Origin of the sequence: Ottowia sp. (genome assembly GCF_047975795.1) — a bacterium.
Classification (GTDB): Bacteria; Pseudomonadota; Gammaproteobacteria; order Burkholderiales; family Burkholderiaceae_C; genus Ottowia.
In genome coordinates this window covers 1-88,811 of record NZ_JBKEEE010000088.1, presented here as the reverse complement: position 1 = coordinate 88,811, position 88,811 = coordinate 1, and the positions used below count along the sequence as shown (strand labels likewise).

Below are 88,811 nucleotides of genomic sequence, written 5' to 3'. Positions count from 1 at the left end.
CAGGGTCAAGCGAACCAAAAACAGCGCAAAACGATGAGAAATTCAACGCTCGTTTCGCCATGTGAACATTCACGCGTCACCTCGCCCTGCAGCGGGGGTTGTGCAGACCTTCCTTAGCAATAAAAATCCTGTCGCCAATATTGAGCATAAAGCCGTCGCTCTGTGGATAATGGCTTTTGTTTTATTTGTGAGACTCGTCATTTTATATTCGCTGTCATTTGAAATTTTTAATATTTTCGTAAATAATATTGGGTAATATTGCTGAATTAAATAATGTGGTCATATTTGAATTTCAGGAGGCTGTGCTTCCAGTTATAAGCTTCTTGTACTTAAATGTCTCGCTGCCCCAAACCCCACCCCATACAATATTTAAGGGCTGCCCCGCAGGGATGTACGTCATGGCAAAAAGGTCTCGAAGAAATGTATCGCACCTATAGTTTCCTCGCACAGGTAGATATGTCAACAATCCATTGATTACTTTTGGCTGGGCATAGGTTGGGATGGCAGAGTAAGAATAGGTTGCACCAATTTGCTGTATTTACAGCGCTCGCTTAGACATCGCATATCGCATTCCCGCGGACGTGTAATTATATGATGTGGCTCCACCGCCAAATGCTCCTCCTACATCGTAGTAGCAAGTTTGCTCATAACAGGTTGTGATTACGCCGCTTGATGGTATATTTGGCTTTAGTGTGTCCCAAGTCTTACCACTGGCACGTGATCTAAAATTACTCCATGTATTAGACTGAATAACAGTAGACTCATTCATGGCCTCAATCACCCTAGTGCCATCCCAAAATCCAATATGGCCAAAATAATTTCCAGGCTGCAATACATCAAGATCGCGTGCTGCTACATTGCCCATTTGTGTTGGTGCTATTACTGTCGTTCCAAATGTGATGCTATTTTGTACTCCATGTGAAAGCTCAGATGAATACCCTGCGGAGCCAACTGCATAAACCTGAACCTTATGAATTGCTCCGTCAATTAAATTTGTCGGCAGTGCTATTTTGAAACTAAAGCCATGATTAGAATGTATGCTGGAGCACACGGCGGCAACTGCGGCCTCCCTAGGAATTGGCGCATTGCCTCCACCAAGCCAAGCTGAGTTTTGGTACATATGGATCCCAACAAATTCATTTGGTTTTGTTGGATCACAGGCCCAGCCTGCAATAGTTAAGTTGTTCCCTAATAATGATACAATTTCAACATTCCCTCTTGCATGGGCTGCTCCGAAAGTTGATATATATGCCAATGCAACTGCCGTCGCACGATAATATTTGAATTTTTTCACTACAGCTCCTATATGAAAATACAAAAGCAGGAATCTGGCGGATTCAAATCTGAAGTGCAACACCTGCAAACTGATAAGGTGAGCAGATGTCGATTGCCCCAAAGACATACCGCCAACTCCAGCCCGAAGACCAGGTGAGCATTGCCAGCAGCCACGAGCAGGCCAACACCAAGATAAGAAATTCGCATGAGGCTTCCTGGCGCTGATGAGACTCATTTTTATTTTGCTTGACAGGGCGGCAGTCTCTTTTACTTTCCCCCCCCTCTTGTCAAGTCAATTTGCGGCAGGAAGGTAACGGAAAGTTACTGTCTCGACCATAAGCCAGATTTCCGTTTTTCTGAGCGCGTTCAGAGTCTGGCCAACCGGGTAAGTGCTGCATGCAAGGTGTCGTCTTTCTTGGCAAAGCAAAAGCGGATGACTTTCTGGTCGAACGCATAGCCATAGAAGGCCGAAAGGGGAATGGCGGCGACGCCGATTTCGCGCGTGAGCCACTGACAGAACTCGGCTTCGGGCAAGTCGCGTTCGGGCACGCTCAGGTCATCGATGCCCACGCACTGAAAGTATGTGCCTTCGCAAGGCAGCAGGCGGAACCGGGTTTGCGCCAATCCTTGAGCGAACAGATCGCGCTTGGCAGCGTAGAACGCGGGCAAGTCCAGAAACGGCCGTGGGTCGGCCATGTAACTGGCCAGGCCGTGCTGCATGGGCGTGTTGACGGTGAACACGTTGAACTGGTGTACTTTGCGAAACTCAGCCATCAGCGGCGCGGGTGCGGTGACGTAGCCCACTTTCCAGCCGGTGACGTGGTAGGTCTTGCCAAAGCTGCTGACGATGAAGGCGCGCGCGGCCAGGCTGGGATAGCGCGCCACGCTTTCGTGGCGCAGCGGGGCGTAGACCATGTGTTCGTACACCTCGTCGCTGATGAGCAGCACGTTGGTGGGGGCCAGCAGATCGCTCAGGCGCTGCATGTCCTCAGGTGACCAGACGGTGCCGCTGGGGTTGTGCGGGCTGTTGATGATGAGCGCGCGGGTGCGTGGGGTCAGGGCAGCGGCCAGTTTGTCGAAATCGGGCCTGAACGTGCCGGGTGTGAGCGGCACGCGCACCACGCTGGCACCAGCCAGCTCGATGCCCGGCACGTAGCTGTCGTAACACGGCTCCAGCACGATGACCTCATCGCCCGGCCCAGCGCAGCACAGCACCGCCGTGAGGATGGCCTGGGTGGCCCCGGCGGTGACGGTGATTTCAGTCTCAGCGTTGGTGCGGCGACCGTATACCGTCTCTATTTTGGCGGCGATGGTCTGGCGCAGCACGGGTGCGCCGGCCATGGGCGGGTACTGGTTGTGGCCCTGGCGCATGGCGCTGGCCACGGCGTCGACCAACTTGGGGTCACAGTCGAAATCCGGAAACCCCTGGCCCAGGTTGACGGCCTGGTGCTTAGTCGCCAGTGCCGACATCACTGTAAAAATGGTGGTGCCGACGTGGGGCAGGCGCGAGGCAAAGCTGGGCGATGAGTGGGCAGTCATTGGAAGGGTGGCGCGGTGTGGCGCAAAGGATTAAAGCTCGTAATCGTTGTGCTGGCCGTTCATGGCTTTGAGGATCAAGTCCTTGTCCAGCCGGTCTGACAGCAGGCTGGCAAATTGGTACACAAAATCACGCAGATAGGCCCCGCGCTTGAGCGCGATGCGCGCCACATTACGGCCCAGCAGTGGCCCCAGCGGGCGGGCTACCAAATCGGGGTCTTTGTCGCCCTTGACCGCCATTTCGGCCACGATGCCCACGCCCAGCCCCAGGCGCACATAAGTCTTGATGACATCCGAATCAATGGCTTCGAGCACCACCCGGGGGCTAAGCTGGCGCTGGGCAAAAGCGGTGTCGATGCGGGTGCGGCCGGTGAACGAAGGGTGATAAGTAATTAGCGGCTCTGACGCAATGTCTTCCAGCGTCAGGCGCTCTTTTTTTGAGAGTAGATGGTCTTTCGGGACGACCAGCACATGCTCCCATTCGTAGCAAGGCAGGGTAATCAGTTCGGGGTAATTGGCCAGCGATTCGGTGGCGATGCCGATCTCGGCGCTTTCTTCGATCACCATCCGCGCTACCTGGTCGGGTGCGCCCTGGTGCAGGCTGATGTTGACCTTGGGGTAGCGTTCGCGCAGTCGCGCCACGGGCAAAGGCAGTACATAACGCGCCTGGGTGTGCGTGGTGGCTATCGACAAAGTGCCGGTGTCCTGCGCGCTGTATTGCTCGCCAATGCGTTTGAGGTTACCTACCTCGCGCAAGATGATGGCAATGCTTTGCAGCACGTGCTCGCCCGGTTCGGTGATGCGTTTGAGGCGTTTGCCGTGGCGGATGAAGATGTCGATGCCCAGCTCTTCTTCCAACTCGATGATGGCCTTGGACACGCCGGGCTGCGAGGTGTGCAGTGCCTTGGCGGCTTCGGTCAGGTTCAAATTGCGGCGCGCGGCTTCCTGAACAAAGCGGAACTGGTGCAGATTCATAAACAGTTATATGAAATGGTTTGTTTATTATGAATCAGGTCTAAAGAAACGGTATTTCTTGCTGAAGAGGCCTTGTTCATTTCAGCACACCGTCCCGAACTGTCTGGACAAGGTCAACCAAGACGGCGCAGGCCGCATTGCGCGGCCTGCTGGAATATAAAGATGGGCGAAAAAGGCTGGGTTTGACTTCAGCCGATGCGCTGGGCCTGCACCATCTTCATGGCCGATGAGATGAGGGCCGACACCTCGGTCATGTTGCTGGGCACCACCAGCGTGGTGGTGGCGTCCTGCGCCAGTTGGCTGTAGGCTTCGACGGCTTTTTCGGCCACCTTCAGTTGCACGGCCTGTTCGCCGCCTGGTTGGCCAATGGCGGTGCCGATGCGGGCAATGGCCAGGGCCGTGGCGTTGGCCACTTCGGTGATGGCGGCAGCTTCGCCCTGGGCGGTGTTGATGGCGGCCTGCTTTTCGCCCTCAGACTTGGCAATGGCAGCTTGCTTTTGGCCGTCGGCCAGATTGATTTGTTCTTGGCGCTTGCCTTCTGATGTGGCGATGACAGCGCGCTTTTCGCGCTCGGCGGTAATTTGCGCCTGCATGGCGCGCAAAATTTCGTTGGGCGGCGTCAAATCCTTGATTTCATAGCGCAGCACTTTCACGCCCCAGTTCAGCGCCGCTTCGTCCACGGCTTCGACCACCTTGGCGTTGATCATGTCGCGCTCTTCAAAGGTTTTGTCCAGCTCCAGCTTGCCGATCACGCTGCGCAGCGTGGTTTGTGCCAGTTGCGAAATGGCCATCACGTAATTGCTGGCACCGTAGCTGGCGCGTGTGGGGTCGGTGACCTGAAAGTACAAAATGCCGTCCACCTGCAACTGGGTGTTGTCGCGTGTGATGCAGACTTGGCTGGGCACGTCGAGCGGGATTTCCTTCAGGCTGTGTTTGTAGGCCACTTTGTCTACAAACGGCACCAGAAAATTCAGCCCCGGCCCCAATGTGCGGCTGTACTTACCCAGCCGCTCGACCACCCAGGCGTTTTGCTGGGGTACGACCTTGACCGCGCGCATCACAAAAATGGCCGCTACGACGAGCAGGATGAAGGCGAAGGTGAGAGAAGTTTCCAAAATGCGGATTCCTTGGGTTGAATGAAAAGAAAGCGGGTATCAATGGGCGCTGGTGCCCACAGGCTCCACCACCAGGCGGCTGCCCATCAGCTCGGTGATGCGGTGCGTGCCCAATTGCTGCGCTGCGCCGGGGCGCAGCACGGCCACCCAGGGCGCGCCCCGGTAGCGGATCTGGGCCGTGCCGTCAGCTTGCCAGGCGTCGATCTGCACGGTTTCGCCCACGTCCAGCACGTCTATGGCGGCGGCATGGATGGGGTGGCGCTTGCGCCAGAGGTGACCCAAATAGGCGGCCACGCCGCCCACAGCCGCGGCCACCACCAACTGCACGGTGATGCCTGCGCCCGCGTGGGCGACCAAAGCACCCGCTGCCGCGCCCAGCGCCAGCATCAACAGATAAAAAGTGCCGGTGGTCAATTCCAGCACCACCAGCACGCCTGCAATGATCCACCAAATGGTCGAATCGGCCATATGTTCTCCTGTTTCAAAACGCGATCCTACGATATGTGTCCGCACTTTTTGCTTCAATTCGGCTCAATCGGGCTGAATTGAGGCGCTTTGTCCTTACACTTCGCCGCTGCGTTTGCCACAACCTGGCTGGGGTTTTGCCATGAAATTTCGCTTTCCCATTGTCATCATCGACGAGGACTACCGTGCCGAAAATACCTCGGGCCTGGGTATTCGCGCCCTGGCCCAAGCCATACAGAACGAGGGCTTCGAGGTGGTGGGCGCCACCAGTTATGGCGATTTGAGCCAGTTTGCCCAGCAGCAAAGCCGGGCCAGTGCGTTCATTTTATCGATCGACGACGAAGAATTCAGCCCCGGCCCCGATCTGGATCCAGCGGTGCTGAGTCTGCGCAACTTCATTCAGGAAGTGCGGCGCAAAAACCTGGACGTGCCCATTTATTTGCACGGCGAAACCAAAACCAGCCAGCACCTGCCCAACGACATCTTGCGCGAGCTGCATGGGTTTATTCACATGTTCGAGGACACGCCCGAATTTGTGGCCAAGCACATCGTGCGCGAGGCGCGCAGCTATCTGGAGGGCATTCAGCCGCCGTTTTTCAAGGCCCTGCTGGACTATGCCGAAGACGGCTCTTATTCGTGGCATTGCCCTGGCCACTCGGGCGGGGTGGCGTTTTTAAAGTCGCCCGTGGGCCAGATGTACCACCAGTTTTATGGCGAGAACATGCTGCGCGCGGATGTCTGCAACGCGGTGGAAGAGCTGGGCCAGCTGCTCGACCATGATGGGGCTATTGGCGAAAGTGAGCGCAACGCGGCGCGCATCTTCAATGCTGATCATTGTTTTTTTGTCACCAACGGCACCAGCACCAGCAACAAGATGGTGTGGCACCACACGGTGGCACCAGGCGACGTGGTGCTGGTAGACCGCAATTGCCACAAAAGCAACCTGCACGCCATCATCATGACCGGGGCCATTCCGGTTTTCTTGAAGCCCACGCGCAACCATTTCGGCATCATCGGGCCGATCCACAAGTCCGAGTTCGAGCCTGCCGCCATCCAGGCCAAGATGCGCGCGCACCCGTTGCTCAAAGGGGTGGACGCCAGCAAGGTGAAGCCGCGTATCCTCACGCTCACGCAGTCCACCTACGACGGCGTGCTGTACGACACCGAAGCCATCAAGGGCATGCTCGATGGCTATGTGGACAACCTGCACTTTGACGAGGCTTGGCTGCCGCACGCGGCATTTCACCCGTTCTACGGCACCTACCACGCCATGGGCAAGAAGCGCCCGCGGCCCAAGCAGTCAGTGGTGTATTCGACCCAGTCGATCCATAAGCTGCTGGCCGGCATCAGCCAGGCCAGCCACGTGCTGGTGCAGGACTCGCAAAACGTCAAGCTCGACCGCTACCTGTTCAACGAGGCGTACCTGATGCACACCTCGACCAGCCCGCAGTACAGCATCATCGCCAGTTGCGACGTGGCTGCCGCCATGATGGAGCCGCCCGGCGGCACCGCCATGGTGGAAGAAAGCATCATGGAAGCGATGGACTTCCGCCGTGCCATGCGCAAGGTGGAAGACGAATTTGGTGCGGGTGACTGGTGGTTCAAGGTCTGGGGGCCGGACCACCTGGCCGAAGAAGGGATTGGCCGCGCCGACGACTGGATCATCAAAAACGGCAGCGCCAAGGGCAGCAAGAGCGCCAAAACCTGGCACGGTTTTGGCAAACTGGCTTCGGGCTTCAATATGCTGGACCCGATCAAGGCCACCATCGTCACGCCAGGGCTGAACCTGGACGGCAAGTTCGACAAAACCGGTATTCCCGCCAGCATTGTCACCAAGTTTTTGGCCGAGCACGGGGTGGTGGTGGAAAAGACCGGTCTGTACAGCTTCTTCATCATGTTCACCATCGGCATCACCAAGGGCCGCTGGAACACGCTGCTCACGGCCTTGCAGCAGTTCAAGGACGACTATGACCGCAACATGCCGATGTGGCGCATCATGCCGGAGTTCTGCGCCCAGCATCGCCGTTATGAACGTCTGGGCCTGCGCGATCTGTGCCAGATGGTGCACCAGCTTTACGCCAAGTACGATATTGCGCGCCTGACCACCGACATCTACCTGACCGAGCTGGTTCCGGCCATGACCCCGTCCGACGCTTTTTCCTGCATCGCGCACCGCAAGGTCGAGCGGGTAGAGATCGACCACCTTGAGGGCCGCATCACCACCAGCTTGATCACGCCTTACCCACCCGGCATTCCACTGCTGATTCCGGGCGAAGTGTTCAACAAGAAAATAGTCGATTACCTGAAGTTTGCACGCGACTTTGCGCGCCAGTTGCCCGGCTTTGAAACCGACATCCACGGTCTGGTGGAAGTGCATGACCACGATGGTCATGTGCGTTATTACGCCGACTGTGTGGCCACGGACAGCACGCCGCGTGAGGTGCTGCCGCACACCGATGCGCAGGACATGATCGACGCGGCCACCAACTCGCCTTATTTCACCCAGGAGTGAGCCACCTTGCCGCCGGACGGCTTTGCGGCTCGGCTATGATTCCATCTTGAAAGGAGAAACGATGTTTCCAGAATACCGCGACCTGATCACCAAACTCAAAACCGAAGGTGACAACCACCGCTTTTTGCACCTGTTCGAGAAGCACAACGACCTGGATCACCAGATCACCGCCTTGGAAAGCCACGATGCCGGCGGCACGCACGCTGAAATCGAAACCCTGAAAAAAGAAAAACTGCACATCAAGGACGAGCTGTACACCATCTTGCGTCAGGAATCGACCGCCGGTTGATGGCAGACATTGTCTGATGGACTTGCCTTAAAAGCCCGCAGTCAGCGGGCTTTTTAATGGCGTGGCGGCTGTCGCAGCAGGGGATTGAAGATATAAGCCTTTTTGACTGTTGATGCTGTAATCACAGGCGTTAATAGCTATTAATAAAATAGCAATCAAGGGGCTTCAACGCGCCGCATCTTCGGGCTTGAAGTCTGGCCGCACGCGCACGAAGCTGGCAAAGCGCGGCAGGCCGCTGCCTGCATGCAGGCCACGGTAGCGGTAAGTCACCCAGGTGCCTATGGCTGGCGGGCTGCGGCGCAATGCGTCGGCCAGGCCGCTGCCCAAGGCAAAACGCTGGCCTTGCGGGGTTTGCACCTGCAATGCGCCGACCATGCCCGCGTATTTGCCTTTGCCGGGGAGGTGACCAGTCACCTGGGCTTCGGCGTCGTCGAAGGGTTTGAGTTTGAGCAAATCATCGCTGCGGCCTGCGCTGTAGTGCGATTGGCCCCGGTGCAGCATCAGCCCCTCGCCGCCGTCTTGCACCACTTGGCGCAATAACGCCTGCAATTGGGTGTCGCTGGCCACCTTGCGCTGCGGTGCGGCCTGCACCCAAGGGTGGCCGATGCGCGCCACCGCGTCATGGAGTGCACCCAGCCGCTCGTCAAAAGTGCCGGGGTGTGCGGGCAAGTCGAACACCATGTAGCGCAGCGTGCGCCAGGCGGCGTCATCCGGCTGCTGGCGTGCCGCTGCTGATTGCGCAGCGTCAAAACGGCCGCGCCCGGCCCACAGCTCGCCATCCATCGGGGTGATGGGCCAGTTGGCGGTGAACCAGGTGGGGGCGTTGATGCGCTGACCACCACGCGTGCGCAGCGCCTGGCCGTCCCAATGGCCGCGCACGCCGTCGTACTTTTCGCTCACCCACCAGTCACGCAGGTCGATGCCGGGGCGGTAGCTCTGGGCCAGCAGCAATGCGGGCGCGGGCAGTGCGTGGCCTGCCCAGGTGCTGGCCAGCAGCGCCAGCGCGGCTTTTAAACACTGCCTCCGCCTTGGGTTGGCTTTAAAAATAGGCGCAGGCGCTGAAAGCCGTGAAGGCCAACGGAGCTTCAAAGTGGCTTTGGGTGGCCCAGTCAACCCACCATGTCCGCCGACAGCCCAGCGGTCTGGCTGAAGCCGCCGTCCACGTAGGTGATCTCGGCCGTCACGCCCGCCGCCAGATCGCTCAGCAAGAACGCGGCGACGTTGCCCACGTCGTCAATCGTCACGTTGCGGCGCAGCGGTGACGCGCTGGCCACGGTGCCCAGCAGCTTGCCAAAGTCCTTGATGCCGCTGGCTGCCAGCGTTTTGATCGGCCCGGCGCTGATGCCGTTGACGCGCACGCCGCGCCCGCCCAGCGCCTCGGCCATATAGCGCACACTGGCCTCTAAGCTGGCTTTGGCCAGGCCCATGGTGTTGTAGTTGGGGATGCTGCGCAGCGCGCCCAGGTAGCTCAGCGTCAGCAGCGCGGCCTTGTCGCTCAAATAAGGCAGGGCGGCCTTGGCCATACCGGGAAAGCTGTAGGCGCTGATGTCGTGGGCGATGCGATAGTTTTCGCGGCTCAGGCCGTCGAAGAAGTTGCCCGCAATCGCTTCACGCGGGGCAAAGCCGATGGCGTGCACAAAGCCGTCCAACTGGGGCCAGGTGGCGCTCAGGTCTTTGAACATGGCCTCGATCTGCGCGTCGCTGCCCACGTCGCAGTCAAACACCAGCTTGGAGTCGAACTCGGCGGCAAATTCGGTGATGCGGCCCTTGAAGCGCTCGCCCACGTAGCTGAAAGCCAGCTCAGCCCCCTGGGCGCGGCAAGCCTTGGCCACGCCGTAGGCGATGGATCGGTTGGACAGCACGCCGGTGATCAGTAATTTTTTGCCAGTCAAAAAACCGGTGGATGGGGTCATGCGCAAAGCTCCTCGAACAAAAAAACAGCAGAAAACAGCAGAAAGCGACAGAAAAAAACAGCCAGAAAAAAACGGCAGAATTGTCGCATGCGAGCTTTGTTTACCAGTCTGGCGCTGTGCCTGGGCAGCGCCGCCTCCAGTGCCTGGGCCGCCCACGGCTATGCGCTGTGGGACGATTTGAAATACCCGCCAGGTTTTGAGCACTTTGCTTACGTCAATCCCGCCGCGCCCAAAGGCGGAGAGATTCGGCTGGTGGGCAATTCGCGCGTGTCCACCTTCGACAAATACAACCCCTTCACCATGAAAGGCAGTGCACCCACTTATCTGGATGCGCTGATGTTCGACAGCCTGCTCACTGGCGCATTGGACGAAGCCGGTGCCGCCTACGGCCTGCTGGCCGAAGACGTGAGCGTGGCCCCTGATCGCCTGTCGGTCACTTTCCGTCTGCGCTCGCAAGCGCGTTTTCACAACGGCGATGCGGTCACGGCGCAAGACGTCAAGCACAGCTTTGACACGCTGATGGGGCCACACACTTCGCCCGCTTACAAAACGATGCTGATCGACGTGGCTGGGGTGGATGTGGTGAACGCCCGCACCGTACGCTACCGCTTCAAGCGGCCCAACCGCGAGCTGCCGCTGACGGTGGGCGGACTGCCGGTGTTCAGTGCCCAGTGGGGGCAGGGCAAGCCGTTCGATCAGGTGGTGATGGACGTGCCCATTGGCTCGGGGCCGTACAAAATTGGCCCGGTCAAGTTCGGCAAAGACATTACCTACGTGCGCGATCCCAATTACTGGGCGCGTGAGCTGAACGTCAAGCGCGGCACTTTCAACTTCGATCGCGTCACGGTCAAGATCTACAAAGACAACACCGCCAAGCTGGAGGCGCTGAAAGCAGGCGAATTTGATTTAATGGCGTTTTACTCCGCCGGTGACTGGGCGCGCCGCGTGAGTGGCCCCAAGTTCAAAAGCGGCGAACTGGTCAAGGGCGAGTTTCAGCACAAGCTGCCCACCGGCTTTCAAAGCTACGTGCTCAACAGCCGCCGCCCGCTGCTGCAAGACGTGCGTGTGCGTCAGGCGCTGGGGCTGGCCATTGACTACGAGTGGATGAACCGGCAGATGTTCTACAACGCCTATACGCGGGTGCAGGGCATCTTTGGCAACACCGACTGCGCGGCGACTGGCGAGCCTGATGCTGGGCAATTGGCGCTTATGGAGCCGCTTCGCGCCCAAATTCCGCCCGCCGCCTTCGGCCCGGCTTACCAGCCACCGCGCACCGACCAGCCCCAAGACCCCGGCGTGGGCGGCCTGCGCGAAAACCTGCGTCAGGCGCGCCAGTTGCTGGCCGAGGCCGGCTGGAGCGTGCAGGGCGGTGCATTGCGCAATGCCCAAGGCCAAGCAATGGTGCTGGTGTATCTGGACAGCAGCGAAGCCGGTGCCCGCGTGGTTGCACCGTTGATTCGCAACCTGGAAAAGTTGGGCATCCGCCTTGAATATCGCCCGGTCGACTTTGCGCTGTACCAGCAACGTTTGCAAAAGTTTGACTTCGACATCACCACCATCGCCTACCAGGGCACATTGAACCCGGGGCAGGAATATGCCGATCTGTTCGGCAGCCAGGCGGCCGATACCGAAGATTCAGGCAATCTGGCGGGCGTCAAAACCCCGGCCATCGACAGCCTCATCAGCCACATGGTCAGCGCCCAAAACCAGCCCGACTTTCTGGCCGCCTGCCGCGCGCTGGAGCGCGTGGTCAGCCACAGCCACTATTTACTGCCGCAATGGTATTCGCCCGTGCACCGCTTGGCCTATAACGCCTGGCGGCTGCAAAAGCCCGAGGTCACACCGCCGTACTTTCAGGGCGAGATGTGGGGGGTGCAAACGTGGTGGGCCAAATCTGTGGATCGCTGAGCTGGCAGGCCCCTAACCCGTCAGCGGCGTGCGCGGCGGCAGCGCCTCCAGTTCCTCGTCTGACAGCGTGCGCGCTTCGCCTTCCAGCATGATGGGGATGCCGTCGCGCACGGGATAGGCCAAGCGGGCGGAGCGGGAGATCAGCTCGGCTTTGTCGCGGTCGTAATCCAGCGGGCCTTTGGTGATGGGGCAGACCAGCAGTTCAAGCAGTTTGGGGTCCATGGCGGTTTCTTCAGTGGGCGGGGGTGTTGGAAAGCAGGTTCATGACCAGCACGCCAGCCACTATAAGTGCCATGCCGACGATGCTCCAGGCGTCCAGCCGCTGGCCGTAGAGCGCCCAGGCCACCAGCGCAATCAGCACCGTGCCCAGGCCCGACCAGATGGCGTAGGCCAGGCCCACGGGCACGCTGCGCGTGGTAATGGACAGCATCCAGAAGGCCAGCCCGTAGCCCGCTACCACGACCAGCGTGGGCAGTGGGCGGGAAAAGCCGTCGGATGCTTTGAGAGCGCTGGTGCCCATGACTTCGGCCACGATGGCCACGCCTAAGGCCAGCCAACCGTTCATGTGAGAGCGTCCGTGGGGTAGACGCTGACTTCGATCAGGTTGCCATCGGGGTCGTTGAAGTACACCGAACGGATGGCCCCTTGCGCGCCTGATTTGGCGACCGGGCCTTCGAGCAGGGGCACGTTTTCGGCTTGCAGGTGCGCCATGACGCGCTCCAGCGGCCAGGTGGTGATCAGGCACAAATCGCCCGAGCCGGTGGCCGCGTGGTTGCGCGGCTCTTGCCCCAGGGTTTGCAGATTGATCTTCTGGCGGCCAAATTGCAGCGCCCGGCGGCCACCGGCAAAGGTGACGGGCTGCATGTGCAGCACCCGGGCGTAAAAGGCCACGGCGCGTTCGATGTCGGCAACAGTGAGGACGACGTGGTCGATGTGCGAAATCATGAGCGGTTGGGCGCAGGCGCAGGTGTGGTGGTGGCGGTGCGGGGATGATAGCCCCGCGTGGCCAGCGCCTCATCCAGCGCGGCAAAGAAGGCGGCAGGCACGTGCAGCAGCAAAGGTACGGCCAGAGCATCGGGCTGGTGGGGCCACAGCTTTGCGGCGTCTTTTTCAGTGCAAATCAGGGTTTTCTGCTTGATGGGCGGGCATGAGTAGCTCTTGAAATCGTAGTGATCGGGGCGTGCATCGGTGTGCGCCAGCGTCAACCCGGCGGCGCGCAGCATGTCGAAGAACGCTTCGGGTCGGGCGATGCCCGCTACCGCGGCCAGTGGCTGACCTTGCAACGTGGTCAACGGCACGGACGTGCCATCGGCACGCAGCGCATGGGGTGCCAGCGCGCGCGCGGCCGTGTGCAGCACCGCACCGGCAGGCAAAGGCAGGGCGGTGCCTTCAGATTCGGTGCGCAAGAGCAATTCGGTGGGGGCGTCGGCAAGGGCGCGACCCGGTGGGCATGGGGGTGTTCCGGGTTTGCGTGGCCCAAGTTGGCGCGGCCACGGCTCACGCAAAGGCCCGGCAGGCAGCAACCAGCCGTTGCCGATGCCGCGGGCGTCGAACACCACCACTTCGACGTCGCGCGCCAGTGCCAGGTGTTGCAGGCCGTCGTCGCACACCAGCACGTCGGTGTCGGGCCAGGCGGCAAGCAGGGCGTGGGCGGCGTCCACCCGACGCGGGGCGACGAATACGGGTGCCTGGGTGCGCTGGCGCAGCAGCAGGGGTTCGTCGCCTACGTCGGCAGGCTGGGCGTCGGGGGTGACTTCGCGGCCATCGTGATGGGCGTTGCTGCTGGATCGCCCATGCCCGCGCGAATACCTGCGCGAGATGATGCCGGGCCGCCAGCCGCGCGCTTGCAGGTGTTGCACCACGGCCAGGGTGGTGGGGGTTTTGCCTGCGCCGCCCGCAATCACATTACCGATCACGACCACGGGCACGGGCAGGCGCTGGGCTTGCGCGCGGCTACTTTGGCGCTGGCGGGCGGCCAGCGCGCCATACAGCGGCGACAGTGGCCACAGCGCACGGGCCAGCGGGCCGCGCTGCGTCCAGGCTTGACGCAGGCGGTGTTCAAGCAAGGCGCTGGGCATGGCTCAGGTGGAGGCGGGTGGTTGGCGCTGCGGGCGGCAGCGCGAAACGGTGGGGCCGTCAACGCCGTCAGCGGGAAGGCGTGACGGCGGCATGGTATCGGCAGGCGCAGCCGGTCAGCGCGCAGCGCCGTCGCTTTGGGCGGCAAAGGTGATGTGGGTCAGCCCTTCGCGGCGGGCGGCGTCCATGGCGGTGACCACGGCCTGCACCGGGGCGGTGGCGTCGGCGCTGATGATCAGCACGCTGCCCTCTTGCGCCAGGGCGCGCAAGGCGCTGGCCACGGCCTCGACGCTGCGCTCTTGCAGCGCTTGCTGATTGACGGCGTAGCGGCCATCGGTCGAGACGGCGATGATGATTTCTTTGGGGCGATCGCGCGAGGCGTCGGCATCGGCCACTGGCAGTTGCACCTGCAATTCAGTGAACTTGCTGTAGGTGGTGGTCAGCATCAGAAAAATGAGGATCACCAGCAACACGTCGATGAACGGGATCAGGTTGATCTCCGGCTCTTCGGGCGGATGAGGGCGGAATTTCACCGGGCGGCTCCGTGGGCGCTGCGGCTTTTGCGGTGCTCGCGTGGTGCGCTGCCAGCCGGTGCCGCAGCGGGCATGGCGTGTGGCGGTGGTGCAGGCCGTGCCGGGGCGTCGCTGCACAGCCATTCCAAGTGGCGGGCAAAGCGTTCGGCGGCCAGTTCCATCTCCAGCACGTAACCATCAACCCGGGCGCGAAAGTAGCGCCAGCAAATCAGCGCTGGAATGGCCACGATCAGGCCAAAGGCGGTGTTGTACAGCGCCACCGAGATACCGTGCGCCAGCTCGCCGGGGTTGCCGCCCGCCAGCGAACCGGTAGGCGCTTGCGAGCCAAAGATTTCGATCATGCCGATCACCGTGCCCAGCAGGCCCAGCAGCGGCGCGGCCGAGGCGATGGTGGCGATGGCGGGCAGATAGCGCTCCAGCTTGTGCGCGGCTTCGCGGCCCGCGCCTTCCATGGCGGTGCGCATTTCCTGCACGGTGCAGCGCGGGTTGATGTTGAAGGCGCGCCAGCCCGCCGCCAGCACTTCGCCCAGGACGGAGTGGGCGGCCAGTTGGCTCACCGTGTCGGGGGCGGGCACCGATTCGCGCGAGACGCTGATCGCCTCGTCCACCAAGCCAGCGTCGATGACGCGGCTGCGCTTGAGTTTGAGCGCGCGCTCGACAATGAAGGCCACCGCCAGGATGGAACACAGAATCAACGGCCAAATGGGCCAACCAGCGGCTTGTATGATCGAAAGCAAGGGGAGTTTCTCTTTGGTGTTGGCAGGCGGGTGAGTGGTCAGCCTGCATGGGTTGCACGGGGTATCAGCGGGCGATTATGGCGCACCATCGGGCGCGTTCTGGCAGGCCAGGTGCATCCTGGTGCGCATAGTGCAGTGTTTCGCGCTATCTGGCACATAAAAATGCGCCTTTGCCGCCAGGGCGGCGTTGCAAATCCTTACGATAGCTTGGCCATTGCTGCGGTTTGCGCCTTGCCCTGACGACAAATCCATCGTTTAAATCCATCGTTTTCATGAGTGCCTTCAAGCGTCAAACACTGCACTGGCGTGCAAATACGCATTGTCTTGTGCATGCGTTGGGGTTGCGTTCGGCAGGGAGTATGTGTCTGGCAGTCCAAATGGCGCCAGTCGTGCTGCCGATGCACAATTTCTGTGGATAACTTTGTGAAAAACCTGCGCTGGCTGGCCCCAAAACCGCGTCTTTGCTGGCCTGATGACAAATTGATGACATTCAAGGCAGTGAAAAAATCTTTTAAATCAACAGCTTGCACGTACTCTGGTGCGTTGCGGCCGATGCGGCGCATGCCAATGCTGGGCAGCGCCAGTTTGTGGAATAGTCGGGCCAGGATGTGTGTGTGCATGCCCTGGAAAGCCGCATGAACGCTGGATTTTCTGGCGCAAGGTCAAGTGCCGCGCCGCGTGTGTGGGCGGTTGGGGCGTTGGCGCGTGCAGCGGCCGATGCCTTGGAATCGCGCTTCAACCCTGTGGCGGTGCGCGGCGAAGTTTCGGGCTTCACGCGCGCAGCCAGCGGGCATTGTTACTTTGCCCTGAAGGACGATGCGGGCCAGTTGCGCTGCGCCATGTTCCGCCGCGCTGCGGCTTCGCTGGACTTTGCCCCGCGCGAGGGCGATCAGGTGGAGTTGCGCGGGCACCTGACGGTGTATGAGCCGCGGGGTGATTTGCAACTGGTGGTTGAATCCATGCGCCGTGCCGGGCAGGGCGCGCTGTTCGAGCAGTTTGTACGCCTGAAAGCCCGTTTACAGGACGAAGGGCTGTTCGATGCCGAGCGCAAACGCCCTCTGCCGCCTCTGCCGCGCGGCATCGGACTGGTCACGTCGCTGGGCGCGGCGGCGCTGCACGACGTGTTGACCGCGCTGGCGCGACGCGTGCCGCATATTCCGGTGCTGCTGGTGCCTGCGCTGGTGCAGGGGGCTGATGCACCAGCTCAATTGCGTGAATCGCTACAAAAATTGTATCTGCTGACGACGGTGCAGCAAGCGACAGAGGCGAATTTTGCAATTGAATATTCATTCAACCAGGAGGCCACGGCGAAACGCCAGATGGCCGCATGGGGTGTGCCCATCGATGCCATCTTGCTGGTGCGCGGGGGTGGCTCGATCGAAGATTTGTGGGCCTTCAACGACGAGGCGCTGGCGCGCACCATCGCCGCCAGCCCGGTGCCGGTAGTGGTGGGTGTGGGGCATGAGACGGACTTCACCATCGCCGACTTTGTGGCCGATGTGCGCGCGCCCACGCCCACGGCGGCGGCTGAACTGGTCAGCGCCCCGCGCACGCAGTGGCTGGCCGAGGCGGATGGGCAGCAGCAGCGGCTGCAACGCGCCTTGGCGCGTCGCCTTGAGTCAGAAAACCAGCGCGTGGACTGGCTGGCTTCGCGCCTGGGGCGGCCTTCAAGCCGGGTGGCGGATGAAAAAAACCGCCTGCAACGCACCGCCCAACGCCTTCATCACGCGCTGGCGCTGCGCCTGGAGCGTGAACGCAGCCGACTGGCACGCGCACAAGAACGCCTGCCGCGCACGCTGGCCCCCGCCGTGCAGACCGAGCATGCCCGCCTGAGCCGCCTGGCCGATCACCTGCCTGCGGCGCTGGCACGCCAGCACAACGCCGCCCATGAACGCCTGCAACGCGCCGCTCTGCGGCTGGCGGCGCTGGATCCACAACGCGTGCTTGAGCGCGGCTACGCCTGGTTGGAAGACGATGCGGGTCAGCCGCTGACCCGTGCCGCCCAGGCCCAGCCGGGGCAGGCCGTGGCCGCTACCCTGGCGGACGGCAAGGTTGATCTGACCGTGGTGCGCCGCCAAGTGCGCTGACTTCCTACAATCCACCCTGCAAGCGGCGGCTTGATCCAAGTCAGTTGATTGCAGCCTGCGGCCTTGGGCCGCCCGCGGATCACACCGTTTTCATACACCCACGAGAAACCACAAGGAGCTTTTGACATGGAACGCACCCTCCCACCCCTGCCTTACGCCATCGACGCGCTGGCCCCGGCCTACAGCCAGGAAACGCTGGAATACCACCACGGCAAGCACCACAAGGCTTACGTGGACAAACTCAACGAGCTGCAAAAAGGCACCGAGTTTGAAGCGATGGCGCTGGAAGACATCATCAAGAAAGCCCAGGGGGGCATCTACAACCAGGCCGCGCAGATCTGGAACCACACCTTCTTCTGGAACTGCATGAAGCCCAACGGTGGCGGTGAACCCGCTGGCGCGCTGGCCCAGGCCATCAACAAAAAATGGGGCAGCTTTGCCGATTTCAAAAAAGCCTTTGTCGCCAGCGCCGTGGGCAACTTTGGCTCCGGCTGGACCTGGCTGGTGAAAAAGTCTGACGGCAGCCTGGACATCGTCAACATGGGCGCAGCCGGTACGCCGCTGACCACTGGCGACACCCCGGTGCTGACGGTGGATGTGTGGGAACACGCCTACTACATCGACTACCGCAACGCCCGTCCCAAGTTTGTCGAAACTTTCTTCGACAAGCTGGCCAACTGGGACTTTGCAGCGAAGAACTTCGGTTGATACCAAAACGCTCAAAACACTAAAAATCAAAACCGCCTTCAGGCGGTTTTTTAATGAATTAAATAGACTTTTTTCTTGTGGAGCATGGTTTATAAGCTATTATAAAAATAGCGGAAATGGATTATGACGAAAAGATTTGTATTGCAGTCCAAAACGCAGAATAATGGGCGATATGGATGCCCTCATGCTCTCACGCATTCAGTTCGGGTTTGTGATTTCGTTTCACATCATCTTCCCGGCGCTGTCGATCGGCCTGGCCAGTTGGTTGCTGTTTCTGGAGTGGCGCTGGCTGCGCACGCGCGATGTGCTGTGGTGGCGGCTCTACCAGTTCTGGCTCAAGGTGTTTGCCATCTCGTTCGGCATGGGGGTGGTGTCGGGCATTGTGATGAGCTTTCAGTTCGGCACCAACTGGGCGCGCCTGTCGGAACATGCAGGGGCGGTCATCGGGCCGCTGCTCAGTTATGAAGTACTGACGGCGTTCTTCCTCGAAGCCGGTTTTCTGGGCGTCATGCTGTTCGGTGCGCGGCGCGTGCGCCCCGGGGTGCATTTTTTCGCTACGGCTATGGTGGCTTTGGGCACCTTGATTTCTACCTTTTGGATCATTGCCGCCATCAGTTGGATGCATACGCCGCAAGGCCATGCGCTGCAAGGCGGCGTGCTGGTGCCGGGCGAGTGGGTGCAGATCATCTTCAATCCGTCGTTCTTTTATCGTCTGCCGCATATGGTGCTGGCGGCCTTTATCACCACCTGCTTTGTGATTGGAGGCACGGCCGCTTGGTACGTGCGGCGCGGCGTGCACCGTGCGGCAGCAGCGAGCATGCTGCGGCTGGCGGTGGCGTTTGGGGCCATTGCCGTGCCGCTGCAAATTGTGGTGGGTGATCAGCATGGGCTGAACACGCTGGAGCACCAGCCGATCAAGGTGGCAGCCATGGAAGGGCACTGACAAGCACCGGCTGACCCCAGCCACGGCGTGCCGTTGCTGGTGTTTGCTGTGCCCCGGCAGGATCAGGCGCGCAACGATTTCGAGGTCGCTATCCCGCATCTGGGAAGTTTGATATTGACGCACACCTGGGCTGGGCAAATCCCGGCGCTGGCCTCTGTGCCGCCCGAAGACCGCCCGCCGGTGCTGCCAGTGTTCTACGCCTTTCGCCTCATGGTGGGTATTGGATTGCTGATGCTGGCGGTGGTGGCGCTGTCGGCCTGCTGCTGGGCATGTGGCCGTATCTGGCACCGCCTGCACTGACCATCTGGGGGGCAGCATCACCTCCAGCGTCGCAGGGCTTTGTGCTGTGGGGCCTAGTCTTTTTGCTGCCGCTGATTTTGGGCTACACCGGCTGGTCTTATCACGTATTTCGCGGCAAGGTGGCAGCGGACGCGGGCTATCATTGAGGCGACGAGCCAGCCGCGCGCCGATAACGGTGGCTGGCGCTTCAGACTCAGCGCAGGTTGTAGAACGCGGCGCGGCCAGGGTATTCGGCCATGTCGCCCAAGTCTTCCTCAATGCGCAGCAACTGGTTGTACTTGGCCATGCGGTCAGAGCGGCTTAAAGATCCGGTTTTGATCTGCCCGGCGTTGGTGCCCACGGCGATGTCGGCGATGGTTGAATCTTCCGTTTCGCCCGAGCGGTGGCTGATGACGGCGGTGTAGCCCGCGCGCTTGGCCATTTCGATGGCGGCGAAAGTTTCGGTCAAGGTGCCGATCTGGTTGATTTTGATGAGGATCGAGTTGCCGATGTGCTTGTCTATGCCTTCTTTCAAAATCTTGGTGTTGGTGACGAACAGGTCGTCGCCCACCAGTTGCACCTTGGTGCCCAGCTTGTCGGTCAGCAGTTTCCAGCCGTCCCAGTCGCCTTCGGCCATGCCGTCTTCGATGCTGATGATGGGGTACTTGTCGGCCCAGCTGGCCAGCATGTCGGCCCATTGCTCGGCGCTGAGTTGGATGCCGCCTTCGCCTTCCAGCACGTATTGGCCGTCCTTGTAAAACTCGCTGCTGGCGCAGTCCAGGCCCAGCACGATATCCTGCCCGGCGGTGTAGCCCGCATCGCCAATGGCTTGCAAGATGAGCTGGATGGCGGCCTCGTGGTTCTCGACGTTGGGGGCAAAGCCGCCTTCGTCGCCCACGGCCACGCTCATGCCTTTGTCGTGGATGATTTTCTTGAGCGCGTGGAATACCTCGGCCCCCATGCGCAGCGCTTCGCGAAAGCTGGGCGCACCGATGGGAATGATCATGAACTCTTGCAAGTCCAGGTTGTTGTTGGCGTGCGCGCCGCCGTTGATGACGTTCATCATCGGCACTGGCAACTGACAGCCGTTCATGCCGCCAAAGTAACGGTACAGCGGCAGGCCGCTTTCTTCAGCCGCTGCGCGGGCCACGGCCATGCTGACGGCCAGCATGGCGTTGGCACCCAGGCGCGATTTGTTGTCGGTGCCGTCCAGATCGATCAGGGTCTTGTCCAGAAAGGCTTGCTCGCTGGCGTCCAGGCCGAGCACGGCTTCGGAAATCTCGGTGTTGATGTGCTCCACGGCTTTGAGCACGCCTTTGCCCAGGTAGCGTTTTTTGTCGCCGTCGCGCAGCTCGATCGCCTCGCGGCTGCCGGTGGAGGCGCCTGAGGGTACGGCGGCGCGGCCCATCACGCCAGATTCCAGCAGTACGTCGCATTCGACGGTGGGGTTACCGCGGCTGTCCAGCACTTCGCGGCCAACGATGTCAACAATGGCGCTCATGGTTTGGTCTTCCTTCAAGTCAAAAAAATTTAGTCAAATCATGCTGTGTTGCTTGTCCAGTAAGCGTTAACAGCTATTAAAACGATAATTTGAAGCGTGTTTTTCCAGGGTGTGTTTAGACGCCTTCGATGACCACCAGACGCATGATGGCCGCGCCTTCCCGGGCCTTGCGTGCCTTGAGATATTCGGCTGAATCGTAGAACGCCTTGGCGGCTTCAAAGCTGGGGAATTTGGCGATCACCACGCGTTCGGGCTGCCAGTCACCTTCCATCACCTGCACTTGACCGCCTCGCACGCAAATTTCGGCGTGGTGCGCCTTGAAGGCGGCGGTAGACCACTTTTTGTAGTCCTCGTATTGCTCGGGGTTGGTGACGCTGACGTTGGCGATGATGTAGCCGCTGGCCATGAGACGTTCCTTGTATCTGGTGTAGTGTTCGGCGCTATTTGGCACATAAAACGCGTCTTGCTATGACGACAAATCCATCATTTTTATAAGTGCCATCAAGCATCGACCGTTGCACTAGGCTTGAAAATTGTTTTCTAGAAAAGGCTGTCGCTTGGCCACCTGGTCCAGCGCCAGCAAGGTCTCCAGCAACGCCTTCATGTGTTGGAGTGGTACGGCGTTGGGGCCGTCGGACAGGGCCTTGGCCGGGTTGGGATGGGTTTCCATGAACAGACCCGCCACGCCTGCGCCCACTGCCGCACGTGCCAGCACTGGCACCATCTCGCGCTGGCCGCCGCTGCTGGTGCCTTGGCCGCCGGGCAGTTGCACGCTGTGCGTGGCGTCGAACACCACTGGCGCGCCAGTTTCGCGCATGATGGCCAGGCTGCGCATGTCACTGACCAGATTGTTGTAGCCAAAGCTGGCACCGCGCTCGCAGGCCATGAAGTTGTCTTGAGCCAAGCCTTTTTCGGCGGCTGCGGCACGCGCCTTGTCGATCACGTTTTTCATGTCGTGCGGTGCCAGGAACTGCCCTTTTTTGATGTTGACCGGCAGGCCCGATTGCGCGCAGGCACGGATGAAGTCGGTCTGGCGGCACAAAAAGGCGGGTGTTTGCAGCACGTCGACCACGGCGGCAACGGCGGGGATTTCAGCTTCGGTGTGCACGTCGGTCAGCACCGGCAGGCCCAGCTCTTTTTTAACCTTAGCCAGAATTTCCAGCCCTTTGTCCATACCGGGGCCGCGCACACTGGTGCCGCTGGAGCGGTTGGCCTTGTCGTAGCTGCTTTTGAAGATGAAGGGAATGTTCAAGCTGGTGGCGATTTCTTTCAATTGCCCGGCCACGTCCATTTGTAATTGCTCGCTTTCGACCACGCAGGGGCCAGCAATCAGAAAAAACGGCCGGTCAAGCCCGATCTCGAATCCACACAGTTTCATTTCACGGCTTTCAGGGTTGTGGCGCTGTCTTGCCCGGCGCGCGCATCTTGGTGTACCAGCGCGGCTTTGATGAAGGCGTTGAACAGCGGGTGGCCGTCCCACGGGGTGCTTTTGAATTCGGGGTGGAACTGCACGCCGATGAACCAGGGGTGCACGGTCTGGGGCAGCTCGACGATCTCGGTCAGGTGCTCGCGCTGGGTGAGGGCGGAAATTACCAACCCGGCTGTGCGCAGCTGATCGAGATAGTTGACGTTGGCCTCGTAGCGGTGGCGGTGGCGTTCGGTCACCACGTTGCCGTAGATTTGGTGTGCCAGCGTGCCCACCGCCACGTCAGAGCTTTGCGCGCCCAGGCGCATGGTGCCGCCCAGGTCGGATTTGGCGTCGCGCTGCTGGATGCTGCCGTCCTTGTCTTTCCACTCGGTGATCAGGGCAATGACGGGGTGGGGTGTACTGGCGTCAAATTCGGTGCTGTTGGCACCAGCCAGCCCCGCCACGTTGCGCGCGTATTCGATGGTGGCCACTTGCATCCCCAGGCAGATGCCCAGGTAAGGCACACGCTGCTCGCGGGCGAAGCGGGCGGTGGCAATCTTGCCTTCCACCCCGCGCTCGCCAAAGCCGCCGGGCACCAAAATAGCGTCGTATTGCGCCAGTTGTGCCACGGCGGCGGGGGTGATGGCTTCAGAGTCGATGTGGTCGATGCGCACGTGCGCGTGGTTGTGCATACCAGCGTGGCGCAGCGCTTCATTGACGGATTTGTAGCTGTCGGACAGCTCGACATATTTGCCCACCATGGCGATGCGCACCTCGCGCTGCGGGTGCGCCACCTCGTGCACCAGCGCGTCCCAGCGCTTCAGGTTGGCCGGTGGTGTGTTCAGACGCAGCTTGTCGCAGATCAGGCCATCCAGGCCCTGTTCGTGCAGCAGGCGCGGCACTTTATAGATGGTGTCCACATCGGGCATGCTGATCACGCCCCATTCGGCCACGTTGGTGAAGAGGCTGATTTTTTCGCGCTCCTCGGCTGGAATGGCGCGGTCAGCACGGCACAGCAAGGCGTCGGGCTGGATACCGATCTCGCGCAGCTTTTGCACCGTATGCTGGGTGGGCTTGGTTTTCAGCTCGCCCGCCGCAGCAATCCAGGGCAGATAGCTCAGGTGCACAAAGGCGCTTTGGTTGCCACCCAGCTTGAGGCTGAGCTGGCGCACCGCCTCCAAAAACGGCAGCGATTCGATATCGCCCACGGTGCCGCCAATTTCCACAATCGCCACGTCGACCGCGCTGGCCGTGCCGTAGCCAGCCCCGCGCTTGATGAAATCCTGAATTTCGTTGGTGACGTGCGGAATCACCTGCACCGTCTTGCCCAGGTAGTCGCCACGGCGCTCTTTTTCGAGCACGCTCTTGTAAATCTGCCCGGTGGTGAAGTTGTTGCTGCGTTTCATCCGGGTGGTGATGAAGCGCTCGTAATGGCCCAGATCCAGATCGGTCTCGGCACCGTCGTCGGTGACGAACACTTCGCCGTGCTGGAATGGACTCATGGTGCCGGGGTCGACGTTGAGGTACGGATCCAGCTTGATCAGGGTGACTTGCAGGCCGCGCGATTCGAGGATGGCAGCCAGTGAGGCGGCAGCGATTCCCTTGCCCAGGGAAGACACCACGCCGCCGGTGACGAAGACGAATTTGGTCATGTCAGGACGAAGGCCAATGCACCTTCGCTCGATGGGAAAGGCTGATTATAAAAGGGGGCCAATAGGGGTTGTGCTGGCAGTCGTGCTGGTTTTGTCATGAAAATGGTCATCAGGGTTTGGTAGACAAGCGCAAGGCGCTATCAATTTAGATTTATCGTTGTGGGTGAGTCATAAGCTGGACACAAAAAAGACCCGCCGAAGCGGGTCTCTGATGCAGGCCATCGAGGGCAGGTGTTTACTGAAAAAGATCTTTATTGAAGAAGCACTTCCACACGCCGCGCCTGCGCGCCTTGTCCGGCCTGGATGTCGGCAGGCTTTTGCAGCTCGATCGCTTCTTCGGCCACGCCCAGTGCGATGAGCACGCCCTGCACGGCGGCGGCGCGCTGTTTGGCGATTTCTTCGTTTTGCGCGGCGTTGCCGCTTGAGTCGACATAGCCGCTGATGATGGCGCGCTGGCCGTTTTGCACCCCGGCCACCACGTCCGCCAGGGCTTGTTCAGCGCCAGATGCCACGTCGGTCTTGCCAGAGGCGAAGTAAAAGATCACCTTGTCGCCGTCGCGGCCAATGCCTGCCACGTCGTCGCTGAGGGTGGGCGCAGTGGTTTCAGCAACGGCTTCAACGGCGGCAGGGGCATGCGTTGCTGCGCTTGCCTCAGCGTTTGGATCGCCGCCGTGCACAGTCACCACCAGCGGCACGATCAGCAGCGCCACGATGTTGATGATCTTGATGAGCGGGTTGACGGCCGGGCCTGCGGTGTCTTTGTACGGGTCGCCCACGGTGTCGCCGGTGACGGCGGCCTTGTGCGCTTCACTGCCTTTGCCGCCGTGGTTGCCGTCCTCGATGTATTTCTTGGCGTTGTCCCACGCGCCGCCACCAGTGCACATCGAGATGGCCACGAACAGGCCAGTGACGATGGTGCCCATCAGCAAGCCGCCCAGCGCTTTCGGCCCCAGCACCAGGCCCACCAGAATAGGCACGGCCACCGGCAGCAGGCTGGGGATCATCATTTCCTTGATGGCGGCGCTGGTGAGCAGGTCGACCGCGCGGCCATATTCTGGCTTGCCTGAGCCGTCCATGATGCCTTTGATGTCGCGGAACTGGCGGCGCACTTCTTCCACCACGCTGCCTGCGGCGCGGCCCACGGCCTCCATCGCCATGGCACCGAACAGGTAGGGAATCAGCCCGCCGATGAACAGGCCGACGATGACCATCGGGTCGCTCAAGTCAAAGCGCACGCTTTGGCCAAAGCTGTCCAGCTTGTGCGTGTAGTCGGCAAACAGCACCAGTGCGGCCAGCCCGGCCGAGCCGATGGCGTAGCCCTTGGTCACGGCCTTGGTGGTGTTGCCCACGGCGTCCAGCGGGTCGGTGATGTCGCGCACGCTGGAAGGCAGCTCGCTCATTTCGGCAATGCCGCCGGCGTTGTCGGTGATGGGGCCGTAGGCGTCCAGCGCGACGATGATGCCCGCCATGCTCAGCATCGACATGGCGGCCACGGCCACGCCGTACAGCCCGGCCAGCGCAAAGGCAGCGACGATGGCGATACACACAAAAATCACTGGCCAGGCGGTGGACTTCATACTGACGCCAATGCCCGCAATGATGTTGGTGGCGTGGCCGGTGGTGCTGGCTTGCGCCACGTGTTGCACGGGGCGGTACTGGGTGCCGGTGTAGTACTCGGTGACCCACACCAGCGCCGCCGTGAGCACTAAGCCCACCACGCAGGAACCAAACAGGCGCATCACCGAGCCGTCAGCACCCAGCGCATTGTCGGGAATGATCCAGGCGGTGACACCATAAAACGCCACCAGCGACAACACACCCGCAATCGCCAGACCCTTGTACAGCGCAGGCATCACGTTTTTCATGCCAGGTGAGGCTTTGACGAAGAAGGTGCCGATGATCGAGGCGATGATCGACACGCCGCCCAGCGCCAGCGGGTACATCACCGCCTGCATCTGGCCACCGGTGACCATCAGTGCACCCAGCATCATGGTGGCGATCAGCGTGACGGCGTAAGTCTCGAACAAATCGGCCGCCATGCCCGCGCAGTCGCCCACGTTATCGCCCACGTTGTCGGCGATCACGGCGGGGTTGCGTGGATCGTCTTCGGGAATGCCTGCTTCTACCTTGCCCACCAGATCGGCTCCGACGTCGGCACCCTTGGTGAAGATGCCGCCGCCCAGACGGGCGAAGATCGAAATCAGCGACGAACCAAAGGCAAAGCCGATCAGCGGATTCAGCAGCGTGGCCAGTGGCACGTTGGTGCTGGTTTGGCCCAGCAAAAACCAGGTGAACGCCGCCACGCCCAGCAGCCCCAGCCCCACCACCAGCATGCCGGTGATGGCCCCGCCGCGAAAGGCCACATCCAGCGCCGGGCCGATGCCCTTGGTGGCCGCCTGCGCGGTGCGCACGTTGGCGCGCACCGACACGTTCATGCCGATAAAGCCGCACGCACCAGAGAGCACGGCACCCACCACAAAGCCAACGGCGGTGCTCCAGTCAAGCGCAATGCCGATCAGCACCGCCAGCACCACGCCCACGATGGCAATGGTTTTGTATTGACGGGCCAGGTAGGCCGCTGCGCCGGTTTGGATGGCGGCCGAAATTTCCTGCATGCGGGCGTTGCCCGCGTCCTGCGACAAAATCCAGCCCCGGGCCCAAAACCCGTAGGCCACGGCCACCAGGCCGCACACAAGCGCAAATATCAGCGCTGAATTGCCAGTCATGCGAATCTCCTTCCTCTCAATGAAAAAAACACACTGATTGCGTGGGAGCGCCGCAGGCGGCTGGTTGGCAAATTGCAACGCAGCGCCGCTCGCCCTGCGTTGCTTCCTCACTAACCTTGTGACAACGTGGGTCGCGATTGGCCAACCCACACAATGTAACGCCAAAACTCAAGGGCACCGTCGCTGGTCAAACCGCCGCAAGTAAAATCACTGGCCACGCAGCGGGGCGAAACCCCTGTTTTTTGACCTTCATCAACCACGACCAGGAATTACTTGCCATGTCCCTCGATCACGTGCGCCCCGGCCCCAAGGCACCCGACGAAGTCAACGTCATCATTGAAATTCCCATGAACGCCGATCCGGTGAAATACGAGGTGGATAAAGAAACCCACGCCATCTTCGTGGATCGTTTTATGAGCACCTCGATGAACTATCCCACCAACTACGGCTATGTGCCGCAAACGCTGTCGGGCGATGGTGACCCGGTGGATGTGCTGGTGGTCACCCCGGTGCCGCTGATTCCAGGCGTGGTGGTCACCTGCCGCCCGATCGGTATTCTGAAGATGCAGGACGAGGCGGGCGATGACGCCAAGGTGCTGGCCGTGCCCACCAAGAAAATCCTGCCCCACTATGGCCGTTGGGAAAAGCCCGAAGACCTAAGCCCCGCACGCCTGAACGCCATCGCCCATTTCTTTGAGCATTACAAAGATCTGGAGCCGGGCAAGTGGGTCAAGATTCTGGGCTGGGAAGGTCCCGAATCGGCCCGCAAGGAAATTGCCGACGGCATGGCGGCTTACCAAAAAAGCCTGAAAGCCTGAGACCGCACATCAAGTCCGCTGCAGCGTTAACAGCTGAGCTTAATTCTGCGCTTTTTTGACCAATCCAGTCAGGCGCAGGCTGGCGCGCAGGCCCATCAGTTGTGGGCTTTTGGTCAGCACTAAATCGCCTTCATAGGCGTGCGCGATCTGGCGGGCAATGGCCAGCCCCAGGCCGTGGCCGCCTACCGATTCATCGAAGCGCAATCCGCGCTGGCCTGCGCGCTGCAACTGATCTGTGCTCATGCCAGGGCCGTCGTCGTCAATGTGAATGAGCATCGAGGCGTCCCTGTGTTCGACACTAACGGCGACGGTGGAAGCGGCCCACTTGCCCGCGTTGTCCAGCAGATTGCCCAGCGCTTCTTCCAGATCGGTGCGGTCGCCCCGCCAGCGCCAGGGGCTGTGGACGGGCAGATAAAGCTGCCAATCGAGTTCCTGTGCGGCGTGCAGTTTGCGCATGGCATGGGTCACCTCGTGCAGGCACTCGGCCACGTCGACCGTGCTGCTGACGGCGCGCACCTGGGCGGCGTCGCTCCAGGTGCGCGCCTGGTAGCGGTCGATGAGTTGCGCCATGGCCTCGGTCTGCTGCAAGACGTCGGCTGAAGGCAGCAGCTCTTGCTGACTGGCCGCTGCGGTGAGCAGGGCCAGGGGTTTTTTCAGTGCGTGATTCAGATCGGCCGCATGCGCCCGGGCGCGGCTGACCACCCGGGTGTTTTGTTGCAGCAACGCATGCAGCTCTTGCTGTAGTGGAGCCAAATCGGTGCCCACAGGCAGCGCCAGCATGTCGTGCAATGTTGGGGCTGCATCGCGTTGTGCGGCCACTGCCTGGGTGAAGCGGCGCAACGGCGACAGGCCGATGCGCAGTTGCACGATGAGCAAACCCGTCAGCAACGCCAGCAGCGCGGCAAGGCAGGCCAGCAAGATACGGTCAATGCGGTGCAGGCTGGCCAGCAGGGCTTGGGCTGGGCCAAAGACGGTCAGCATGACGGGTTGCATTTGTCCAGTCACATGGGTCTTGCGCTGCCAGCCCAAAAGCGACTCGCCCATGGGGCCGGTGGCCCGCACCAAACCCAGGTGTTGCTGGCCTGCAAACGGGCGCGCTTGGATGGGCGGCGCATCCCAAAGCGAGCGCGAGATGCCGCGCAAGTCTTGCGAATCTGACGGAATGGGCGCGGCCTTGCCCTTGGCTTGTGCCGCAGACTGCGCCGCTGCATGGCCTTGTTGATCCAGCAGCCCGTCGGCGGCAGAAGAGGGCAGGGCTTTGGTTTGCCAGTACCAGCCTGAATAGATGGTGCTGAACTCGTCCGCGCTGCCTGCGGCTTCGCTCAGGCCCAGGCCAGGCGTGGCGCGCAGGCGTGCGGCCACGCGCTGGTGCTTGTCTTGCAGTGTCTGCGCCATGCTGGCGTACAGGGCGGCGTGCATTTGCTGGCGCAAAAAACCAGCACCCACGCCCACCACCAAAACGGCAGGCACCAGGGCCAGCCAGACGATGCGCTGCGCAATCGTCCACGGGCGACGTCCGTTGGTGGGATGAATTTGGTTCTCCATTTTTGTCGCAGCGACAGGCACAGGCCATGCAAACGGGCAGTCAGCGCGGCTCGCTCATGTTCAGGCGAAAGCCCTGGCCGCGTTCGGTCACCAGCACCCCGGCGGTGCCAAGCTTGCGGCGGATGCGGCCGATGAGCACGTCGATGGTGTTCGAGTCAGGGTCCAGATCGCGGGCGTACACGTGTTCGCTGAGGGTGGTGCGCGTGATCAACTGGCCCGGGTGGTGCATGAAATACGCCAGAATTTTGTGCTCTTGCGCCGTCAACTGCAAGGTTTGGCCCTGCCACATGAAATGGCCTGTGCCCACGTCGTATTCCAGCGCGCCCGCGCGCAACAAGTTGGCACCGCTGCCTGAGCTGCGCCGCAGCATGGCGCGCAGACGCAGCAGCACCTCCTCCATCATGAAGGGCTTGGTCAGGTAGTCGTCGGCACCGGCGTTGAAACCGGCCACCTTGTCGCTCCAGCGGTTGCGCGCCGTCAGCACCAGCACCGGCCAGTGATGCCCGGCCTCACGCCAGTCGCGCAGCACCGACAGGCCGTCTTTGTGCGGCAGGCCCAAGTCCAGCACGGCGGCATCGTAGGCTTCTTCGCAACCTGCGAAAGCAGCGGCTTCGCCGTCGTGTTCGACATCGGCCACGAAGCCTGCCGTGCGCAGAGCTTGGGCGATCTGGGCCGCCAGTGCGGTGTCGTCTTCGACCACCAGAATGCGCATTCAGTCCTCCACCCGGCGACGCAACACGGCACCGCTTTGGGCGTCCACATGCAGCTCCAGCGTGCTGCCGCCTTCCTGCGCCAGCTCGATTTCGTAATAAATGCCTTGACGCACGTCCTGCTCCAGTTCTATTTCAAGCACCGGCAGTTTGCCAAACTGTGGGGCCAGTATGCGCAGCATGTCGGGCGCGGACGTGACGGCATGGGTCGACAGGCTGCCGGGCTGGCCGAGCAGGGCACCGGTGGCCGTGTCCATGAGCACTTTTTGCGTGGTGGCGCTGCGCTGCGCCAGCTTGATCTTGTAATGGGCCTTGCCGTGGCTGATTTCAAATTCAGCATCAATCACGCGGCTGCCCAGTTGCTGCTCGACGCGCTTGAGATAATCGGCCAGCCTGGCCATGGGCAGCGCGCGGTCATGCTGCTCGGCCTCTTGCGCGATGACCTGGCCCGTGGCGGCGTCCACCAGCAGTTCTTGCCGATGGCCTTGCGGATCGGCGATCGTGATCTCGTAACGCAGCGCGCCCTGCGGGCCGCGCTTGGTTTCGACGTCGAGTACGCGGCCGGGATGGCGCTTGGACAGTTCGGTGACGATCTGGGTCAGCGGCTTGTATTGCCCTTGGCTGACCGCATGGCGCACCTGATCCTGTTCGTCGGCCCATGCTTTTGAGGCGGCCTGGATCATGAACGCCACGATCAATGCCGCCGCACACAGGCGAGGCAACGCAAGATTTGACAGGCGTGGGTGAGGCAGGCGCAGCTTCATGCACATGGATTGTGAAGAAATGTTTTTAAACCCAGCATGAACGGCGCTTTCACAGTTTGTTCAGACGGTGTTTTTCATACTCGTGGACATGTTCTTTTTCTTCAACCATGTTCACAAGGAGTTTGACATGACATCCGCACGCACCGCTTTGACCACAACCGCCGCTGCACTGATGCTGGCGCTGGCCCCCGCCGCCTGGGCGCTGAACGCGCAACAAGCGGTCGAAACCATTCAGGGCCAAAGCTATGCAGCGCCGTACAGCCTGGAAAAGCAATACGGTTACTGGACGGCCAAGGCCACCTCAGCCGATGGCCAGCGCGCGCACGTGCTGGTGGGCGATGCCGACGGCAGCTTCACCGCCATCCGCAAGGCTGACCTAGGCACAGCGCTGCCCGGTGCCACGCAAGTGGCCGAGCGGCTGCGCGGGCTGGGCTATGCCGTCATCAACGATCTGGATTTTGACGACGGCTTTTGGGAAGCCGAGGTGCGGCAAAACCGCAACAGCGAGAAAGTTGAAGTGGTGCTGCACCCGGTCAACCTGTCGGTGCTGAGCCAAACTGGACAAGCCGGTAGCGAACAGGCGCTGCCCGCATCGGAGATCGTGCGTCTGTTGCAGGTGGCGGGTTACACGCGCATTCACGACGTCGAATTTGACGATGGCCGCTGGGAAGCCGAGGCCACCAACCCCGCAGGTCAGCGCGTTGACCTTTACATCAACGCCACCACCGGTGCGGTCGAGCGCGAGAAGCTCGACGACTGAGGCGCGCGATCAAAGCACGTGACCAAGGTGCCCGGCGGAGGCTCCCGGCTGTGAAGCGCCCGTTACCGGCGGCAGCGCCTCACGTGGTGCCTGCGGGCTGCGCCAAGGCGTTCAGGCGCGTGCAAGGCCCCGCCTTGGGGCGTTCAAGCTCAGTGGCATGGCTGGCCAGTTGCGCAGCGTCCAGGTGCACCACGCCTTGCTCGACTTTGACGTTGAAATGGGGCGTGCACCCTTCATCCGGCGCGCGTGCACGCCCATCGGCCAAGCCGATGGCCCAGTTGTGCATGGGGCAGGCCACGTGTTGGCCGAACACGATGCCCTGACTGAGCACGCCGGCTTTGTGCGGACAGCGGTCGAGCAGGGCGAACACCTCGTCCTGGCTGGTGCGAAACAGGGCCACGTCCAGCCCGCGTGCGCGTGACACGCGGCGCGCGCCCAGCACCGGGATATCGTCGATGCGGCAGATGGCTTTCCAGTCGGTGGCGTTGGTGATGGTGGTTGTTTCGGTCATTTGCTATTTCCTTGATAGCTGCTTGTGCTTGATGGATAAGCGCAGTGGCCTGAAAACGCTTATAAAAATGGCATCACCTGGCCAAGGCGTGCTCGACCACGGGGTCGGCGCGCACCACGGCCACAGGCTTGAACTGGCGGGCATCAACGCGCGCCTTGCCCAGCTCGAACCACGGGTCGGGTTCGCCATCCAGCGCGTGCTGCAGGCGTGTCCACAAGGCGCGGCGGCCTTCAGCGTCGTCGAGGATTTTTTGCTTCACGTGGTCCAGCCCCACGCGCTGGATGTAGTGCACGGTGCGCTCCAGGTACCAGCCTTCTTCGCGGTACAACTGCAAAAAAGCGCCTGAATATTCCAGCACTTCAGCGGCGGTCTTGAGCTTGACCAGAAACTGCGCCACCTCGGTCTTGATGCCGCCGTTGCCGCCGACGTAAATTTCCCAGCCCGAGTCGACGCCGATCACGCCCACGTCCTTGATGCCGCTTTCGGCACAGTTGCGCGGGCAGCCGCTGACGGCCAGCTTGACCTTGTGCGGTGCCACCATGCGCCACAGCGCGCGCTCCAGGTCTTTGCCCATCTGGGTGGAGTCTTGCGTGCCCATGCGGCACCACTCGCTGCCCACGCAGGTTTTGACGGTGCGCAGCGCCTTGGCATAGGCGTGGCCGCAGGGCATTCCCAGGTCTTGCCACACGTCAAGCAGGTCTTCTTTCTTGACGCCCAGCAGGTCAATGCGCTGCCCGCCTGTGACCTTGACGGTAGGGATTTGGTACTTGTCCACCACGTCGGCGATGCGGCGCAGTTCGCTGGCGTTGGTCTCGCCTCCCCACATGCGCGGCACCACGCTGTACGTGCCGTCTTTCTGGATGTTGGCGTGGCTGCGTTCGTTGATGAAGCGGCTTTGCGGATCGTCCTGCGCCTGTTTGGGCCAGGTCGACAGCAGGTAGTAGTTCAGCGCGGGGCGGCAGCTCGGACAGCCGTCCGGTGTTTTCCACTCCATGAAGCGCATCACCGCCGACACACTCAGCAAATGGTGCTGCGAAATAGCGTCGCGCACCGCCTGATGGCCGTGGTCGGTGCAGGCGCACAGGGGCTTGGTTTTGGGGCTGGCCGAATAGTCGCCCCCGGCGGTGAACATCAAGAGCTGCTCGACCAGACCGGTGCACGAGCCGCAAGATGCGCTGGCCTTGGTGTGCTGGCGCACTTCCTCCAGCGTGAACAGGCCCTTGTCCTTGATGGCCTTGCAGATCGCACCCTTGGTGACGCCGTTGCAGCCACACACTTCGTCGCTGTCGGCCATGGCTGCGGCCTTGTTGTGGCCTTCATGGCCGGCATCGCCAATGTTGGATTCGCCGAACATCAGCCGCTCGCGCAAGTCGGCCACGCTGCGGCCTTCGCGCAGCAGTTTGAAGTACCAGCTGCCATCCACCGTGTCGCCGTACAGACAGGCACCGACCAGTTTGTCGCCCTTGATGACGAGTTTTTTGTAAACCCCGGCAGAAGGGTCGGACAGCACGATGTCTTCGGTGCCCGCGCCGCCCTGAAAGTTGCCCGCAGAGAACAAGTCAATCCCGGTGACCTTGAGCTTGGTGGAGGTGAGCGACCCCTGGTAGCGCCCGATGCCGAATTCCGCCAGGTGGTTGGCCGCCACTTTGCCTTGTTCAAACAGCGGTGCCACCAGCCCGTAGGCAATGCCGCGGTGCGCGGCGCATTCGCCGACGGCGTAGATGCGACCATCGGTGACGGTTTGCATGGTGTCGCTGACGACGATGCCGCGCTCGACGTGCAGGCGCATCTTTTCTGCCAGCGCCGTGTTGGGGCGGATGCCCACGGCCATCACCACCAGATCGGCAGCCACTTCGCTGCCGTCCTTGAACTTCACGGCGGCCACGCGACCATCGCTGCCCGCTGTCAGCGCTTGCGTTTGTGCGCCGATCAAAAACTGCATGCCGCGCGCTTGCAGCGACTGTTGCAGCATCTGCCCGGCGGTGGCGTCCAACTGCCGCTCCATCAGCGTTGGCGCCACATGCACCACGGTCACCTGCATGCCGCGCTTGATCAGGCCGTTGGCCGCCTCCAGCCCCAGCAAGCCACCGCCGATGACCACGGCATGCTTGTATTGAGCAGCGGCGTCAATCATGGCTTGGGTATCGGCAATGTCGCGGTAGGCCAGCACGCCCGGCAAGTCGCGCCCTGGCACCGGCAGGATGAAAGGGTGGGAGCCGGTGGCCATCAATAAACGGTCGTATTCGGCGCTGACAGGCTCGCCCGCAGCATTCATTGCATGCACCGTGCGGCGTGCGCGGTTGACATCGGTGACGGTGCAGCCCGCATGCAGGGTGATGTGATGCTCGTCGTACCAGGCCCAGTCGTTCAAGATGATGTCGTCCAGGGTTTGTTCGCCCGCCAGCACGGGCGACAGCAAGATGCGGTTGTAGTTGGGGTGCGGCTCGGCACCAAAGACGGTGATGTCGTACAGATCAGGGGCGAGCTTGAGCAGCTCTTCCAGCGTGCGCACCCCGGCCATGCCGTTGCCGATCATGACGAGACGTGGTTTTTTCATGGTGGTGCCTTTTCGGTCAGGGAAGGAGTGATGGGAGCGGATACGTTGGCGCTGCGGTGCACTAAAGCCGCTGCCTGCGCCAGCACCAGCAGTGCCAGCACAGCGCTGAGGGCGCGCCAAAAGCGCAGCGGATGCCGCTCGATCAGAGGTGCGCGTGCGCGCCCCAGCGTGGCCGCGCTGGGTTGGTGCAGATCCTGTACAAAGGCCGACAGCGCTTCGTGGCGCTGGCGGGGATCAAGGTGCACGGCGCGTGCCAGCGCGGCGTCGATCCAGGCGGGGATGGCGCGGCGCGCGTCCAGCACGCTGTTGTAGGCCAGGTGCCGCCAATCGGCGCGGGTGCGCACCGCGCTGGCGTGCTGGCCATAACGCGGGCCATAAGGCAGGCGGCCACTGAGCATCTGGTAGGTGATGACGCCGAGCGAAAACAGGTCAGACTGCTCGCTGGCTGCTTCGCCCAAAAAACATTCGGGCGCGGTGTATTGGATGGTTCCCAGTACCGGCTCGCCAGCGTCGGACATGGCGCTGTCGACCAGCCCGGCCACGCGCACGCTGCCCAGGTCGATGATTTTCACGGTGCCTGCGTGGTCGATCATGATGTTGTCGGGACGCAGATCGCGGTGCACCATCTCCAGCCGGTGCAAGGCTTGCAGGCCGCGCGCAATCTGCACCACGATGCCGCGCACGGTGGCCAGGTCGGGAGCAGGCTGGTCGCGCAGCCACTGGGCCAGGGTGATGCCGTCCACAGGCTCCAGCGCCACGTACAGATGGCTGGGCGGGCGGGCGCGGCGATGGGCTTGCAGCACGTGGGGACTGTGCACGCGGCGGATGGCCCAGGCTTCCATCATGAGGCGGTTCAGTGCGGCTTCGTCCTGGGCCATGTCGGTGCTGGGTGTTTTCAGCACCACGGCTTGCTGGCTGTCCAGGCAGGTGGCCAGATAGACACGGCTGCGGTGGCTGATGTGCAGCGCGCGTTCGATGCGGTAGCCGTCGAACACTTCGCGTGCGGCCAGCAACGGTGGCAGCGGCAGGTGGGCGCGGCGTTGCAGGGCTTCGGGCAGGTCGGCCTCGGGCAAATGCATCACGCGCAGCACCTGTGCGGTGACGTTGTCCTGGCTGCCGCGGGCCAACGCCTCGTGCACCAGCGCGTGGGCGGCGGCGTCTGGATCGCCCTGGTGGGCCTGAACCAGATGGCGCATCACGCCCAGCGGCACGTGTTCGTGCACGCCGTCGCACACCATCAGAAACCAGTCATCGGCTTGCAACGGAACGTGGCGGTAATCCAGCTCGAGGTGAGGCTGAAAGCCCAGTGCGCGGCTCAGATAACTGTGGCCTGCGCCTGCCGACACACGGTGGTCTTCGGTCAGTGGCTCCAGCGTGTCGCCGCGCAGCCGCAGAATGCGCACGTCACCGGCGTGGAACAGGTGGGCGGTGCAGCCTTTGAGCACCAGCACGGCCAGCGCGCAGACGTAGCCGCGGTTGGCGTCGTGGCGGTGCGCGCTGCGTTGGGTTTGGGCGTGCAGCCAGGCGTTGGTGGCCACCAGCACCCGCTGCATGGCGCGTTTGACACTCCAGGCGTCAGGCGTGGCGTAATAGTCTTGCAGCACCGCGCGCACGGCGGTCTGGCTGGCTTCATGGCTGACTGGGCTGCTGCCAATGCCATCGGCCAGGGCCAGGACGATGCCCTTGCTTTGCCGCGCAGCCGATGGCGGCAGGCAGGCCCCGTGAAAGTCCTGGTTTTGCGGCTTGCGGCCTGCTTCTGAGTGCTGCCCAAGCGCCACAGTCAGCGCCTGCGCTGCTGCTGCGCGCTGGCCGGGGACATGGCCGCTTGCCTCCGGCGGGGCATGCGCCACGGCTGTGGCGGCGAAGCGCAAAGCGGCTGAAGTCATGGGGCGGACAAGCGGGCGGGCTGATCAGTGCGTTATCAGTGCGTTATGAGTGCGTGGTGCGTCGATCAAACCGGTGCGCGCTTGGGCGCGGTGCGCACGTGGGTGGAATACAGCGTCAGCCCCACAAACGTCAGTCCGCCCACCAGATTGCCGATGACGGTGGGGATTTCGTTCCACAGCAGGTAATCCATGAAGGTGAACTGGCCGCCCAGCATCAGGCCCGAGGGGAACAAAAACATGTTCACCACCGAATGCTCAAAGCCCATGTAGAAGAACACCATGATGGGCATCCACATGCCAATCACCTTGCCCGAAACCGAGGTGGACATCATGGCCGCCACCACGCCGGTGGACACCATCCAGTTGCACATCACGCCGCGGATGAACAGCGTCAGCATGCCCGCTGCGCCATGCGCTTCGTAGCCGACGGTGCGGCCTTCGCCAATCTGTCCGATCTTCTGGCCCACGAGATTGGGCGCTTCGCTGAAGCCGTAGGTGAAGATGATGGCCATGAACAGGGCCACCGTCAGCGCACCGGCAAAGTTGCCCATGAACACCAAGCCCCAGTTGCGCAGCACGCCGCCCCAGGTGCAGCCGGGGCGCTTGTCCAGCACGGCCAGCGGGGCCAGCGTGAACACGCCAGTCAGCAAGTCAAAACCCAGCAGGTAGAGCATGCAAAAACCCACGGGGAACAGGATGGCCCCAATCAGCGGGTTGCCGGTTTGTGCCGTGACGGTGACGGCAAAGGCCGCTGCCAGCGCCAGAATGGCACCGGCCATGTAGGCGCGGATGACGGTATCGCGCGTGGACATGAAGATCTTCGACTCACCCGCGTCGATCATCTTGGTGACGAACTCGGTGGGGACAAGGTAGGACATGGTGGACTCCTGATGAGAAGGCGTGCAGCGAACTGGCGGGGCATCCCCATCCACCGGGCATGGACGGGTCTGAACGGGTTGAAGCACAAGGCGTGCCAAGGGTGTGGGCCTGGTTGGCGCGGGTGGTGTCATGGCGCTTGGCGTGCCACTGTGTCCAATGCACGCATTGATGCACGCATTGATGTACGCACCAGTGCGGTGCAAAACGCGGCCGCCCTGCCAGTGCCGTGCGTGCTGGTCAAATTCCGTGCACGCCCGTGCACACCATTTGTGCGTTGCAGCACGAATCAGCAGTCTGGGTGACCGGGTTGCGGCGATGGCTGCAACGCGCAGGGATAATCCCCGCCACTGCCCTTGTTTGTTGACCGCTGATTCATGCCTGCCGCCCCATCTGCACCCACGTCTGGCCGCTCCGTGCTGGCCGCTGCCGTGGTGGCCGAGGCGGTTCAGCGGCTGGAATCGCAAGCGCCGCTGGACGACGCGGCTGAGCTGCGCCGGGCTTTTCACACCCATCCCACGCGCGCGGCCCAGTTGGCCGAACGCAGTTGGCTGCTGGGCGAGCGCCTGGGTTTGCCGCAGGCGCTGGCGCGCTGGCGTGCGGGCGCAGTCTGGGTACTGCTGGCGCTGGCGCTGCTGATAGCGCTGCTGGCCTTGGGCAGCGCGCGTGCGGTGGTGGGGCCAGACCGCAGCATCAACGCCGTGGCGGCGTTTGTTGGCCTGCTGGGTTTGCATTTTTTGACGCTGGCGGTGTGGCTGCTGGGCGGGGTGTGGGGTGTGCTTGATCGCACTGCTCGCATGCGCGGCTTGTCGCTGGGGCGGCTGGTGCTGGGGTTGGCCGCGCGGTGGCCGGTCGATCGTGGTCCGCATGCGGTGCTGTTGCTGCGTTCAGCCACGGCGGTGTTGCAGCGTGCGCGGTTGTGGTGGTGGCTGACCGGCGCGCTCAGCCACGGCATCTGGACGCTGGCCTTTGCGCTGGTGCTGGCGGCGCTGGCGTTTGGCTTTGCCTTTCATGCCTATGTGCTGAATTGGGAAAGCACCATCCTCAGCGCCACGTTTTTTCAGCGCTTTGTGCACATCACCGGCGCGTTGCCCGCATTGCTGGGTTTTCCAGTGCCCGATGCCGCTTCGGTGGCACAGGGCGGGGCCATCAGCGCCATGCCATTTGATGGCGTTAACCAAGACATGGGTCAAAGCGCCTGGGCCTGGTGGCTGATGGGCTGCGTGCTGGTGTGGGGCCTGTTGCCGCGCGCGCTGCTGGCCGCGTTAAGTGGGGCGCGCTGGCGCATGGGGGTGCAGCGGCTGGCGCGTGTTGATTTGACCGACCCCTACATGCACCGCCATCTGGCGCGCCTGGACGCACTGGAGCCGCCGCCGCAGGTGATCGACCCCGAGGGCATGGTGGATGCTGCCGCCGTGCCGTCGCGCCCAGCGACTGTGCCCGGTGCACCCGGTGCGGCGGGGTCATGGGCCGTGATCGGCTTTGAGTTGCCGCCCGAAAGCGCCTGGCCGCCGCCCGGCCTGGATGTGGGGGCCGCCAGCCTGTGCCAGCGCATCGCGGGCAGTAGCGCCGAGCGTGAGGGCGTGTTGAGTGCACTGGCTGCGGCCCGGCCTGAATCGCTGCTGCTGGTGGTCAACGCCACCACCAGCCCTGACCGCGGCACGGCCCGCTTTTTGCGCGAGGCTGCGCGCCCGGCGCAGCGCACCGCCTTGTGGTCGCTGTGCACAGGCCCGGTGGATGAGCATGGCGTGCAGCGTTGGCAGGATTGGCTGAATTCAGAAGGTTTTCAGGCGCTAACGCTTGCCCATCAAGCGCAAGAAGCTATGAACTGGATAGCGAGAAAGGCGGAGCGCCATGACTGAACCACTGCGCATCGCCATCGTCGGCCACACCAACGCGGGCAAGACTTCGCTGCTGCGAACACTGACGCGGCGGGTCGATTTTGGTGACGTGTCTGACCGCCCCGGCACCACGCGGCATTCTGAAGCGGTGGATTTACGGCTGGATGGCCGTGTGGCGGTGCGCTTTGTCGACACACCGGGCCTGGAAGATTCGGTGGCGCTGCTGCAATACCTGAGCACGCTGCAAGCCGATTCCCGGCCCGCGCGGGTGCGCCTGTTTTTGCAAGGCCCTGAGGCGCGCGCCAGCTTCGAGCAAGAAGCCAAGGTGCTGCGCGCCTTGCTGGAGCAGGCCGACGCCGCCATGCTGGTGATCGACACGCGCGAGCCGGTGTTGCCTAAATTTCGCGCCGAAATCGAAGCGCTGACCTGGTGCGCCAAGCCCATCATGCCGGTGCTGAACTTCGTGCGCGATGCAGTCAGCCGCCGCGATGACTGGCACCAGGCGCTGCTGGAAAGCAACCTGCACGCGCGGGTGGAGTTTGATGTGGTGGCCCCCTTCAACGGCTCAGAACGCCAGTTGTATGCCGACCTGGCCACGCTGCTGCCCGCCCGCCGCCAGCAACTGTCTGACATCGTGGATGCGCTGGCGCTGCAAGCGCAAGAGCGTCGTTTGGCCGCCTGTCGCGCCGTGGCGTCGGCGTTGATCGATGTGGCCGCCATGCGGCGGGCGCTGCCTGCGGATGAATTTGCCGACGAGCTGAAACAAAAAGCCTTTGTGCGTGCTTTTCAGGACGACGTGCGGCGTCACGCCCGCCGCGCGGTGGACGACCTGCTGTCCGTGTACGCCTTCCGCCCAGATGACGCTGAGCTGGCCGCCATTCCCGAGTTGACAGGCCGCTGGGAAGACGATTTGTTCAACCCCGAGCTGCTGCTGGAAGCGGGCAAGCGCCTGGGCCTGGGCGCGATGATTGGCGCAGGCATTGGTGCGGTGGCCGACGTGGCGCTGGCGGGCCTGTCGCTGGGTGCGGCCGCCACGCTGGGGGCCACCATCGGCGGGGCGGCTTCGGGCGGCTGGCGACCGCTGTGGCGCAAGCTGGAAAACCGCCTGAACGGCGTGCAGGAGCTGACCGCCGAAGCCCCGCTGCTGGTGCTGCTGGGCGAGCATTTGCTGGCGCTGGTCCGCGCGCTGGATCAGCGCGGCCATGCGGCGCAGGGCAGAGTGCAACTGGGGACGCACCTGACGGACGAGGCCACCACTGATGGCGACTTGCGCCGTCTGGTGGATGGGCTGGATTCGGCGCGTGGCCATCCAGAGTGGGAGCGTGGGCAGCCCGGTGGCAGCGCCCGGGACGATGATCGCCAGCGGTTGGAAACCGAGTTGGCCCGCGCGCTGAGTGCGCTGAACGTGTACTTTGGTTCAGCATGAAATCACCCGACGCGGCGCTGGCCGTAGGCCATGTGCGACACCCCCAGTGGCAAACGCCCGCAAAGATCGGGGTTTGAATGTGACAAGGCTTGACAAGTGAAACCAGAACGGCAGACTCAAAACCTAACGTCTTGTCAAATCAAAGAAAATAAGCGCTATGAAGCCATCAACCGTTTTTAAATCAGCCGCCTTGACCTTCGCCATGCTGACCGCCGCTGCCGCCCAGGCATCGTGCTACACCGTGGTTGGCCCCAAAGGGCAGGTGCTGTCTGAAAGCCCCAATCCGCCGGTCGATCTGTCTTATCAGTTGCATCAGACCATTACCTACAAATACGGCCCTGGCGCACGCTTGATTTTTGGCATTGACGATCCTGATTGCGGCGACTGGATCGACATCTACACCGAGCTTGAAAACCGCAATTACGCTGCCAAGGCAGGCGGCAAACAATCCCGCCGCCGGGCGCGCCGCGACCGCGAATAAGCGCCGCGCTGCTTTAACTGGCCAGCGCTGCCTTGACGGCAGCCGACACTTGGCCCATTTCGGCCTTGCCAGCCAGCCGGGTTTTTACAGCCCCCATCACCTTGCCCATGTCACCAGGGCCAGCCGTCCGGCCAAGTTCTGCTTCCAGTTCGGCCACGATGGCCTTGACCTCGGCGGCAATTTCATCTGCCGACAGGCGTGCGGGCAGATAGGTTTGCAGCACGGCCATTTCGGCCTGCTCTTTGTCGACCAGATCTTGTCTGTCCGCCTTGGCAAACGCCTCGATGCTGTCTTTGCGCTGCTTGATCAGCTTGTCCAGGATGGTGACGATGGCCGCGTCGTCCAGGGTCACGCGTTCATCCACCTCTTTTTGTTTCATGGCCGCTTGCAGCAGGCGGATGGTGCCCAAGCGTGCCATGTCTTTGGCACGCATGGCGGTTTTCATGTCTTCGGTGATCTGGTCTTTCAGGCTCATCTTTGAAATCCTTGGCAGGAAAGAAAAAAGCCCGCTGAGCGTCCCCGGCGAGCTTTGGTATGAAGTGCGCTGACGGTTAAGTGGTCAGTACAGCTTCTTGGGCAATTGCTGGCTGCGCACGCGCTTGTAATGGCGTTTGACGGCAGCGGCTTTTTTGCGCTTGCGCTCGGTGGTGGGTTTTTCGTAAAACTCGCGGGCGCGCAGCTCGGTCAGCAGGCCCAGTTTTTCAATGGTGCGCTTGAAGCGGCGCAGGGCCACGTCGAACGGCTCGTTTTCTTTGACACGGATGGTCGTCATTCAATTTCCAGTCATTGCGGCCAGCGGGTGATGCTGTGGTCGGGGTAGATCAAATCCCGGCTGTCAGCTTGGATAAGGTGAATCACCATGCGCCGCTAGTCATGCCCCGCACATTAACTAGTATTGGCCAGCGGGGCTTTTGCCAGCAAAGCCCGCAATTATAAGACGTTTGATCCGACGCGCAATGTCAAGTGCGCAATGTCCGAGAGCGCTCTGCCAGCGCCTGGGCGCAGGCGGCGGCGCTGGCCCAGGCCCACTGAAAGTTGTAGCCGCCCAGCCAGCCGGTGACATCGATCACCTCGCCAATGAAGTACAGCCCAGGCTGCGCCAGCGCCTCCATGGTTTGGGACGACAGGCCGCGTGTGTCCACGCCACCCACGGTGACTTCGGCTTTTTTATAGCCTTCGGTGCCGGTGGGTGTGAGCTGCCAGCGTTGCAGCGCTTCGGCCAGCTTGCTCAAAGCCTTGTCAGAGGCTTCGTTGATGGGGCGTTGCCAGGTGCTGTCCAGGCCCGCCCAGGCGTTGGCCAGGCGGGCGGGCAGCCAGGTGGCCAGTTCATTGGCGATCAGCTTGCGCGAGCGTGCTTTGGCCGCTTGCAACTCGGTGTGCACATCGACGCCGGGTATCAGGTTGATGGCAATGGACGTGCCCGGCTGCCAATAGCTGGAAATTTGCAGCACCGCCGGGCCGGACAGGCCGCGGTGGGTGAACAGCAGGTCTTCGTGAAACTGCATGCGGTTTTTTTTGTCGCCGGTGCTGATTTCCACCGGCAGCGCCAGACCAGCCAATTGGGCATAAGGTGCCCAGGCCGTCACGTCAAACGTCAGTGGCACGAGGCCGGGGTGGGTATCGGTGACTTTCAGGCCAAACTGCCGCGCCAGACGCAACCCCCAGTCGCTGGCACCGATTTTGGGAATCGACAGCCCGCCCGTGGCAACCACCAGGGCAGGGGCTTGAATGACCCCTTGATCACTATAAATTACATAGCTTCTAGCGCCTTGTGGGCTGGTATTTAGCGCTGATTGATCTTGAAATTTGACCCGCTGCACTCGGCATGGTTGCCAGCGCTCGACCAAGCCGCCGTGGGTGGGGGCTGCGGCGCATTCGGCCAGCAGCATGTTGATCAATTGCTCGGCCGAGTCGTCGCAAAACAATTGGCCTTTGTGTTTTTCATACCAGGCAATGCCGTGGCGGTTGAGCAGCGCCACGAAGTCACTGGGTGTAAAGCCCGCCAGCGCCGAGCGGCAGAATTTTGGGTTGCTGCTCAGGTAATGCCGCTGTGGCGCGGCGGGGTCGAGATCACGATTGGTGAAGTTGGCGCGCCCACCGCCCGAGATGCGCACTTTTTCGGCCACGCGTCCGGCATGGTCGATCAGCAGCACCCGCAAGCCGCGCTGACCCGCTTGCGCGGCGCAAAACAGACCCGCCGCACCCGCGCCGATGATGACGGCATCAAAGCTTTGCATGGGATGGGCAGTGTAGTGGGGGCGATGCGGTGCCTGTCTTGGACAGCGGGCAGTTGGTTTTGACGCGCAGTGTTTGATGTGTTTAGCGCTTGTTTGGCGCTTTGATCAGGCAGTGGCCATGTTGGTGGCAGCCGTCTCTTGCCGTAGCGCTGCACGCACTCCCTGCACCACATCGCCCACCACCATGATGGCGGGGCTGCCCAGTTGCTGCTCATGCAGGCTGTCCAGCAGTTCGCCCAAAGTGGTGATGCACTGGCGCTGCTGGGACTGGGTGGCGCGCTCGACCACGGCCACCGGGGTGTGGGCGGGCAGGGTGATCAGCAGCCCGGCCTGGATCAGCGGGGCGCTGCTGATGCCCATGTAAATCACCAGTGTCAGGTGCAGATCGCGCGCTGATTCGCCCAGGCGCACCCAGTCAAGGCCGGGGCCATTTTTTTGCGGATGGCCGGTGACGAACACCACGCCCTGGGCATAGTCGCGATGGGTCAGCGGTGCGCCTAAGCTGGTCAACCCGGCCAGCCCGGCGGTGATGCCGTTGATGACCTGCGGCTCGATGCCCGCTGCGCGCAGGCTTTCCACTTCTTCGCCGCCGCGACCAAAAATGAACGGATCGCCGCCTTTCAGGCGCACCACGTTCTCACCCGCGCGCACGGCTTGCAGCATCAGGCGTTCAATCTCAGGCTGCGGCGTGCTTTTGCAGCCACCGCGCTTGCCCACGTAGGTGATGCGTGCTTTTGGGCTGGCGTGGGCCAGCACGCCTTCGCTGACCAAGTCGTCCACCAAGATCACGCTGGCAGCGGCGATGGCGCGGGCGGCTTTGAGGGTGAGCAAATCCGGATCACCCGGGCCAGCGCCCACCAGGGTGATTTGTCCGCAGCAGGTGGCAGATGACGTGCGCATTGGGGACGTGCTCATTGGGCCAGCGCCATTAAGGAAGAGGTGTCGCCCTCGGCCTCGATCAGCTTGCAGGCGCGCAGGATGTGTTCGGCTTGCAGCAGCAGCGAATCGGGGACGGGCAATTCACCGGCCAGCACGGCTTGGATGTAGCGTGCAGTGGCCTCAGCGCCAATCTGCCCAGGCAGATGAGGCAGGGTGGTCAGCGGGCCGGATTGGGCGGGCTGCACCAACTCGACCTGGCCGTGCAAGAACAAGTCCATGCGCGGCGTGCGGCGGGGGTCGGCCACGGGTTCGCCTTCGGTGCCGCGCAGCAGCAGTGCGCGCGCGCCGGTGCGCTGGAAGGTGGCGGTCATGGATTCGAGGTATTCGGGGTGCGTGTAGCTGCCGATCACCAGCGCCGGGCCGTCCACCGGGTTCATCAGCTTGACCAGGCTGTGCGCCGTGTTGCGCACGCCAAGGGTGCAGCGCACCGCCAGCAGGCGTTGCAGGCCGGGGTGCAGCGCTTCGGTGGGCACAAAGTGCAATTGGCCGTTGGCAATTGGGCTGTTGGCAATGGGTTCATCGGCGCAGTGCACAGGCAGACCCAGTTGCGCCAGCACTTGCTGCGAGGTGGTGCGCCCGTCTTCGGTGGGGCTGCCGTGGATCAGCACGGGCAGGCCCTTGCGCGCCAGCATCAGGCCCAGCAGCGGTGTCAGCACTGGCAGTTTGCGCGCGCCGTTGTAGCTGGGCAGCACCACGACGGGGCGGTCGCTGCGCGGCAGCAGATGCAGGCGGACGTGCAGAGCGTCCAGAAAGCCCGCCAGCTCGTCCGGCGTTTCGCCCTTGACGCGCATGGCGATGCAAAAGGCACCGATTTCCAGGTCGGTGCAGGCCCCGTCCAGCACCTGGCCCAGCAAGTCCGCAGCCTGCGCGCGGCTCAGGTGGCGCGCACCGGCCGAGCCTCGGGCAATGTCTTTCAAATACGCGCTGATAGCCATGAATCGATTGTGGTCAAAAGCTGGTCAAAACGAAATTGACTGGCGTCAAGAACGAAGCCTTTCAAGGCTATGCAAACTGCATGCCTGCATGATGATCATCTAATATCCCAGGCTTTGTAGCAGCCGGGAAATTTGCCCCGGTTGCGGCAGCACCGGTCCGGCAAAGCGCACCGCGCCATCGCGCCCGCCAATCACCAGGGTGGGAAAGGTTTCCACGTCAACATCGCCCAGCGTATCGGCTTCGTCCTCCACGTCCACCCAGCGCAGCGCGGCGTGGGGCAGCGTGGCGGCGATTTGTTCAAAACCTGGTTGAAAGTCGCGGCAGGTGCCACACCAGTCGGCGCACAGGCACAGCACCGCCACCTCAGCTTGCGGCTGCTGTGCCAGCGCGTCAGCGATCAGGCTGCGCCATGGCGGCGATGAAGCAAACGGAAGATCGGGTGGGGGCATTGTGAAATGATGTAACAGTAACACCCGTGGCGAGGGCTGCCGAGACAAGGTGCCTGATTGTCACTCTTGCTGGCTGGAAGCGGCTGGGATACCAAGAGACTTGAAGTTTTACTGTTTCACCGGAGAATTTGCCAGGCAGGCGAATGGGCGGGTTTGTCAGTCTGGCGGCCAAAGTGGTCAAAACACTACAATACAGGGCATTCCCACGTCATGAACCCCACGGTTGAATTGCGCATGAGTCGTCCCAAAAAGCCTGCTGCGAGCGGCAAGACCGCTGCTCATCAAGATCGCTCCTCAGACAGCGCGGCGCGGGTCATCAAAAAATATCCCAACCGCCGTCTGTACGACACTGAAAGCTCAGCCTACGTGACGCTGGCGCAGGTGCGGCAACTGGTGATGGAGCACACCCCGTTTGTGGTGCGCGATGCCAAAAGTGGCGAAGATTTGACGCGCAGTATCTTGCTGCAAATCATTTTGGAAGAAGAGGCGGGGGGCCAGCCGATGTTCACGGAAAGCGTGCTGGCCAACATCATCCGTTTTTATGGCCATGCCATGCAGGGCTTCATGGGTTCGTATCTGGAAAAAAACGTCCAAGCGTTCATGGAAATCCAGGCCAAGATGGCCGAGCAATCGCGCGGGCTGTCGCCTGAGTTGTGGACGCAGTTCATGCGCATGCAGTCGCCATTGATGCAAGGCATGATGGGCAATTATCTGGAGCAGAACAAAAACCTGTTCTTGCAAATGCAAGAGCAAATGACCAAGCAGACCGAGCAGGTCTGGGGCGCGCTGGGCATCAAGCGCAACAAGCCTTAAACAGCCCTGCGCGGCACGCTTTTCGCAGTTATCAGCCGCCACGCACCGTCTTTGGGCGGCACAGTTTGCGATCACACACCACACTTTTTATGGAAGAAAATCTCGCCCCCGTGGCAGAACAGCCCCCGCGCATCGGCATGGTCTCGCTCGGCTGCCCCAAGGCGCTGACCGATTCGGAGCTGATCCTCACGCAACTGTCCGCCGAGGGCTACCAGACCAGCAAGACGTTCGAGGGTGCGGATCTGGTCATCGTCAACACCTGCGGCTTTATTGACGAGGCCGTCAAGGAAAGTCTGGACACCATTGGCGAAGCGCTGTCGGCCAATGGCAAAGTCATCGTGACTGGCTGCCTTGGTGCGAAAACAATAGCTAAAGACAAAGATAAATCAGGCGATAGCAACCAAAGTGAGCCTGACAACATGGTCAAGCATCTGCACCCGTCGGTGCTGGCCGTGACCGGGCCGCACGCCACGCAGGAAGTGATGGACGCGGTACACCAGCATTTGCCCAAACCGCATGACCCGTTTCTGGACCTGGTGCCGGGCGCGTTTGGCGAAGCCGGCCTGAAACTCACGCCACGGCACTACGCCTATCTGAAGATCAGCGAGGGCTGCAACCACCGCTGCACTTTTTGCATCATCCCGTCAATGCGCGGTGACCTGGTCAGCCGCCCGGTGGGCGACGTGCTGAAAGAAGCACGCGCGCTGTTCGAAGGTGGGGTGAAAGAGCTTTTGGTGATCAGCCAGGACACTTCGGCCTATGGCGTGGACGTGAAATACCGCATGGGTTTTTGGGACGGCCGCCCAGTCAAGACCCGCCTGCTTGATCTGGTGCAGCAACTGGCCGCGCTGGCTGAGCCGCACGGTGCCTGGGTGCGCCTGCATTACGTCTATCCGTACCCCCATGTGGACGAGATCATCCCGCTGATGGCCTCGGGCCAAGTGCTGCCGTATCTGGACGTGCCGTTTCAGCACAGCCACCCCGACGTGCTGCGCCACATGAAGCGTCCGGCCAGTGGTGAAAAGAACCTGGAGCGCATTGCGCGCTGGCGCGAGATGTGCCCCGAGTTGGTGATTCGCTCCACCTTCATCGCGGGTTTTCCGGGTGAGACGGAAGAACAGTTTGAGCACCTGCTGGAATTTCTGCGTGAAGCGCAGATTGACCGTGCGGGCTGCTTTGCTTATTCGCCCGTGGAAGGGGCTGCTGCCAATGGCTTGCCCGGCATGCTGGCTCCTGAACTGCGCGAAGAGCGCCGCGCGCGTTTCATGGCTGTGGCGGAAGAAGTCTCTACGGCCAAGCTGCGCCAACGAGTGGGGGCCACCATGCAGGTGCTGGTCGACTCTGCCCCGGCGCAGGGCCGACGCGGTGGCGTCGCCCGCAGCTATGCCGATGCCCCCGAGATCGATGGTACTGTCCACCTGCTGCCGCCCGAAAAAATCAGCAAGCGGCTGACAGTGGGTGAATTTACCCGCGCACGCATTGTCGGCACGCAAGGGCACGACCTCGTGGCGGTGCCGATCTGATGCTAATCAGAACCAACCAATGCGCAGCAACTCATGCCTTAGCCCAACCTGGGCGCAAGCAATAAAAAAAACCACCCGAAGGTGGCTTTGCAAAATGGAAAGTCCGTTGATGTTGGACTTTCGCAGAATATAGTTGGTGCCCAAGAGAGGACTCGAACCTCCACGCCTCTCGGCGCTAGTACCTGAAACTAGTGCGTCTACCAATTCCGCCACCTGGGCATCTCAGGAAAGACAAGGATTCTATATCAAAAAATCAGACTTTTCCGGCAAGTTGCCGGACGAAATTGAAGGTACGGTGCAAGGCCATCGTGACGGTCACGGTTTTGTGATTCGCGACGACGGTGAAGCCGACATTTATTTGCCGCCCAACGAAATGCGTGCCGTGCTGCATCGTGACCGGGTCAAGGTGCGCGTGGTGCGCCAGGACCGGCGCGGCCGTCCAGAAGGGCGCGTGCTGGAAATCGTTGAACGTCCGTCGCATCCCATCATCGGACGCCTGCTCAATGAAGGCGGTGTCTGGCTGGTGGCCCCCGAAGACAAGCGCTACGGTCAGGATGTGCTGGTTCCTAAAGCCGCCATCGGCGTTGCCAAGCCGGGCCAGGTGGTGGTGGTCGAGCTGACCGAGCTGCCGGCGCTCTATGGCCAGCCGGTGGGCCGCGTGAAGGAGGTGTTGGGCGAGATCGACGATCCTGGTATGGAAATTGAGATCGCGGTGCGCAAGTACGGCGTGCCGCATGAATTTTCCGAGGCTGCCATCGGCGAGGCGCGTGCGCTGCCCGATGCGGTGCGGCCGGACGACTTGAAGGGCCGCATCGACCTGCGCGACGTGCCTATGGTCACCATCGACGGCGAAGACGCGCGCGACTTTGACGATGCGGTGTACTGCGAGCCGACCGTGGTCAGTGGTCGCGGCAAAAAGCCCAACGGCTGGCGCCTGCTGGTGGCGATTGCCGACGTCAGCCACTACGTGCAGACCGGCAGCCCGATTGACGTGGATGCGGTTGACCGTGCCACCAGCGTGTACTTTCCGCGCCGCGTGATCCCCATGCTGCCGGAGAAGCTGAGCAACGGCCTGTGCTCTTTGAACCCCGATGTGGATCGCCTCTGCATGGTGTGCGACATGCTGGTGTCGGCCAAGGGCGAGGTGGTGGCCTACCAGTTCTATCCGGCGGTGATGCACAGCCACGCCCGCTTCACGTACACCGAGGTGGCGGCGATATTGGCCAACACGCGCGGGGCCGAGGCGGTGCGGCGCCAAGAGCGTGTGGCCGATCTGATCCACCTGCACGACGTCTACCGCGCGCTGCTGAAAAGCCGCAGCGTGCGCGGCGCGGTCGATTTCGACACCACCGAGACGCAAATCGTCTGCGACGAGTTTGGGCGCATCGAGAAGATCGTGCCGCGCACCCGCAACGACGCGCACCGCCTGATCGAAGAATGCATGCTGGCCGCCAACGTGTGCAGTGCCGACTTTTTGCAGCAGGGCAAGCAGCCCGGGCTGTACCGCGTGCACGAAGGCCCCACGCCCGAAAAGCAAGACACGCTGCGCGCCTACCTCAAGGCGCTGGGGCTGGGTCTGAGCATCAGCGAAACGCCCGAGCCGGCTGAGTTTCAGCGCATCGCCGAGGCCACGAAAGACCGCCCGGATGCCGAGCAGATCCACATGATGCTGCTGCGCTCCATGAGCCAGGCCATCTACACCCCCATCAACAGCGGTCACTTTGGCCTGGCCTACGACGCCTACACGCACTTCACCAGTCCGATCCGGCGTTACCCCGATCTGCTGGTGCACCGTGTCATCAAGGCCATTTTGCAAAAGCGCAGATACCAGTTGCCCGCGCTGCCCACGCCCGGCGAGGCGCACGAAAAGCTCAAAACCAGACTGCACAAGAACAGCGCTGCACGTGGGCGAAGCCCTGATTTGCCCACCGCCCGCCGCCCGCCCGAGATGCAGGCATGGGAAGCCGCTGGTCTGCATTGCAGCGCCAACGAACGCCGTGCCGACGAGGCCAGCCGCGATGTCGAGGCCTGGCTCAAGTGCAAGTACATGAAAGAGCACCTGGGCGAGGAATATGCGGGCACTGTGAGCGCGGCCACCAGCTTCGGCCTGTTCGTCACCCTGGACGAACTGCACGTCGAAGGTTTGGTGCACATCACCGAACTGGGCGGAGAATATTTTCGCTTTGACGAGGTGCGGCAAGAGTTGCGCGGCGAGCGCACCGGTATCCGATACGCCATCGGCACCCGGGTTCAGGTGCAGGTCAGCCGGGTTGATCTGGATGGGCGCAAGATCGACTTTCGGCTGGTTGGCGATGAAAGTTTGCAGGTATTGCGCAGCAAAGGCATTGCTGCGGCAAGCAGCGATCCATCGCGTCGGCGCAAATCCAAGGCGAGCACAAGCCCTGTGCAAGCAGGCACCAGCACGCGCTTGACGACATCATCAACACGATCACGCGCAAAGACAGGGCACGACGAGTCACGCAAATCAGACGCCAAACCTGACACCAAACCTGACGCCAGAGTCGAAACGAAAGGACGCGTGAGCAAGTCCAAAAAATCCCGTCGGAAATAACTAGGCATTCGCAGTGTGTGCAAAGCGCCAAGGCATGAAAAAGGCCGACACTCGTCGGCCTTTTTCATGTGCAGAGGTCAATCAACTGGCGGCAACCTCTTTGGCGCTGTGCCGCGCACGCCAGCGCAGCAGTGGCGGTACGACCACCATCACCACGGCTGCTGTCCACAAGCCTTTGCTGATGGTGCTTTCCAGCAGGATGCCCACTTCGCCGTTGGTCATCGACAAGGCGCGACGCAGGTTTTGCTCCATCATGTCGCCCAGTACAAAGCCCAGGATCAGTGGTGCCATGGGCACGCCTTGCTTGCGCAGCAGGTAAGCCAGTACGCCAAACACCGACATCAGCATCAAGTCGAACGTGGTGGCGTGTACGGAATACACGCCCACCGCGCTCACTGCCAAAATGCCCGGCACCAGTATCCAGTTGGGTGTTTGCAACAGTCGGGCAAACACGCCCACCAGCGGGATGTTGATGAACAGCAGCATCACGTTGGCCACGAACAGCGAGGCGATCAGGCCCCAGACCAGATCCGGGTTCTGCTCAAACAGTGCCGGGCCGGGCGTGATGTTGTACAGCGCCAGCGCGCCCACCATCACTGCCGTGGTGCCCGAGCCGGGCACGCCCAGCGTCAGCATGGGCACGAACGATCCGGCGGCCGAGGCGTTGTTGGCCGCTTCTGGTGCAGCCAGGCCACGAATGTCGCCCTCGCCAAACTTGCCGCTGGAGCCTGCCAGACGCTTTTCCATCGAGTAGGTCATGGCGCTGGCAATGGTGGCACCCGCACCAGGCAGCACGCCGACCACAAAGCCAACGACGGCTGAACGCACGGTGGTCCACCACGTGTGGGCCATTTCCTTCAGCGTGAACAGGGTGCGGCCGGTCACTTTCATGATGCCGTTGCTTTGCAAATGCTGCTCCAGCATCAGCAAAATCTCGCTGATCGAGAACACGCCAATCACCACCACAATGAACTGAATACCGTCCGACAGGTGCACATCGCCCCCCGTGAAGCGGTAAACGCCCGAATTGGAATCCAGCCCGACGGTAGACAAAGACAAGCCCATCACCGCAGCCAGCGCGGCCTTCAGCGGCGCGTCGCCCATCAGCCCGGTGATACAGGCAAAGGCAAAGCACATCAGCGCAAAATATTCGGCAGGCCCAAATGCCAAGGCCCATTGCGCCAGCAGCGGTGCAAATAAAACGATGCCGATGGTGGCCACCAACGAACCCGCAAACGAGGCCCAGGCTGACAGCGACAAGGCCACGCCCGCCAGCCCTTGTTTGGCCAGCGGAAAGCCGTCCATGGCCGTCATGATGGCCCCGGCGTCGCCTGGCACGTTCAGCAAAATGGACGAGATACGACCGCCAAACTCGCACCCCATGTAGACCGAGGCCAGCAGAATCAGCGCGGTTTCTGGCGGCAGCTTCAGCGCAAAAGCCAGCGGCATCAGGATGGCCACGCCGTTGATCGGCCCCAGGCCGGGCAACATCCCCACGATGGTGCCCACCAGCGCACCGATGGCGGCCACCATCAGGTTGCTGGGCATGGCGGCGACTGAAAAGCCCGCCATCAGGTGTTGAAGTGTGTCTCCCATCAGCGGCCTCCAAACACGAACGACAGCAGACCGGTGGGCAGCACCACGTCCAGCAGTTTGTCGAACAGCAGATACAGCACCAGCCCCAGGCCCAGGCCACCGGCCAGCGCCTGCTTCCAGCTACCGCCAAAGGCCATGCCTACGGGCAGGGCCATCAAGGCGGTGGCGATGGTAAAGCCGAGCGTCTCGAACAAAAAGGCATAGGCAAATACGGCCACCACCGAAAGCGACAGGGGCACCAAAGGCACTTGCTTGAGCCAGTTGTCCTTGAAGCTGGGTTGAATGGCCAGCCACAAGCCGCCAGCGGCCAGCAGCCCACCCAGCAGCAGGGGGAAAGCGCGTGGGCCGACGGGTTCGTAGGATATTTCTGCGGCGTAACCTTGGGCGAAATAAGCCATGGCTGCGCCTATCGCCACACACGCCACACCAAGAATGCGGTCGCTCATAAGAAGTGCCTCACGAGTGGGGGGAGGAAAAAAACCGGTACGGCCTTACTTGGTGACGTTCAAGCCCAGATCGCCCGCCACCTTGCGGTAAACACCCACGCGCTGCTTGATGTAGGCGTCCAATTCAGCCCCGGTCATGCTGAACGGGAATAACCCGCGCTCGGCACGCAGCTTGGCAAATTCTGGCGTGGCCATCATCTTGTTGAAAGTGTCGACCCACACTTTGTAATCGGCGTCGCTGACTTTGGGGCCGACATAAAAGCCGCGGATGATGGGCCATTCGACATCCATGCCTTGCTCTTTGGCGGTGGGCACGTCGGCCATCTTGCCTTTCAGGCGTTTGTCGGCCAGCACGGCAATCACGCGAATTTTGGCACCGGCTTTGATCTGCTCTTCGGCCTCAGACGCATCGCCCGAATACACCTGCACGTGGCCGCCTTGCAGTGCGGTGCTGGCTTCGCCACCGCCTTCAAACGCCACGAAGCGCATTTTTCTGGGGTCAAGGCCAGCGGCCTTGGCTGTCAGCGCGGCCTTCATCCAGTCCTGGCTGCCGACGGTGCCGCCTGCGCCAAACACCACCTTGGTCGGATCGGCCTTGATGGCGGCCACCAGATCCTGGAGCGATTTGATGGGCGATTTTTCCGCCACGATGACTGCGCCGTAATCGGTGCCCACGCCCGCCACCCAGCGGACATCGGTTTCCTTGTAGCGGCCAAACTTGCCTTGCGCCAGATTGAGCAGCGAGCCGCCCGAGAACGCCACGATGGTGTTGTTTTCAGCAGGGCGCTGGGCCACCACGGTGTTGTAGGCCACAGCACCAATGCCGCCCGGCATGTAGGTCACGCGCATCGGGTCACTGATGAACTTGCCATTGAGCAGCCCGGTTTGGGCCAGCTTGCAAGTCAGGTCAAAACCCCCACCGGGTTTGGCTGGTGCAATGCATTCGGTTTTGTCCAGTGGCCCGGCCTGGGCGATGCCCGATGTCATGGCCAGAGTGAAAGCGGCGAGAGAAAGCTTGAACCTCATACTGAAGTCTCCTTGTTGTCATACTGAAGTCTCCTTGTTGATATGCACGCAATATACCGCGACTGGCTAACGTAAGGTGTCGTGGGCGTGCCATGCGTCGTTGAATTGCCGCTTAAACATATGGCAAGAGACATGGCAAGGCAGCAGGTATAAAGCCCCTGATGAAGGGCGCTGGTGCGTGGTGGCCGCTGTGCAAGTGGCCGAAGAAAAATTGAAGATGCCGTGCCTACAGATCCGGTTTTCAGCTCGTTGGAATGATCTGAAAACCATAGCGCTAAACATAGAACCGTATTGCGATACAGACACCCATGAGTCATATTGAAAGTATGGAGAGTGTTGAAATCGCTTGGACTGACCAAGCGCAAGAACACGGGCTGGAGCCGCGTAATGCCAGCCGCTGATGCACTGCCAATGCGGCAACGCCCGGTGGCAGCGTCGTACATGCGTGGCGGCACCAGCAAAGGCGTGTTCTTTGTGCAGCAAGACTTGCCGACTGATCAGGTGCAGCGTGATGCTGTGCTGTTGCGTGCCATCGGCAGCCCCGACCCTTACGGCAAGCAAATCGATGGGCTGGGCGGCGCAACGTCCAGCACCAGCAAGGTGGTTGTCGTCTCGCGCAGCGCGCAGCCGGGCTGCGATGTGGATTACCTGTTTGGGCAGGTGGCCGTTGGGCAGCCGATGATCGACTGGTCAGGCTCGTGCGGCAATCTGGCTGCGGCTGTGGGGCCGTTTGCGCTGCACGCCGGTTTGGTCGATGGCGCGCCCGCTGACGGTCTGGCCGTGGTGCGCATCTGGCAAGCCAACCTGCGCCAGCGCATCGTGGCCCACGTGCCCATGGCGCGCGGGCAGGTGCAAGAGCTGGGCGACTTTTGGCTGGATGGCGTGTCGAATCCGGCGGCTGAAATACGGCTGGATTTTCTGGATCCAGCGGGCGGCGAAGGCTTGCCGTTGCTGCCGACGAGTCGGGTGCGCGATGTGCTGCGCGTACCGGACGTGGGTGAGGTGGCGGCCACTTTAATCAGCGCAGGCAACCTAACCGTCGTGGTCAGCGCGGCAGTGTTGGGCTTGGCGGGCACCGAGTTGCCGCATGACCTGAACACCCGCCCCGACTTGCTGGCACGTTGCGAGGCCGTGCGTGCGCAAGCCGCCGTGGCGATGGGCCTGGCACGCACCGCTGAAGAGGCCACGCGCGATCGCCCCGCCACGCCCAAGCTGGCGCTGGTGGCACCGCCTGCCACCTACACCGCCAGCGATGGCGTGCAAGTGGCGGCGAGCAGCATCGACGTGCTGGTGCGCATGCTGTCAATGGGGGTGTTTCACCACGCCATACCGGGCACGGGGGCGATTGCTCTGGCATCTGCGGCGGCCTTGCCGGGTACGGTGCTGCAAGACCACATGATGGCGCGTCCGTCTGCCCATGCAAGGCTGCGCATGGGCCATGCATCAGGTCGTGTGGAGACTCAGGCGCAGGCTGAATGCGATGAAGCTGGCGCATGGCATATTCGCCGCGTCAGCGTCAGCCGCAGTGCACGGCGTTTGATGACGGGCCAGATCTGGGTACCACAAGCCCTTTGAACCATTGTCACAGAAACAACCCGCCACAGAAATAATCTGCCACAGGAGAAAACAGCGATGACCTCTGACACACCTTCACGCGTACCTTCACGCACGGCCATCGTGACCGGCGCTGGCTCGGGCATTGGCCGTGCGGCGGCGCTGGCTTTGTTGGCCGACGGCTGGCAGGTGGTGCTGGCCGGCAGACGGGCTGAACTGCTGGACGACGTGGCGCACACCAGCGGCGCTGGTGCGCGCGTGCTGGCCGCACCCACCGACGTGACCGATCCGGCGGCTGTTGCAGCCCTGTTTGAGCAGACGGTGCAGCAATTTGGCCGCGTTGATCTGCTGTTCAACAATGCCGGGCGCAGCCTGGCGGTGCCTATTGAAGACATGACGCCCGATCAGTGGCTGGATGTGGTCAACGTCAACCTGAACGGCATGTTTTATTGCCTGCAAGCGGCCTTCAGGGTAATGAAGGCGCAGTCGCCGCAGGGCGGGCGCATCATCAACAACGGCTCTATCTCGGCCTATGCGCCCAGACCGTATTCGGTGGCCTACACGGCCACCAAACATGCCGTCACCGGCCTGACCAAGACTGCGGCACTGGAAGGGCGTGCCTACGACATTGCCGTGGGCCAGATCGACATTGGCAACGCCGTGACCGAGCTGGCCGCGCGCATGGCCAAGGGCGTGCCGCAAGCCAATGGCACCATCGCCGCCGAAGCCATGATGGACGTCGCCCACGTGGGCCGCTCAGTGCTGTATATGGCGAATCTGCCGCCCGAGGCCAACGTGCTGTTCCACACTGTGATGGCCACCAAGATGCCTTTTGTCGGGCGGGGATGAAATTTTGCTATTTTTTTAATAGCTACTTGCGCTTTCCATGCTTGCGATAAAGGCTGAAAAGCCTGAACAAATAAGCCGTATCAGCTTGGTGTGGGCAGGATGCGTGATGCACGCAGCACCGATTGCGTGCGCATCAAGCCGCGCAGCACGGCGTCCAGGTGGGTGCGGTCACGCACGGTGATGACAAAGCGCAAATCCAGCGCTTCTTGCGCCGATTCTTCGGCCATACCGATGTGCACGATGTCGGTTTCTGATGATGCCAATGCCGATGTCACGCGCGCCAGCACGCCTTTGCCGTTGACCACAGTGACCAGGATGCCCGCCTCAAAGCTGCGCAACGGCTCGTCGGCCCAGGACACGGTGATAAAGCGTTCGGCATCCTTGTGTTGCAGGCGGCGCGCCACGGCGCATTCGTCCACGTGCACCACCAGCCCTTCGCCGCGGCCCAGATAACCGACCACGCCATCGCCGGGAATGGGGCGGCAGCAGGTGGCGAATTTGATCGAGACGTTGGGCGCGCCGTCCAGGATGACGGCACCTTGCGACAGGTTTTCGTGTGCGGTGTAGCGTTCGCGGGTGAGCATCAGTGCATCGGGCCGCACGCCTTGGGCAGTCAGCATGGTGACCAGGCGTTTGGCCACCATGTTGGCGCTGCGTTTGCCCAGGCCAATGTCGGTCAGCATTTCCTCGCGCGTGCGGTTGCCGGTGAAGTGCAGCAGCTTTTCCCACAGCGGCGTGTCCATGGCGTCGGGGGCTAGCGACTGGTTCATGCCTTCGGCGCGCAGCGCCTGCGCCAGCAGCTTCTCGCCCAGTGTGCGCGACTCATCCTGCGCCAAACTTTTCAGATGATGGCGAATTTTGGAGCGCGCTCGCCCGGTGCGCACAAACCCGAGCCAAGCGGGGTTGGGGCTGGATACCGGGGCGGTGATGATCTCAATGACGTCGCCGTTGTGCAGTTCGGTGCGCAGCGGCACTTGCTCGCCATTGACTTTGGCCGACACCGTATGGTCGCCCACGTTGCTGTGGATGGCGTAGGCAAAATCGACTGTGGTAGCCCCTTGGGGCATGGCCATGATCTGGCCTTTGGGCGTGAACACGTACACGGCGTCGGGTGCCAGATCGACGCGAATGTGTTCCCAGAACTCGGCGGCGTCGCGTGTTTCGTGCTGAATGTCAAGCAGTGACTGTAGCCACTGTGTGTCCAGATCGGCATCGGCCAAGCCGTCGCCTTTGTTGACCTTGTAAAGCCAGTGTGCGGCCACACCCGCTTCGGCCACCAGGTCCATGGATTCGGTGCGAATCTGGAATTCGATGTTCACGTTGGCCGGGCCAACCAACGTGGTATGCAGTGACTGGTAGCCATTCAGTTTTGGGATGGCGATGTAGTCTTTAAAACGCCCCGGCACGGGTTTGTAGAGCTGGTGCAGCAGGCCCAGCGCGGTGTAGCAACTGGTGGTGTTGGGCACGATCACGCGCACACCGTACAAATCGTTGACCTGCGCAAACGACAGGCGCTTGTCGTCCATCTTGCAGTAAATAGAGTACAGCGTTTTTTCGCGCCCGATGGTGCGCGCCTGCAAACCGGCGTCTGACAGCACGGCCTGCACCTGTTGCTGCACGGTCTGGATCAAATCGCGCCGCCGCTGGCGGGCGCGATTGATGGCTTTGGCCAGAATGGCGTAACGCCAAGGCTTCAAATGGCGAAAGGCCAGGTCTTGCAGCTCGCGATAAGTCTGGTTCAGACCCAGACGGTGTGCGATGGGGGCGTAAATCTCCAGCGTTTCCGTGCTGATGCGGCCCCACTTGCTGCGTGGCATATCGCCCATGGTGCGCATGTTGTGGCTGCGGTCAGCCAGCTTGATGAGGATCACGCGCACATCGCGCGCCATCGCCAGCAGCATTTTGCGGAACGACTCGGCCTGGCCTTCCTCGCGGGTGGAAAACTGCAATTTGTCGAGCTTCGTCAGCCCGTCTACCAATTCGGCCACCTGCGGGCCAAATTGCTCCAGCAGGTCGTCTTTAGAAACGCCGCAGTCTTCCAGCGTGTCGTGCAGCAGCGCGGCCATCAGGGCGGGAGCGTCCAACTTCCACTCGGCACACAGGGCGGCCACGGCAATGGGATGGGTAATGTAAGGCTCGCCATTGCGGCGCATCTGGCCCAGATGCGCGGTGTCGGCAAAACGGTAGGCCTGGCGGATGAGTTCGACGTCGGCTGCGTCCAGATAGTCAAGTTTGGCTTCCAGCGCGGCAAAGCTGGCGGCCGCAGCATTGGCGGCGGCCACAGGCGGGTCGACGGTGGGTGTAACCGAACTCATGAGAGTGCTAATTTAACCGCGCCAGGCCCATTTTGTGCAAATGCAGCAAACATGAAGCAAAAAAGCGCCCTGCAGGGCGCTTTTTCAGGGGGTGGTGAATACCAATCACCTTGGGTGCTCAAGACACTTTCTTCAGCATCTCCAAGCCCACCTTGCCCGCAGCAATTTCGCGCAGGGCGGTCACGCCAGGGCGGTTACGGGTTTCAATCTTGGGCGTGTGCCCCTGATTCAGCATGCGGGCGCGGTAGGTGGCTGCCAGCACGAGTTGAAAACGGTTGGGAATTTGCTCAAGGCAGTCTTCGACAGTGATGCGGGCCATGAAGATCAAGGAAGGATGGGTTAAAGAATATTGAGCGCCCGGAAGGTGTCGGTACGCGCGCGCGCCTGAGCCGAATACTTCAGGCGCTGGGCGTGCACGATGGCTTTTAAATCAAATAATGCGCGCTCAAAAACTTCATTAATTATAACGTAGTCAAAGTGTTTCGCCTGAGCCAATTCCTCGCGGGCATTGGCCAAGCGAAGCTCAATCACGTCGACGCTGTCTTCGCCACGGCGCGTCAAACGCGCGCGCAATTCGTCCCAACTGGGTGGCAGCACGAAAATCAAAATGGCGCGGGCAAAGCGCAGGCGGATTTGTAGTGCGCCCTGCCAATCGATCTCCAGCACCACGTCGTGGCCTGCGGCCATGCGCTGCTCAATCGTCTGGCGCGAGGTGCCGTAGCGCTTACCGTGCACGTTGGCCCATTCCACAAAGTCGCCGTTGGCCGCCATGGCGTCGAACACCTGGTCACTGACGAAGTGGTATTCGCGCCCATCCAGTTCTTGTCCACGCGGTGCGCGCGTGGTGTGCGAGATGCAAGGACGCACGCCCGCGTCAACCTCCATCAGCGCCTTGACCAGGCTGGATTTGCCCGCCCCGCTGGGGGCGGCCACGACGAACAGGTTTCCGGGGTAGTCCATAAAAGTGTCACAAAAAAAGGCAGCCCCTAATTTTATCGACCCGTGTCCGGCGTTTGACTGGCGCGTGGCATGCAGGGCCGCACAATCTGCCGAATGACAGCCACCACTTTTCTTGCGGAACCTTTGTGTTTTGGCCCAGTGCGTGTTTATCTGGGCAACCAGTCAGGCAAGTACCCTGATGGCAATCAGGTCATCGTGCAAGGGGGCGACACACGCGTGGCGTTTGATACACCGCAGGTGGCGCGACACATTGGTGCTGATCTGGATGGGGTAGACATGGTACTGCTGGGTCATGTGCATGAAGACCATATGGTCGCGCTGGGCCGCTTGCCCGCGGCGCAAGTGCAAGTGCAAGTGCATGCAGCCGATTTGGCCGCTGCGCAATCGTGGGACGGGCTGGCGCGCCATTATGGTTATGCGCCGAACGTGCTGACGGCAGTCAAGGCCATGATCAAGCGCGATTTTGACTACGCCCCGCGCCCCGATGCCACGGCCTACCACGATGGTGCGTTGTGGGAATTGGGTGGTGGCGTGCGGGTGCGTGCCCACCATTTGCCAGGCCACACCGCAGGCCACTGCGCGCTGGTGGAAGAAAGCACGGGTGTGGCTTTCATCGGTGATATTGACTTGACGGGTTTTGGCCCGTATTACGGCGATGCCACGTCCAGTCTGGCCGATTTTCAGCGCAGCTTGCAGCGGGTGAAAGACATTGAAGCGCGCGTGTGGGTGACATCGCATCACCGGGGCGTGCTGACGGATCGCGCGGCGTTTGTGCAAGCGCTGACGCGTTTTGCGGCGCGCATTGACGAGCGCAACGACAAACTGCTGGGCTACCTGCGTGAAGGCCCGCATGCGCTGGATGCGCTGGTGACGCGTCGCTTGCTGTATCCGGCAGGCTTGGATTTACCGTATGTAGGCGCTGCCGAGCGCCGCAGTATTGCGCAGCACCTGACGCTGTTGCAGGCGCAAGCCGTGGTGGCCCAGCAGCCGGATGGGGCTTGGGTGTTGGCTTGAGTGCGATGGAAGTTGGCTGGCTAAGAAATCACAAGCCCAATGGACTTTTGGTGCTGGACACCAAGGCGATCACTGCATGGTGCCACTGGCTGAGGTGCTGGACGCGGAAGGTGTCGATGGTGGCGCGGGGTCGATGCGCTCGCGCACCACGATGGCGCTGTCATCCGGTTCGGGCGATGCGGCCAGCGCGCTGATGCCCCAACCCACCGCTTGACCGGTGAGTTGCGCGCCAGTCACCACCACACTGCTGGTGACTGACACTGCCGTGCCCGCGACGGCGGCAGTGGTGGTCACCACCGCGCACGACGACAAAGTGGCGGTACTGGCCAGCACCAATGCTGCCGCAGCGGTGCGGGACCATGCAGGGTTTGTTCGGTGGTGTCGGCAGCTCATGCCTGGGGCGCTGTGGTTTGAGCGCCATTGCGCCGAAGTTCAGCCACCATGTCCAGCGAGTGCAGGCGCAGCGCAGGGTCGAAGATGTCGCAGGTGAACATCATCTCGTCGCAGTCGGTCAGCTCGGCCAGGCGCTCCAGCCCGGCGCGCACAGTGCTGGGGCTGCCGATCACGGCGCAGGCCAAAAAATCCTGAATCGCCGCCTGCTCTTGCGGCTGCAGTTGTTGCCAAAAATCCGCTTTGGGCGGTGGCAGCTTGCCGCGCTGCCCGCGCAAAATACCCAGCACGCGCTGCCCCACGCTGCTGGCGAGCCACTGCGCTTCGTCATCGGTGGGCGCGGCCACCACGGGCACGCCGATCATCACGTAAGGCTTGGCGCATTGGGCTGAGGGCTTGAAGCCGCGCCGGTACACCTCGATCGCTTGCATCAGCATGGCGGGTGCAAAGTGCGAGGCAAAGGCGTAAGGCAGGCCGCGCTCGGCCGCCAGTTGGGCCGAAAACAGGCTGGAGCCGAGTAGCCAGATAGGTACCTGCGTGCCCGCCCCGGGGTTGGCGATCAGTTTTTGTTCTGATTGGGCATCGCCCAGCAGGCGTTGCAACTCGGTCACGTCGCGCGGAAAGTCTTCTACGGTTTCGGGGCGGTCGCGGCGCAGCGCACGCATGGTCATCGGGTCGGTGCCGGGCGCGCGGCCCAGCCCCAGGTCGATGCGGCCGGGGTACAGCTCGGCCAGCGTGCCAAAGGCCTCGGCCACCACCAGCGGGGCGTGGTTGGGCAGCATCACCCCGCCCGAGCCGACGCGCATGCGCTGGGTGCCCCCCGCGATGTGGCCCACCAGCACGGCGGTGGCCGACGAGGCGATGCCGCTCATGTTGTGGTGCTCGGCCAGCCAGTAGCGGGTAAAGCCCAGTTGTTCGACATGGCGCGCCGTCGTCAGCGAGGTCGACAGCGCCTCGGCCACCGTGCCGCCTTCGCGCACGGGCACCAGGTCCAGCATGGAAAAGGCGATGTCTTTCAGGGGGGTGTTCATGGCGATATTGTGGCCGTGTTGCCAAGACCCTGCCACAACGGGCACGAGGACGTGGGCTTTCAGGTGGCCGCTGCACCGGGCTGAAGCGGACGTGGGTGGGTGAACACGTTCGTCCGCTACCATGATCGCTGTCAACTCGCTCCTGTCAGGCGTGTTTGTATGTCTACCTTATCTCCACCTCCCCCCAGAAAATCGATGAATGAGGCCGACGCCGCCATTTGCAGTGGTTGGCCGCTGGCTGCATGGGCGCTGGCTGTCCGGCTGCGGGGGTGATGGGGGTGACGGCGGTGATTCGACCGCGCCCCCGGCGTCGGTGCCCAGCCCAGCCCCAACCCCAGCGCCAGCGGTTGAGCCGAACCCGTTTGGACTCGATCTGCCCGCGCCGGGGTCGTTGCAGGGCGAATTGACTTGGGTGGCGGGTGCACCGTGGCAGGCCTGGTCTGACCCTTGTGGCGGCGTGGATGGCACGGTGGATACGGTCCAGCTGGGCACCATCGAGGCCATGACCGTGGCCCCCGATGGGCGTTTGTATCTGGTCGACCAGCCCTCGGACGGCCACGATTGCCAGAACCTGTCGATTTGCCGCCTGCGCGTGCTGCAAGCCGATGGGCAGGTACGCTTGCTGCGTGAATGGGCCATCCCCGCCGGTCTGGCAGTCACCGGGCTGGCAGTGACGGATGCGGGCGAGGTGCTGGTGACCCAAGGCTATCACTCGGGGGGCATTTTTATCACCCCGGTGTATCCCGACGGCCGCGCGCCGGGCGTCTGGCGTGTGGATGCACAAGGCCAGGCCACCCGTTTGGCGGGCGAAGCGCGCGCCTACCGTGGCGAAGGCACGGCGGTTGATGGCGTGGGTGATGCAGCGGTGTTCCATAGGCTTCACCCCGGCGTGGTGCTGGGCCGTGATGGTTTGCTGTACGTCAACGACGCCAACAATGTACGCACCGTGTCGATGCAAGGCCGTGTGACCACCACCGCGCTCCAGGGCACGTTGTGGAACGACCCGGCGCGGCGGGTCATGGGCTGGGTGTGGTCAGACGACACCCGCAAGCTGGTTGATTTTCAGTCCGGGCTGGCGTGGCCGCTGGCGGTCGGCGGGTCCCTGCTGGCGCTGGACGATCGGTGGGTCATGGACGGCCTGGACGGTGTGTACGGCGCGGTCCTCGGGGTGGCGGGCTTCAACGTCTGGCGTCTGACTGCGGCCGGGACTTTTGAGTTGGCGGTGGGCGTCAGGGGCGGCCTGCCCGCCACCGAGGTGACCCAGCCCGGTGCGCTGCCGGCCGGTTTGGGCAAGGTGGATGCCATCGCCGGTGGGCTGGGCCACGAGGTCTACATTGCCAGCCACGGGCAGATCTTCAAGGCCAGTTTGGCCGCCTAGGCGTGTTTCAGCTCCACAGGGTGGACGTGGGCGGGCAGGGGGTGGCCATGCTGTGTTTGGTTTTTGACTGGGTGTTGAGGTCGCGCTGTCAACGCCGCACTTGCAGTGCACCGGGGTTGACGATGTTGGTGGGTGTGCCGCGCAGGTAGTTCAGAACGTTATCGAACGCTGCGCCAAAGTACATCTCGTAGCTGTCTTGCTCGACGTAGCCAATGTGGGGTGTGCAAATACAGTTTTCGAGCCGCAGCAGGGCGTGGCCTTGCAAAATGGGTTCGCTTTCAAAGACGTCGATGGCGGCCATGCCGGGGCGGCCGCGGTTCAAGGCGCTGACCAGCGCGTCTGGCTCGATCAGCTCGGCGCGCGAGGTGTTGACCAGCAGCGCGGTGGGTTTCATGCGGCTCAAGTCGTCCAGCCTGATGATGTTTTGCGTGGCCTCGTTCAACCGCAGGTGCAAGGTCAACACGTCGGCCAAGGCAAAGAATTCGGCCCGCGTTGGCGCGCTGTGGTGGCCGTCGGCGCGTGCACGCGCCATCGATTCGGGCGAACCCCAGACCATCACGTTCATGCCAAAAGCGCGGCCATAGCCTGCTACCAATTGGCCGATCTTGCCGTAACCCCAAATGCCCAGCGTGCGCCCGCGCAGCACATGGCCCAGGCCAAAGTTGGGCGGCATGGAAGCGGCTTTCAGGCCCGATTGCTGCCACGCGCCATGCTTGAGGTTGCCCACGTACTGTGGCAGACGCCGTGCGGCGGCCATGATGAGCGCCCAGGTCAGCTCGGACGGGGCCACAGGGGAGCCGACGCCTTCGGCTACGGCAATGCCGTGCTCGGTGCAGGCCACCACATCGATGTGGCTGCCTACGCGGCCGGTTTGCGCGATCATCTTCAGACGGGGCAGTTTTTCGACCAACTGACGCGTGATGTGGGTGCGTTCGCGGATCAGCACCAGCACCTGGGCATCGCGCAGCCGCACCGACAACTGGCCCAACCCTTTGACGGTGTTGGTGTAGACCTTGGCGGGAAAGGCTTCCAGCTTGGCCGCGCAGTTGAGCTTGCGCACGGCGTCCTGATAGTCGTCGAGGATCACGATGTTCATCCCCGCATTGTGCCTTTGGCCGGGCGACTTTGAGGCCAGCCCGGGCGAGTACCGCCTTATGCCGCCATTTGTGTCCCGATTTATGCGGCGATTTGTGCAGCCTCGGCAGCGGCCAGGCGTTCCAGCTCGGCACACACATCGGCCAGTCGGCCGGACAGGCGCAAGTGGCCGGCGCTGGGTATGGCAGGGGTTATGGCCAATGCCGGGTTTTGCGTATTGGCCTGGTCAGCGGGCATGACCAGGCGCAGTTTTTGTGCCGCACGGTGGCGGGCCATGTCCGTCCAGGTGTTGTGAGGGGGTTGCGCAGCGGCGACTATCTGACTAACGGCTGGGGCGCGTGTGCGGCGATAGCTGGGCACGGCATAGTCGACCAAGTGAATGATGTTGGATCCCATGTAAAACCTCTTGATAAAAAATGCAGGTTGGACACAGGCGAGATTGACTCAAACGCGGTGAGGGTTTCACCGCCGGTCACGCTTGCCGCAGGGTGTGGGCGATGGCGCCTTTGCGGCCCGCCATCGCCTGCACGCCCGCCACCTGCCGCAGCGTGGTAAATAGCGCTACACCATGGGGCTACATCAGCATGCTGTTGCGGATCAGGCCGACGGCCAGGCCTTCGATTTCAAAAGGCTCGCCGGGCTGCACGACGATGGTGGTGTAGTCGGGGTTTTCGGCATGCAGTTCGATGTGGTTTTTAGCGCGGTGAAAACGTTTGACGGTGACGTCTTCGCCCAGGCGTGCCACCACGATCTGGCCGTTGCGCGCTTCGCGGGTGGATTGCACGGCCAGCAAGTCGCCGTCCATGATGCCCGCATCGCGCATCGACATACCGCGCACGCGCAGCAGGTAATCAGGGCGCTGGGGGAACAAGGTGGGTTCCAGGTGGTAGGTCTGGTCGACGTGTTCTTGCGCCAGGATGGGTGAGCCAGCGGCCACACGGCCCACCAGCGGCAGCGCCAGTTGGGCCATGCCGGGCAGCGGCAGGCTAAGGCCGTCGCTGGGCGCTACCGTGCGGGCAGCCCCGCGCAAGCGGATGCCGCGCGAGGTGCCGCTGACCAGCTCAATCACGCCTTTGCGCGCCAGCGCCTGCAAATGTTCTTCTGCCGCATTGGCGGACTTGAAGCCCAATTGCGCGGCGATTTCAGCCCGCGTGGGCGGTGCGCCAGTGCTGGCAATGGCGTGCTGCACCAGTTCCAATATTTGCTGCTGGCGGGCGGTGAGTTTGGGTGTATCGGTCATGGAGCGATCTCCAATAGGTTTGTGATGCTGTATTAATATCCAGTCACTGTATTTTTATTCAGTTTTTTGCTTTTGGCAAGCTTGAGGGATGCGAGGTGGACTGGCAGGGCTGCTGGGCGATGGAAAACAGGGTGCTTTAACGCCTCGATTGCTTCCATTTTTATAGCTCCAATTAATTACTATTAGGGCGGTTTCTTCTGTTTTGTTGGTTCGCAGCAGAAAGCTCATGCTTAAACACGGCGGTGCACACGCGGTCCTAAAAGCGATCCAAAAACAAACCATTACACATGGTTTTGTGCTGCGCTGGTCGCTAAAGCGACTACACTTTGCCCGCGCGCGGTTGGACGGTTTTGCGGTCTGACGCCTTCTGCCCGTGGCTGCGTTGATTGGCGCACTTGTTTTGCAGGAAACCTTTGATATGAACCCATTCGTGACGCTGTCCATGACCAGTCTGGTGCTGACGGGCATGGTTTTTTCGGGCACCAGCATGGCTGCTGATGAGGTCGCGCGGCCTGTGGAAACACAGGCGGTGCAGGCGCTCAGTCGCATGTCCAACCACCTCAACAGCCTCAAGCAGTTTGAGGTGCAGTCCGACATTGACACGGACTACCTGAGCAGCGACGGCCAGATCGTGACCAAAACCCGTCAGGTCACCCTGCGCACGCGCTTGCCTGATGGGCTGTACGCCAGCGTCAGTCACCCGGCGCGACAGCGCGACTTTTATTTCAACGGCAAGCAGGTCACGCTGTATGCGCCTACCAAGGGCTACTACGCCACGGCTGACGCGCCCGCTGCCACCGTGCGTGAGCTGATGGACGGGCTGACTGCCCGATATGGCATTGATATCCCGCTGTCTGATCTGTTTGCCTGGAGCCGTGATGGCGGCAGCATTGCTGAGTTTCAGGCCGCCCGCTACGCAGGCGCTGCCGTGATAGACGGGCGAGTGTGTGACCAATACGCCTACCGCAGCCAGGGCGCGCAATGGCAGTTGTGGATAGAGCGCAGCGAAACCCCGGTGCCGTGCCGACTGTCGATTGCCAATGACGAGGATCAGGCCGACCGCTTGCGCACCACCATCACCTACCACTGGAACACCGCTGCCCGGTTCACGCCGTCGCAATTTGTTTTCAAGCCGCCCAAGGGCGCGATGAAGATCAATCTGGCTACTGTGCAAGCAGAGTAAAGGAGTCGTCCTATGAAAAAGATAATTTCTGCACTGCTGGCTGCACTGGCCAGCCTGACCATGGTGGTCGCACCGCTGGCTGAGGCGCGCGATGGCGGCCACCGGGGCGGTGGCCGGTCTGGTGGCGGACACGCCCAGCGCGGTGGTGGCCATCAGAACTTCAACCGCGGCAACCACGGCGCGCCATCACGCAGCCAGATGCAACTGAACCAGGGTGCGCGCGACCGGGTCAATGTGGGGCATCAAAACGCGCGCCCAGGCGGACACCCCGGAAATCGCCCTCAAGGGCAGCGCCCAGGCCGGGGTGGTGACCGCAACACGAACGTCAATGTCAACGTGAACAACCGCCATGACGGTGGCCGCCATGATCGCTACGACGATCATCACCACCACCATCACGGCGGCTGGGATGACGATGACGACTGGGATCATCCGTTCGCCACTGCTGCGGCAGTGACAGCGGGCGTGGCAGTGACCTCCGCCGTCATTGGCTCCATCGTCAATTCGGTGCCGCCCAGTTGCGTGCCGGTCAACTACAACGGTTTTACCTACCAGCGCTGCGGCAACACCTGGTACCAGCCGCAATACAACGGGCCGAATGTGCAGTACATCGTGATCAATCCGCCGTATTGATGACTGTATTCACGGCTCCATTGAAACCTGCTTCGCCATCATCGCGGTGAAAGTCATAAAAAAAGCCGCCCGGGGATAACCGGGCGGCTTTTTTGCTATTTGCACTTTGGCCTGTGTCAACCGTTACGGGCCAGAAACCGTCGCGTGCGGGCCTTAACTGCCCAGCGCCTGCAAGGCGCGTGCGGTGATGTCTTCCACGCTGCCGGTGCCGCTGATCTGGCGGTATTTGGGCGCGGCGGCAGCGTCTTTGGTGGCCCAGGCGCTGTAGTAATCGACCAGTGGGCGGGTTTGCTGGTTGTACACCTCCAAGCGCTTGCGCACGGTGTCTTCTTTATCGTCGTCGCGCTGAACCAGCGGCTCGCCCGTCACGTCGTCCTTGTCTTGCACTTTGGGTGGGTTGAACTTGACGTGATAAGTGCGGCCCGATGCCGGGTGGCTGCGCCGTCCGCTCATGCGCTCGATGATGGCGTCAAATGGCACATCGATTTCCAATACGTAATCGAGCTTGACGCCCGCAGCCTTCATGGCCTCAGCCTGTGGAATGGTGCGCGGAAAGCCATCGAACAAAAAGCCGTTGGCGCAGTCGGGCTGGGCGATGCGCTCTTTCACCAGGTTGATGATCAGCTCGTCACTGACCAGTCCGCCAGATTCCATCACGCCCTTGGCTTGCAGGCCCAGCGGTGTGCCCGCCTTGACGGCCGCGCGCAGCATGTCGCCGGTGGAAATTTGGGGGATGCCGTACTTCTGGCAGATGAAGGCCGCTTGCGTGCCTTTGCCGGCGCCGGGCGCGCCCAGAAGAATCAGTTTCATCATGCTCCTCAGGTGGAAAGTGAAGCCGCATGGGGCGGCCAATTGGATTGGTGATGTCCCTGCCGCGCAGGATGCTGGCGCGCAGGGCGTGAATCAAGAATAGCACGCGTTTGGCACTGCCGGGATGACCCATGATGGCGCTTGGCTCAAGGCAGGCTGATGCCTCGCCGCGCTTCGCCGTGCTTGCGCCGCGTCAGGCCCACAGCGCCTGCACGCGGGCCAGGTCTTCGGGGGTGTCTACGCCTGGGCCGGGGGCATGCTCAGTGATGTGCACGGCAATGCGGTGGCCGTGCCACAGCACGCGCAACTGCTCCAGCGCTTCGCACTGTTCCAGCGGCGCGGGAGGCAGGGCGGGAAAGCGGCGTAAAAAACTGGCGCGGTAGCCATAAATACCAATATGCCGCAGCGGTGCCGGTTGGGCGGGCAGGGTGGTAATGCCCCCGGCAAAGCCGCCCTGCCACCACGGGATGGGCGCGCGGCTGAAGGCCAGCGCCAGACTCTGCGCATCGGTGATGACCTTGACCACGTTGGGATTGGTGAATTCTTCTACTGTTTTGATAGCGTGTGCTGCTGTGCTGACAGGCGCTGAAGGTTGTTTCTGTAATAAATCAGCCACGGCGTTGATGAGCGCGGGGTTGATCAAAGGCTCATCGCCCTGCACGTTCACCACCACGTCGTCGCCGTGCAAGCCCAGCAGATCGCAGGCTTCGGCCAGGCGGTCGCTGCCTGAGGGGTGATCGGCCCGCGTCGCCAGTGCCCGCACGCCGTGGGCAGCGCAGGCGGCCAGAATTTCAGACGCATCGGCAGCCACCACCACCTGCGCTGCGCCCGATTGTTCAGCCCGCTCGGCCACGCGCACCACCATCGGCTTGCCACCAATGTCGGCCAGCGGCTTGTTGGGCAAACGGGTCGATGCCAGACGGGCGGGGATGAGGACGGTGAAGGTCATGGAATGTTGGTACAAAAGGTTGGATAAAAGAAGGTGTGGCGGCGGGTTAGACCTCGGCATATGTTGACAGCAAGACTGATGACCAACCGCAGTCAACCCATGGTGAAGTCATGACCACACCCAGTGCAGCACCAAAGGCGGTGACAGCCAACCGCCTGCAACTATCAGAACAAGAGTATCTGGCTGGTGCTCACTCAGCGTGTGCGCCGTGTCGGCCTCTTGTGTGCCTTGGGCTTGGGGGCTGGCAGCGCCTCGGCGGTGGCGGCCAGCAGCGTGCGCAGCCAGTCGCGTTCGTCCCAGCGGTCGGGCGTGACCAGCAGGTGCGGCCTGGCCTTGTCGTAGAACTTGCCCCACACCGGTGGCTGCATCAGCGCCTCGCCCGCCGACGTTGGCTTGACGTAGAGCTGGTCGTCGCAGACAAAGGCTACCGGCTTGTCGTCCACGTAGACGCAGTACTCGCCAAACATCTTGCGCGTGCGCAGGCCGGGCCAATCGCCCAGCTGATCGAGCAAAAAGGCCAGCGTTTCAGCTTGTGTGGACATGGGGCGATTCTTTGGGCGTCAGTTCAAGCTGCGACGGTGAATCTGGGCACCATCAGATGGCTGCGGAGCCAAGCCACACCAGCAGTCGCCGTGGCCGGGGTTCCCCGGCCAGTGGAGGCGTCCCCTTGAGGGGATGGCAGAACATGGCGCAGCCAGTGGAGCACAGGGGTGGGCTTATTTCGGTGCCAGGCGGATCGCCCCATCCAGCCGGATCACCTCGCCATTGAGCATGTCGTTCTCGAAAATGTGCTTGGCCAGCTTGGCGTAGTCCTCCGGCGTGCCCAGGCGGCTGGGGAAGGGCACGCCAGCGGCCAGCGCGTCCTGCACCTCCTTGGGCATGCCGAACAGCATGGGCGTGCCGAAGATACCGGGGGCGATGGTCATGTTGCGGATACCGTTGCGCGCCAGATCGCGGGCAATAGGCAGCGTCATACCGACCACGCCGCCCTTGCTGGCCGAGTAGGCGGCCTGACCGATTTGTCCGTCGTAGGCGGCCACGCTGGCAGTGGAAATCATCACACCGCGTTCACCCGTACTTTCGGGTTCATTTTTGCTCATGGCCTCGGCGGCCAGCCGGATCATGTTGAAGCTGCCCACCAAGTTGACCATGATCGTTTTGCTGAACACATCCAGCTTGTGCGCGCCGCTTTTGCCCACGGTTTTTTCGGCTGGCGCAATGCCTGCGCAGTTAACCAGCCCCATCAGCTTGCCCATCGACACGGCCTTGGCCACCACGGCCTGGCCGTCTGCCTCGCTGCTGACATCGCACTTGATGAAAGCGCCACCAATTTCTTTGGCTACGGCCCCGCCTTTATCGGCTTGCATGTCAGCGATGAGCACCTTGCCACCAGCTGTTGCCAGCATGCGCGCCGTGCCTTCGCCCAGGCCAGATGCGCCGCCGGTGACGATGAAAACCTTGTCTTTGATCTGCATGGTGACTCCTCAAGTCGTGGTGATGAATGAGCGCCCATTATCCAGACAGAAATGCCTCCACGAAGGAAACTGGGCTTGGCTCCCTTGAATTTTGGCGTACCAGACTAAAATACGCGTTCTAGGGGCTGCATTGGTTTCGACGTGGGTTGGAAGCGCCTCAGGGCATGTCGAGGTTCAGTCACCTCGTAAAACCGCTGAAAAAAACTAACTGCAAACGACGAACGTTTCGCACTCGCCGCCTAAACACCGGTGAGCCTCGCAACAGCAGGCCGATGGGCTGGGCAAGGGTGGCGCAAGCCGTCCAGGCTGCGAGGGAATTCACATCGGCTGGCTTGCGTCCGGGCACCTTGGGCGCAGGCAAGATCAAAGGGTGCTGGCTGACCCCATAGCGTGCGACTGCGCGATGGAGTTGGCGAGATTCAAAACAGACCGCTAAACATGTAGAACTGGGCGTGGAAGGTTTGCGGACGGGGGTTCAAGTCCCCCCAGCTCCACCAATACCCAAAATCCCAACCTTCATCGGTTGGGATTTTTTTTGCCCGTTCCCCCAGTGTTGGCGCGGTTTCCGGGCCTGGCCTCGCGAGCGCCACCCCTGCGAAGGCGGCGTTTTCGCCCCCGCCGACGCCTCTCTGTTCTCCGTTTTCTCTGGTCGCCACGCGAGCGTTCTCGAGGCCATTTCCTTTGCTGGCACGGGTTTAGAGGCGGTGGGTTGTGGTTGGCAACTCCTGTAGCGGTGGCGACCGAGTGCCAAGCGGCCACAAAAAAACCGCCCGCAGGCGGTTGCTGGCGCTGGGTACGACGCGCTCACCCGGGTGGCGCGAGCACGCGCATCTGGTCGCCCCAGGCGTTGGGCCAGGGACGGCGCATCACTTTCTCCAGCACGGCATCGGGCGAGCTCACCAGCCGTTCCACGACCTTCGGGGCCAGGAGCGTCAGCCGCATGACCCGGCGCACCTGTGTCACGTCCATGCCTTCGGCCTCGGCGATCTCGGCTACTGATGCCGCCCGCTGCTCATCCAGCAGGCGTTGCCAGTGGTGTGCCAGTCCGAGCGCCCGCATCAACGCGGTGTCCTGTGCGGCCGACCGGGCTTCCCGCTCCCGGGTGGCCTCGGACAGAAATTCCTGCGGCGCGTCCAAGGGCGTGATGACTTGCTTCTTCAGCCCCCTCTTCACCAGCGTCCAGGGCACGAAGGTTTCCAGTTGCACGCCGCCTGCCGGGTTCGGCAGTTGATAGGTGACCGGATCACCCTTGAACCGGCCCCGGTGCTTCTTGCTCATGCGTCCTCCTCAAAGCGCTTCACGATCTGGCGTTGCGCCTCCCAATCCACCGGCAGCGGGTTGCGCTGGAACCAGATCAGGTTCATCCGGCGAGGCTGCCGCCCGGCCATCAGCAGTTCGAGGATGTCAGGCGCGAGCAGGGTCAGGCGCATCAGCTCGTTGGGCACCGAGGGGTGCAGTCCTTCGGCCCGGGCAATGTCTGATCCACTCTTCATCACACCGGTGTCCACGAGGTGCTGCCAGTAGAAACCGCGTGCCACCCCCTCCAGCAGCGTCACATCGTGAACGTGGCGCTCGTCGGCGGCCACCCGCCGCGCGCCCCGGCGGCGAAACGTCAGGGGCACGAAGGTTTCCAGTGTGTCGTCCATCAGGCTTCGACCTCCACCAGTTCCGCGCCGATGCCCCTTGGGGCGAACTCACCGATCAGGGCGTCCCAGCCCAGTTCCCGCCACTTCACCTTGATGCCCTGCACCTCGCCGACGTGGACGAGGTCGATGCGCTCGATCATCAGGTTGGCGATGCGGTGACGCTCGACCGGGAACAACTGATCCCACACGTCGTTGAGCCGTCCCATCGCCATCACCGTGGTGGCCTCGTCGATCTGGGCCCCATTGCGCTGGATGTGGCGCACCACCGATGCGATGGATTCCGGGCTGGTCAGCACCGTGCGGATCTGGGCCACCACCGCTGCCTCGATCTCCGGCGCAGGCAGGCGCTCGTAGCTCTTGCCTGGTGCCCCGAACCGGCTTTCCGACTTGGACACGTAGTAGTGGTACTTGCGCCCGTTCTTGCGCGAGTAGGTCGGGTACATCCGTTCGCCCGAGGGGGCGTACAGCAGGCCACGCAGCAAAGCGTCGGTGCGCGACCGGATCTTGGTTTCCACCGACCGGGCGTGCCCATCCCTGGCCAGCACCGCGTGAACCTTGTCCCAAAGCTCCTGGTCGATGATCGGCGGGTGAGCGCCGGGGTACCAGTTTCCTTTGTGCGACAACTCCCCCAGGTAGATGCGGTTGCGCAGCAGCTTGTGCAGGTACTTCTTGTCGATGCGCGCGCCGCTGCGGGTCTGGCCCTCCTGCGTCGTCCAGGCCTTGGTAGTGATGCCGTCGGCAGTCAGATTGACGGCGATCTGGGTCGGCGAGCCGATGGTCAGCATCTCCTCGAAGATGCGACGCACCACCGCCGCCTCGGCCTCGTTGATGACCAACAGGCGGTTGTCGACGTCGTAACCCAGGGGCGGGACGCCGCCCATCCACATCCCCTTGCGCTTGGCGGCGGCGATCTTGTCGCGGATGCGCTCGCCGGTGACCTCACGCTCAAACTGGGCGAAGGACAGCAGGACGTTGAGCATCAGCCGACCCATCGAGGTGGTGGTGTTGAACTGCTGGGTGACCGACACAAAGGACACCCCGTGGCGTTCGAACACTTCAACCATCTTGGAGAAGTCGGCCAAGCTGCGCGTCAGGCGGTCGATCTTGTAGACCACCACGATGTCGATCTGGCCGCGCTCGATATCCGCCATCAGGCGTTTCAGCCCCGGCCGATCCGTGTTGCCGCCAGAGAAGCCGGGGTCGTCGTAGTCGTCGGCCACCGGAATCCACCCTTCGGATCGCTGGCTGGCCACAAAAGCGTGGCCAGCCTCCTTCTGCGCGTCGATGGAGTTGAACTCCTGGTCAAGCCGTTCATCCGAGGACACCCGGCAGTAGACGGCGCAGCGCTTGCGGGCCTTGGTGCTGGCAATCTCGCTCATCGCGCACCTCCCTTGCTCAGGCCAAAGAACAGCGGCCCCGACCAGTGCGCGCCCGTGATGTGGCGAGCCACCGCCGTCAGGCTCTTGAAGTTGCGCCCCTGGTACTCAAACAGCCCCTCGGCGGTGACTGTCACCCGGTGTTCGCGCTCGCCCCATTCGCGCAGCAGGATCGTGCCCGGCGCGAAATCGAACTCGCGCGGCTTGGCCCGCAGCTTGATCTTGGAGTGTTTTGCGCCGATGGCTTCCAGGCGCTGCTTGGTCTCGGGCGCAAGGCCACCGAAGGCTTCCTCCTGCAGCTTGTAGGCGAGACGGGACTCGACGTGCGTGCGGTTGGGGTAGTCCGGGCGGCGCGGAAAATACCGATCCCACACCGTCCAGAGCTCGGACATCGGCAGGCAGGCCAGCTCCGCGATCCGTGCCGCGACGGATGCTTGTTTCTCGTTCATCACAACTTCTCCTCTTGATAGGGGGTTGTATGAACGCGCTGGTCGGGCAGGAAGCCAAGGCCAACTTCTCTCTGTTTTGGCTCATCCGCAGCAAGGGTGCGGACGATGGCAGCCGCAAGGATGGCGGCGATTTCGCCAGCACGGGCGCTGGCGCTCATCTCCGGGGGAGATGCGAGTTCGAGGTTCTTCATGACGGCTCCGAGGAATTGCAACCGTCAGGGATAGTGAGCCTGATCTTCCGAAGCGGATGGCAACGCAGGGCAATCGTGCCCGCCAGTCATGAATCCATTGCGCGTTAACGACACAGTTGACAGAGTGTCTCTTCGCCTCTACCATCCGTCGTTAACTAATCACGCAATCAGGTCACAACCATGCCCTTTGGAGCATTCATCCGCAAGAAGCGCGAAGAGAAAGGCATTCAGATGAATGACTTTGCGCGCCAGCTGGAGATATCACCCGCCTACTGGTCGCGCATCGAGCGCGACATGGAAAAACCGCCCAAGGACGAGCTGATCCGTAAGGCGGCCGAGATCCTTGGAATCAGCGCCGACGACGCTTTCGTCGAGGCCAGTCGCCTGCCGCCCGACATCCGCGATGATGTTGGCAACCTGGTTCGGATGTACCGCCGGAACGTGACGGAGAAGAAGTGAATGGCGGTACTGACTCTCGACTACCGGTGCTGCGACCGGAAGCGCCCCCTGTACATCAAGCACATTGAGGTAGAACGCATCGCCGCGACCGCGCGCCAGCAACTGGTCGCGGACAGCATCGATGCCGTTTCTTTCGACGCGCTGCGGCAGATCTCCGGCCTGAAGATCAACGGCATCGACTTCGCGCTGGAGGTCAGCACCGACTACGCCGTGCATGACGCGCAAGGCAACCACGTATTCGGCGTCTGTGAATTCGACCCCGCTATGCCCGACGCCGCGATGGTGTCCATCTCGCCCGTGGGTGAAAGTCTCAGCGAACTACTGGCCCTCAGCACCTTGGCCCACGAGCTCGGCCACGCCGTGTTCGACGCTCCCGGCTGGGTTGTCCAGGGCAGTAAGGGCCCCGGGTTGTTCGATGACATCGAACCGACGATGCAACGCGCCTACCGCACCACGACGCCGGACAGCGAACATCTGTCCAAGTCACTATCTGCGAAGCCAACGACGGAAGAACACTTCGCCGAACTGCGCGCCAACGAGTTCATGGGGTCGTTGCTGGTGCCGCGCCAACGCATCATCGCCGCCGTCGAAGAGCTTGCGCCCCAGCACGACATCACCATCCATCGCCATCCTTCAACCGATCCCGACCACCCCGGCACGGCCCTGCGCATCAAGGCGAACGGCGACCTGGGAGTCTTGGAGATGGATCGCTTCGAGAAAGCCTTGGCGACGCGCTTCGGTGTCAATCCACGGTTCATCCAAGTACGTCTGAACCGATATGGCCTGACCACTCAGGAGGCCACGATGCGCTGACCAGGATCTACCGCCTGTGGAGCCGACCTCGCGTCGGCGTTTTTTGAATCATTCGATTAACCGTTCGCGCAATCGCGCACTTTGTCAAAGGAACTTGCCTATGCCAGCTGACCAAGCCTCAACAACAAAGAAAAGCACCAAGTTGGCGACAAGCCAGCCTCCAGCAAAACGTGCGCGTGAGCATCGATCCGATGAGGGTGCAAACATCCTGCCGAACGCAGAGAACTTCGTCAGCCTCGTTCGCAAGGTCGCGCGCCCCGGGCTGCTGGTGGATCTGCTCGAACGCGCCAGCGCGACGGCACTGCCGGAGTTGAAGGCATTGGCAGAAGCGGCCAAGGGCAAGTTGCCAGTCGAGTCGCGTCAGGCACTCTTTCATGCTGTCGGCAAATTGCCGGCGGCCGCCCAGTACAGCATCGAGTGTGCCGCCGAGCGAGTGATGCTCCTTGACGATGACTACGGGGCACAGGCCGTCTTGTCCCTGCTCAACGAGGATCGTGCGGACGATGCCGCCGTGCTGGCTGCGCCCAGCGACCGCTACAGCCGCGCCCTGTATCTGCACCTCTTGCAGGACTTTCGAGCGCAAGGCGTCCGCCGCGACGAACGCTTCGATCAGGCTGAGCATCTGCAAGTGATGCATCGCCAGTGGAAAAGCGACCACTACTCCAGCCACTACCTGGGCCCCAAGGGCGTCGTGCCGAAGACTGGGGTCGACGTTCAAGAGGTGTTGCGCACACGCATTGCCGAGCTGTTCCCGAAGGTGCCGAAGGATCAAATCCTGATCGAGCAATTCACGCGCCGCGATCTGTCATGCGAACAGGGTGATGACGATGATTGCGAAGCCGGTCAGTCGGCGCTGTTGCATACGCTGACGGCGACCTTCAATGGCAAGACGGCCACGTTCCAGCAAGTGGCGAACGGGCATGTCGTCGACCACGAGGAACCCGCTGCGATGTCGGCCCGCTTCTCGTGGGAGCCGGAGACTGGCTCGCTCAGCGTGTTCTGCGAAGAACGGGAGGCGCGCCGCGAGCTGGCCACCGTCTTCCGTGATGTCGCGCTGGCGCACGAAGGCCAGATCGAGGACATGCCCATGCGGCAGTTCGACCTGCTCGGCTTTGCGACCTCCAAGATGCTCGACCGCCTCAAACGTGACCGGGTCGCAGGCATCGACGATATCTCGATCCTGCAGATCACGGTGGCCAAGCCGTTTGAGCAGACCTCAGAGTACGGCGGACGTGATGTGGTGCGGCAACTCTCTAGCAAGATGCAAATCACCCGCGACCGGCGCGACGGCCGCAACATCTATCAGGTTGCTTATGAGGATTACTGCGCCGAAGACCTGAGCCAGTACGCGCTCGTGCAGGTGAAGTTGGTCATGAGGATGTCCAAGACGCCGCACCGCAAGGCGCACAACGTCGCGGTCCAGATCACCGCACCGAACGGGCTGAACGACAAGAGCAAGACGGACGACGACCGCAAGCGCGTGCAGGAACAGCTCATCAAGATCGGCGTGCTGAGCCAGTTCTGAGGAGGACGCCGATGACGTCGCCGCATTTGAGCTTCTTCCTCGCGCTAGACAACCTTCCACGGCTCGATGCATCAGTGCTGGCTGACAGGCTCGGGCGCGACTACCAGCAGTTTCTTCAGAGGCGCTGGGTCGTGCCCGCAGGCCATCTCACCCATGTGATGGTACCGTTTCTCGATTCCGAACAGGAAGTCGAAATCGATGTAGACGAGGACGCCGGTCGCTACAGCTACTGCAGTCCGCTGAACGGCAGAACCATCGTCCAACCGCTGGCGGGGATTGCCCTCTATTCCATCCAGATGGACACCTGGCTCGCAGATCTGGCGGCGCTGATCGGCATTGAGGAGCGGCGACGCTCTAACCAGATCTGCCGGACACCGAATCACCTGTGGCACCTCGGTGAGCAGCGAATCGCTGGCACGCACGATTTCGCACCGGTGTTCGTTGCCCGAGCATGGTCACGCGCGCCGCAGGACAAGATCACCGCAGTCCTTGCCGACGCCGTATGGCCGCGTGGTGGCGTTGTTCTGTGCCCAAGGCGAACGAATGCCTCGCTGCCACGTGACCACACGCTGCGCGGCTTCGATGAGTTCGTCCGCGTGACCGATGGCGCAGATGCGTTCGACACCGATGCCTTTGATCGTGTCCTGCGCGGCTACGCAACTAACGTGGGTGAGCCGGAACCGGTGCAGTTCTTCAATGGCAAGCGGCTCAAGCTCCCGCACATGGCGTCGTCCATCGAACTCACCGAAGCGCGCGCCAAGATCATCAAGCTGATGTGGGGGACCGAAGGAAGTGCCCCGCCCGTGATGTCGTGGAAAGAGGTGAATGGTTCCGTCGCCGTCAATACCGGCTTCCAATCCTTCGACGATGCCTTCGGCGACAAAGTAGCGCGTGAGGAGGTGATTGAGCTGGTTTCGCGCGGGAAATACCGGTTGAGGCGCAACACATAAACGCACCCATAAATCGAACCAGACACGGCCCATAAACCCGTGCGGAGACTGCGATGTGCCCATTTCATACAGGAGGCACATCGAAATGCAAACCCACTTCACCAACGCAACATCTGGCCTGATCCCGGCCAAAACCGGTGCGCCACAGCGCATCGCCCTTGACGAAAACGAGCTGGCCATCCGCTGGGGGCTTTCCGTCAAGACCCTGCGCCGCTGGCGGCAGGAACAACTCGGCCCGGTCTTCTGCAAGCTCGGTGCCCGCGTCACCTACCTGATCTCCGAGGTCGAAGCCTTCGAGCGTCGCGTTTCGCGGCACTCGACCTTCACTCGTGCATACCAGTGAGGAGAGCGGCCATGAGCGATCTGACTATTTTTCCCGCCGACCTCGCTGCCATGAACACCGCCCAGTTGGTGGCGCTGCCGATTACCGATTTCGTCGCTGCCGAGCGCAATGTCGACGAGGCCACTGCTTACCTCAAGCAGCTGCGTGCCAAGCTGGATGCCGCCAAGATCCAGCGCTACGGCGAGCAGGCCCGTAGCGCGCTGCGGGATTCCGGCCGCGACTTCGGAACCGCCCACGTCGGCGACGGTGCGCTGCACGTGAAGTACGAGCTCCCCAAAAAGGTGACCTGGAGCCAGACCATCCTCAAGGAGATGGCCGAGCGTATTGCCGCCTCGGGCGACAAGGTCGAGGACTACATCGACATCAAGTTGTCGGTGTCCGAGTCCCGCTACACCAACTGGCCCACGGCGCTGCAGGAGCAATTTGCGGCTGCGCGCACAGTCGAGGAAGGCAAGCCGAGCATCACCCTGACGCTCGATGGGGGTGCCGCATGAAGAAGCTCCCCATCGTGTCCGCCATCGAGCGCATGGCTGAACGCAAGGGCGTGAAGCTGCTGATGCTGGGCAAGTCCGGCATCGGCAAAACCACGCGGCTCAAAGACCTCGACCCGGCCACCACGCTGTTCCTCGACATCGAGGCCGGTGACTTGGCGGTGGCCGACTGGCCGGGCGACACCATCCGTCCGGCTTCGTGGCCGGAGAGCCGCGACTTCTTCGTGTTTCTCGCGGGCCCGGACAAGTCGCTGCCGCCTGAGAGCGCCTTCTCGCAGGCGCACTACGACCACGTCATCGAGAAGTTTGGCGACCCGGCGCAACTCGACCGCTACCAGACCTTCTTTCTCGATTCGATCACCCAGCTGTCCCGCCAGTGCTTCGCGTGGTGCAAGACGCAGCCGGGTGCCGTCAGCGACCGCTCCGGCAAACCCGACCTGCGCGCGGCCTATGGTCTGCTCGGCCAGGAAATGATCAGCGCACTGACTCATTTGCAGCACGCACGCGGCAAGAACGTGGTGTTCGTGGCGATCCTCGACGAGCGGCTCGATGACTACAACCGCAAGGTGTTCGTCCCGCAGATCGAAGGCAGCAAAACCAGCCTGGAGCTGCCCGGCATCGTCGACGAGGTCGTGACGCTGGCCGAGATCAAGGCCGAGGACGGCAGCACCTACCGCGCCTTCGTCACCCACACCGTCAATCCCTACGGCTTTCCGGCCAAAGACCGCAGCGGTCGCCTCGACCTGCTGGAGCCGCCGCATCTCGGCGCGCTGATCGCCAAGTGCGCAGGCGCTTCCGCCGTGCCTGCCAGCGCCGCCACCCCCGCACACATCGAATCTCAGGAGTAATCGCAATGACCGCATGGAATGACTTCAACGACGCCGACGCCCAGCAATCCGGCTTTGATCTGATCCCCAAGGGCACCGTTGTCCCGGTGCGCATGACCCTCAAGCCCGGTGGCTATGACGACCCGTCGCAGGGCTGGGGCGGCGGCTACGCCACCGAATCTTTCGAGACCGGCTCGATCTACCTTGCCGCCGAATTCGTGGTCACCGCTGGTGACCACGCCAAACGCAAGATGTGGTCGAACATTGGCCTGCACTCCAAGAAGGGGCCGACCTGGGGCCAGATGGGGCGCAGCTTCATTCGCGCGGCGCTCAACAGTGCCCGCAACGTTCATCCGCAGGACAACAGCCCACAGGCTTCTTCTGCGCGCCGCATCCAGGGCTTCCACGAACTGGATGGCCTGGAGTTCCTCGCCCGCGTCGACATCGAGAAGGACGGCAAGGGCCAGGACCGCAACGTGGTCAAAGTGGCGGTCGAACCCGATCACCCCGACTACGCCAAGTTGATGGGGGTGCCGACCAAGGCTTCGGGCGGCGGATCTTCCGGGGCTCTGGCGCAGGCAGCACCCGCGCACCAAGCACCGGCTCCGCAACGCGCACCCGTGACGGGCAAACCGTCGTGGGCGCAGTGAGGGAGGTTGCCATGAACGCATCCATGCTCACTGCCAGCCACTACGGCGTCGTGCATTTTGGCGATCTCGACTGCGAGGCGGTCGTGCTCACCACCGGCGAGCGCGGCTACGTCCGCAAGGAACTGGCCAAGCTCCTCGGTTTTCACGAATCGCACAAGGGTGGCCGTTTCGCCCGTTTTCTGGCTGACATTGCACCTAACTCATTGTCTCTATTGGAGAAATCATCCGGGCCGATTTTGCTGCCATCGGGACGCCAGACCCAGTTCTTCCCAGCAGGCATCATCGCGGACGTGGCCACCTCCGTGGTGGACGCAGCCATTGCAGGCACGCTGCACCGCGCACGCCAGGGCATCGTCGGTAACTGCCTGACGATCATGCGCGCTCTTGCCACCACCGGCGAGGTCGCGCTGATCGACGAGGCCACTGGCTACCAGCACCACCGCGCACCGGATGCGCTGCAGGAACTGATCTCCAAGTTGCTGCGCCAGTCCTGCGCATCGTGGGAGCGCCGCTTCCACCCGGACTACTACCGCGCCATCTATCGGTTGTTCGGCTGGAAGTACCAGGGCCACGACCAGAACCCTCCGCACGTCGTCGGCCAGATCACGCTGCGCTGGGTCTACGGGCCGGTGCTGCCAGAAGACTTGCTGGGCGAGATCCGCAATCGCAAGGGCATCTCGCAGAAGCACCACCAGTGGCTGTCCGATCAGGGACTCGCACATTTGGAATCGCAGATTCACGCGGTCACGGCGATTGCGCGCAGCTCGATGAGCTATCCCGACTTCAAGCTCCGCTGCGAGGCCGCCTTTGCTGGCGCTGCCCTGCAGTTGGGCCTGCTGCTCGATGAACTCGAGGAGGGGGCGTGAAATGCTGGGTCTGCAAACGACAGGCCCGGGGCTACGGCCACACCGACAACCGCCACGGTGTGGGCGATCCCCGGCGCTATCCCATCGACTGGGTGTTCTGCTCGCGTCGCTGCCAGGACGCATTTCACGCGCTATACGGCAACTGGCAGCGGGCCAAGGAAGGTCGCATCGACAAGACGGAGGTCGCCATGATTGATCCGTCTGATGTCGAACTGGCCGCAATGCGTCATTGCCTCAAGGCCTTCGGCGAGGCAGCGGGCGAGATCGGCTTCACCAAGCCGCTGGGCGACTACTCCGAAGCCGAAGCTCTGCTGGTAATCGACGCCATCGTCACTTGCTGGTCGGACGCAATGGTCGCGCACCACGAGTCCAGCAAGTTTCCGCCCGTGCGGGGCTTGCCGCCCACGCCCGATCCGCTGGCACCCGATGCCGCCAATCCGTTCGCGGATCTGGAGGACGACCTGCCCTGGGAAGAACCGAAGGGGAAGAAGCCATGATGGACTTCAATTCCTCATCGAGCATCGCGGGCCAGGTCACCGCCTTGGTCGACGCCGGGTTGCAGCAGGCCCGCGCCCGTCAGTCTGAGCGCCAGTACCTCGGGGCCTCGCGCCTCGGAGTGGCCTGCGAGCGCGCGCTGCAGTTCGAGTACGCCAAGGCTCCCATCGACCACGGGCGGGACACCCCGGGCCGGATGCTGCGCATCTTCGAGCGTGGCCATGTCATGGAGGACTGCATGGTCGCGTGGCTGCGGGACGCAGGTTTTGACTTGCGCACCCGAAAGGCCGATGGCGAGCAGTTCGGCTTCTCGGTGGCCGATGGTCGCTTGCAGGGACACGTCGACGGCGTCGTCGTTGGAGGCCCCGAGGGCTTCGCCTATCCCGCGCTCTGGGAGTGCAAGTGCCTGGGCAACAAGTCCTGGAGCGATCTGGAGAAAAAGGGCTTGGCCATCTCCAAGCCCATCTACGCCGCGCAAGTGGCGATTTACCAAGCCTATCTCGAACTGCACGAGCACCCGGCGATCTTCACGGCGCTCAACGCCGACACGATGGAGATCTACACCGAGCTCGTGCCCTTTGACGCGGCGCTGGCCCAACGCATGTCGGATCGGGCAGTGAAGGTCATCACGGCGACCGAGGCTGGCGAGCTTCTGCCACGCGCCTTCCACGACCCGACCCACTTCGAATGCCGGATGTGCGCGTGGCAAGACCGCTGCTGGAGGACAACATGAGCAACGACACGCAATTCATCGGTGGCGTCGAACCGATGATCGACGCCAAGCAGGCCGCTGCCGCACTGCGACTGCCGTACTACTGGTTTGCTGATCCGCAGATGCGCAGCAAGTACAAGATTCCCCACTACCTGATGGGCGGTCTGGTGCGCTATCGACCATCAGAACTGTCGGCGTGGGCCGCGCGCAGCAACGCCGCGCAGGGGCGCAACGGGGACGCCGATGGTGAGGAGGCCGAATGACTCTCGACTTCAACGACATCGCACCACTGCCTGACCCCACCCGCCGCACCCTCGGCGATGCCGAACGCGAAGAACTGCGTGCCGAACTGCTCGCGCGTCTTGAATCCGTTCTGATCACCTTGTTCCCGGCGGGCAAGAAGCGCCGTGGCAAGTTCCTGATCGGCGACGTGCTGGGTAGTCCCGGCGACAGCCTCGAGGTGGTGCTCGATGGCGAGAAGGCTGGACTGTGGACAGATCGCGCCACCGGCGACGGTGGCGACATCTATGCACTGATTGCCGCGCACCTCGGTATCGACGTGCCGGGCGACTTTCCGCGCGTGCTCGACGCCGCTGCCGATCTGATCGGGCGCTCGCGTTCCACACCAGTACGCAAGGCCAACAAGAAGGACGTGCCGGTCGACGAACTCGGCCCCGCCACCGCGAAGTGGGACTATCTCGACGCCCAAGGCCATCTCATCGCCGTCGTCTATCGCTACGACCCGCCTGGACAGAAGAAGCAGTTCCGGCCCTGGGATGCGAAGCGGCGCAAGATGGCACCGCCCGACCCGCGTCCGCTCTACAACCAGCCAGGGATGACCAGTACCGCGCAGGTGGTGCTGGTCGAAGGCGAGAAGTGCGCGCAGGCCCTGATCGACGCGGGCATCGTGGCCACCACGGCGATGCACGGCGCGAACGCTCCGGTCGAAAAGACCGACTGGTCGCCGCTGTCCGGAAAGGCCGTGCTGATCTGGCCCGACCGCGACAAGCCGGGCTGGGAGTACGCCACGCAGGCGGCACAGGCCATCTTGTCGGCGGGGGCCAAATCCTGCCACGTCCTCTATCCGCCCGAAGAGGCTGCAGAGGGCTGGGACGTGGCCGATGCCATCGCCGAGGGCTTTGATGTCGCCACCTTCCTCACCCACGGGCCGCGCCTGCAAATGCACGACGTAGCCGATGACGTTGATCCAGTCGTCAGCAGCGACGAATCCGTCTGGGGTACGGAGGACGCGCTGGCGCTGTCCTTCACGCGCCGCTACCACCGCGACTGGCGCTACGTGGCTGGCTGGGGCAAGTGGCTGGTGTGGGACGGGCAACGCTGGCGTACCGAGGACACGCTGGCGGCCACGGACTTGATCCGCAGCGTCTGTCGCCAGTCGGCTGTGCGCGCCGACAACCCCAAGGTCGCCGCCAAATTGGCCAGCGCAGGAACGGTCGGCGGTGTGGAGCGCCTGGCGCGTGCTGATCGCAGGCACGCGGCCACCACCGACGAATGGGATGCAGATCCGTGGCTGCTCAACACGCCGGGCGGTGTGGTCGATCTCAAGACTGGCCGGATGCGCCCGCACGAGCGCGCCGACCGGATGACCAAGATCACCACAGCCACGCCCAGTGGCGACTGCCCGACCTGGAGGCAGTTCATCGACGAGGTCACGGGTGGCGACAAGGAGCTGCAGTCCTACCTGCAACGGATGGTCGGTTACGCGCTGACCGGGTCGACGCAAGAGCACGCGCTGTTTTTCCTGTACGGCACAGGCGCGAACGGCAAGTCGGTGTTCGTCAACACGCTGGCCACCATCCTGGGTGATTACGCGACCAACGCGCCGATGGACACCTTCATGGAAACGCGCACCGACCGGCACCCGACCGATATGGCGGGACTGCGCGGCGCGCGCTTCGTGGCGGCCATCGAAACCGAGCAGGGCAAACGTTGGGCCGAGTCCAAGCTCAAGAACCTCACCGGTGGCGACAAGATCTCTGCGCGCTTCATGCGCCAGGACTTCTTCGAGTTCTTCCCGCAGTTCAAGTTGTTCGTGGCGGGCAACCACAAGCCCGCCATTCGCAATATCGACGAGGCGATGAAACGCAGGCTGCACCTGATCCCTTTCACGATCACCGTGCCGCCCGAGCGCCGCGACAAGAACCTGCAACAGAAGCTCTTGGCCGAACGTGACGGCATCCTCGGGTGGGCCGTGCAGGGCTGTCTCGACTGGCAGCGCCACGGACGACTCTCTCCACCGCAGCGCGTGGTGGACGCCACCGAGGAGTATTTCGAAGCCGAGGACGCCCTGGGTCGCTGGCTTGATGAGCGCTGCGTGCGCGAGCCCAACGCCAAGTCATTGACCGCCGAGTTGTTCAACGACTGGAAGCAGTGGGCTGAAGCCTCTGGCGAGTTTGTCGGCGCACAACGCCGCTTTTCCGATCTGCTCATCACGCGTGGGTTGGACAAATGGCGCAACGGGATGGGCGTGCGCGGGTTTCAGGGCATTGGCCTCAAGCACCCGCCGACCCCTGCCTACACCCCCTACGCGGACAACTGACCCCCATGAAAACCACGTGGTCTGACGCAGCTGACGCAGGTTGTCGTAACCCCTACGCGGGCGCGTGTGCGCGCGCCTCATGGAGAGTTTCGTCACGAAGTGTCAGCTGCGTCAGATCTTCACCGGATAAGGACTGACACCATGATCACAACCATCCTCGCCCTTGATCTGGGCACCACCACCGGCTGGGCGCTGCGCGGCAGCGACGGCCACATCACCAGCGGCTCCGAGAGCTTCCGGCCGCAGCGCTTTGAAGGCGGTGGAATGCGCTTCCTGCGCTTCAAGCGCTGGCTCACTGAAATCAAGCAATCCAGCGACGGCATCGACTGTTTGCACTTCGAAGAGGTGCGTCGCCACGTCTCGACCGACGCTGCGCACGCCTACGGCGGGTTCCTTGCCACGCTCACGGCGTGGTGTGAGCACCACCAGATCCCGTACCAAGGCGTGCCTGTCGGCACGATCAAGAAGCACGCCACGGGCAAAGGCAACGCTGGGAAGGAAGATGTCATCGCTTCCGTCACCGCGCGCGGGCACGCGCCGGTCGACGACAACGAAGCCGATGCCCTGGCGCTGCTGCACTGGGCCATCCAGCATCACGACGATGGCCAGGAGGTGTGAGATGAAAGTTCCCACACCCCAGTACCGCTGCCCCCTCGGGCGACTGCAACCCCAGGCCACCGATCTGGACGCCATCAAGGAACGTGGTTGGCGCGACCAGCACATCCTGGTGGTCAACGCGTCCGATGAACGTCTGGACTTTATCGAGCGAGAGATCGTGCGCCGCATTGGCGAACGCTTGTACGGAGGGGCTCGTCATGGCTGAATGGACGATTGAGGATGTAGCGGCCCGCTTCGAGGAGGCCGCCAGCACCGGACGACGCCTGCCCCCCGTGCGTGTGCAGGGCTACTTCAACACATGGCCTGTCATCGTGCGCAAGGAGTGGGAGACGTTCGCAGCCGACGAGCACGTCTATCGACCGTTCCCACCCGCCCCGGACGCCATCGACCGAATGCTGGAGACGATGCGCTGGGTGCAGTGGCTGGAGATCGAGCAGCGCCATCTGGTGTGGATGCGCGCCAAGCGCTATGGCTGGCGAGACATCACAATCCGCTTTGCCTGCGACCGCACGACGGCGTGGCGTCGCTGGCAGCGGGCGCTGGAAATCGTGGCTGAGAAGCTCAACAGCGAAGGCATCCGTGCGCCCTCCCAAATCGTAGGCCAAGCAGGGTAATGCTTGCCGAGTTTGTCCTTCGTTTCCTGCGTTTGTCCCTTTTGACGCTCGTCGAGGCTGCAACAAATCACCCCGGTCGGGGGTAGTATTTCAGCTATCTTCTGGACAGCGGTGACGGTTCGGCGAGCGGCCCGAGGCAAAAGGGGTCCTTCCTTCCCGAATCGCCATGCGGGGGGCGCGAGCGCGACGCTTTTTTAGCGTTAGGTCGCGGACAAGGTTACCAGTCGGCCAGGTTACCGGCTCCGGTTACCACCCCCAGGCGCAGTTACCACCCCACCAGAATCTTCATTCAACCAACCCGCCCGGCGGCAACGCTCGGCGGGTTTTGCTTTTGGGATTCCCACTTTGAACACGCTCAACGTCGAGTACCGCAAGGTCGAGGCGCTGATTCCCTACGCCCGCAATCCGCGCACGCACGCCGAAAGCCAGATCGCCAAGATCGCGGCCAGCATCGTCGAGTACGGCTGGACGAACCCGATCCTGGTCGATGGCGACAACGGCATCATCGCCGGGCACGGGCGTTTGGCCGCTGCGCGCAAGCTCGGCCTGGATCAGGTGCCGGTGATCGAACTGGCTCATCTGACCGTCTCGCAGAAGCGGGCACTCGTGATCGCCGACAACCGGCTAGCGCTGGATGCGGGCTGGGACGAAGAAATGCTGGCCTTGGAACTGGCCGAGCTGACCGACGCGGGATACGACCTCGCACTGACCGGCTTCGAGGATGCCGAGATCGAGGCACTGCTCACCGGTGCGGTGGCTGTCGCGGATGATGAATCTGAGTCCGAAGCCGACGAGCCTGACGCTGCCGATGACGTGCCAGACGCACCCGTCGTGGCGGTTTCCCGCCCCGGCGCTGTCTGGGCGATTGGCCCGCACCGCCTGATCTGTGGCGACGCCACCGACCGGAACGTGGTCGCTGCTCTGATGCAGGGTGACCTCTCGCGCCTGTGTTTCACCTCGCCGCCCTACGGCAACCAGCGCGACTACACCTCGGGTGGCATCTCCGATTGGGATGGACTGATGCGTGGCGTGTTCGCGCATCTGCCGATGGCAGGCGACGGTCAGGTGCTGGTCAACCTGGGCCTCATCCACCGCGACAACGAGGTCATCCCGTATTGGGACGCTTGGCTGGGCTGGATGCGCCAGCAGGGCTGGCGGCGCTTTGCGTGGTACGTCTGGGATCAGGGGCCAGGGATGCCCGGCGACTGGGCTGGCCGTTTCGCGCCGAGCTTTGAGTTCGTCTTCCACTTCAACCGCGAAAGCCGCAAGCCCCACAAGATCGTTCCGTGCAAGCACGCCGGGCAGGAGTCGCACCTGCGCGCCGACGGGTCGTCCACCGCGATGCGCGGCAAGGATGGCGAGGTGGGCGGCTGGACGCACAAGGGCCAGCCGACGCAGGACACCCGCATCCCCGACTCGGTCATCCGAGTGATGCGCCACAAGGGCAAGATCGGCCAGGACATCGATCACCCAGCCGTGTTCCCGGTGGCGCTGCCGGAGTTCGTGATCGAGGCCTACACCGACGCGGGCGACATCGTGTTCGAACCCTTCGGCGGCAGCGGCACGACGATGCTGGCGGCCGAGCGCACCGGTCGGATCTGCCGCAGCGTGGAGATCGCCCCGCGGTACGTGGACGTGGCCATCAAGCGGTTCCAGCAGAACCACCCCGGCGTGCCGATCACCTTGATCGCCACCGGTCAGTCCTTCGAGCAGGTTGTCGCTGAGCGCACCACCGCCCTCGATGCCGAGGTGGTGGCATGAACTGGCTGGCCGACAAGATCGAGCAGTGGCCGACCGCCAAGCTGCTGCCCTACGCCCGCAACGCGCGTACCCATTCCGAGGAGCAGGTGGCGCAGATCGCCGCCAGCATCGCGGAGTTCGGATTTACCAATCCGATCCTGGCGGGCAGCGACGGCATCATCGTCGCTGGCCACGGTCGTCTCGCCGCCGCCCAGAAGCTGGGTCTGGAACGGGTACCGGTGGTCGTGCTCGATCACCTGACGCCGACCCAGCGCCGGGCCCTGGTCATTGCCGACAACCGCATCGCAGAAAACGCAGGCTGGGACGATGCGATGCTGCGGATCGAACTGGAAGCCTTACAACTCGAAGGCTTCGATCTGGACATCACTGGCTTCGACGCCGACGCGCTGGCCGAACTGATCGCGGGCGACGAGCCGGACAACGAGGGTCAGACGGATGAGGATGCGGTGCCCGAGGTCAGCGAGACACCCATCTCGCGTCCGGGCGACGTCTGGATCATGGGCCAGCACCGGCTGCTGTGCGGCGACTCGACCTTGGCCGAGAGCTACGACCAGCTGATGCAGGGCGACCTGGCGGACATGGTCTTCACCGACCCGCCGTACAACGTGAACTACGCCAACAGCGCCAAGGACAAGATGCGCGGCAAGGATCGCGCGATCCTGAACGACAACCTGGGGGATGGCTTCTACGACTTCCTGCTGCAAGCGCTGACGCTCACGGTGGCGCATTGCCGGGGCGGTATTTACGTGGCGATGTCCTCCAGCGAACTGGATGTGCTGCAGGCAGCCTTCCGGGCCGCCGGTGGCAAATGGTCGACCTTCATCATCTGGGCCAAGAACACCTTCACCCTGGGGCGCGCCGACTACCAGCGCCAGTACGAGCCGATCCTCTACGGATGGCCCGAAGGGGCGACGCGTCACTGGTGTGGTGACCGCGACCAGGGCGACGTCTGGAACATCAAGAAGCCGCAGAAGAACGACTTGCACCCGACGATGAAACCGGTCGAGCTGGTCGAGCGCGCGATCCGCAATTCGAGCCGCCCTGGCAACGTGGTGCTCGATCCCTTCGGTGGCTCTGGCACGACGCTGATCGCGGCGGAAAAGTCAGGGCGCGTTGCGCGGCTGATCGAACTCGATCCGAAGTACGTGGATGTGATCGTGCGTCGGTGGGAAGAGTTCACCGGGAAGCAGGCCACCCGCGAGGCGGATGGCGCGTTGCTTGATCAGGCGACCACCGATT

General features: G+C 62.4%; 90 protein-coding genes, 1 tRNA gene, 1 other RNA gene and 1 pseudogene. 40 read left to right on the top strand and 53 right to left on the bottom strand.

Translation table 11 applies throughout. The annotated features are described in order from the left end of the window. Positions 1-538: 538 nt before the first annotated feature. From ACK5NW_RS13845 to ACK5NW_RS13825, 5 genes are all read right to left on the bottom strand, one after another. Entirely contained in the window at positions 539-1,402 is an 864-nt protein-coding gene (locus ACK5NW_RS13845; protein WP_416929039.1) for a hypothetical protein, read from the bottom strand. Positions 1,403-1,641: 239 nt separating this feature from the next. After that, positions 1,642-2,814, bottom strand: coding sequence for a pyridoxal phosphate-dependent aminotransferase (locus ACK5NW_RS13840; RefSeq protein ID WP_416929037.1), 1,173 nt, complete (start codon positions 2,812-2,814; stop codon positions 1,642-1,644). Positions 2,815-2,844: 30 nt separating this feature from the next. Next, complete coding sequence (locus ACK5NW_RS13835; RefSeq protein WP_416929035.1) at positions 2,845-3,786, bottom strand: CysB family HTH-type transcriptional regulator; 942 nt, start codon at positions 3,784-3,786, stop codon at positions 2,845-2,847. 188 nt (positions 3,787-3,974) lie between these two features. Then, positions 3,975-4,844 carry an SPFH domain-containing protein gene (locus ACK5NW_RS13830; protein WP_416929045.1) on the bottom strand — a complete coding sequence of 290 codons (870 nt, stop codon included), beginning with the start codon at positions 4,842-4,844 and terminating at the stop codon, positions 3,975-3,977. Positions 4,845-4,940: 96 nt separating this feature from the next. Then, the gene (locus ACK5NW_RS13825; protein ID WP_416929033.1) at positions 4,941-5,369 is read right to left on the bottom strand and encodes an NfeD family protein; all 429 of its coding nucleotides are present in this window, start codon (positions 5,367-5,369) and stop codon (positions 4,941-4,943) included. 139 nt (positions 5,370-5,508) lie between these two features. Between ACK5NW_RS13825 and ACK5NW_RS13820 the strand changes: the two genes are divergently transcribed. Together ACK5NW_RS13820 and ACK5NW_RS13815 are read left to right on the top strand one after the other, a co-directional pair. Continuing rightward, positions 5,509-7,878 carry an Orn/Lys/Arg decarboxylase N-terminal domain-containing protein gene (locus ACK5NW_RS13820; protein WP_416929031.1) on the top strand — a complete coding sequence of 790 codons (2,370 nt, stop codon included), beginning with the start codon at positions 5,509-5,511 and terminating at the stop codon, positions 7,876-7,878. Positions 7,879-7,939: 61 nt separating this feature from the next. Continuing rightward, positions 7,940-8,167 (top strand): DUF465 domain-containing protein, encoded by a 228-nt coding sequence (locus tag ACK5NW_RS13815; protein ID WP_416929029.1) that lies wholly within the window; start codon positions 7,940-7,942, stop codon positions 8,165-8,167. 165 nt (positions 8,168-8,332) lie between these two features. Here ACK5NW_RS13815 and ACK5NW_RS13810 read toward each other — a convergent pair whose 3' ends face one another. Together ACK5NW_RS13810 and fabI are read right to left on the bottom strand one after the other, a co-directional pair. Further along, positions 8,333-9,169, bottom strand: a complete 837-nt coding sequence (locus tag ACK5NW_RS13810; RefSeq protein WP_416929043.1) for a DNA ligase — start codon at positions 9,167-9,169, stop codon at positions 8,333-8,335. A gap of 107 nt (positions 9,170-9,276) precedes the next feature. Continuing rightward, positions 9,277-10,080 (bottom strand): enoyl-ACP reductase FabI, encoded by an 804-nt coding sequence (fabI, locus tag ACK5NW_RS13805; RefSeq protein ID WP_416929027.1) that lies wholly within the window; start codon positions 10,078-10,080, stop codon positions 9,277-9,279. 87 nt (positions 10,081-10,167) lie between these two features. Here fabI and ACK5NW_RS13800 point away from each other — a divergent pair, with 87 nt between their 5' ends. Beyond that, on the top strand, positions 10,168-11,988 hold the full coding sequence (locus tag ACK5NW_RS13800; protein WP_416929025.1) for an extracellular solute-binding protein: 1,821 nt from the start codon (positions 10,168-10,170) through the stop codon (positions 11,986-11,988). Between the two features lie 12 nt (positions 11,989-12,000). Here the strand turns inward: ACK5NW_RS13800 and ACK5NW_RS13795 are convergent, their stop codons facing one another. The 7 genes from ACK5NW_RS13795 to ACK5NW_RS13765 all read right to left on the bottom strand — a co-directional run bounded on the left by ACK5NW_RS13795 (position 12,001) and on the right by ACK5NW_RS13765 (position 15,954). Continuing rightward, complete coding sequence (locus tag ACK5NW_RS13795) at positions 12,001-12,210, bottom strand: Trm112 family protein (RefSeq protein ID WP_416929023.1); 210 nt, start codon at positions 12,208-12,210, stop codon at positions 12,001-12,003. 10 nt (positions 12,211-12,220) lie between these two features. Next, complete coding sequence (locus tag ACK5NW_RS13790) at positions 12,221-12,553, bottom strand: DMT family transporter (RefSeq protein WP_416929021.1); 333 nt, start codon at positions 12,551-12,553, stop codon at positions 12,221-12,223. Beyond that, positions 12,550-12,933: a VOC family protein gene (locus ACK5NW_RS13785; protein WP_416929019.1), complete on the bottom strand. Its 384-nt coding sequence runs from the start codon at positions 12,931-12,933 to the stop codon at positions 12,550-12,552. Before ACK5NW_RS13785 ends, ACK5NW_RS13790 begins: the two co-directional genes overlap by 4 nt. Continuing rightward, positions 12,930-14,066, bottom strand: coding sequence for a tetraacyldisaccharide 4'-kinase (gene lpxK, locus ACK5NW_RS13780; protein ID WP_416929017.1), 1,137 nt, complete (start codon positions 14,064-14,066; stop codon positions 12,930-12,932). Before lpxK ends, ACK5NW_RS13785 begins: the two co-directional genes overlap by 4 nt. Before the next feature lie 114 nt (positions 14,067-14,180). Then, a complete protein-coding gene (locus ACK5NW_RS13775; protein WP_416929015.1) occupies positions 14,181-14,597 on the bottom strand; it encodes an ExbD/TolR family protein in 417 nt (138 codons plus the stop codon). Further along, the gene (locus ACK5NW_RS13770; protein ID WP_416929013.1) at positions 14,594-15,334 is read right to left on the bottom strand and encodes a MotA/TolQ/ExbB proton channel family protein; all 741 of its coding nucleotides are present in this window, start codon (positions 15,332-15,334) and stop codon (positions 14,594-14,596) included. The genes ACK5NW_RS13775 and ACK5NW_RS13770 overlap by 4 nt, the downstream gene beginning before the upstream one ends. A gap of 197 nt (positions 15,335-15,531) precedes the next feature. Further along, positions 15,532-15,954: a hypothetical protein gene (locus tag ACK5NW_RS13765; protein ID WP_416929011.1), complete on the bottom strand. Its 423-nt coding sequence runs from the start codon at positions 15,952-15,954 to the stop codon at positions 15,532-15,534. 15 nt (positions 15,955-15,969) lie between these two features. On the opposite strand from ACK5NW_RS13765, the gene xseA reads away from it, so the two are divergent. From xseA to ACK5NW_RS13745, 4 genes and pseudogenes are all read left to right on the top strand, one after another. Beyond that, complete coding sequence (gene xseA, locus ACK5NW_RS13760; protein WP_416929009.1) at positions 15,970-17,421, top strand: exodeoxyribonuclease VII large subunit; 1,452 nt, start codon at positions 15,970-15,972, stop codon at positions 17,419-17,421. A gap of 126 nt (positions 17,422-17,547) precedes the next feature. After that, positions 17,548-18,129, top strand: a complete 582-nt coding sequence (locus ACK5NW_RS13755) for a superoxide dismutase (protein ID WP_416929007.1) — start codon at positions 17,548-17,550, stop codon at positions 18,127-18,129. A gap of 163 nt (positions 18,130-18,292) precedes the next feature. Next, a pseudogene (locus tag ACK5NW_RS13750) lies at positions 18,293-19,372 on the top strand (cytochrome ubiquinol oxidase subunit I). Further along, positions 19,342-19,518: a cytochrome d ubiquinol oxidase subunit II gene (locus tag ACK5NW_RS13745; RefSeq protein WP_416929005.1), complete on the top strand. Its 177-nt coding sequence runs from the start codon at positions 19,342-19,344 to the stop codon at positions 19,516-19,518. The pseudogene ACK5NW_RS13750 and the gene ACK5NW_RS13745 overlap by 31 nt, the downstream one beginning before the upstream one ends. A 47-nt stretch (positions 19,519-19,565) precedes the next feature. Here ACK5NW_RS13745 and eno read toward each other — a convergent pair whose 3' ends face one another. The 5 genes from eno to ACK5NW_RS13720 all read right to left on the bottom strand — a co-directional run bounded on the left by eno (position 19,566) and on the right by ACK5NW_RS13720 (position 26,638). Beyond that, positions 19,566-20,852, bottom strand: a complete 1,287-nt coding sequence (gene eno / locus ACK5NW_RS13740; protein WP_416929002.1) for a phosphopyruvate hydratase — start codon at positions 20,850-20,852, stop codon at positions 19,566-19,568. Between the two features lie 115 nt (positions 20,853-20,967). Continuing rightward, a complete protein-coding gene (locus ACK5NW_RS13735) occupies positions 20,968-21,258 on the bottom strand; it encodes a DUF1330 domain-containing protein (RefSeq protein ID WP_416929000.1) in 291 nt (96 codons plus the stop codon). Positions 21,259-21,372: 114 nt separating this feature from the next. Then, positions 21,373-22,230 carry a 3-deoxy-8-phosphooctulonate synthase gene (kdsA, locus tag ACK5NW_RS13730; RefSeq protein WP_416928998.1) on the bottom strand — a complete coding sequence of 286 codons (858 nt, stop codon included), beginning with the start codon at positions 22,228-22,230 and terminating at the stop codon, positions 21,373-21,375. Beyond that, positions 22,227-23,912, bottom strand: coding sequence for a CTP synthase (locus tag ACK5NW_RS13725; protein WP_416928996.1), 1,686 nt, complete (start codon positions 23,910-23,912; stop codon positions 22,227-22,229). The genes kdsA and ACK5NW_RS13725 overlap by 4 nt, the downstream gene beginning before the upstream one ends. Positions 23,913-24,163: 251 nt before the next feature. Next, positions 24,164-26,638: a sodium-translocating pyrophosphatase gene (locus ACK5NW_RS13720; protein ID WP_416928994.1), complete on the bottom strand. Its 2,475-nt coding sequence runs from the start codon at positions 26,636-26,638 to the stop codon at positions 24,164-24,166. Positions 26,639-26,916: 278 nt separating this feature from the next. On the opposite strand from ACK5NW_RS13720, the gene ppa reads away from it, so the two are divergent. Next, positions 26,917-27,456, top strand: a complete 540-nt coding sequence (gene ppa / locus ACK5NW_RS13715; protein ID WP_416928992.1) for an inorganic diphosphatase — start codon at positions 26,917-26,919, stop codon at positions 27,454-27,456. A gap of 39 nt (positions 27,457-27,495) precedes the next feature. Here the strand turns inward: ppa and ACK5NW_RS13710 are convergent, their stop codons facing one another. Genes ACK5NW_RS13710 through ACK5NW_RS13700 form a run of 3 tightly spaced genes read right to left on the bottom strand, consistent with a single transcriptional unit; the run spans position 27,496 to position 30,481 of the window. Beyond that, positions 27,496-29,001 carry a sensor histidine kinase gene (locus ACK5NW_RS13710; RefSeq protein ID WP_416928990.1) on the bottom strand — a complete coding sequence of 502 codons (1,506 nt, stop codon included), beginning with the start codon at positions 28,999-29,001 and terminating at the stop codon, positions 27,496-27,498. Positions 29,002-29,041: 40 nt separating this feature from the next. Continuing rightward, positions 29,042-29,713 carry a response regulator transcription factor gene (locus ACK5NW_RS13705; RefSeq protein WP_416928988.1) on the bottom strand — a complete coding sequence of 224 codons (672 nt, stop codon included), beginning with the start codon at positions 29,711-29,713 and terminating at the stop codon, positions 29,042-29,044. Beyond that, positions 29,714-30,481: a PepSY domain-containing protein gene (locus tag ACK5NW_RS13700; RefSeq protein ID WP_416928986.1), complete on the bottom strand. Its 768-nt coding sequence runs from the start codon at positions 30,479-30,481 to the stop codon at positions 29,714-29,716. It lies immediately after the preceding gene. A gap of 121 nt (positions 30,482-30,602) precedes the next feature. Here ACK5NW_RS13700 and ACK5NW_RS13695 point away from each other — a divergent pair, with 121 nt between their 5' ends. Next, entirely contained in the window at positions 30,603-31,235 is a 633-nt protein-coding gene (locus ACK5NW_RS13695) for a PepSY domain-containing protein (protein WP_416928984.1), read from the top strand. Positions 31,236-31,314: 79 nt separating this feature from the next. Here ACK5NW_RS13695 and nirD read toward each other — a convergent pair whose 3' ends face one another. The 4 genes from nirD to ACK5NW_RS13675 form a co-directional block, all read right to left on the bottom strand. Then, positions 31,315-31,746: a nitrite reductase small subunit NirD gene (gene nirD / locus ACK5NW_RS13690; protein ID WP_416928983.1), complete on the bottom strand. Its 432-nt coding sequence runs from the start codon at positions 31,744-31,746 to the stop codon at positions 31,315-31,317. A gap of 73 nt (positions 31,747-31,819) precedes the next feature. Then, on the bottom strand, positions 31,820-34,303 hold the full coding sequence (gene nirB / locus ACK5NW_RS13685) for a nitrite reductase large subunit NirB (protein WP_416928981.1): 2,484 nt from the start codon (positions 34,301-34,303) through the stop codon (positions 31,820-31,822). Further along, positions 34,300-36,189, bottom strand: coding sequence for a protein kinase domain-containing protein (locus tag ACK5NW_RS13680; RefSeq protein WP_416928979.1), 1,890 nt, complete (start codon positions 36,187-36,189; stop codon positions 34,300-34,302). Before ACK5NW_RS13680 ends, nirB begins: the two co-directional genes overlap by 4 nt. Before the next feature lie 65 nt (positions 36,190-36,254). Continuing rightward, positions 36,255-37,067 (bottom strand): formate/nitrite transporter family protein, encoded by an 813-nt coding sequence (locus ACK5NW_RS13675; protein ID WP_416928977.1) that lies wholly within the window; start codon positions 37,065-37,067, stop codon positions 36,255-36,257. Between the two features lie 375 nt (positions 37,068-37,442). On the opposite strand from ACK5NW_RS13675, the gene ACK5NW_RS13670 reads away from it, so the two are divergent. The 3 genes from ACK5NW_RS13670 (at position 37,443) to ACK5NW_RS13660 (ending at position 40,813) form a co-directional block, all read left to right on the top strand. Further along, positions 37,443-38,927 (top strand): DUF2868 domain-containing protein, encoded by a 1,485-nt coding sequence (locus ACK5NW_RS13670; protein ID WP_416928975.1) that lies wholly within the window; start codon positions 37,443-37,445, stop codon positions 38,925-38,927. Next, the gene (locus tag ACK5NW_RS13665; protein WP_416928973.1) at positions 38,920-40,332 is read left to right on the top strand and encodes a GTPase/DUF3482 domain-containing protein; all 1,413 of its coding nucleotides are present in this window, start codon (positions 38,920-38,922) and stop codon (positions 40,330-40,332) included. The genes ACK5NW_RS13670 and ACK5NW_RS13665 overlap by 8 nt, the downstream gene beginning before the upstream one ends. Before the next feature lie 157 nt (positions 40,333-40,489). Beyond that, positions 40,490-40,813 carry a hypothetical protein gene (locus tag ACK5NW_RS13660; protein ID WP_416928971.1) on the top strand — a complete coding sequence of 108 codons (324 nt, stop codon included), beginning with the start codon at positions 40,490-40,492 and terminating at the stop codon, positions 40,811-40,813. A 13-nt stretch (positions 40,814-40,826) separates the two neighbouring features. On the opposite strand, the gene ACK5NW_RS13655 is transcribed toward ACK5NW_RS13660, so the two are convergent. From ACK5NW_RS13655 to ACK5NW_RS13630, 6 genes are all read right to left on the bottom strand, one after another. Further along, positions 40,827-41,288 carry a GatB/YqeY domain-containing protein gene (locus tag ACK5NW_RS13655; protein WP_416928969.1) on the bottom strand — a complete coding sequence of 154 codons (462 nt, stop codon included), beginning with the start codon at positions 41,286-41,288 and terminating at the stop codon, positions 40,827-40,829. 84 nt (positions 41,289-41,372) lie between these two features. Next, positions 41,373-41,585, bottom strand: a complete 213-nt coding sequence (rpsU, locus tag ACK5NW_RS13650) for a 30S ribosomal protein S21 (protein WP_416928967.1) — start codon at positions 41,583-41,585, stop codon at positions 41,373-41,375. 187 nt (positions 41,586-41,772) lie between these two features. Continuing rightward, positions 41,773-43,050: an NAD(P)/FAD-dependent oxidoreductase gene (locus ACK5NW_RS13645; RefSeq protein WP_416928965.1), complete on the bottom strand. Its 1,278-nt coding sequence runs from the start codon at positions 43,048-43,050 to the stop codon at positions 41,773-41,775. A 105-nt stretch (positions 43,051-43,155) separates the two neighbouring features. Continuing rightward, a complete protein-coding gene (gene cobA / locus ACK5NW_RS13640) occupies positions 43,156-43,965 on the bottom strand; it encodes a uroporphyrinogen-III C-methyltransferase (RefSeq protein WP_416928962.1) in 810 nt (269 codons plus the stop codon). Continuing rightward, positions 43,962-44,924, bottom strand: coding sequence for a DNA-binding protein YbiB (gene ybiB, locus ACK5NW_RS13635; RefSeq protein WP_416928960.1), 963 nt, complete (start codon positions 44,922-44,924; stop codon positions 43,962-43,964). The genes cobA and ybiB overlap by 4 nt, the downstream gene beginning before the upstream one ends. 99 nt (positions 44,925-45,023) lie before the next feature. Beyond that, positions 45,024-45,374, bottom strand: coding sequence for a thioredoxin family protein (locus tag ACK5NW_RS13630; RefSeq protein ID WP_416928958.1), 351 nt, complete (start codon positions 45,372-45,374; stop codon positions 45,024-45,026). Positions 45,375-45,608: 234 nt separating this feature from the next. Between ACK5NW_RS13630 and phaR the strand changes: the two genes are divergently transcribed. Beyond that, positions 45,609-46,187 (top strand): polyhydroxyalkanoate synthesis repressor PhaR, encoded by a 579-nt coding sequence (phaR, locus tag ACK5NW_RS13625; RefSeq protein ID WP_416928956.1) that lies wholly within the window; start codon positions 45,609-45,611, stop codon positions 46,185-46,187. Positions 46,188-46,276: 89 nt separating this feature from the next. Next, entirely contained in the window at positions 46,277-47,710 is a 1,434-nt protein-coding gene (gene rimO / locus ACK5NW_RS13620; RefSeq protein WP_416928954.1) for a 30S ribosomal protein S12 methylthiotransferase RimO, read from the top strand. Between the two features lie 134 nt (positions 47,711-47,844). Here rimO and ACK5NW_RS13615 read toward each other — a convergent pair. Continuing rightward, a tRNA-Leu gene (locus tag ACK5NW_RS13615) sits at positions 47,845-47,929 on the bottom strand. A 52-nt stretch (positions 47,930-47,981) separates the two neighbouring features. Here ACK5NW_RS13615 and rnr point away from each other — a divergent pair. Continuing rightward, complete coding sequence (gene rnr, locus ACK5NW_RS13610) at positions 47,982-50,282, top strand: ribonuclease R (RefSeq protein ID WP_416928952.1); 2,301 nt, start codon at positions 47,982-47,984, stop codon at positions 50,280-50,282. Positions 50,283-50,363: 81 nt separating this feature from the next. On the opposite strand, the gene ACK5NW_RS13605 is transcribed toward rnr, so the two are convergent. Genes ACK5NW_RS13605 through ACK5NW_RS13595 form a run of 3 tightly spaced genes read right to left on the bottom strand, consistent with a single transcriptional unit; the run spans position 50,364 to position 53,311 of the window. Next, positions 50,364-51,878, bottom strand: coding sequence for a tripartite tricarboxylate transporter permease (locus tag ACK5NW_RS13605; protein WP_416928950.1), 1,515 nt, complete (start codon positions 51,876-51,878; stop codon positions 50,364-50,366). Beyond that, positions 51,878-52,324 carry a tripartite tricarboxylate transporter TctB family protein gene (locus ACK5NW_RS13600; RefSeq protein WP_416928948.1) on the bottom strand — a complete coding sequence of 149 codons (447 nt, stop codon included), beginning with the start codon at positions 52,322-52,324 and terminating at the stop codon, positions 51,878-51,880. Before ACK5NW_RS13600 ends, ACK5NW_RS13605 begins: the two co-directional genes overlap by 1 nt. A gap of 45 nt (positions 52,325-52,369) precedes the next feature. Continuing rightward, positions 52,370-53,311: a Bug family tripartite tricarboxylate transporter substrate binding protein gene (locus tag ACK5NW_RS13595; RefSeq protein ID WP_416929041.1), complete on the bottom strand. Its 942-nt coding sequence runs from the start codon at positions 53,309-53,311 to the stop codon at positions 52,370-52,372. A gap of 375 nt (positions 53,312-53,686) precedes the next feature. Between ACK5NW_RS13595 and prpF the strand changes: the two genes are divergently transcribed. Together prpF and ACK5NW_RS13585 are read left to right on the top strand one after the other, a co-directional pair. Next, entirely contained in the window at positions 53,687-54,925 is a 1,239-nt protein-coding gene (gene prpF / locus ACK5NW_RS13590) for a 2-methylaconitate cis-trans isomerase PrpF (protein WP_416928946.1), read from the top strand. 57 nt (positions 54,926-54,982) lie between these two features. Then, positions 54,983-55,753 (top strand): SDR family oxidoreductase, encoded by a 771-nt coding sequence (locus tag ACK5NW_RS13585; RefSeq protein ID WP_416928944.1) that lies wholly within the window; start codon positions 54,983-54,985, stop codon positions 55,751-55,753. 80 nt (positions 55,754-55,833) lie between these two features. Here the strand turns inward: ACK5NW_RS13585 and ACK5NW_RS13580 are convergent, their stop codons facing one another. From ACK5NW_RS13580 to gmk, 3 genes are all read right to left on the bottom strand, one after another. Continuing rightward, positions 55,834-58,068 carry a RelA/SpoT family protein gene (locus tag ACK5NW_RS13580; RefSeq protein ID WP_416928941.1) on the bottom strand — a complete coding sequence of 745 codons (2,235 nt, stop codon included), beginning with the start codon at positions 58,066-58,068 and terminating at the stop codon, positions 55,834-55,836. 118 nt (positions 58,069-58,186) lie between these two features. Continuing rightward, complete coding sequence (gene rpoZ, locus ACK5NW_RS13575; protein ID WP_416928939.1) at positions 58,187-58,387, bottom strand: DNA-directed RNA polymerase subunit omega; 201 nt, start codon at positions 58,385-58,387, stop codon at positions 58,187-58,189. 20 nt (positions 58,388-58,407) lie between these two features. After that, complete coding sequence (gene gmk / locus ACK5NW_RS13570; protein WP_416928937.1) at positions 58,408-59,028, bottom strand: guanylate kinase; 621 nt, start codon at positions 59,026-59,028, stop codon at positions 58,408-58,410. A 93-nt stretch (positions 59,029-59,121) separates the two neighbouring features. Between gmk and ACK5NW_RS13565 the strand changes: the two genes are divergently transcribed. After that, positions 59,122-60,042, top strand: coding sequence for an MBL fold metallo-hydrolase (locus ACK5NW_RS13565; RefSeq protein ID WP_416928935.1), 921 nt, complete (start codon positions 59,122-59,124; stop codon positions 60,040-60,042). A gap of 69 nt (positions 60,043-60,111) precedes the next feature. Here the strand turns inward: ACK5NW_RS13565 and ACK5NW_RS13560 are convergent, their stop codons facing one another. Both ACK5NW_RS13560 and ACK5NW_RS13555 read right to left on the bottom strand, forming a co-directional pair. After that, entirely contained in the window at positions 60,112-60,435 is a 324-nt protein-coding gene (locus ACK5NW_RS13560) for a hypothetical protein (protein ID WP_416928933.1), read from the bottom strand. Further along, positions 60,432-61,463 carry an LLM class flavin-dependent oxidoreductase gene (locus ACK5NW_RS13555; protein ID WP_416928931.1) on the bottom strand — a complete coding sequence of 344 codons (1,032 nt, stop codon included), beginning with the start codon at positions 61,461-61,463 and terminating at the stop codon, positions 60,432-60,434. Before ACK5NW_RS13555 ends, ACK5NW_RS13560 begins: the two co-directional genes overlap by 4 nt. 199 nt (positions 61,464-61,662) lie before the next feature. Here ACK5NW_RS13555 and ACK5NW_RS13550 point away from each other — a divergent pair, with 199 nt between their 5' ends. Then, complete coding sequence (locus ACK5NW_RS13550) at positions 61,663-62,841, top strand: hypothetical protein (protein WP_416928929.1); 1,179 nt, start codon at positions 61,663-61,665, stop codon at positions 62,839-62,841. 88 nt (positions 62,842-62,929) lie between these two features. On the opposite strand, the gene ACK5NW_RS13545 is transcribed toward ACK5NW_RS13550, so the two are convergent. The 3 genes from ACK5NW_RS13545 to lexA form a co-directional block, all read right to left on the bottom strand. Further along, positions 62,930-63,937 carry a D-2-hydroxyacid dehydrogenase family protein gene (locus tag ACK5NW_RS13545; protein ID WP_416928927.1) on the bottom strand — a complete coding sequence of 336 codons (1,008 nt, stop codon included), beginning with the start codon at positions 63,935-63,937 and terminating at the stop codon, positions 62,930-62,932. Positions 63,938-64,017: 80 nt separating this feature from the next. Next, positions 64,018-64,332: a hypothetical protein gene (locus ACK5NW_RS13540; RefSeq protein WP_416928925.1), complete on the bottom strand. Its 315-nt coding sequence runs from the start codon at positions 64,330-64,332 to the stop codon at positions 64,018-64,020. A 178-nt stretch (positions 64,333-64,510) separates the two neighbouring features. Beyond that, positions 64,511-65,176: a transcriptional repressor LexA gene (gene lexA, locus ACK5NW_RS13535; protein WP_416928923.1), complete on the bottom strand. Its 666-nt coding sequence runs from the start codon at positions 65,174-65,176 to the stop codon at positions 64,511-64,513. 418 nt (positions 65,177-65,594) lie between these two features. Between lexA and ACK5NW_RS13530 the strand changes: the two genes are divergently transcribed. Both ACK5NW_RS13530 and ACK5NW_RS13525 read left to right on the top strand, forming a co-directional pair. After that, on the top strand, positions 65,595-66,359 hold the full coding sequence (locus ACK5NW_RS13530) for a DUF2092 domain-containing protein (protein WP_416928921.1): 765 nt from the start codon (positions 65,595-65,597) through the stop codon (positions 66,357-66,359). A gap of 12 nt (positions 66,360-66,371) precedes the next feature. Next, on the top strand, positions 66,372-66,992 hold the full coding sequence (locus tag ACK5NW_RS13525) for a hypothetical protein (RefSeq protein ID WP_416928919.1): 621 nt from the start codon (positions 66,372-66,374) through the stop codon (positions 66,990-66,992). Positions 66,993-67,145: 153 nt separating this feature from the next. Here ACK5NW_RS13525 and adk read toward each other — a convergent pair whose 3' ends face one another. From adk to ACK5NW_RS13505, 4 genes are all read right to left on the bottom strand, one after another. Then, the gene (adk, locus tag ACK5NW_RS13520) at positions 67,146-67,802 is read right to left on the bottom strand and encodes an adenylate kinase (RefSeq protein WP_416928917.1); all 657 of its coding nucleotides are present in this window, start codon (positions 67,800-67,802) and stop codon (positions 67,146-67,148) included. A gap of 193 nt (positions 67,803-67,995) precedes the next feature. Continuing rightward, positions 67,996-68,751, bottom strand: coding sequence for a 3-deoxy-manno-octulosonate cytidylyltransferase (gene kdsB / locus ACK5NW_RS13515; protein WP_416928915.1), 756 nt, complete (start codon positions 68,749-68,751; stop codon positions 67,996-67,998). Positions 68,752-68,945: 194 nt separating this feature from the next. After that, entirely contained in the window at positions 68,946-69,293 is a 348-nt protein-coding gene (locus ACK5NW_RS13510) for a TfoX/Sxy family protein (protein ID WP_416928913.1), read from the bottom strand. A gap of 174 nt (positions 69,294-69,467) precedes the next feature. Next, on the bottom strand, positions 69,468-70,226 hold the full coding sequence (locus tag ACK5NW_RS13505; protein ID WP_416928911.1) for a 3-hydroxyacyl-CoA dehydrogenase: 759 nt from the start codon (positions 70,224-70,226) through the stop codon (positions 69,468-69,470). Positions 70,227-70,347: 121 nt separating this feature from the next. Between ACK5NW_RS13505 and ssrA the strand changes: the two genes are divergently transcribed. Further along, positions 70,348-70,723: a transfer-messenger RNA gene (gene ssrA / locus ACK5NW_RS13500) on the top strand. Between the two features lie 307 nt (positions 70,724-71,030). On the opposite strand, the gene ACK5NW_RS13495 is transcribed toward ssrA, so the two are convergent. Genes ACK5NW_RS13495 through ACK5NW_RS13475 form a run of 5 tightly spaced genes read right to left on the bottom strand, consistent with a single transcriptional unit; the run spans position 71,031 to position 73,888 of the window. Next, positions 71,031-71,504: a hypothetical protein gene (locus tag ACK5NW_RS13495; RefSeq protein ID WP_416928909.1), complete on the bottom strand. Its 474-nt coding sequence runs from the start codon at positions 71,502-71,504 to the stop codon at positions 71,031-71,033. Then, entirely contained in the window at positions 71,501-71,872 is a 372-nt protein-coding gene (locus ACK5NW_RS13490; protein WP_095558464.1) for a site-specific recombinase resolvase, read from the bottom strand. Before ACK5NW_RS13490 ends, ACK5NW_RS13495 begins: the two co-directional genes overlap by 4 nt. Further along, complete coding sequence (locus ACK5NW_RS13485; protein WP_416928907.1) at positions 71,872-73,251, bottom strand: recombinase family protein; 1,380 nt, start codon at positions 73,249-73,251, stop codon at positions 71,872-71,874. Before ACK5NW_RS13485 ends, ACK5NW_RS13490 begins: the two co-directional genes overlap by 1 nt. After that, positions 73,248-73,697 carry a DUF2924 domain-containing protein gene (locus tag ACK5NW_RS13480; protein WP_009238673.1) on the bottom strand — a complete coding sequence of 150 codons (450 nt, stop codon included), beginning with the start codon at positions 73,695-73,697 and terminating at the stop codon, positions 73,248-73,250. Before ACK5NW_RS13480 ends, ACK5NW_RS13485 begins: the two co-directional genes overlap by 4 nt. After that, on the bottom strand, positions 73,697-73,888 hold the full coding sequence (locus tag ACK5NW_RS13475) for a hypothetical protein (protein WP_037043893.1): 192 nt from the start codon (positions 73,886-73,888) through the stop codon (positions 73,697-73,699). Before ACK5NW_RS13475 ends, ACK5NW_RS13480 begins: the two co-directional genes overlap by 1 nt. 180 nt (positions 73,889-74,068) lie before the next feature. Here ACK5NW_RS13475 and ACK5NW_RS13470 point away from each other — a divergent pair, with 180 nt between their 5' ends. The 18 genes from ACK5NW_RS13470 to ACK5NW_RS13385 all read left to right on the top strand — a co-directional run. Next, positions 74,069-74,347 (top strand): helix-turn-helix domain-containing protein, encoded by a 279-nt coding sequence (locus ACK5NW_RS13470; protein WP_039731095.1) that lies wholly within the window; start codon positions 74,069-74,071, stop codon positions 74,345-74,347. After that, complete coding sequence (locus tag ACK5NW_RS13465; protein ID WP_416928904.1) at positions 74,348-75,160, top strand: hypothetical protein; 813 nt, start codon at positions 74,348-74,350, stop codon at positions 75,158-75,160. It begins immediately after the preceding gene. Positions 75,161-75,260: 100 nt separating this feature from the next. After that, on the top strand, positions 75,261-76,685 hold the full coding sequence (locus ACK5NW_RS13460) for a hypothetical protein (RefSeq protein ID WP_416928902.1): 1,425 nt from the start codon (positions 75,261-75,263) through the stop codon (positions 76,683-76,685). An 11-nt stretch (positions 76,686-76,696) separates the two neighbouring features. Beyond that, entirely contained in the window at positions 76,697-77,635 is a 939-nt protein-coding gene (locus ACK5NW_RS13455) for a hypothetical protein (RefSeq protein ID WP_416928900.1), read from the top strand. Between the two features lie 85 nt (positions 77,636-77,720). Next, a complete protein-coding gene (locus ACK5NW_RS13450) occupies positions 77,721-77,978 on the top strand; it encodes a helix-turn-helix transcriptional regulator (RefSeq protein WP_054286341.1) in 258 nt (85 codons plus the stop codon). 11 nt (positions 77,979-77,989) lie between these two features. Beyond that, on the top strand, positions 77,990-78,472 hold the full coding sequence (locus ACK5NW_RS13445) for a hypothetical protein (protein WP_416928898.1): 483 nt from the start codon (positions 77,990-77,992) through the stop codon (positions 78,470-78,472). Further along, positions 78,469-79,317 (top strand): ATP-binding protein, encoded by an 849-nt coding sequence (locus ACK5NW_RS13440; RefSeq protein WP_128313027.1) that lies wholly within the window; start codon positions 78,469-78,471, stop codon positions 79,315-79,317. Before ACK5NW_RS13445 ends, ACK5NW_RS13440 begins: the two co-directional genes overlap by 4 nt. 5 nt (positions 79,318-79,322) lie before the next feature. Continuing rightward, positions 79,323-79,946, top strand: a complete 624-nt coding sequence (locus ACK5NW_RS13435; RefSeq protein ID WP_416928896.1) for a hypothetical protein — start codon at positions 79,323-79,325, stop codon at positions 79,944-79,946. Positions 79,947-79,957: 11 nt separating this feature from the next. Further along, positions 79,958-80,812, top strand: coding sequence for a P63C domain-containing protein (locus ACK5NW_RS13430; protein ID WP_416928894.1), 855 nt, complete (start codon positions 79,958-79,960; stop codon positions 80,810-80,812). Then, on the top strand, positions 80,809-81,309 hold the full coding sequence (locus tag ACK5NW_RS13425) for a DUF6511 domain-containing protein (protein ID WP_416928892.1): 501 nt from the start codon (positions 80,809-80,811) through the stop codon (positions 81,307-81,309). Before ACK5NW_RS13430 ends, ACK5NW_RS13425 begins: the two co-directional genes overlap by 4 nt. Then, positions 81,306-82,040 carry a hypothetical protein gene (locus ACK5NW_RS13420; protein WP_217045982.1) on the top strand — a complete coding sequence of 245 codons (735 nt, stop codon included), beginning with the start codon at positions 81,306-81,308 and terminating at the stop codon, positions 82,038-82,040. Before ACK5NW_RS13425 ends, ACK5NW_RS13420 begins: the two co-directional genes overlap by 4 nt. Beyond that, positions 82,037-82,282: a hypothetical protein gene (locus tag ACK5NW_RS13415; protein ID WP_128313032.1), complete on the top strand. Its 246-nt coding sequence runs from the start codon at positions 82,037-82,039 to the stop codon at positions 82,280-82,282. Before ACK5NW_RS13420 ends, ACK5NW_RS13415 begins: the two co-directional genes overlap by 4 nt. Continuing rightward, positions 82,279-84,579 (top strand): phage/plasmid primase, P4 family, encoded by a 2,301-nt coding sequence (locus ACK5NW_RS13410; protein WP_416928889.1) that lies wholly within the window; start codon positions 82,279-82,281, stop codon positions 84,577-84,579. The genes ACK5NW_RS13415 and ACK5NW_RS13410 overlap by 4 nt, the downstream gene beginning before the upstream one ends. 141 nt (positions 84,580-84,720) lie before the next feature. Then, the gene (locus ACK5NW_RS13405; protein WP_416928887.1) at positions 84,721-85,197 is read left to right on the top strand and encodes a crossover junction endodeoxyribonuclease RuvC; all 477 of its coding nucleotides are present in this window, start codon (positions 84,721-84,723) and stop codon (positions 85,195-85,197) included. A 1-nt stretch (position 85,198) separates the two neighbouring features. After that, positions 85,199-85,402: a hypothetical protein gene (locus ACK5NW_RS13400; protein ID WP_009238689.1), complete on the top strand. Its 204-nt coding sequence runs from the start codon at positions 85,199-85,201 to the stop codon at positions 85,400-85,402. Continuing rightward, positions 85,395-85,811 carry a DUF6362 family protein gene (locus ACK5NW_RS13395; protein WP_416928884.1) on the top strand — a complete coding sequence of 139 codons (417 nt, stop codon included), beginning with the start codon at positions 85,395-85,397 and terminating at the stop codon, positions 85,809-85,811. The genes ACK5NW_RS13400 and ACK5NW_RS13395 overlap by 8 nt, the downstream gene beginning before the upstream one ends. Positions 85,812-86,156: 345 nt before the next feature. After that, positions 86,157-87,572 carry a site-specific DNA-methyltransferase gene (locus ACK5NW_RS13390; protein ID WP_416928882.1) on the top strand — a complete coding sequence of 472 codons (1,416 nt, stop codon included), beginning with the start codon at positions 86,157-86,159 and terminating at the stop codon, positions 87,570-87,572. Continuing rightward, on the top strand, positions 87,569-88,811 hold a 1,243-nt coding region (locus tag ACK5NW_RS13385), incomplete at its 3' end, for a site-specific DNA-methyltransferase (protein WP_416928880.1). The genes ACK5NW_RS13390 and ACK5NW_RS13385, both read left to right, overlap by 4 nt.

Coding starts and splice junctions, on each gene's coding strand:
- ACK5NW_RS13790 (WP_416929021.1), bottom strand. CDS start 12,553: ATGAACGGTTGGCTGGCCTTAGGCGTGGCCATCGTGGCCGAAGTCATG.
- ACK5NW_RS13605 (WP_416928950.1), bottom strand. CDS start 51,878: ATGGGAGACACACTTCAACACCTGATGGCGGGCTTTTCAGTCGCCGCC.
- ACK5NW_RS13460 (WP_416928902.1), top strand. CDS start 75,261: ATGCCAGCTGACCAAGCCTCAACAACAAAGAAAAGCACCAAGTTGGCG.
- ACK5NW_RS13475 (WP_037043893.1), bottom strand. CDS start 73,888: ATGAAGAACCTCGAACTCGCATCTCCCCCGGAGATGAGCGCCAGCGCC.
- ACK5NW_RS13705 (WP_416928988.1), bottom strand. CDS start 29,713: ATGCGCATTCTGGTGGTCGAAGACGACACCGCACTGGCGGCCCAGATC.
- cobA (WP_416928962.1), bottom strand. CDS start 43,965: ATGAGCACGTCCCCAATGCGCACGTCATCTGCCACCTGCTGCGGACAA.
- ACK5NW_RS13485 (WP_416928907.1), bottom strand. CDS start 73,251: ATGAGCGAGATTGCCAGCACCAAGGCCCGCAAGCGCTGCGCCGTCTAC.
- ACK5NW_RS13420 (WP_217045982.1), top strand. CDS start 81,306: ATGATGGACTTCAATTCCTCATCGAGCATCGCGGGCCAGGTCACCGCC.
- ACK5NW_RS13455 (WP_416928900.1), top strand. CDS start 76,697: ATGACGTCGCCGCATTTGAGCTTCTTCCTCGCGCTAGACAACCTTCCA.
- ACK5NW_RS13765 (WP_416929011.1), bottom strand. CDS start 15,954: ATGCACACACACATCCTGGCCCGACTATTCCACAAACTGGCGCTGCCC.
- ACK5NW_RS13830 (WP_416929045.1), bottom strand. CDS start 4,844: ATGCGCGCGGTCAAGGTCGTACCCCAGCAAAACGCCTGGGTGGTCGAG.
- ACK5NW_RS13600 (WP_416928948.1), bottom strand. CDS start 52,324: ATGAGCGACCGCATTCTTGGTGTGGCGTGTGTGGCGATAGGCGCAGCC.
- ACK5NW_RS13540 (WP_416928925.1), bottom strand. CDS start 64,332: ATGGGATCCAACATCATTCACTTGGTCGACTATGCCGTGCCCAGCTAT.
- ACK5NW_RS13545 (WP_416928927.1), bottom strand. CDS start 63,937: ATGAACATCGTGATCCTCGACGACTATCAGGACGCCGTGCGCAAGCTC.
- ACK5NW_RS13785 (WP_416929019.1), bottom strand. CDS start 12,933: ATGATTTCGCACATCGACCACGTCGTCCTCACTGTTGCCGACATCGAA.
- ACK5NW_RS13820 (WP_416929031.1), top strand. CDS start 5,509: ATGAAATTTCGCTTTCCCATTGTCATCATCGACGAGGACTACCGTGCC.
- ACK5NW_RS13735 (WP_416929000.1), bottom strand. CDS start 21,258: ATGGCCAGCGGCTACATCATCGCCAACGTCAGCGTCACCAACCCCGAG.
- ACK5NW_RS13815 (WP_416929029.1), top strand. CDS start 7,940: ATGTTTCCAGAATACCGCGACCTGATCACCAAACTCAAAACCGAAGGT.
- adk (WP_416928917.1), bottom strand. CDS start 67,802: ATGAAACTGATTCTTCTGGGCGCGCCCGGCGCCGGCAAAGGCACGCAA.
- ACK5NW_RS13560 (WP_416928933.1), bottom strand. CDS start 60,435: ATGAGCTGCCGACACCACCGAACAAACCCTGCATGGTCCCGCACCGCT.
- ybiB (WP_416928960.1), bottom strand. CDS start 44,924: ATGGCTATCAGCGCGTATTTGAAAGACATTGCCCGAGGCTCGGCCGGT.
- ACK5NW_RS13700 (WP_416928986.1), bottom strand. CDS start 30,481: ATGTGCATGAAGCTGCGCCTGCCTCACCCACGCCTGTCAAATCTTGCG.
- ACK5NW_RS13630 (WP_416928958.1), bottom strand. CDS start 45,374: ATGCCCCCACCCGATCTTCCGTTTGCTTCATCGCCGCCATGGCGCAGC.
- ACK5NW_RS13585 (WP_416928944.1), top strand. CDS start 54,983: ATGACCTCTGACACACCTTCACGCGTACCTTCACGCACGGCCATCGTG.
- ACK5NW_RS13670 (WP_416928975.1), top strand. CDS start 37,443: ATGCCTGCCGCCCCATCTGCACCCACGTCTGGCCGCTCCGTGCTGGCC.
- ACK5NW_RS13835 (WP_416929035.1), bottom strand. CDS start 3,786: ATGAATCTGCACCAGTTCCGCTTTGTTCAGGAAGCCGCGCGCCGCAAT.
- ACK5NW_RS13530 (WP_416928921.1), top strand. CDS start 65,595: ATGAACCCATTCGTGACGCTGTCCATGACCAGTCTGGTGCTGACGGGC.
- ACK5NW_RS13415 (WP_128313032.1), top strand. CDS start 82,037: ATGAGCAACGACACGCAATTCATCGGTGGCGTCGAACCGATGATCGAC.
- ACK5NW_RS13465 (WP_416928904.1), top strand. CDS start 74,348: ATGGCGGTACTGACTCTCGACTACCGGTGCTGCGACCGGAAGCGCCCC.
- fabI (WP_416929027.1), bottom strand. CDS start 10,080: ATGACCCCATCCACCGGTTTTTTGACTGGCAAAAAATTACTGATCACC.
- ACK5NW_RS13795 (WP_416929023.1), bottom strand. CDS start 12,210: ATGGACCCCAAACTGCTTGAACTGCTGGTCTGCCCCATCACCAAAGGC.
- ACK5NW_RS13825 (WP_416929033.1), bottom strand. CDS start 5,369: ATGGCCGATTCGACCATTTGGTGGATCATTGCAGGCGTGCTGGTGGTG.
- kdsB (WP_416928915.1), bottom strand. CDS start 68,751: ATGACCTTCACCGTCCTCATCCCCGCCCGTCTGGCATCGACCCGTTTG.
- ACK5NW_RS13645 (WP_416928965.1), bottom strand. CDS start 43,050: ATGCAAAGCTTTGATGCCGTCATCATCGGCGCGGGTGCGGCGGGTCTG.
- ACK5NW_RS13710 (WP_416928990.1), bottom strand. CDS start 29,001: ATGGAGAACCAAATTCATCCCACCAACGGACGTCGCCCGTGGACGATT.
- ACK5NW_RS13490 (WP_095558464.1), bottom strand. CDS start 71,872: ATGGACGACACACTGGAAACCTTCGTGCCCCTGACGTTTCGCCGCCGG.
- rpsU (WP_416928967.1), bottom strand. CDS start 41,585: ATGACGACCATCCGTGTCAAAGAAAACGAGCCGTTCGACGTGGCCCTG.
- ACK5NW_RS13745 (WP_416929005.1), top strand. CDS start 19,342: ATGTGGCCGTATCTGGCACCGCCTGCACTGACCATCTGGGGGGCAGCA.
- lpxK (WP_416929017.1), bottom strand. CDS start 14,066: ATGCCCAGCGCCTTGCTTGAACACCGCCTGCGTCAAGCCTGGACGCAG.
- ACK5NW_RS13725 (WP_416928996.1), bottom strand. CDS start 23,912: ATGACCAAATTCGTCTTCGTCACCGGCGGCGTGGTGTCTTCCCTGGGC.
- phaR (WP_416928956.1), top strand. CDS start 45,609: ATGAGTCGTCCCAAAAAGCCTGCTGCGAGCGGCAAGACCGCTGCTCAT.
- ACK5NW_RS13525 (WP_416928919.1), top strand. CDS start 66,372: ATGAAAAAGATAATTTCTGCACTGCTGGCTGCACTGGCCAGCCTGACC.
- ACK5NW_RS13720 (WP_416928994.1), bottom strand. CDS start 26,638: ATGACTGGCAATTCAGCGCTGATATTTGCGCTTGTGTGCGGCCTGGTG.
- nirD (WP_416928983.1), bottom strand. CDS start 31,746: ATGACCGAAACAACCACCATCACCAACGCCACCGACTGGAAAGCCATC.
- rpoZ (WP_416928939.1), bottom strand. CDS start 58,387: ATGGCCCGCATCACTGTCGAAGACTGCCTTGAGCAAATTCCCAACCGT.
- ACK5NW_RS13445 (WP_416928898.1), top strand. CDS start 77,990: ATGAGCGATCTGACTATTTTTCCCGCCGACCTCGCTGCCATGAACACC.
- ACK5NW_RS13660 (WP_416928971.1), top strand. CDS start 40,490: ATGAAGCCATCAACCGTTTTTAAATCAGCCGCCTTGACCTTCGCCATG.
- ACK5NW_RS13550 (WP_416928929.1), top strand. CDS start 61,663: ATGAGGCCGACGCCGCCATTTGCAGTGGTTGGCCGCTGGCTGCATGGG.
- ACK5NW_RS13555 (WP_416928931.1), bottom strand. CDS start 61,463: ATGAACACCCCCCTGAAAGACATCGCCTTTTCCATGCTGGACCTGGTG.
- gmk (WP_416928937.1), bottom strand. CDS start 59,028: ATGGACTACCCCGGAAACCTGTTCGTCGTGGCCGCCCCCAGCGGGGCG.
- ACK5NW_RS13400 (WP_009238689.1), top strand. CDS start 85,199: ATGAAAGTTCCCACACCCCAGTACCGCTGCCCCCTCGGGCGACTGCAA.
- ACK5NW_RS13655 (WP_416928969.1), bottom strand. CDS start 41,288: ATGAGCCTGAAAGACCAGATCACCGAAGACATGAAAACCGCCATGCGT.
- ACK5NW_RS13430 (WP_416928894.1), top strand. CDS start 79,958: ATGAACGCATCCATGCTCACTGCCAGCCACTACGGCGTCGTGCATTTT.
- ACK5NW_RS13395 (WP_416928884.1), top strand. CDS start 85,395: ATGGCTGAATGGACGATTGAGGATGTAGCGGCCCGCTTCGAGGAGGCC.
- ACK5NW_RS13755 (WP_416929007.1), top strand. CDS start 17,548: ATGGAACGCACCCTCCCACCCCTGCCTTACGCCATCGACGCGCTGGCC.
- ACK5NW_RS13505 (WP_416928911.1), bottom strand. CDS start 70,226: ATGCAGATCAAAGACAAGGTTTTCATCGTCACCGGCGGCGCATCTGGC.
- ACK5NW_RS13410 (WP_416928889.1), top strand. CDS start 82,279: ATGACTCTCGACTTCAACGACATCGCACCACTGCCTGACCCCACCCGC.
- ACK5NW_RS13680 (WP_416928979.1), bottom strand. CDS start 36,189: ATGACTTCAGCCGCTTTGCGCTTCGCCGCCACAGCCGTGGCGCATGCC.
- ACK5NW_RS13435 (WP_416928896.1), top strand. CDS start 79,323: ATGACCGCATGGAATGACTTCAACGACGCCGACGCCCAGCAATCCGGC.
- ACK5NW_RS13580 (WP_416928941.1), bottom strand. CDS start 58,068: ATGAGTTCGGTTACACCCACCGTCGACCCGCCTGTGGCCGCCGCCAAT.
- rimO (WP_416928954.1), top strand. CDS start 46,277: ATGGAAGAAAATCTCGCCCCCGTGGCAGAACAGCCCCCGCGCATCGGC.
- ACK5NW_RS13695 (WP_416928984.1), top strand. CDS start 30,603: ATGACATCCGCACGCACCGCTTTGACCACAACCGCCGCTGCACTGATG.
- ACK5NW_RS13510 (WP_416928913.1), bottom strand. CDS start 69,293: ATGTCCACACAAGCTGAAACGCTGGCCTTTTTGCTCGATCAGCTGGGC.
- ACK5NW_RS13675 (WP_416928977.1), bottom strand. CDS start 37,067: ATGTCCTACCTTGTCCCCACCGAGTTCGTCACCAAGATGATCGACGCG.
- ACK5NW_RS13440 (WP_128313027.1), top strand. CDS start 78,469: ATGAAGAAGCTCCCCATCGTGTCCGCCATCGAGCGCATGGCTGAACGC.
- kdsA (WP_416928998.1), bottom strand. CDS start 22,230: ATGAAACTGTGTGGATTCGAGATCGGGCTTGACCGGCCGTTTTTTCTG.
- ACK5NW_RS13495 (WP_416928909.1), bottom strand. CDS start 71,504: ATGAGCAAGAAGCACCGGGGCCGGTTCAAGGGTGATCCGGTCACCTAT.
- ACK5NW_RS13845 (WP_416929039.1), bottom strand. CDS start 1,402: ATGTCTTTGGGGCAATCGACATCTGCTCACCTTATCAGTTTGCAGGTG.
- ACK5NW_RS13840 (WP_416929037.1), bottom strand. CDS start 2,814: ATGACTGCCCACTCATCGCCCAGCTTTGCCTCGCGCCTGCCCCACGTC.
- ACK5NW_RS13405 (WP_416928887.1), top strand. CDS start 84,721: ATGATCACAACCATCCTCGCCCTTGATCTGGGCACCACCACCGGCTGG.
- eno (WP_416929002.1), bottom strand. CDS start 20,852: ATGAGCGCCATTGTTGACATCGTTGGCCGCGAAGTGCTGGACAGCCGC.
- lexA (WP_416928923.1), bottom strand. CDS start 65,176: ATGACCGATACACCCAAACTCACCGCCCGCCAGCAGCAAATATTGGAA.
- ACK5NW_RS13800 (WP_416929025.1), top strand. CDS start 10,168: ATGCGAGCTTTGTTTACCAGTCTGGCGCTGTGCCTGGGCAGCGCCGCC.
- ACK5NW_RS13480 (WP_009238673.1), bottom strand. CDS start 73,697: ATGAACGAGAAACAAGCATCCGTCGCGGCACGGATCGCGGAGCTGGCC.
- xseA (WP_416929009.1), top strand. CDS start 15,970: ATGAACGCTGGATTTTCTGGCGCAAGGTCAAGTGCCGCGCCGCGTGTG.
- ACK5NW_RS13450 (WP_054286341.1), top strand. CDS start 77,721: ATGCAAACCCACTTCACCAACGCAACATCTGGCCTGATCCCGGCCAAA.
- nirB (WP_416928981.1), bottom strand. CDS start 34,303: ATGAAAAAACCACGTCTCGTCATGATCGGCAACGGCATGGCCGGGGTG.
- ACK5NW_RS13595 (WP_416929041.1), bottom strand. CDS start 53,311: ATGACATCGGGCATCGCCCAGGCCGGGCCACTGGACAAAACCGAATGC.
- ACK5NW_RS13665 (WP_416928973.1), top strand. CDS start 38,920: ATGACTGAACCACTGCGCATCGCCATCGTCGGCCACACCAACGCGGGC.
- ACK5NW_RS13470 (WP_039731095.1), top strand. CDS start 74,069: ATGCCCTTTGGAGCATTCATCCGCAAGAAGCGCGAAGAGAAAGGCATT.
- ppa (WP_416928992.1), top strand. CDS start 26,917: ATGTCCCTCGATCACGTGCGCCCCGGCCCCAAGGCACCCGACGAAGTC.
- ACK5NW_RS13565 (WP_416928935.1), top strand. CDS start 59,122: ATGACAGCCACCACTTTTCTTGCGGAACCTTTGTGTTTTGGCCCAGTG.